Below are 113,141 nucleotides of genomic sequence, written 5' to 3' on the forward strand. Positions count from 1 at the left end.
TGGCCTGATCCGCGCCGGTGCGGTGATCTGCTACCGCCTGCCCTATAGTCGCGTGACGTCGGCCAACGGACCTGCGGGGGAGAAGGATGTCGCGCGAGCGCAGCCTGACGCTGAAGGTCTTGAACGCGGCCGCTCGAGAACTGGCTCCGGCCATCGAGGAGTTCAACAGGCAGCAGCGGCGCGCGTCGCGTGTTGCAGAGTATTTCGTGGTTGTCGAGCACCGACTGGGCGGGCCCGCGGAAGAGCTGGCGCCCTGGCCGTCGGAGAAGAACGTTCTCTACCGGTTCACCAGGCAGTCTTTCGGCGAGGGCTGGGGCGTTGAGAGCGGCGACGGCACTCTCGGATACAGCATCCAGTTGATGCGCTGTCACACCGTGCGTAAAGGTCTCGCGAAGCGGGTGTTCGGTGGATGGCGGCGCTGGGACCGGCGGGAGAGCAACTGGGTCCGCCTTCTGGTGGTGGACGACGGTGTCCCGGCTTTGTTCTTCGACCGAAAGCGATACAGCGGCGACGTCGCGGGCTGGCGCCGGATACTCCGGGAAACCGGCTGGTCCGAACGGCAAAGCTGACCGTGTCGGCCGGCCACACAGTCCCCTGACGGGGCCCAGGCTGGGGCGTTAACCCGCTCGAAGAGCTGGACTTCGGGCTGCCCCTTGCAGCGTGGCGTGGGGTTCGTGAGCGGGGGCGCGTCAGCAACAGCAGCGGTCGTGAACTCACTGCCCGAGGTCATCGCGCACCGCGAGTTGGCCGATCGCCACCACGGACCCGCAAGGCTTGCAGAGGATTCCGCCGGGCCCGGCGAGTCTCGTCGCCGTTGTATGTGGGCCGCGGGGGGCGCATCGCTGACCGGGGTCTGCCATGATCGGCTCATGGGGGAACCAGGGCATCGGGCTGTCGTCGAGCGCATCGCCGACGCGGTCGGCTGGACGGGTGCCGTCGCGCCGAAGTACGGCTGGGACCACGTCGAGCGGCGGCTGGGGCTGGTGTTCCCGGCCGACTACAAGGAGTTCATGGGGCGGTTCCCGTCGTGCTGCTTCCGCGGTGTGCTCCGCCTCTGGAACCCGGTCCAGAACACCGAGGGCCTGGCCCGGTTCACCGACGACTTCGGCCGCCTTCTCGACGGCGTCCGCGAAGGCCGCGAGTACTACCCGGAGATCCCGGCGCCGTTCCCGGCGCCCGGCGGGGTGATCCCGTTCGCCGACGACATGAGCGGCGGCGCGCTGTTCTGGGTGCCGTGGACGGCCGACCCCGACGGGTGGCACGTGACCCGGCAGAGCGCGAGCCTGCCCGACGACTGGATGCGGACGCGCCGTCCGATGACGGCCGTGCTGCTCGAGCTCGCCACCAGCCGCAGCTCGCGCAACGTGCTCCGCTGGGATCTGTCCGGCGCGGACCGGTCGATCGAGCTGTTCTGACCCGGGCCCGAAGCACCGCGCGAACGGATGATCCCCGGCAGGTGGGGCTGCTGAACAGCTGTTCTTCAGTGTCCTTTCAGGACTTCGCGCAGGCGCGCGGCGAAGGCGGCGGGCTCGGCGGCGAACCCGCCGTGGTCGCCCGGGAACGGTTCGGCGGTCAGCCCGAGGTCGGCGGCGAGCCCGAGGCCGGCTTCGTGGGCGGGCAGCCCGGCGGCCGTCTCGCCCACGCCGACGACCAGCCGCGCCGACACTGCCCGCAGTGCGTCGAGGTCGGGTTCGTAGGCGCCGATGGCGGCCAGGAGGTGGCCGAAGAAGTACGCGAAGTTGCCCTCCATCACCTTCATGTGGGCGAGTTCTTCGGGCGTCGGGTCGGCCGGCGGGGCGATGTCGAAGCCTGACATCTCCGTGAACGCGGCGATGGCGGCGCCGATCCCGTGCTCCCGATGGATCGCCGGGATGTCCGGGCCGTCGAGGGCGGCCGGGCCGAGGTAGCGGGTGACCGGCGGTTCGTGCAGCACGACGGTGCGGACCTGGCCGGTGTGGTGCACGACGTACTCGAGCATCGTGATGGCGCCGCCGCTGTTGGCGAGGACGTCGGCGTCGGCCGAGCCGATCTCGGCGAGCAGGCGCTGGACGTCGTCGGCGTGCTCACGCAGTGTCCCGGGTTCGCCGTCGAGGGGGCTGCGGGAGATGCCGCGGGGGTCGTAGGTGACGACGGTGTGGTCCTCGGCCAGGATCGGCGCGATGGGGTGGAACATCGTGGAGTCGGCGGCGCCGCCGGGGATGAGCAGCAGGACCGGGCCGCTGCCGGTGACGTCGTAGGTGATGCGGGCGCCGGGTACGGCGAGAGTGTGGGTGGTCATGGCGTCTCCTCCGGAGGTCGAGGTTCGCCATCCCGACGAGCGGGGCAGGCCGGATTGGACACCACCGCCGGGTGAGGTGCCGGACTCAGGCGCGGACCGCCTCCTCGATCCCCGCGAAGAGCGCGATCACCTCGGGATCCGCGAACGGAACGAGCTGGGTGAACAGGACACCGGCCGTCGCGCCGTCCGGGTCTGCCCAGAAGTAGCAGTTCGCACCCCCTGCCCACGCCACCGTCCCGATCGGACGGCCCTGCGGCGTGCGCTCCTCGTTGCGCATCCCGAGCAGTGACCACGACACCGGAGTGCCCGGCAGCAGGTCGATGTCGTGTGACGTCGCGGGGTTGGCCGACGTCAGCCGGCCGAACACCGCCGACTGGCTCCGCCGGGCCGCGGTCAGGGTCGCCGGGGACAGGAGCCGCACGCCGTCGGTGGTGTCGCCCAGTGTTCGCAGGAACTTCAGGTAGTCGCGTGGGGTTCCGTACAACCCGCCTCCGCCGGAGAAGAACTCCGGCTCGGCGGGCAGCTCGAACGGAACGGTCACCGGCCCCGCCTGCATCGTCGCCAGGCGGGAGCGGTCCACGATGCCGAACGCCGTGTCCGTCATCCCCGCCGGGTCGAAGACGGCTTCCCGCAGGTGGGTTGCCAGATCGCGTCCGGTCAGCCGGGAGATGGCCAGCCCCACCCACTCGAGGCCGGTGCCGTACCGCGTGTCCGTTCCCGGTTCGTACACCAGCGGTGAGTCCACGATCGAGGCCTGCTTGCACTCCAGGCTCGTCGGGATGCCGTTCTCCCGCTGGTACCGGGCCAGGTCCGCCGACAGGAACGCGTAGCCCGCGCCGGCCGTGTGCGACAGCAGCATCCGCAGCGTCACCGGGGTCCGGGCCGGCCGCAGGCGGGGGACGTCCCCGTCGTAACCCTCGAGGACCTGGGCCGCGGCGAGTTCGGGGAGGACGTCGGCCGTCGGTGTGTCCAGGCCGATCAGGCCGCGTTCCACCAGTTGCAGGGCGGCGACGGCGACGATCGGCTTGGTCATCGACGCGAGCCACGCGATGGTGTCTTCCGTCCACGGAGCCGTACCGTCACGGGTACCCGCGCCGCCCGAGTACACGATCTCGCCGTGGTGGGTGGCCATTGCGTGGAAGCCCGCGGCGACGCCGTTGTCGACGGCTTTCGCCAGCAGGGAATCGATCGTCGTCACCACGTTACGGGCAGTTCCTTCACTCCGTAGACGCCCGTGCCCGGCTCGCGGAACTCGATCCGGTCCATGGCCACCGCCGGGCGCAGCGTCGGGATGCGGCGCACCAGGGCCGGGAACGCGATCTGCAGTTCGAGCCGCGCCAGGGGCATGCCCAGGCACTGGTGGGGTCCGTGGCCGAAGGTGACGTGCCGGTGTGCGGGCCGGCGCAGGTCCAGCCGGTCCGGGTCCTCGACCACCGAGGCGTCCCGGTTGGCCAGGTCGCCGGCGAGGATCAGCCCGTCTCCGGCGCGGATGACCACGTCGCCGATTTCGATGTCCGCCAGTGCCACCCGGCGCCTGCCGCCCTGGGGGACGGCGGTGTACCGCAGGATTTCCTCGACCGCGCCGTCGATTTCTTCCGGCGTCTCCAGCTGCCGCAGGATTTCGAACTGGTCGCGGTGCTCGGTCAGGGCCAGGACGCCGAGGGAGATGGTGTTCGCCGTCGTGTCGAAGCCGCCGAGGAGCATCAGCATGCCGATGAGGGTGGCGTCGTGCTGGGTGAGGTTGCCGGTGGCGACCTGCTCGTTGGCCAGTTCCGACAGCATGTCCTCGCCGGGTCGGTGCGTTTGGCCGTCAGGAGCCGGTCGATGTAGTCGACGAGGCCCTGCCGGGCGGCCATGGCCTCCTCGTGGGTGGCACGGGGGTCGATGAGTGCCTTGGCGCTCGTCGAGAAGAATTCGTGGTCCTCGTACGGCACGCCGAGCAGGTGGCAGATCACGGTGCACGGCACCGGCAGCGCGAACGCCTCCAGCAGGTCGGCCGGTTTCGGGCCGGCCAGCAGCCGGTCGATCAGGTCGTGCACCAGCTCGTGGATCTGCGGCCGCATGGCCTCGACGCGCTTGGCGGAGAACGGCTTGGCGACGAAGCGGCGTTGGCGGGTGTGTTCCGGGGCGTCCATGGTGAGGAAGCTCAGGCGCTGCATGAACCTGCTGGGGGTCGAGTGCGGGTAGCCGGGGTGCTCGGGCGCCGCGCTCAGCCGCGGGTCCCGCAGCAGGGTCCGGACCTCGTCGTAGCCGCTGACCAGCCACGGGGTGCTGCCGTCCCAGATCTGCACGCGGGTGATCGGGGCCGTCGTCTGGACCGCGCGCAGTGCGGGTGCCGGGTCGAGCGGCCAGGTCCGGGGTGCGGGGAAGCGCGGGAGGCCGGTCATCGCGGCTCGCCGAACGAGGCGAACAGGTCGTTCGCCGTCTCGAAGGCGGGCCCGATCCGGGGGCCGGGGGTGAAGCGGGCGGGCATCGTCACGTGGCCGTTGATCTGCCCGACCGTCGGGTAGCGCACGGCCGCCCCTTCGACGAGCCGGTAGTCCGGTAGCCGCCGGAGCACTTCCCCGACGACGACCTGGAAGTCGGTCTGCGCGAGGTGGCGCCCGATGCAGCGGTGCGCGCCGATGCCGAAGGCGGCGTGCTTGCGGGTGTCGCGGTCGAAGTCGATGGTGAGCGGGTCCGGGAAGACCTTCTCGTCGAGGTTCGCCGCGGCCCACGAGATCAGCACGCGCTCGCCGGGGCGGACGGTGGCGCCGTCGATCCGGGCCTCCTCGGTGGCCGTGCGACCGACGCAGACCACGGGGGTGAAGTACCGGAGGAGCTCCTCGCACGCCCGGGGGATGTCCTCCGGGTGCTCGATGAGGCGCGTGCGGTCGTCGTGGTTGCGGTCGAGGTGCTCGAAGGTGGAGGACAGCAGGGCGGTGGTGGTGTCCATGCCGCCGGCGATCATCGCGTTGCAGACGGCGATGATGTCCGCGTCGCCGATCTTCTCGCCCCCGATCTCCATCCGGGTGAGGAAGCTGATCAGGTCGTTCCCGGGGTTCGCGCGGCGCACCGGGATGGTCTCGACGACTTCTTTGATGAGCATCGCGAAGCCTGCTTCGACCGTCTTGTACCCGGGTGTGTCCGACGGCGTGTACGCCAGCGAGTGCACGGCCTCGGCGTAGACGCGCCAGTTGTCCATCGACAGGCCGACGATGTCCAGGGTCAGCAGTGCGGGCACGGCGTTGGCCAGGTCCATGACCAGGTCGATCTCGCCCGACTCGACGCACTGGTCGAGGCACCAGGTGGTGTAGGCCTCGATGCGGGGGCGCAGCTTCTTCGCCGCGGTGGGCGTGAAGAAGGTGTTCAGCGCCCGGCGCCACTCCAGGAACTCCGGCGGGTCCATCTCCAGCGGCAGCGCGCGGAACGTCGAAGCCGGGATGATCGTCCCTTGTGGACGGCCCGGGGTGTTGGGCAGCTCGTGCGCGGAGGAGAACACCTGCGGGCGGCGGGCCACGGAGGCGACCTGTTCGTAGCCGGTGACGACGTAGAAGCCGCCGTAGTGCGAGCTGTGCGCCACCGGGCACTTCCGGCTCAGGGCCGTGTTGGCGGCCCAGGGATCGGCGGAGTACTCCGGCGAGTGGTGGTCGAAGTCGATTTCCGGGATCTCGGGGTGGCTCATGCGGGGTGCGCTCCTGTCAGCTTCGGGTGGCCGGGACCGGGTCGTGGGCGAGGGCGAAGCCCGGGTATCCGGTGGCCGCGATCACCGCGCACTTCTCGGCGTAGTCGGGGAACCCGGCCAGCGGCATGAAGACGCGTTTCTTGCCGGGGATGTTCGCGCCCAGGTACCAGGACCCGCACGAGGGGAGCAGGGTCCGCCCGGCGACGTCGGCGACGTGGTGGCCCCAGGCTTCCGCGGCTTCGGGCGTGGCCTCGATCGTCCGGATGCCGGTGCCGGCGAGGTGGCGGAGGCACCGGCCGATCCATGTGGCGTGCTGGTGGATGGCGACCAGCACGTTGGTGAGCACCGACGGGCTGCCGGGGCCGGTCATGGTGAACAGGTTCGGGAAGCCGGGCACCCCGAGCCCCAGGTAGGTGCGCGGGCCGGCCGACCACGCCGCCCGCAGCGACTGCCCGTCGCGGCCGCGGATGTCGATGCGCGACAGGGCGCCGGTGATGGCGTCGTACCCCGTGGCGAACACCAGCACGTCCAGCTCGTACGTGCCCTCCCCGGTCCGGACCGAGGTCGGGGTGACCTCCTCGAACGGATGGGCCGCGATGTCGGCCAGGCGCACGTTCGGCCGGTTGTAGGTCTCGTAGTAGCCGTCACCGAGGCAGATGCGCTTGCAGCCGATGACGTGCGTCGGGGTGAGCTTCGCGGCCACCTCGGGGTCGGTGACGGTCTCGCGGATCTTGCCGCGGACGTATTCGGCGACGACCTCGTTGGCCGCCGGGTCGACCAGCGGGTCGCCGAAGGCACGCAGCAGCAGCGGCCCGCCCCGGTTCCAGCAGTGCTCGAAGATCGCCTCCCGCTCCGCGGCGGAGAACAGGAACACGGAGTTCGGGTTCGCCGGGAACCGGGAGAGACCCGCCGTGGGCATCGCGTTGTTGCGCGCGCGGAACCCCGCGTAGTCGGCCTTGATCGCCGCCTGCAGTGCCGGGTCGAGCGGCTCGTCGCCCGCGGGCAGCGTGTACGCGGGGGTGCGCTGGAAGACGACGAGCTCGGCCGCCTCCTGCGCGATGATCGGGATGGCCTGCACGCCGGACGAGCCGGTGCCGACGACGCCGACGCGCTTGCCGGCGAAGCCGACCGGTTCCCGCGGCCAGCGCCCGGTGTGCAGGACGTCGCCCGCGAACGTCCCGATGCCGGGGATGTCCGGCACGTTCGGCTCGGACAGGCAGCCGGTGGCCATGATGACGAACCGGGCCACGACCTCGTCGCCGCCGTCGGTCCGCACGGTCCACGTGGCGGTGGGCTCGTCGTAGGTCATGGCCTCGACGCGGGTGCGGAACCGGATGTCGCGGGCCAGGTCGAAGCGGTCGACGACGTGGCCGATGTAGCGCATGATCTCGGCCCGGCCGGCGTACCGCCGGGTCCACTCCCAGTCCTGCTGCAGCTCGGGGGAGAACTGGTAGGAGTACTCCAGGCTCTCCACGTCGCAGCGGGCACCCGGGTAGCGGTTCCAGTACCAGGTGCCGCCCGCGCCGCCGCCGGCCTCGAGCACCCGTGCCGTGAGCCCGGCCTCGCGGACCTCGTGCAGCATCTGCAGGCCCGCGAGCCCGGCACCCACGATCACCACGTCGAACTTGTCTGTCATCCCAGCGCTCCGGTGAACGGGTTCAGGCTTCCGAGTACGACTTCGTCCGGTCCCGGCCCGGTTTCGCCCGTTCCGAGCGGACGGCCGCGACGCTCGCCGCGGCGAGCCAGCCGATGACGGCGAACACGCTCGCGTAGGTGATCGGCCCGCCCGCCTTCAGCGGGCCGCCCGGGGCGAGCAGCGGCACGCACCCGAGCAACTGGACGACCACGACGGCCGCGGCCGCCGGCTTGAGCCAGCCCGGCCAGCCCGCGGCCCGGCTCGTGCACAGCGCCGCCGCGCCGACGACGACCGCGGCCGGGACCGCGCTGAACATGAAGCCCAGCACGTACGCGTCGGAGAACGCGCGCAGCAGCGGCCGGGTCGCCGGGTCCCGCGCCCAGCCCGAGAAGATCTGGAACAGGCCCAGGTACACCACGGCGAAGCCCACCCAGGCGGTGCCCGCCGCGATCATCAGCACCGGCAGCGGGCTGGCCGGCACTTCCCGGCGGAACCGGGTGTAGAGGTAGGCGAGGAACCACAGCGCGGCCATCAGCGCGATGCCGGCGATGAACTGGTAGACGTACCCGCTGGTGACGTGGGTGGCGTAGAACTGCGCGACCTCGGTCTCCGGCGACCCGAAGGGCGGGATCGGCGCCAGGACCAGGATCGTGGAGGCCAGGACCAGCAGGCTGATGATCCCGCTGGCCGCGTGCGCGACCCGGGGCGGACGGTTGGCCACGGTGACTCCCTGTGCGCGGTCGGTCGGTTGCCATCTACTGCGCCGCCCCGAGGTCGAGCCGGGCGACGATGTGCGCGGCCAGCGCCGACGGGCTGGCGTCCTGGCGCATCTGCTTGGGCGTGACCCGGATGTCGAACTCCCGGTTGATCCGGGTGCTCAGCTCCAGTGCCATCAGGGAGTCGAGGCCGTGGTCGGTCAGCGACCGGTCCGGATCGAGGCCCGCGGCGTCGACCCGGAGGATTTCCGCCGCGTGCGCGGTGAGGTGCTGCTCCAGGAACCGCTGCCGGGCCGCCGGGTCGGCGGTCCGCAGCTCCGCCAGCACGGGGTACCCGGCGGTGTCGCCGCCCTGATCGGCGTCGCGGTCGGCGGGGATGGCGGCGAAGAACGGCGAGGTGCGGATCTTCTCCGCGAACATCGCCTGCCAGCCCGCGTCCAGGATCGCCAGGTAGCCCGCGCGGGCCCGGTCGCGGCGCAGCAGCGCGTCGCAGGCCTTCACGCCTTCGTCCGGGTCGATCATGGCGTTGCCGCGGTCGGCGAACATCGTGCCGCGCCCGTGCTCGGCCCACGCGCCCCAGTTGACGCTCAGCGCGGGCAGCCCGTGTCCGCGCCGCCAGGTGGTGAGGCCGTCCAGCAGGGCGTTGGCCGAGGCGTAGCAGGCTTGGCCGGCGAAGCCGACCAGTGCCGAGGCGGAGGAGAACCCGAACCACCAGTCCAGCTCGCTGTCCGCGCACGCTTCGTGCAGGCGCAGCGCACCCCGCACCTTCGGCGCCCACACCCGCTCGACCAGCGCGTCGTCCACGCCGGTGATCGCCGCGTCGTCGACCACCGCGGCGGCGTGGACGACTCCGCGCAGGGGCAGGCCGGTGGCGGTGGCGGCGCGCACCAGTTCCCCGGCGGTGCCCGCCGCGGCGATGTCCCCGCGCACCACCTCGATGTCGGCACCGCCCGCGCGCAGCTCGTCGATGGTCGCCTGCGCCTCGGTGGAGGGGGCCGAGCGGCCGTTGAGGATGACGCGGCCGGCGCCCTCCCCGGCGAACCACCGGGCGATGATCAGGCCGAGGCCGCCCAGGCCGCCGGTGACGACGTACGCGCCGTCCGCCCGGATCACCGGGACGTCGTCCGGCCGGACGACCGCTTCGCCCTCGCCGTGCTGGGGGACGGCGAGGACGAGCTTGCCGACGTGGCCGCCCGAGGCGAGCGTGCGGAACGCGGAGGCGGCCTCGGCCAGCGGGTACGTGGTGTGCGGAACCGGGGTGAGCGCGCCCGCGGCGAGCAGCTCGTGGACCTCGCGGAGGATCCCGCCGAGGTGCTCGTAGGGCAGCACGCCGAGGTCGACGCTGTGCAGGGAGATGTTGCGGCGGAACGGGAAGAGCCCGATGCGCGCGTCGGCGTAGATGTCCTTCTTGCCCAGTTCGACGAACCGGCCGCCGATGCGCAGCAGGTCCAGGCCGGCGCGCTGGGCGGCGCCGGTGAGCGAGTTGAGCACCACGTCCACCCCTTCGCCGCCGGTCAGCTCGCGGATCCGGTCGGCGAAGTCGGTGGAGCGGGAGTCGAAGACGTGCTCGATGCCCAGGTCGCGCAGGTACTGCCGCTTCGCGTCGGTGCCCGCGGTGGCGTAGATCTCCGCGCCGAGGTGGCGGGCCACGGCGATGGCCGCGAGGCCGACGCCACCGGTCGCCGAGTGGATCAGCACCCGTTCGCCGGCGCCGAGCCCGCTCAGCCGGTGCAGGCCGTACCAGGCGGTGGCGAACACGCTGGGCCGGGCCGCGGCCGCCGCGAACGTGACGTCGTCGGGGATCCGGTTGGCCTTGCAGGCGGGCACCACCGCGAACGCGTGGAACGCGCCGGGGTGCATGGCCGCCACCCGGTCGCCGGCCCGGAACGCGGTGACGTCCGCACCGACGGCGACGACCGTGCCCGCGCAGTCGAAGCCGAACGGCATCGGGCTGCCGTCGACGGTCTTGTAGAGGCCCATCGCGTTGAGCACGTCCGCGTAGTTCAGGCCGAAGGCCTCGACCCGGATCTCGAGCTCGTCCGGCGCGAGCGCGCGCGGCTCGGCCGCGACCAGCTCCAGGCTGCCGAGATCACCGGCGTGCCGGGCGGCCAGTGCGTACCGGTCCCGGCCGTGGCGGATCGGGCGCACCCGGCGGTCACCGTCGTGCAGCGGCGCGACCTTGAGCCGGGCCAGGAACAGCTCGCCGCCGCGCAGGGCCACCTCGTCGGCGTCGCCGTTCGCCCCGAGCAGCTCGGCCACCCGCCGGGGCGCGGTCGCGGCGTCGGTGTCGAGGTGGCAGATCGCCAGCTCCGGGTGCTCGTGACCGATCACCCGGCACAGGCCGCGCAGGGCGGTCTGCTCCAGGTTCAGCCCGTCGCCCGCGCCCACCTGCTGGGCGTCGCGGGTGAGGACCCACAGCCGGGGCCGGTGTCCGTCGGTGCGCTCCACCAGCGACCGGACCAGGCCGATCAGCCGTTTCACCCGCCGCTGCGCGCGTTCCACGGCGTCGTGGCCGGCGGTGCCGGTCGGTGCCGGGCACACCACGACGAGCCCCTGTGGCGCCTGCGTGGCCAGGTGCGCCTCCAGGTCGTCCGCCGTGACGTCCAGCGTCAGGTGGGTGGTCCCGGCGCCCAGCGCCGAGGTCAGCTCGGCGGCAAACGGCTCCGGGGCCGCGGCCGGCTCGGTCAGGACCAGCCACGGGCCGGCGGCGGCCGCGGGCTGCGGAAAGTCGGCACGGTCCCAGCCGACCGCGAGCAGGCGCTCGGCCAGCCGCCGGTCGGTGGTGGCCAGGCGGATGCCGGTGACCTCGGCGACCACGGCGCCGTCCTCGTCGAGCAACGCGACATCGCCGACGGCGAGCTGCTCGTCGAGCCGGCGCAGCCGGGCCAGGCAGTAGCGGGCGCGGTGGGGGTCGCGGTGCACGCGCAGCGCCCCGGCCCCCACCGGGAAGGCGTCGCGGATCAGCGCCGGGTGCGCCGCCAGCGTCTGCAGGCAGCCGTCCAGCAGGACCGGGTGCATCCCGTAGGAGCCGAGGTCGCCGCGCACCGCCGCGGGCAGGGCCAGCTCGGCCAGCACGGTCTGCCCGACGCCCGGCTCCTCGGACAGGTGCAGCGCGACCAGGGCGGCGAACGCGTCCCCGTGCCGGACACCGGCCCCGTGGAACTTGGCGTAGGCCGCCCGCGGGGACAGTGACCCGGGGTGGGCGGCGAGCAGCCCGGCGACGTCGAGCCGGTCCGGCTCGGCCGCCGTGCGCACCCGCAGGGTCCCGGTGGCCAGCAGCGTCGGGTCCTCGCCGTCGCGGCGGGTCAGCGACTCGAACCGCACGACGCCGTCGCCCGCGGGGCGCGTCCGCGAGGACACGACGGTGTGCTCGTCGAGGTGCAGCATCTCGTGGATGGTCAGGTCGGCCACTTCGACCGTGTCGAGGCCGGCGCCGAACACGGTCTTCGCCGCGGCGAGGCCCATTTCGCAGTAGGCCGCGCCCGGCAGCACCGGCTGGTCGTGGACCTGGTGGTCGGCCAGGTAGCGCAGGTCGCGGCCGCTGATCGTGGCCTGCCAGGTGTGCTCGTCGCCGGCGTCGACCGGGTGGACGTGCACGCCGAGCAGCGGGTGCGCGTCGACCCGCGCGCCGGGCTTCCGCACCCGCAGTGCCAGCACGCCCAGGTCGGTGCCCGCCCACGCCGGCAGCGGCACGTCGACCAGGTCGCCCGCCGGGTAGGCGCGCGCCCAGTCGACCGGGACACCGCTGCAGTGCAGGTCGGCGAGCCGGGGCAGCAGGCCGGTGGACTGGTCGCCGTCGCGGCGCAGGGTGGGCACGGCCGTCGCGTCGCGGCCGATCGACTTCGCCGTTTCGGTGATCGCGTGGATCAGCAGCGGGTGCGGGGACAGCTCGACGAAGATCCGGTGCCCGTCCAGCACGGCGGCGGTGACCGCGTCGGCGAAGCGGACCGGACGGCGCAGGTTGTGCACCCAGTACCCGGCGTCGAACGCGGCGGGCTTCTTCGGGTCGTCCAGCACGGTGCCGTAGACCGGCACGGTCGCCGCGGCCGGGGCGAGGTCCTCCAGCCGCTCGGCCAGCTCGTCGAGGATCGGGTCGACGTGCGGGGAGTGTGAGGCGTAGTCCACCGCGATCCGGCGGGCGTGCAGGTCGCGGGCCTCCCAGCCGGCCACCAGTTCGTCGACCCGGGCGGGGTTGCCCGCCACGACCGTGGATCCGGCGGAGGCGATCACCGCGACGGTGACGTCCTCGATGCCCGCGGCGGCCAGCTCGGCCGCGACTTCCTGGTGCGGCAGCTCGATGGTGGCCATGGCGCCGCCGCCCGCGATCCGGGTGATCAGCCGGGACCGGCGGCAGATCACCTTCACCCCGTCGTCGGGGGCCAGGGCGCCCGCGACCACCGACGCGGCGGTCTCGCCGAGCGAGTGCCCGATCACCGCGGCGGGCTCGACCCCGCGCGACCGCCAGGCGGCCGCGAGGGCGACCTGCACGGCGAAGATCGTCGGCTGGACCTTCTCGATGCCGGTGACGGTCTCGTCGGCCACCAGCTCGGCACGCACGGAGAACCCGGCCTCGCGGGCGATCAGCGGCTCCAGCTCGTCGATCATCGCGCCGAACGCGGGCTCGGTCTCCAGCAGCACCCGGCCCATGCCCGCCCACTGCGAGCCCTGGCCGGAGAACACCCACACCGGCGCCCCGCTGTGGCTGCCGACCGTGCCGGACACCAGGCCCGGCGCGGGCCGCGCCGCCGCGGCCGCGGTCAGCTGCCCGGCCAGCTCGCCGTGCGACGACGCCAGGGCGACGAGCCGCTCCGCCCGGTGCTCCCGGCCGCGGGCGAGGGTCCGGCCGATGTCGGCCAGCGGCACCGACCGGCCCGCGTCCGACAGCCACTGCGCCACGCGACCCGCGGTTTCCGCCAAGGCCTGCGGGGTGCTTCCGGACAGGAGGACGGGAAACGCTTTCTCCGCCGGGGCGGGGAGCACGACCGGAACCGCGGTGTCCGGGGCTTCTTCGAGGACGACGTGGACGTTGGTGCCGCTGAACCCGTAGGAGGAGACCGACGCCAGCCGCGGCGAGCCGTTCGCGTGCCACTCGCGCAGCTCGGTGGGGACGTACAACCGCGTCCCGTCCGGGGAGATGTCCGGGTTCCATTCGGTGAAGTGCAGATTGCCCGGAATCTTCCTGTGCCGCAACGACATCACGGCCTTGATGAGCCCGGCCACGCCGGACACCGACTCGGTGTGCCCGATGTTGGTCTTGACCGAGCCCAGCGCGCACGGCTTGTCGCCCGCGCCGTACACGGCGGACAGCGCGCGGAACTCCACCGGGTCGCCGGTGGGCGTGCCGGGCCCGTGCGCCTCGACCAGTTCGACCGCGGACGGGTCGACGGCGGCGGCGCGCAGGGCGCTGCGCTGCACGGCTTCCTGCGCGGTCGCGGAGGGGACGACGATGTTGTCGGAGCGGCCGTCGGCGTTGGCCGCCGAGCCGCGGATGACGGCGAGGACCCGGTTGCCGTCGCGCAGTGCGTCGTCGAGCCGCTGCAGCGCGACGACCGCGCACCCCTCGCTGCGGACGAACCCGTCGGCCGCGGCGTCGAACGCGGCGCACCGGCCGTGGGGCGAGAGCATCGACCACTGCGAGAACAGGACGCCGACCTCCGGGCCCAGCTGCAGCATCGCCGCGCCGGCGAGAGCCAGGTCGGACTCCCCGGCACGCAGGCTCTGGCAGCCGAGGTGCACCGACAACAGGCCCGAGGAGCAGGCGGTGTCCACGGCCACGGCGGGCCCGTGCAGCCCGAGCAGGTAGGACACCCGGCCCGCGCCGACGGAGTGCGCGTTGCCGGTCATCACGTACGGGTTGTCCACGAGCGAGTCGTCGAACGTCCGCAGCAGGTAGTCGTGGTGCGCGAGGCCGAAGAAGACACCGGTCTGCGACCCCTTGAGCGAACCGGGCGCGATGCCCGCGTGCTCCAGCGCCTCCCAGGCCACCTGGGTCAGCATCCGGTGCTGCGGGTCCATCGCCTCGGCTTCGTACTCGGTGATGCCGAAGGCGGCGGTGTCGAAGCCGCCGATGTCGTCGAGGAACCCGCCCCAGCGGGACACGGTGCGGCCGGGCACGCCGGGTTGCGGGTCGTAGACCTCGTCCGCGGCCCAGCGCTCCGGCGGGACCTCGCGGACGGCGTTGCCGCCGCGCTCGAGCAGGCTCCAGAGCCCGGCGGGGGAGTCGATCCCGCCGGCGAACCGGCACCCGATGCCCACGATCGCGATCGGCTCGACGGCGGCGCCCCGCCTCTGGTCGGTTTTGGTGGTGGTGTCAGGCATGGGCCGGCTCGCTCCCATCGGTGTCGATCGGGGTGACGATCATGGGCAGGCTGTTCGGGCGCGGCATCGCCGCGGCGACCCGGCGCACGGTGTGGCCGGGTGCCGGGACCAGCCGCCAGCGGCCGAGGATGGTCGCCAGCGCGATGACCGCCTTGGCCTGGGCGTAGGGCTCGCCGATGCAGCGGCGGTTGCCCTCGCCGAACGGGAGGAAGGCAGTGCGGTGCGGGAGGTCCTCGCGGTCGACGAGCCAGCGTCCGGGGTGGAACCGGTCCGGATCGGGGAACGCCGCGCCGTCCCGGTGCAGGTCGATCTGGCTGAACATGACGTCCGCGCCCGCGGCCAGCGGAATGCCGTCGACCACCACCGGTTCCTCCGCGCGGCGGAAGAGCATCAGCAGCGAGTACCGGCGCAGGACCTCGTTCACCACGGCGCGGGTGTAGGTCAGCTGCTCGATGTCGGCGTACTCCGCGGGGCGCCCGCCGAGCACGTCCCGCAGTTCGGCGCGCAGCTTCGCCTCGACCTCGGGGTGCCGGGACAGCTCGTGGAACGCCCAGGTGAGGGTGGCGGCCGTGGTCTCGGTGCCCGCCATCATGATCGACACCAGCTCGTCGCGGATGAGGTCGTCGCCCATCGCCTCGCCGGTGTCCGGGTCGCGGGCGGCGCGCAGGTGCGAAAGCAGGTCGGTCCCGTCGGCGCTCTTGTCGGTGCGCACCACGTGGTCGACGGCGGCGCGCAGCCGGTTCGCGGCGTCGAGGAAGCGCCGGTCGAACCCGGTGACCTTGCACAGCCAGGCGGGCAGCACGGTGCGGGCGACCATGCCGTAGGTGAAGATCGGCAGCGAGCGGATGATCTCCCGCACGACGTCACCGGGCAGGCTGCCGGAGAACATCGACCGCACGATGGTGGTCAGCGTCAGCTCGATCATGGCCTGCTGCACGACGACCTGCTGCCCCGGCTGCCAGGATTCGGCCAGCGCCTGTGACTCGGCGGTCATGATCTGCGCGTAGGAGGCGATCATCTGCCGGTGGAACAGCGGCTGGATCAGGCGTCGCTGGCGGCGGTGCAGCGCGCGGTCGGAGGCCAGCAAACCGTTGCCGCTCAACGGGTGCACGGCCTCCCACACCATTCCCTTGCCGAACGAGCGGGCCTCCTTCACCAGCACCTGGTGCGCGAGGCGCGCGGTGGTGAGGAAGTAGATCGGCCGCTTGCCGATGTAGAGCTGCACCACGTCGCCGCGGGCACGCAGGTCGGCGAAGAAGTCGAAGGGGTTGCGCATGAGCGGCCAGATGTGGCCGATCATGGGCAGCCGGCCGGGTGCCACCGGCACCGTCCGGGCTGGTGGTTCCGGTCCTGGTTCCGTCCCGCTGAACGGGCACGCTGGTGTCTGCTGCGCAGCCGAGTCGTCGCTCATTCGCTTCCCCACCGAATCCGGCGCCACCCCAGGCGCGATTGTGAAGCGTCACGGAAAGGCGATGGTTCACCCGGAAAAGGGCGCGCTCAATGCACTCGAACCCATCTCGTGATCGGTGAGAACCGGGACGCCCCATCGCTGCCAAATTCATACTTGGCCGCGTCGAGCCGCGTCAACAAAACGCGCGACGTCGATGATCGACCGGACCGGATTCGACAGTCTCAACCGTGGGTGGAAACCCGGCTACTGGGGGAGTTCGTGAGAGATTGTCCGGATTTTGTTCCCTCGATTGGCGGTTTCTCGGGGAATTTTAGTGATTCGGGTCATATGGGACCGGTGGTGATCCACCGGTGTTGCTCCATTCGGAGCACGCCGCTCCGGTGCCTCGGTCCAGTCGCGCAGTCGGTGCGTGCCATCAATTGTCGTCCGGCAATGGTCTCGTTCGGCAATTCCGGTACCCGGCAAGTCCGATTGCCGCGGAAACGCGGATCTCGCGAAAGCCGTGATCCGGAAAACGCCGTGCCCGACCTCGGTCACGGCGGCCGGGGTGACGGGGGACACCCCCGCTAGTTAGTGGTTAGTAACTACTTCCTGCTAGCCTTGCCGCCATGAAGACCGGTGCCGCCGAGCGCATGTCCGCCCAGCAGCGACGCGAGCAGTTGCTGGAGCTGGCGGCCGAGGAGTTCGCCGCGGCCGGGCTGCACGGCGCCTCGATGGAGGAGCTCGCCCGCCGGGCGGGGATCTCGCAGGCCTACGTGTTCCGCTTGTTCGGCACCAAGAAAGCCCTGTTCCTGCAAGTGGTGCAGCGTGCGTTCACCCGGCTCGTCGACGGGATGGACCGCGCCGCCGTCGACACCTCCGGGGTCGACTCGGTCGCGGTCATGGGCCGGTTCTACGACCGCGCACTGGCCGACCGCACCGGGCTGCTGGTGCAGCTGCAGGCCTTCGCCGCCTGCGGTGACCGCGAGGTCCGCGAGGTCGTGCGCGAGCAGATGGCCGGGATGTGGGCGGCGGCCGCCGGGCACACCGGCCTGCCGCCGGTGGCGGTGAAGAGCTTCGTCGCCTACGGGATGTTGCTCAACGTCGCCGCCGCGCTGGACATCGACGACGTCGACGCGGAGTGGGCCCGCGGCCTCCGCACGCGGATCCACGCGGGACTGTTCGACCACCTGACCGAGGAGAACAACCAGTGAGTGCTGCTTCCCCGGCGCCGGAGACCGGCCACGCGGCGGCTGCCGGCCGCGGCGACACCACACTGGTGGCGGCGCTGGTGTTCATCGCCCTGGTGGTCGCGGCGATCGGGAGCCTGGGTGCGCCGCTGATCACGGCCGTGGCCAAGGACTACGACGTGTCGCTGTCCACCGCGCAGTGGACGTTGACCATCACGCTGCTGACCGGCGCCGTGGCCACGCCGCTGCTCGGCAGGCTGGGCAGCGCCCACCGGCGGCGGAAGGTCGTGCTGGCCACCCTGGCCGTCGTGGCGGTGGGCAGCGTGGCCACCGTGGTGCCGGCGCCCTTCGCGGTGCTGCTGGCCGGCCGCGCCGCGCAGGGGGTCGGGCTGGGCCTGACCGCGCTGATGATGGCCACCGCCCGGCAGCACCTCGGCGAGCGCGCGGTGAGCACGATCGCGATGCTGTCGGTGGCGTCCACCATCGGCATCGGCGTCGGCTACCCGATCGCCAGCCTGCTCACCCAGCTCGGCGGGGTGCGCGTGGCCTACCTGCTCGGCGTGGTGGTCGCGGTGGCCGCGCTGGTCACCGCCGTGCTCGCCATCCCGCGCGACACCGCCGCGCCGTCCGCGGCCGAACCGGTCGACTGGTTCGGCGCGGCCCTGCTCTCCGCCGGGCTGGTGGCGGTGCTCCTGGTGACCAGCCAGTCAAGCTGGTGGTCGAGCAACCCGCTGCTGGTCGTGCTGATCCTCCTCGTCGGCGTCGTGGTCCTGGCCGGGTGGGTCGTCGTCGAACGGAAGGTGACGCGGCCGCTGGTGGACCTGATCGCGCTGCGGCACCCCGCGGTCGCGGGCGCCAACGTGGTCATGTTCGTCTCCGGCACCGCCATGTACCTGCTCTTCACCCTGATCACCCGGTTCGTGCAGACCCCTTCGCAGGTCGGTTACGGCTACGGGCTCACCGAGGTCGAAGCGGGCCTGGTGCTGGTCCCGTTCTCGGCGCTGGGTTTCGTCGCGGGCCGCGTGGTGCCGAAGGTGCGGGAGAAGGTCGGCCCGTTCGGCCTGCTGACCGCCAACGGTGTCGTGATCGTCCTCGCGTGCGTCCTGTTCGCCGGCGTTCGCGGGCTGGGGGTGGCGTGGCCGGTCGTGGTCATGGGCGTGCTGGGCTTCGGCGTCGGCGGCTTCTCCGCCGTGATGCCGCAGGCGATCCTGGCGGTCACGCCCGCCGAGGAGACCGCCGCGGCGATGAGCGTCAACCAGGTCGTGCGCTCGGTCGGCTTCTCCCTCGGCAGCGCGGTCAGCGGCCTGATCCTGGCCGCGCACACCCCGGCGGGCAGCTTCGCCCCGGCCGACTCCGGCTACACCACCGCCGCCTGGACCGCCGGCGCCCTGGCAGTGGTCACCATCGTGCTGGCGATCGGGATCAACACCGCCCGCGGCAAGGTGTCCCGGTCGTGACGGCGTAAGCGTCCCGGGCTCGGCCGTCGTCGGTAGGGTGCGGTGGGAGCGAGGGGGTGGCGGTGACGGGAACGAGCAAGCCCCGGCTGCGCTCCACCGTCCTCGCGGCGGCGTGGGCGCGGATCTCCGGCGTCGAGGTGCTCTCCTCCGGCGACGGCGGCCCGCTGACCCGCACCGTCAAGAAGATCATCGACCCGCTCGTGGTGCGCACCTCGACGCGGCCACGGCTGGGCCGCCCGCTGCTGGAGCCCGCCGACGCCGCGGAGCTGACCCGGCTCCTGCTGGCCGACGCGGCCCGGCTCCGGGCAACAGCCGCGTGGTTCCCGCACCTCAAGCGGCAGCGCCGGGCCCTGCGGATCACCGCGGGCGACGTCCAGGACGTCTGCTTCCCCCTGGCGTACGAGCTGGCCACGAGCTTCGGCATGCCGGGGCCGGACGCGCCGGAGGCGGCCGCGTCGGCGTTGCGCGAGCTGCACGGCGAAGCCGCGGAAGCCGGGGTCGCCCGGCTGGCCGCCTACCTGAACGATCCGCGGGTCACCGCGGACCTGACCGCGGAGCTCGACCGTCGCTGGCACGCCGGGGCGGACACCGGTCCCGAGCCGGCTGCCGCCGTGGCGTTGCTCGGCGCGTTCGCCGAGGACCTCGCCGACGCCACGTGGCGGGCGCTGGCGGAGTCCGGCGCCGGGCACGCCTTCGGGCTCGCCTTGCGCCGTCCCGGCGGAACCGGCGCACTCGCCGAGGCCGTCCCCGGCCTCGGCGACCTCGGCCTGCAGCGCGGGGACCGCACCGCCGTCCCGCCGCTGCGCCGTCACGACGAAACCGGCCCCGAACTCCTCGAACGCAGTGTCGAACGGCGGGTGCGCGCCACCCTGCGCCGGCTGCCCGCCGACGAACGGGGGTCCGTCGCCGGGCTCGTCGGCGACGAGCTCGCCCGCGTCGCCGCCGGGTTCGGGCTCGGCCTGCCCGTGCTGGCCACGTGCTTCGCGCTCGGCGTCGTCCTCGCACCCGCCCTCCGGCCGCTCGAGGGCAGTGCGCCCGGCAACGCCCCCGGGTTCGCGCGGCAGCTCAACGCCAGGGTCGCGCGCGAAGGCTACGTGCTGCACGCCCGCCGGGCGCTGGCCGGCACCACGCCGCTCACCCCGCGGCCCGACGCCGAACTCGTGCGCGAGCTGCGGGAGTTCGCCCGGCAGTTCCTCGGCAGGCTGTGGATCCGGCTGCACGGCTTCGACGTCCGCGGCGACCTGCCGTCCGACGCCGCCGATGTCCGGGACCTCGTCACCGGCGTGGTCCGCTCGACCTCCCTGGACCTGCGGACGAAGGTCCGCCGAGCGCTCGTGGCCCGGCTGCCGGACCTGGAGGCCGTGTCGTGACGCACCCGGTGCACACCCCCGTCGTCGCGGCGGACGGCGGGCTCGTCCACTTCGGACTGGCCGAGCTGCTCGCCGGCACTCCGGCGTCGATGCGGATCGAACTCACCGACGCGACGGCCGCGGAACCGTGGCTGACGCGGCTCGTCGGCGCCGACCACGCGCCGGCGGCGCTCGAAGCCGGGCACGTGGACGTGCCCGCCCGGCCGGAACCGGCCACCCTCGCGCTGCTGCTGTGGGCCCGCCGGTGGTGGCCGGCGAGCCCGGTGCTCGGGGTGCCGCCGCTGGACCCGGCGCTCCTGGACCTCGAGGCCGCGGTCGCCACGGCGGCGGTCGACGACCTGGCCGAGGGCATGCTCGACGGCTTCGAAGCCACGCCGGGCGAACTGTTCGACGCCGCCGCGGACGGGATCGCCGCGACGGCGGTCCCCGAGGAGGTGCGCGACCTGTGCCTGCGGTTGTCGGCGTGGTTCGACGACCGGGACGACGTCGTGCGCGCCGAAGCCGCGGCCGCGCTGGCGGCGGCTTCGGCCCCGGGCCGTCGGGCCTACGCCCTGGCCGCGGGGGCCGGCCCGCAGGCGACGGGCGAGGGGGTCGTGACCGGGGGCCGGGCGAGCGTCGACTGGGCGCGGGTGCCCCCGGGCGTCCTCGACGCCGCGGAGGACACGGTGACCTGGCGGATCGTCGCCGCCCCGGCGGCCACCCGGCTCGAGGTCGAGGTCGACGGCGCGTTCGCGGACGCGGCCCTGACCGCGTTCGCGACCGACGACGGGGCGGTGTTCGCGGAGGTTCCCCTGCGGCTCGGCCCCGGCCGGTTCACCGGCGCCGTCGACCTGGCCGCCGTCCCCACCGGCCACCTCGGGCTGGTGGTGGGCGTGACGGCCGAGAGCCTCGCCGAAACGACGCCGGCGGACCGGGCCGAAGTCGTGTCGCTCGTGCGGGCGCGCGAGGCCCTGGCACCGGTGGCGCGGACGCTGGCCGAGCGCGCGGCGGGCGCGGCGGAGTTCTGACGTGCTCGCCGGGATGCCGCCGCCGCTGAACCCGCCCGACCGGCCACTGCCCGCCGAACTGGCCGGGGCGACCTCGCACGGCTACAACTGCCGGTGCGTCGCCGTCCACTTCGGACTGGACCCGCAGCCCTACGGTGTGCTGCCCGCGTGCTCGCTCACCGAAGCCGAGTACGCGGAGCTGTTCGAGCAGGCCCTGGAGATCCAGCGGGCGGCCAAGCAGCTCGCCGCGGCCAGGGACGTCACCGGTGCGCACCGGGAGTACGGCAGGCTGCGGCAGCTCGCCCACCGGCTCGACCGGACCGATCTCGAACTCGCCGCCGTCAGCGACCTGGCCACGGTCTGCTATTCCGCCGGCGACCTGCACAACGCGCGCCAGTGCGCGGAGGCGGTCCTGAGCGCGTTCCGGACCAGCGTCACCGGTGTTGTCCACTTCGGACAGTACGCGGAAATCCGGATGCTGGAGGGTTCTCGCGAGGTCGCCGACCGCGTGCTGATCTCGCTGGCCACCGAGGAGGGCGACGTCGCCAAGGCCGCCGAACTGATCGCGGGACAGCGGCACCGGGCGGCGCTGCGCAAGGCGGCCGAGCCGGGGCAGTACCCGCGCGGGCTGCTCGACCCGCACGGCGCCGACGAGCTGACGCTGCGCATTCTCGAGGCACGCGTGCAGGCCGCCGCCGGGGACCCGGCCGGCGCGCTGGCCGCACTCGAGGAGATCCTCGTGGCACTGGCCGCCATCGCGGACATCGACGAGGTCCGCGACCAGGTGGCGTCGCTGCGGGCGATGGCACGCGCCGAACGCGCCCGCCTCCGCCGGGCCGGTGGCGAGGACGCCGACGCGCGGGCGGACCTGGTCCGGCTCTCCGCGCAGCACGAGGGCAGGCCGGCGGCCGCGAAGTTCGCCGTCGACCTCGCCGCGGACCGCGCGCTGGGCGGCGACTTCCCCGGTGCGGTGGCCGCGCTCGTCGCCGCCCGCGACGAGCTCACCGCGGCCGGCGCGACCGGTGACGTGGCGGAGGCGAGCCACGCGCTGGGGGCCCTGCTGCTGATCGCCGGTGACGCGCGGCAGGCGCGTGAGCAGTTCGCGCACGCGGGCGAGATCTGGAAGTCGAACGGGGACACGCCGGCCCTGCGACGGCTGGACGTCGCACTCGCCCGCTGCGCCGCCGCGGAGGAGGACTGGGCGGCCGCGGAGGAACACGTGCACCGCGCGCGGGAATCGGCGCGGGCGTCAGGGGACTGGCTGCAGCGCCTGCACACCGACTTCGCGGCGGCCGGGATCGGCTTCGCCCGCGGGGACGACCTGCCGGCGGTGCTGGACCTGCTGCTCCCGGTGGCACTGGCGGCGGCGGACTACCGGTTCGAGTTCGCGTCCCCGCGGGCACGCACGGCGTGGGCGCGCGACGTCGCCGGCCCGGCGACCGAGCTGCTGATGGTGCTGCTGGCCCGGCTGCGGGAACCGAGGCTGGCCGCCGAACTGATCGAGCGCACCTGCGCGGTCGGGGCGTACACCGGAGCCGAGGCGCCGGCCCTCGACCTCACCGGCACGCTGCCCGCCCCGGAACCGGCCCCGCCCGCCGCCGGACTGCCCCTGGCGGCATTGGGCACGGTCACGGCGGCTCTCCCGCTGCGCCTGGCCCCGCCGCCCGCGCTGCGGTGGTCGCCGGCCGCGCCGATGCGGCTCGAGCGCTGGCTCGACGTCGCCGCCGCGCGGTACGGCCTGACCCGGCCGGCCACCGATCCCGTCGCGACCTGGCCGGCCACCGGAACCGAGACGTTCCTCCTGCGCTACGCCGACGCCGGCCACACCTACCTCAGCTGGCGGACGACCGGCGACCTCGACACCGTCCACACGCACCCGGTCGACGCCGCGCTGGTCGCGACGGCCCGGGAGCTGCTGGCAGCGGCGTCGCCGACCCCGCGGGAAGGCGAGAGCGTCGCCGACGCCGTGCGGCGCTCGCTCGGTGACGACGCCTTCGGCAGCTTCGACGGCGAACAGCGGCTGGCGCGCATCCTCGCCCTCAACCTCCTGCCGGCCGACCTCGTCGCGCGGCTGCGGGCGGCGGCCGACGGCGGACGACGGCCGGTGCTGCGCGTGCAGCCGTCGCCGAGCCTCGCCGCGGTGCCGTGGGGACTGCTCGCCCTGCCCGACCGGCGGCCGGACCGCGCGCTCGAGCCGGGCGAGGAGGGCAGCTGTTTCGACGGCGACGACCGGGTTCTCGACGTCGCCGACGTGTCGCTGCTGGCGCCGGTCGGGATCCCGCGCCGGCCACCCGCGGCGGCCGGGCCACCGGTGTACGTGCTGGATCCGCGGATCCCGGGCCAGAGCGCCTTCGGCGAGCTGGGCTCGGTGCTGGGCAGGCAGGATCCGGAGTCACCGCTGATCCGGCACCTGGACGCGCGGCTCGCCGCCGGTCCCGTCCGGCCGGCCGCGGCGCGCGGGCTCGACCTGGTCCGCCGCACCGACACCGACCGGCGGCTGCTCGCCCGGCTGCCGGCCGAGCCGTGTTCCCGGCTGGTCTACGTCGGGCACGTCAGCCGCGTCCGCGACGACCACGGCGCACAGACCGCGCTGCACCTGTCCTGCGCGGCGGAGCTGCCCGGAACGGCCGAGCCGATCGGCGCGCACCGGCCCTTCACCGCGGCCGACCTGGCGTTGTCCGGACCGGGCTCGATGCCGGCGCGGCTGGCGCTGATCGGCTGCGCCAGCGCGAGCGACTTCGGCCTGCCCGAGCCGTTCGGCGTGCTGCTCGCCGCCGTCGCGGCCGGCGCGCGGCTGGTGGCCGCGACGGTGTGGGCGCTGCCGACGTCGGCGGCGGCGCCCGGCGCGGACCCGATGGCCGAACTGGTGATCGCCGTCGACACGGCTCTGGCCGGCGACGACCCGGTCGGTGACCTGTGCGGGTGGCAGCGCACCCGGCTCGCCCGGTGGCGCGAACGGCCCGAACCGGCCTGCTCGCCGGCGTTCTGGGCGGCCCTGACCTGCCTCGATGCCTCCGACGACGGGCAAACCCGGGTTCGGTAGCAGCGCGTCCCGCCGAAGCTGTGTGCCCACACGGCGAAAGGCAGGGACCGATGTTCAAGAAGATCCGCGACCGGGTCGACCAGGCGAGCCGCCGGGGTGCGGCCCGCGGCGCGCAGGAGTTCCGGCAGCACGCGGAGCAGTTCCGGCAGGAGGCCGCGGCCGAGGGGTACGACATCACCCCGCAGCTGCCGACGCCGCAGCTGGCCGCGCAGGCGTTCCGGATGCTGAACGCCGACCCGGAAATGGCGGCGTTCCTGGCGCTGCCTGCCGACGAGCAGCTGCGCCAGCAGCAGGAACTGCAGGCCTACGGCACCGAACTGCGCCGCCTCTACGACACCGGCGAGCCGGCCACCCTGGTCGTGCGGGGCCTGGAGCCGACGCACCGGACGGTCGCCGGGCAGGCCCGGTACACCGCGACGCTGGAGGTCACCCGCGCCGACGGCACGACCTACCGGACGGTGACGCCGCTGATCACGCCGCTGGCGACGATCCAGCAGTACGCGCCCGGCACGCGGCACGAGGCCCGCGTCGACCCGGCCGACCCGGCGAAGGTCGCCGTGTTCGGCCCGATCGGCTAGGGCGGCGGTGTTCGCCTTCGCCCTGCCGGAAGACCCGCGGCCGGACCGCGGGCCGGGACTCCGGCTGTGGCTGCTCGGGGTGCCCACGACGCTCGCGTGGGCGGCGACGGGCTGGTCCGGGGCACTCGGGCTGCTGGACGGCTTCCGGTTGATGTCGCTGAACCGCGTCGGCGCGTGGGGGGCCGACGCGGGCCCGGCGGTGTCGCTGGTGCTGTTCTTCACCGTCGCCGTCACGGTGGCGTCGTCGCTCGGCTTCGCGATGCTGTGGGCGGCCGGGATCTCCCTGCGGCGGATGGGCGTCGGCTTCCGGGCGAGCTCCCTGGCCACGGCACTGGGCGTGGCGCTGGGCAGCGGCCTGGCGATCCCGTCGTGGACGCCGCCGGAGTCGGTGGGGCAGCGGCTGCCGGTCCCGGGCGGCGCGGCCGAGCCGTGGTCCGATGTGGACTGGGTCGTGTACTACGAGCCCTACCTCGTGCCCGCGGTGGCCGCCCTCGTGGCCCTGGTGCTGATCGTGGTGCTGGTGTGCGCCTTCCTCGCCGAGGCGGAGGCCGACGACCGCGTGCAGGCGCTGCGTCACCGCGGCCGCCAGGTGACCGGCTTCGTCACGCACGTCGAGTTCACCGACGTCTGGGTCATGGGCCACCCGCGGTTCGTCGTCCACGTCCGGTTTCCGACGGAGGCGGGGGAGCGCACGGTCGTGACGACCATGGTCACGTCCCTGTTCCAGGCCCCGGCCCGCGGTTCGGCGGTGCAGGTCCGCTACGACCCCCGCGACCCCGGCACGGTCCTGGTGGAACCGGCGCCTGCCGGGTCGTCCTGCTAGAGCGGAGAGCGCTTTCATATGTCCAGTCCCGCCCGTCCGGCCGCCCTGCTGGCCGGCTTCCTCGGCGGCGGCGTCGCCGGGGCGACACTGAGTGCGTTCATCGCCGGCATCGTGCTCGAGAAGGCCCCGCTGATCCTCTTCGGCGTGGGCCTGCCGATCGGCTACGGCTTCCTGGTCTTCGTCGCGGGCATCCCCCGCCGCACCCGCGAGGCGGCGGTCGTTCCCCGCCTGGCGCTGGCGCGGATCGAGAGCCTGCGCGCGGGCGGCACGGAGACGGGCGACGTCCCGGTCGACTTCGAGCTCACGATCGCCCCTGGCGGCGAGCCGCCGTTCCGCAGCCGGATGACCTCCGACGTGAACCTGGTCGACCTCCCGCGTTATCGCCCCGGTGACGTCCTCGTGGTCGCCTACCCGCCGGACCGCCCGTGGCGAGCCACGATCGTCCCGAACCCGACGCCGGAGTGGCAGCACCGCGCGGCCGAAGCCGTCATCCGGCCCGCCCCCGAGTCCCCCGTGGTCCAGCAGCCCCCGGAGGGCTGGGGGTTCGCGCTGGCCGGCTGCACCGGCCTGCTCCTGGGCGCGGCCATCGTGCTCGGCCTGTTCCGCGTCGAGCTGTTCACCCCGCAACCACCGCCCGCCGAACAGCCGCCGGCGTCATCCTCGAGTTCCACCACGATCACCGTCGGCCCGCGGCAGGAGTTCCCGGACGCGGCGGAACTGCGCCGCACCATCGAGCTGCTGGCGGCAACCGCCCAGGTCCCGCTCGACCGGATCCCCGAGCTCGCAGAGCAGGCGACGAGCGTCCTCGACGTCGGGTGGCCACGGAGCTGGCAGATCACGGTCACCAGGGCGGACGTCACCACGGTCCGCCTCACCGTCACCGGCCCCGGCGGCAGCGCGTCCCTCGTGCTGCCGCCGGGGTGACCAGCTCAATGCTCGAGGGACGCGTCAGCTGGACCGGTTGGCCCACCAGGTCTGGCCGGCCTCGGGCAGCGTCGAGATCGGGTCGTAGTACGGGTACCGCCGCTGCAGGGCCTCCGGGTCCTCCAGCTCGATCCCGGTCCGGTAGTTCTTGGTCCAGTACGAGATCCCGAGCTCCCGGTCGTACTCGGCCAGCTGGTGCACCCACCGCTTGCCGACATACGGCACGTCGCACACGATCCGCGGCGTCGCATACCCCGGCAGGTAGCCCATGATCGCGTGCTGCAGCTCCTGTGCCTCGTGCACCGACACCCGCCAGTGCTCGGCGTTCGGGATCATGTCGCACATGTAGAAGTAGTACGGCAGGATGTTCGCTTCCCCCTGCAGCGCAAAGCAGAGGTCCAGCAGCGCCGCCGGCGTGGCGTTCACCCCGCGCATCAGCACGCCCTGGTTGCGCACGTCGCGGACCCCGACGTTCAGTGCCGTCTGGGCCGCCTCCGCCACCAGGGGGGTCACCGACTGGGCGTGGTTGACGTGGGTGTGGATCGCCAGGTTCACCCCGCGGCGCTGGGCCGTTACGGCGACGCGCTCCAGGCCTTCCACCACCTTCGGCTGGAGCCAGTGCTGGGGGAGCGCCGCCAGTGCCTTGGTCGCCAGGCGGATGTCGCGGACCGTGTCGATGTCCATCAAGCGCATCAGGAACGACTCCAGCTGCGGCCACGGCACGTTGGCCACGTCGCCGCCGGACACCACGACGTCGCGGACGCCCGGGGTCTTCTTGAGGTACGCGATCATCGCGTCCTGGCGGTCGACCGGTTTGAGGCTGAGCTTGTGCTTCTCCACCGTCTCCGTCGAGTTGCCGACCAGGTCCATGCGGGTGCAGTGGCCGCAGTACTGGGGGCAGGTCGAGATCATCTCGGCCAGCACCTTCGTCGGGTAGCGGTGGGTGAGGCCCTCCACCACCCACATCTCGGCCTCGTGCAGGGAGTCGCGTTCGGAATGGGGGTGGCTCGGCCAGACCGGGTCGCGGTCGGAGCGCACCGGGAGCATGTAGCGGCGGATCGGGTCGGCGTAGAACGCCTCGGTGACCTTGGCCGGGTCGGTGCCGGCCGTGGGGGCCATCGTGTTGAGCATCTGCGGGGGCAGCAGCATCGACATCGTCGCCATCTCGCGCTGGTCGGCGAGCAGGTCGTCGTAGAAGCGCTCCTCGAGCAGGTCGCCCATCAGGGCGCGCAGCTGCTTGACGTTGCGGACGCAGTGCACCCGCTGCCACTGGGCGTCACGCCACTCGGCTTCGGTCACGTCGTGCCAGCCAGGAAAGCGGCGCCAGTCGGGTTCCACCAGCTCGGCGCGGGCGTACTCGTAGGGCTGGTCGAAGGCGGCGGCAGGCGTCACAGGTTCCTGGATCGCAGTCACTTGTACTCCTAGTCGTCGGGAACGCGTTAAAATATCCTGTCATAACGTTCTCACGGAGTAAATCTTCCTGCCTGCTGGGTCGCTGTCCCCCACGTGGACGCAGGGGGCAGACTCAGGGGCGTGACGGACGAACACACGACGCTCCTGCTCGGCGGGCGCATCTACACCCCCGCCGGCCCGGACGCCACGGCGATGGCGGTCACCGGCGGCACCGTGGTCTGGGTCGGCCAGGACGCCCCGGCGCGTGCCCTGCACTCCGGCGCCGAGGAAATCGACCTCCAGGGTGCCTTCGTCGCCCCCGCGTTCGTTGACGCGCACGTCCACGCCACCGCCACCGGCCTGCACCTGACCGGCCTCGACCTCACCGGCGTCCGCAGCGGCACCGAACTGCTGGCCCGCGTGCGCGCCGCCGTCACCCCCGGCCAGGTACTGCTCGCCCACGGCTGGGACGAGACCACCTGGACCGACCCGCGCCTGCCCAGCCGCGCCGAGCTCGACGCCGCCGCCGGCTCCACACCCGTCTACCTCAGCCGGGTCGACGTCCACTCCGCCCTGGTTTCCACCCCCCTGGTGGAGCTGACCCCGGCCGCGGAGAAGGCCGACGGCTGGTCGCCCGACGGCCCGCTGACCCGCGCCGCCCACCACGTCGTCCGCGCGGCCGTGCGCGCCGCCATCACGCCCGAGCAGCGCGAACGCGCCCAGCGGGCGTTCCTCGCCGAGGCCGCGCGCCAAGGCATCGTCAGCGTCCACGAATGCGCCGGCCCCGACATCTCCGGCCGCGACGACCTCGCCGCCCTGCTCGCCCTCGCCGGCCCGGACACCCCCGAGGTCGTCGGCTACTGGGGTGAGCTCGGCGCCGTCGACACGGCCCGCGAGCTCGGCGCCCGCGGCCTGGCCGGCGACCTGTTCGTCGACGGCGCCCTCGGCTCCCGCACCGCCGCCCTGACCGAGCCGTATGCCGACCACGCGGGCGAGGGGACGCGCTACCTCGACGCCCACCGCATCGCCGGGCACCTGGCCGCCTGCACCGAAGCCGGGCTGCAGGCCGGCTTCCACGTCATCGGCGACGCCGCCGTCGCCGAGGTCGTCGAAGGCTTCCGGCTGGCCGAAAAAGAGGTCGGGCAGCGCGCGCTGGCCGTCCGCCACCACCGCCTCGAGCACCTCGAGATGGTTACCACCGACCAGGCGAAACTGCTGGCCGGCTGGGGCGTCGTCGCCTCCGTGCAGCCGCTGTTCGACGCGCTCTGGGGCGGCCCGGAGGGCATGTACGCCGAACGCCTCGGCGCCGACCGCGCGGCCGGGCTCAACCCCTTCTCGGCGCTGGCCGCCGAAGGCGTCCTGCTCGCTTTCGGCTCCGACGCGCCGGTGACCCCGCTCGACCCGTGGGCCGCCGTCCGTGCCGCGGCCTACCACCGGACGCCGGGCTCGGGCCTGTCGCCGCGGGCGGCGTTCACCGCCCACACCCGCGCCGGGCACCGCGCCGCGGGCGTCAACGACGGCGTCACCGGCAGCCTCGTGCCGGGCGCGCCCGCGCACTACGCGATCTGGGACGCCACCGACCTCGTCGTGGCCACCCCCGACAGCCGCGTGCAGCGCTGGTCCACCGACCCGCGGGCAGGCGTGCCGCCGCTGCCGAGGCTCGAACCGGACGCCGCGCTCCCGCGCTGCCTGCGGACGGTCCGCGCGGGTGCGGTCCTCCACGACGCCATCACCTAGAGTTGTCGGCTGTGGCAGTCACCGTGGCGGACCCCGAACCGGGCGCCCCGCACCAACCCGCGCGCACCCGGCATTTCCCCCGCGCGTGGCTCCTGCGGCTGGTCACCGCCCTCGCGTCCGGGTTCGCCTTCTACCTCAGCTTCGCGCCGCGCCCGCTGTGGTGGCTCGCGCCCCTGGCGTTCGCCGGGCTGGCCCTCGTGCTGCGCGGACGCCGCTTCCGGGCCGGGTTCGGCTACGGCTTCGCGTTCGGGTTCGTGTTCTTCCTGCCGCTGCTGACCTGGCTGCTGGACTTCCTGGGCCCGGACTTCGGTCCCTGGCCGTGGCTCGGCCTGTCCTTCGCCTTGGCGCTCTATCACGGCCTGGCGGGTGGCCTGATCACGCTGGTGTCCCGCCTGCCGGCCGCGCCGCTGTGGGCCGCGCTCGTGGTCATCGCGCTGGAGACGCCGCGCGCGTGGTTCCCCTTCGGCGGCTTCCCGTGGGGCCGGGTCGCCTTCAGTCAGCCCGAGGGCGCGTTCCTGCCGCTGGCCTCGATCGGCGGGGCCCCGCTGGTCGGGCTGGCCGTCGTCCTCACCGGCTTCGGCCTGGCCGCATTCGCCGCCCGGCTGTGGGAAGTGCGCAAGCTCACCCGGCCCGTGGTCTTCGCCGCCCTCGGCACGCTGCTGCCCGTCGTCGCCGGGCTGGCGCTGTGGCCGGCGATCGGGACCGGCGCACAGGACGGCGAACGCACCGTCGCGACCGTCCAGGGCAACGCCCCGGACATCGGGCTCGCGCTGCAGGGCGAGCGGACCGTGCTGCGCGACAACACCATCGCCGAGAGCCGCCGTCTGCTCGCGGACATCCAGGCCGGCAAGGTGCCCAAGCCCGACCTGGTGGTGTGGCCGGAGAGCGCCACCACCGTCACCGGCCCCGACCTGCAGGTCGACCAGCTCGTCGCGAACTTCGGGGTGCCGGCGCTGATCGGGGCCATCTACGAGCTGCCCGACCGGCACCTGCAGAACTCCGTCATCGCCTGGGACCCGCGCACCGGGCCCGGCGCGCGCTACGCCAAGCAGCAGCTGGTGCCCTTCGGCGAATACGTCCCGGCCCGCAAGGTCGCCGAGCTGGTCACGCCGTTCCTCGACCAGGAAACGGTGGACATGGTCCCCGGCGACGGCGCGAACCAGACCATGGCCGTCGCCGGCACGAAGGTCGGCGTGTTCATCTGCTACGAAGCGGCGTTCGACTACCCGGCCCGCGACGCCGTGCGCGACGGCGCCGAACTGCTCGTCGTGCCGACCAACAACGCCTGGTACGGCGAGAGCGAGATGAGCGTGCAGCAGCTGGCGATGTCGCGGCTGCGGGCGGTCGAGCACGGCCGGGCCGTCGTGGTGTCGGCCGTCTCCGGGGTGAGCGCGATCGTCGCGCCCGACGGGACGGTGACCAGCTCAACGGGCCTTTTCACGGCGGATTCCCTGGTCGGGCGCGTCCCGCTGCGGACGCAGACTACGCTGTCGGATCAACTAGGTGCGTGGACGGAGTACGGGCTGCTGGCTCTGGCGATCGCCGGGGTGGCCGGTGGGCTCGTACTCCGTTTTCGCACCCGGCGCGGCAGCGCCGGCACGGCAGGGGAAGCGGCGGACTGACCGCCGCGGATATCGGAGGAGCAGGGATGTCGCAGGCGCCGCGGGGGGCCCGGGAAATCGAGCCGGTGCTGGTGGTGATCCCGACCTACAACGAGCGGGAGAACCTCGGCCCGATCCTGGACCGGCTGCACAAGGCGCTCCCGGACGTGCACGTGCTCGTGGTGGACGACGGCAGCCCCGACGGCACCGGCGAGCTGGCCGACGAGCGCGCCGCGGCCAACGACCACGTCCACGTGCTGCACCGCACCGAGAAGGCGGGCCTCGGCGCCGCCTACATCGCCGGGTTCCGCTGGGGCCTGGCGCGGGAGTACAACACGATCGTCGAGATGGACGCCGACGGCTCGCACGCCCCCGAGGACCTGCCCCGGCTGCTGGACGCCGTCGGGGACGCCGACCTGGCGATCGGCTCGCGGTACGTGCCGGGCGGCAGCGTCGTCAACTGGCCGGTCAAGCGCCAGGTCCTCTCCCGCGGCGCGAACATCTACTCGCAGGTCGCGCTCGGCATGCGGGTCCGCGACATCACCGCCGGGTTCCGCGCCTACCGCCGTCCGGTGCTGGAGAAGCTGGCCCTCGACGAGGTCAACTCGCACGGCTACTGCTTCCAGATCGACCTGACGATCCGCACCGACGAGGCCGGCTTCGAGATCGTCGAGGTGCCGATCACGTTCACCGAGCGCGAGATCGGCGAGTCGAAGATGAACGGCTCGATCATCCAGGAGGCGTTCCTGCGCGTGGCGAAGTGGGGCCTCGAGCGCCGCTGGCACCAGCTGCGGAAGCTGTTCAAGCGCGCCTGAGCCGTTTTCGCCCGTTCTGGGCCATGATGGGCCCGGTGACGACCATCGTGGCCTTCCACGCGCACGCCGACGACCCCGTGCTGCTCACCGGCGGCACGCTCGCCCGGGCCGCGGCCGACGGGCACCGGGTGGTCGTCGTCGTGGCCACCGACGGCATCGCCGCCGAACACCCGACACCCCGCTGGGCCGAGCTGGAGGCCGCCGCGGCCATCCTCGGCGTGCACCGGGTCGTGCACCTGGGCTACGCCGACAGCGGCCACGGTCCCCAGCTCTTCGCGGACCCGCCGGGGCGGCAGCGCTTCGCCCGCGCGGACACCGAGGAAGCCGCCCACCGGCTCGCGGCCGTGCTGCACGAGGAGCGTGCCGGCCTGCTGCTCGGCTACGACGGCAACGGCGGCTACGGGCACCGCGACCACGTGAAGGTGCACCAGGTGGCCCGCCGGGCGGCCCGGCTGACCGGGACGCGGCTGCTGGAGGCCACCCTGCCCCGCGACTTCGCGCAGCGGTTCGTGCGGGTGGTCCGGGCGCTGCGGATCCCGTTCGACTACGACGCCGAGGCGCTCGGCCACGTCTACAGCCCGGCCTCGGCGATCACCCACCGGTTCGACGTGCGGCGGTTCGCCGCGCGCAAGCAGGCGGCGCTGGCCGCGCACGTGTCCGACGTGCGCGGCACCGGGCGGCTCGCCGGCGTCCTGCGGGTCCTCGTGTGGCTGCCCGCACCACTGTTCGGGCTGGTGGCCGGGCGCGAGTGGTACGCCGAGGTCACGCCTTCAGGATCGCCACGCCCTGGTCTGCAAGTTCCTGCACGTTCTGGTCGTCGGCGTCGGTGACGATCCCGGCGACGTCGGCGAAGGGCAGCACGGTGAACCGGGAGGCCGCGCCGAGCTTCTCGGCGCTGGCCAGGACGTAGGTGTCGGCCGCGCGCCGGGCCAGGGTGCGTTTCATCGCGGCTTCGTCGGCGTCGCCGGTGGTCAGGCCGGCTTCGGGGTGGACGCCGGTGACACCGAGCAGGAAGACGTCGGCGCTGATCGACCGGGCGGCCTCGGCCGCGGCGGCGCCGCAGGTGACCGCGGAGTGCCGGAACAGCCGGCCGCCCAGGAGGAAGACCTCGATGCCGTGGTGGTCGAGCAGGGCGACGGCGACGGTCGGGCTGTGGGTGACGACGGTGGCCTCGAGGTCGGCCGGGAGGGCTTTCGCGACGGCCAGGGTGGTGGTGCCGCCGTCGAGGATGACGGTCGAGCCCGGGCGGACCAGCGTGGCGGCGGCGGTGGCGACCCGGCCCTTGCCGTCGACGGCGATCGACGTCCGGCTCGCGTAGTCGGCGACGGCGGGGGAGACGGGCAGCGCACCGCCGTAGACGCGCTGGCAGAGCCCGGCGGCGGCGAGGTCGCGCAGGTCGCGGCGGATGCTGTCCTCGGAGACGTTCAGCTCGGCGGCGACGTCCTTGGCCAGCACCTTGCCGTCGGCGGCCAGCCGGGCGAGCAGCAGTTCACGGCGTTCCCCGACCAGCATGCACGATCCTCCTTGTTTCTTCCGAGTCGTGCACATTATGGTCGGGACATGACCTCTTCGACAAGCCTGTCCCGCAACCCGCGTGTCCGGGTCACCGACGTGGAGCTGCTGTCGTCGGCCTGGTACGTCCTGCGGCGCACGACGTTCGACTACCGGCACGCCGACGGCCACTGGACGACCGAGCAGCGCGAGACGTACGACCGCGGCAACGGGGCGACGGTGCTGCTCTACGACGTCGAAGGCGGCACGGTCCTGCTCACCCGCCAGTTCCGCTACCCGGTCTACGTCAACGACCACCCGGACGGCATGTTCATCGAGACGGCGGCCGGCCTCCTGGACACCGACGACCCGGAGACGGCGATCCGCCGCGAGGCCGAGGAGGAGACGGGCGTCCGGATCGGCGCGCTGGAGCACGTGTTCGACGTCTACACGAGCCCAGGCTCGGTGACCGAGCGCCTGCACTGCTACGCCGCACCCTACGACCCGGCCGCCCGCGGCGCCGGCGGCGGCATCGCCGACGAAGGCGAAGACATCGAGGTGCTCGAGCTCCCGTTCACCAAGGCCCTGGAGATGGTCGGCACGGGCGAGATCGCGGACGCCAAGACCATCCTGCTGCTGCAGTGGGCCGCCCTCCAGGGCCTCTTTCGCAGCAGCAGCCGACCGGGTCAAACGTCATGAAAGGGTCGTTCATGACATCTGGCGTCATGAACGACCCTTTCATGACGTTGCCGAGCCCCGCGGGCCGACCGTTCCGGGCATGCGAAAGGCCCCCGCGGGGGGAGGTCGCGGGGGCCTTTCCGTTGTGGTGGGAGCTTGGCTACAAGGCCGAGCCCTGCGGGGTCACGCCGACCGGGAGGTGCGGCGGCCCTTCAGCTCGGCGAGACGTTCGTTCAGCAGGTCCTCGAGCTCCGGGATCGTGCGCCGCTCGAGGAGCATGTCCCAGTGGGTGCGCGGCGGCTTGACCTTCTTCTGCTCGGGCTGCCCGCCATCGACGATCTCCGATTCGCTCCCGTGCAGGCGGCACTCCCAGACCGTCGGGATCTCGGCGTCGTCGGAGAACGGCACCTCGAACTCGTGGTTCTTCGGGCAGGCGTAGCGCACGGTGCGGCGTGGGGCGAGGTCGTGGTTGCGGTCGGTCTCGTAGCTGACCGCTCCCAGCCGGCTTCCACGAAGAACACGGTCGGCCATGATGGGGGTCCTTTCAGTCAGCTCCGGGGTGGAGCCAGGGTGTTGCTCACCCTATGCAACGACGCACGGCCCCGGAGGATTCCCGGGCCGCCATGTCGTTGCTCACGATGAGCTGCGTCACCCGCCTGCATCAGCTTCCACTAGTAGGAGGCATTTCGCGCTCCGGCGTGACGTCAATACGGCCTTCTTAGTGCTGATATCCCCCGGATGGGCTACTAGCGTATCGCTCAGGTCAACCGTAACTGACCGTGATGAGCGGTAACCGGCCCAAGTCACCCGATCGAAAGTGGCGGCGACACAATACCTGATAACGCACCGTAGCGAATTCGGCCTCAAAACGTGCTGAAGCTGAAGTTTCAACTACGGATTGTTCGGTATCTGCCACCACGACGGTATCGCCCTCGCGCACGACCTCGCCGTCGACCACCCGCGCGTTGAACCGCCCGGGCAGCCCGCACCAGCACAGCACCTCCACCTGAACCGGCTGCAGCTCGTCCGCCAGCTCGAACAGACGAGCGGCTCCCGGGAACAACCGGCTCCGGAAGTCCGTCGCGATCCCGAAGCAGTACACGTCGATCTCGACCTCGTCGGCCAGCTCCGCCAGCTGGTCGACCTGCCCGGGGGAGAGGAACTGCGCCTCGTCGACCACGATGTAGTCCACGTGCTGCCCGCGCGCCCACTCCTGCCGCACCAGGTCACGCACGTCGGTGTCCTCGCCGACCTCCACCGCCTGCCGGGTCAGCCCGATCCGGCTGGAGATCTGCGGCGCCCCCGACCGGTCGTGGCGCACCAGCACCAGCCCCCGGCGGCCCTGCCGCGCGTGGTTGTGGTCGATCTGCAGCGCCAGGGTCGACTTCCCGCAGTCCATCGGCCCGTAGCAGAACTTCAGCCTGCCCACCGGCGGCGTCCCGCGGCGCGAACCCGCCGCGGGAACCGACGACAGGGCATCGGTGGGATCAGGGCCGGCGGCGTCGTCGATCAAGGTCACGACGCCCGACCCTATCGGTGGCTAAAGAACACCCGGCGGGGTGTTGCCCGCCGCCACGATCGCCCGCCGCACCGGCACCAGCCACACCAGCACCAGCCCCGCCGCGAAGAAGATCACCAACGCGATGATGGCCAGCCGGAACGACCCCGTCGCCTGCCCCACCCCGGCGAACACCAGCGGCCCCAGCCACGACGTCCCGCGCTCGCCCACGACGTAGAGCGAGTAGTACTGCGCGTCCTTGCCCGCCGGGATCATCTGGCTGAACAACGACCGCGACAACGCGTTCGTCCCGCCCAGCACCAGCCCGATCCCCACCGCCACCGCCAGGAACTGCACCATCTGCTTCGGCTGCACGAAGTACGCCCCGGCCAGCACCGCGATCCACACCGCCAGACTGCCCAGGATCGTCCGCTTCGCCCCGATCCGCCGCGCCACCAGCCCGTGCAGCGTGCCACCCAGGTACGCCACGAACTGGATCACCAGGATCGTGACGATCAGCACCTCGTTGCCGAACCCCAGCTCGTCCTTGCCGTACTGCGCCGACACCGTCACCACCGTGTTGATCCCGTCGGTGAAGACCAGGTAGCTGCCCAGGAACGCCAGCGTCAACGGATACGCCTTCGCCGCCACCAGCGTCTGCCGCAACTCCGTGAACCCCGCCCGCAGCACCGACCGCCCCGGCGCGACGTCCACCGGCACGTGCCGGCGGGGCAGCCGCCGCACCGCGGGGAAGGTGAACGCCGCCCACCACAACCCCGACGTCAGGAAGCAGATCTGCACCGCCAGGTCCTGGCCCACCCCGAACAGGTCGTGCTTCAGGTAGAACCCCAGCTGCAACGCCAGCGCCAGCCCGCCACCCAGGTACCCGAACGCCCAGCCCTTCGCCGAGATGCCGTCGCGCTCGTCCGGCCCGCCGATGTCGGCCAGGAACGAGTAGTAGACGACCAGCGAACCCCCGTAGCCGATGTTCGCCACGATGAACAGCGCCGCACCCAGCTGCCAGTCCGAACCGGTCAGGAAGAACATCCCCGCCGCGGCCGCCGCACCCAGGAACGCGAACCCACCCAGGATCCGCCGCTTGTTGTGACTGCGGTCGGCCACCGCACCCGCGATCGGCAGCACCAGCACCTGCACCACCGTCGCCACCGACAGCAGGTAGCCCCACACCGAACCGGCCGGGAAGTGCAACCCCAGCAACGTCACGTCGCAGTTGTTCAACGTGTCCGGATGCCCCGCCGCGTCGAGGCACGCGCGGTCCCCGTTAAGGGTGATGTTCGCCTTCGCGTCCGCCGCCGCGATCGGGCTCATCGACAGCGCGCCGAACACCGTCGTCGTCGACGAATAGAACGGCGAATTCGCCCAGTCGTAGAAATACCAGCCCCAGCGTTCGCGCTTGGTCGAGCGCGTCCCGGCCAGCGTCATCCACGGCTCCTTCGCCTCGAGAACATCCAGGTCAGCGCGGAGACTACGGGGGAGCCGCCCACCCGGCGATCACGCCACCGAAACCGTGTCCGGTTTGTCGCTTCGTGATCATCCACCGCCCCGCCGGCCCACCCCGTTCGCCACCCACGGCGTGTCGCGACCAAAGGTGAAGAGTGTTTCATGTGAGACTGGAGCGCCTATCGTGTCTGTTGTGGTCGGTGGGACACGCTCCTACTGTGCACCCATGATCCAGAACCGCCGACGCACCGTGGCGAGACTCCTGCTCCTCGCCATCGCCGCCACGGGTCTGCCACTGACCAGCCCCGCCACCGCCTCCGCGGACCCCGCGTCGAGCGCCTGGGCCAAGCTCCGCATGTGCGAATCCAGCGGCCGCTACGCCACCAACACCGGCAACGGCTACTACGGCGCCTACCAGTTCGACCTGCCCACCTGGCGCAGCGTCGGCGGACAGGGCCGCCCCGACCAGGCCGCCCCCGCCGAACAGGACTACCGCGCCCTCTACCTCTACCGCATGCGCGGCTGGCAACCCTGGCAGTGCGCCGGCATGCTCAAACTCCCCGCCGACGCCGACGCCCGCAGCAAACGCGTCCCCAGCTACACCGAATCCGCCTACATCGGCGGGGGAGGCCTGCCCACCCCACCGCCCGGCCCCGGCGGCCCCCGCCCCGCCTGGCCCGGCGTCGTCTACTCCTACGGCGACTGCGCCGAAGCGCTCAAGACCTTCCAGCTCCGCATGAACGCCTTCGGCTACGGCTTCGCCGGCACCGGCTGCTACCTCGAAAAAACCCGCACCGCCGTCCTCGACCTCCAACGCGCCAACGGCATCAAGGACAGCGGCCTCCTCGGCCCCAAGACCTGGGAAGCCGCCTGGACCGGCAAACCACCCCGCTGACCCGTCACGGCAGTGTCATGGGGTCGGATAGACGTAGTAGCCGTCCCCGTCCAGCACGTGGTTCTCCGCCAGGAACCGCGTGAACCGCCGCGAGAACTCCGCCTGATCGGCATCCAGCACCGGCCGCACCTCGAACAACGAACCCGGCGCCGCACCCTGCACACTCTCGTCGAACGGATACGCCGCACACGCGTTCGTCAACCCACCCGCATGCCGCACCCAGTCCGGCCCCCACACCTGCAGGCACCTCGCCTCCGCCGCCGCCCGGTGCGCCTGCCGCGCCGCCACGTCGTGGAACACCCGGAACTGCGGACCCGTGAAGGCCGCGCTACCCCCGTTCACCCCCGGGAACCCCGGCAACCGCCCCGCCGTCGCCACCGCCCGCACGAACGCCCCCGTCTCCGCGATCGGCACCTCACCCGCCGAGAACGTGAACCACGGCAGCAACCACGTCCGCAACACACAGTCCGCACCCCGCACATACGCCGGATCCAGCTGCCGCGCCACATCGCACCGCACACCCGTCCCGTTCACCACGTCGGACACCGCGTACCGCTCACCCGACGGCACCTCCGCCACGAACCGCGACGTCACCCGGTACTGCGTCCGCCTCTCCGCCGCCACCGCCGCCGACACCCCCGCCACCGGCACGTCCTCGCCGTCCAGCGAAAACTCCTCCGTGACGTCCGGCGCCACCCGCCACTCCGCAATGCTCCTCACCACCGGCACCGACGGCCGGTCACAGAACCCGCCACCCCCGGCCGACGGACCACACGCGACCGTCACCCCGAGCCGCGCCGACTCCGGCACCCCCGAAACCCGCCAGTTCACGAACCGGTGCGACACCGCCACCCGCCGCGACTCCTTCAACACGTTCACCGTCGTGTACACATACGCCGCCGCCGTCCCGTCCACCGCGCACTCCGGCTCCGGACACACGTAGTGCGTGAACTTCATGTCCGTGAACCAGCACGCCCCGAAGACGTTCTTCACCGCATACCCGTGCTTGATGTCCCGATAGCACTCACCCAGCTGGAACGGCTGGTCGATCGGCGCCGTGTACGGCTCCGAATTCGGCGGCGGATCCGCCGCCACCGCCGGCCCCGCCACCAGCCCCAGCACCGCCAAAACGGCGAACAGCAGCACAACACCACGTCTTCGCATGGATTCCCTCCCCAAGGACGCCCGCACCGGGCGAACAACCCACGCTAGTGACACCCCGCCGAACCGGTCACTCCGGCGAACAGGTCAAACCGGCCACGCACCCCGCTCGATCAGCACCTCACGCAGCAGATCCGGCCGATCCGTCACGATCCCGTGCACCCCCAGGTCCAGCAGCATCCGCATCTCCGCCGGATCGTCGATCGTCCACGTGTGCACCTCGACACCCGAACGCCCGGCGATCGCCAGGAACGCCTTGTCCACCACCCGCAACGCCCCCTGCCGCACCGGCACCTGCGCCATCGCCCCCAGCACCAGCCGCCCGAGGGGGAGCAGCGGCAACCGCCCCCGCGCCCACAACGCGAACGCCGACCGCGGCCCCAGCGCCGTCACCAGCCGCGGCCCCGCCAGCTTCCGCAACCGCACCAGCCGCGCGTCCGAAAACGCCGCCCCCGCCACCCGGTCGAACGCCTTCGTCCGCTCCAGCACCCGCACGAACGGCTCCACCGCCCGATCCGCCTTCACATCCACGTTGAACCGCGCGTCCGGCAACTCCTCGAGCACGTCCTCCAACCGCGACAGCGGCACCTTCCCGCCCACCTTGACGTTCTTCAGCTGCGCCCACGTCTGCGCCGCGATCGGCCCCGACCCGTCCGTCGTCCGGTCCAAGTCCGGATCGTGGTGCACCACCACCACACCGTCCGCCGTCGCGTGCACATCCGTCTCGAGGTACCGGTACCCCTCCGCACACGCCCGCTGGAACGCCGGCAACGAGTTCTCCAGCCCCGCCAGCTCACCGAGATGCCACCCCCGGTGGGCGAACGCACGGGGGAGCGGATCGGCCAGATACGGAAACGACACGTGCATCCCCCAAGTGTGCACTTCCGCCATGACCCCGGCATGAGCAAACGGTGGCCAGCTAGGGTCTCCCGGGTGAGGGAAACCGCCGAACTGACCCAGCCGACCACCATCGACCTCGCCCCGGCCCGCCGAGGCGCCCCCAAGCACTGCGGCTGGTGCGGACGACGCCTCCCCGAAGGCGGCAACGTCGGCCGCCGCCGCCGCTACTGCGGCCAATCCTGCCGCCAGCGCGCCTACGAACGCCGCACCGCCCTCCAGCGCAGCGGCCTGCCCGAAGACGCCGTCGTCCTCTCCGACACCGAGATCGCCGCCCTCCAGGACCGCCTCTTCCAGCTCCGCTGCGCCGCCGAAGACATCGTCACCGCCACCGACGACGGCGCCGACCCCCACGAACTCCGCACCCTCGCCGCCGAAATCGCCCGCGCCGCCAAGGACCTCGAACAACTCCGCTGACCCCGGGGGAGCAGACCCCTCAGCCCAGCGTGTCCAACGCCCGGTACGTCCGGTTGCTCGCCGCCGCCGCACGCTGCTCCCGACCCGTCGCCTCGATGTAGTTCTGGCTCGTCGCCAAGCTCGCGTGCCCCAGCAACGCCATGATCTCCGACGCCGTCGCCCCGTCCTCCGCCAGCCGCGTCGCGAACGTGTGCCGCAACGCGTGCAGATTCGCGCCCACCGGCACCCGGTCGTGCAACCCCGCACCCCGATAACACGACTTCACCAGGTACTCCAGCGCACCCCGCCCGATCGGCTCACCCGCCCGATCCAGCAGCAACGGCGAACCAGGGGAGAACCGCACGTGCGGAAACCGCACCCGGCACGACTCCCGGTACCGCTCGATCAGCTCCGCCAGCACCGGCTGCACCGGAATCGACCGATCCCGGCTGCCCTTCCCCTTCACGTGCAACCGCAGCTCACCCGCGCGCCCCACCAGCGACCGCGACGTCAGCGCCCGCATCTCCGCCGCCCGCAACCCCGCGACCAGGCCCAGCGCGATCACCAGCACGTCCCGCTCCGGCCACGGATCCCGCGCCCGCCGCGACCCCGCAGCCGCCGCCGACAACAGCTGCTCCGGGGTCTCCTCACCTCGCAACGGCTTCGGCGTCAACGCCGGCGTCCGCGGCCGCGCCACCGCACCCATCGGATTGCCCGCCAGGAGCCCGTCGGCCACGCAGAACGTCAGGAACTGGTTCCACGTCGACCACGCCCGCAGCACCGAACTCTTCGCGTGCCCGTCGGCGAACACGCCGAACGCCGCCCGCAGCGCCGGCCCGGTGAGATCGGCGACCTCCAGGTCTTCGGCCGGGCGGCCGAGTTCCGAAACCAGGAGAGTGGTGATGCCGGCGAGATCCCGGCGGTAGGCGTCGGTGGTGTGCGGGGAGTCCTTGCGCGGACGGCGGGCAGCGAAGAAGGCTTGCTGGGCCTCGGAAACCTTCATGTGGATCTTGTACCGCACACCACCGACAGTTTCCGGGGCCGGGTCGGAACCCGGCGTTTCATGCATAATGGCAATTATGCATGAAACGCCGGCGTGACCGAGGTGCTACCCCTTGGGGGACATGGAACTCTCCTGAGACTGCCTCGGCGACCTCAGGTGTCCCTCGCGCCGCGAAGGCGGGGTGTGCGCACACATGTTCGACTCCGGCTTGGTGAGGCTGCGCCTGGCCCTGAGGGGCCCGTAGTGGCGAAGCCGGGCGTCGCTGATCGCGCTGCACAGCGCGTCCGCCGCCAGGTAACCCTGGTCAATTTCGTCACCGTGACGTTTTAAGGTCTAGTGACTGGACCTCGGGCTCGCGCCTCTCAGGGGATGCTCTCGGGCTCCCGGACGTCATGAAAGAGTCGTTCATGGCATCAGGCGTCATGAACGACTCTTTCATGACGTTCTGGGCCGCCCTCGGCAACGCTCTCGTGAACCACTCAAGGGCCCCGGCTACGCGGTTCGGCGCCCCCTCCCGGCCATTCGTTCAGTGCGTCACCAAGTGCCGATAATGTACATTATGTCAAGTAACGTCAGTGTCCGCCTCAATGCCAGTCGCTGATCTGCACGTCCCGCGGGCTCGGGGCACCTTCCCCGGTCTCCACGAGCTGCTTGAGGCTCAGCAGGTAGCTCGCCCACTTCGTGCTGCAGTGGTGCATGAACTCGCCCGCCTCGCGCCAGCCTTCGTGCTTGAACAGGACGATCGCGTAGTCGCCGCGCTGCTCGAGTTCCCAGCGGATCGTCGTGCCGAGCCACTCCGGCGGCCCGTCGACGACCTCCCAGCGGACGAGCTTGCCGGGCACGGTTTCGAGGACCTTCATGTCGAAGCCGCCCGGGATGAAGCGGAACGCGATGACGCCCCCGGGTTCGGTGTCCCCCACGGTCTTCTCGGTCCACCAGCCGGACAGGCCGTCGAGGGTGGTGAGTGCGTCGTAGACCTTCTCCGGAGTGGCGTCGTGGACGCCGATGCGGTGCAGGATGTCCATCTCTAGCGGTTCCTTTCGTTCGTTTCGGCCTGGATGGTTTCGGCGATGCGCTTGATGCGGCGGAGCCGGGCGTCCCAGGCGTTGCCGACGTCGGTGAGCTGGGCGACGGCGCGGGCGAGCTGGTCTTCGTCGACGCGGAACTGCTTTTCGCGGCCGGCGCTGTGGGCGTGGACGAGGCCGGCGCGGTCGAGGACGGTGAGGTGCTTGGCGATGGCCTGGCGGGTGACCGGGAGGTGTTCGCTGAGGCTGGTGGCCGTGGCGCTCCCCTGGCTGAGGAGCAGGTCGAGCAGGCGGCGGCGGGTGGGGTCGCCGATGGCGGACCAGAGGTCGTCGTCGACGGTGATGTTCACGGGGTGGCTCCGACCTGGGTGGCGTAGGCGGGCAGGCGGGGCAGGAAGTGGTCCCAGTCGGAGACGTGGTCGGCGTGTTCGGTGGCGATCTTGGCTTCGTCCCAGCCGCGTTCGCGGAAGCCGGTTTCGGTCATCTTGAGGCGGGTGCCGGTGCCGTCGGGTTCGAGTTCGAAGACGACGAGGAAGGAGTTGCCGGGTGCGGCGGTCTCCCCTTCGGCGTGGGTCCAGCGGAAGGAGAAGTGCCGAGGTGGGCTGGCGTCGACGACGGTGAACTGGACCCAGTGGCCGCCGAAGCCGATGCGGCCTGCTCCCCCGGGTTCGACGGGGTATTCGGCTTCGTCGGGCCACCACCGGCGGAGGTGTTCGGGGCTGCTGATGACGTCGAAGACGATGTCGGGGCGGGCGTCGATGTGGATTTCGCGTTCGATGGTGCCGTGTTCCATGCGTGCTCCTTGTGCAATGTTTGGTTGCGTGTCACGTTAGCTCGCCGGGTGCGGATGTGCAACCTTCGGTTGCGCGAAGGTCTTTCTGAACCCAGGCGACGTCGCGCCAGGCGCCGTGTTTCCAGCCGACGCGGCGGTAGACGCCGGCGGGTTCGAAGCCGAGGGTGCGGTGGAGGCCGGCACTGGCGTGGTTCGGCAGGGTCATGCCGGCGAAGGCGCGGCAGAACCCGCGTTGGCGCAGTCGTTCGAAGAGGGTTTCGTAGAGGGCGCGGCCGCGGCGGTGCGTCGGCGGCCTTGTTCGAGGTAGATGCTCGTTTCGCAGGACCAGCGGTAGGCGGCGCGTGCGGCGAGGGGGGTGGCGTCCTGAGTGGTGGCGGCTCGCCGCCCGGACGTCGCAAGGACTCTCGGCCGCGGCGCTCGCCGAGTCCTCGGGGGTGTCGCGGGCGATGATCGGCAAGATCGAGCGGGGCGACGTGCAGCCGACGGCGGCGTCGCTGGCGAAGCTGTCGGCGGCGCTGGGGCTGACGTTGTCGGAGCTGATCGCGCGGGCCGAGGGCGACGAGCGGCGGCTGGCGCGGGCGGTGGAGCAGCCGGTGTGGGTCGACCCGGAGACCGGGTACCGGCGCCGGTCGGTCTCCCCCGCGGCCGGCCGTCCGCTGGAGCTGGTGGAGGTGGAGCTGCCGCCGGGCGTGGAGGTCCCGTTGGTGGCGGGGACGTATGCGTTCCTGCACCAGCAGATCTGGGTGCTGGCCGGGCGGTTGCGGTTCCACGAGGGGCCGCAGGTGCACGAGCTGGCCGCCGGGGACTGCCTGCAGCTGGGGCCGGCGGCGGACTGCGTGTTCGCCAACCCCGGTTCGGTGCCGTGCCGGTACCTGGTGGCGTTGGTGAAGCGGGCTACCTGACCAGGTGATCCGGGGTGCCGAGGCGCCGTGGCGGCAGTAGCTTCGCGCGATGCGGCGGATTTGGTACCAGTGCGCGGAGTTCCTGCTGGTGCTCTTGGGTATGGGCTGGCTGTTCGCGCCGAACACGGGGCTGGACGTGGTGTTCCTGCTGGCGTGGGACGTGCTGGCGGTCGCGGTGATCGTGACGCGCTGGCTGCGGATCCGGCGCTACCGGGCGGCGGCCGACGGCGAGCCGGTGTGGTTGACGAGCCTGCTGGGCCGGCGGTCGAGTTTCGCTTCGACGCTGCTGGTGAGCGTGGTGGGGCTGACCGCGGGCGGGCTGATCCTGGTGGCGAACGCGGTGGCCGAGGAGGACGACGAGCTGGCGTTCGTGCTGCAGGTGAGTGCGGTGCCGGCGGTACTGGCGGCGTGGATCCTGCTGCACTTCGGGTACGCGGACCGCTACGCACACCTGCACCACCGGGCGGCGCCGGGGCTGCGCTTCCCGGCGACCGAGCAGCCGAACCTGCTGGATTTCGCGTATTTCGCGTTCACCGTGGGGACGTCGTTCGCGACGTCCGATGTGGAGGTTCAGGCGCGCCCGATCCGCTACACGGTGCTGACGCACAGCTTGGTGTCGTTCGTGTACAACACGGCGATCCTGGGGATCGCGGTCGGGGTGATCACGGGGAAGTAGGAGCTCCGCTACCGGGGGTGGTACGCGGAAGTCGGTTGCTCGAGCGTTGACTGAAGCAATGAATCAGTGCTTCACTTCTTGACGTGCCCTACCGCCGCACCCCCAAGGTGCAGGAACGCCTCGATGCCCAGCGCGAGACGATCGTCGTCGCCGCGACGCGGCAGCTGGCCGACCATGGCTACAGCGGCTGTTCCGTCGCCGCGGTCGCCGAGCGGGCCGGGGTTGCCGTTGGCAGCGTCTATCGGCACTTCCCCACCAAAGCCGACCTCGTCGTGCACGTGTTCCGGCAGGTCGTGACGCGGGAGGTCGAGGCGGTCCGGGCGGCGGCCGCCGCGACGGCCGGGCCTGCCGAGCGGGTGGTGGCCGTGTTCGAGACGTTCGCCCAGCGGGCGCTCAAGGCGCCGAGGCAGGCTTATGCCCTGCTCGCCGAGCCGGTCGACGCGCTGATCGATGCCGAGCGGCTGGAGTTCCGGCGGGCGTTCACCGAGGTGGTCGCCGAGCACGTCGCCGCCGGGGTGCACCAGGGCGTGCTGCCGCCCCAGGACGGCCGGCTCACGGCCGCCGCGCTGGTCGGTGCCGCCGCCGAAGTCATGATCGGGCCGTTGACCAGCGGAAACGCCGGTGACGTCGCCGAGCTCCGCACGTTCGTTCTCCGCGCTCTAGGAGGTTGCGATGCCCGCCACGCATGAGGTCACCAACCAGGTTCCGCCGCTGGTGGGCCACGACGTCGCCGACGATCCGGCGCTGCTGGCCGGGCTCGAGCGGGCCGGGGCGGGCTGGGCGAGCGGCGAGCTGCACGAGCTGGGCCGGCTGGCCGGTTCGGAGCAGGCCCAGGAGTGGGGCCGCCTGGTCAACGAGAACGAGCCGGTGCTGCGCACCCACGACCGGTACGGCCACCGGATCGACGAGGTCGAGTTCCACCCGCACTGGCACGACCTGATGACGGTCGCGACGGCGCACGGCCTGCACGGCACACCGTGGCAGGACCCGCGCGAGGGCGTCCACGCGGCGCGGGCGGCGAAGTTCTACGTCTGGGGCCAGGTCGAGGCCGGGCACAGCTGCCCGATTTCGATGACCTACGCGGCGATCCCGGCGTTGCGGGCGAACCCGGAGCTGGCGGCGCGGTACGAGCCGCTGCTGGCGGCGACCGAGTACGACTTCGGGCTGCGGGAGCCGGCCACCAAGCGCGGCCTGCTCGCGGGCATGTCGATGACCGAGAAGCAGGGCGGCTCCGACGTCCGGGCGAACACGACGGCGGCGACCCCGGCCGCCGACGGCAGCTACACCCTGGTCGGGCACAAGTGGTTCACCTCGGCGCCGATGTGCGACATGTTCCTGACGCTGGCGCAGGCGCCCGGCGGGCTTTCGTGCTTCCTGCTCCCCCGCATCCTGCCCGACGGCTCGCGCAACCCGATCCGGCTGCAGCGGCTGAAGGACAAGCTCGGCAACCGGTCGAACGCGTCGTCGGAGATCGAGTACGACCACGCCGTGGGCTGGCTGGTCGGCGAGGAGGGCCGCGGGGTCCGCACGATCATCGAGATGGTCAACAACACCCGGCTGGACTGCACGCTCGGCAGCGCGTCGGGGATGCGGCTGGGTGCGGTGCGCGCGGTGCACCACGCCACCCACCGGCGGGCGTTCGGCAAGGCGCTGGCCGACCAGCCGCTGATGGCCAACGTCCTGGCCGACCTGGTGATCGAGTCCGAGGCGGCGACCACGGTGGCGATGCGGCTGGCCGCGGCGGGCGACCGGCGCGACGACGAGCAGGAACAGGCGTTCCGGCGGCTCGGGCTCGCGGTGTCGAAGTACTGGGTGTGCAAGCGGGCGCCGGCGCACGCGGCCGAGGCCCTCGAGTGCTTCGGCGGCAACGGGTACGTCGAGGAGTCGGGCATGCCGCGGCTCTACCGGGAGGCGCCGCTGTCGTCGATCTGGGAGGGCTCGGGCAATGTCGCGGCGCTGGACGCGTTGCGCGCGATGGGCCGTCAGCCGGAGTCGGTGGCGGCGTTCTTCGCCGAGGTCGAGCAGGCCGCGGGCGGCGACGCGCGGCTGGACGACGCCGTGGACCGCGTCCGCAAGGAGCTGACCGACCTCGAGGGCATCGAGTACCGCGCGCGGCGGCTGGTCGAGGCGATGGCGTTGGTGCTGCAGGGTTCCCTGCTGGTCCGCCACGGCCACCCGGCGGTGGCCGACGCGTTCTGCGCGTCCCGCTTCGGCGGCGACTGGGGCATCGCGTTCGGCACGCTCCCGGCCGGCGTGGACACGGGAGCGATCCTCGAGCGTGCCGCGGTGCGTTAGCCGGCCAGCACGGTCTGCAGTTCGGTGACCCAGGTGTCCGGCGGGCCGTCGCAGTCGAGGTAGACCTCGCGTTCGAAGGACGTGGCCCGCTCGCCGCTCTGCGTGATCCAGTCGTTGAGCGCCCGGAAGGCGTCGCCGAACTGGTCCGGTGCGCCGCGGACCACGGTGGTCGCGGCGCGGGCGACGGCGGCGATCTCCCGTGTGGTCACGTCGCCGTCGGCGATGGTGATTCCGCTCGGGACGGGCAGCGCGGTGGTCAGCCGCATCGGCCGTTCGGCGTCGCCGGTGTCTTCGTACAGCATGAACGAGAGGCCACCGCCCTCGACCCGGTGCCGGTCGAGGGCGGCCTGCAGCCGCGGCCACATCCGGCCGCCGGTTTCGGCGATCTCCTCCGGTCCGGTGATGTCGGCGCTGAGTGCGACGACCCGGACCGGGTCGAGCGGTTTGACGATCACGTCGTAGCCGTTCATGGGTCCCTCCTCCAGTTGGGCGAGCCGCAGTTCGACCCGCCGGAGCTGGTCGATCTGGGTGGTGAGCCGGTCGCGCGCCTCCGCCCGGCGCAGCAGCAGGATGCCGCGCAGCTGCTCGGCGGTGACGTCGTCGTCGACCAGCGACCCGACGGCCGACAGCGGCACGCCGAGGTCGCGCAGCACGAGGATGCGGTGCAGCCGCAGTACCTGCTCGGGCGTGTAGTGCCGGTAGCCGGTGGCCTGGTCCACGTACGCGGGTGTCAGCAGGCCGATCTCGTGGTAGTGGCGCAAGGTGCGCGCCGACACCTGGGCCAGCCGCGCCACCGTTCCGATTCCGTACACGAACCGCAGTCAACCAGGTGCCGTAACGGCAAGGTCAAGAACTCAGCCGACGCGTTCGGCGCGCTGCCGGGCCAGCTCCTCGACCGCGCTGGGCAGGGTGGTCTCGAAGTCGATCAGCTTGGCCCAGGTCGGGGTGACGACGATGCGGACCATGCCGTCGTAGAGGGAGCGGACCTCGCGTTCCCACTCCACGCGCTGCTCGGGGGTCATCTGGTAGGTGCCGTTCATCTGCAGGTACTCCTCGGGGATGCCGTCGACGACGTCGAGTTCGGCGCGGCCGCGGACGAGGAGGATCTTGGGCGGGTGCACCTCGGTGTCGATGGTCAGGGCGACCGCCGGGTTGGCGCGCAGCGACGGCAGCTTCGGCGAGTTCTTCGTGGTGCACAGGACGATCTGCGAGCCGTTCCAGGTGAAGGCGATCGGGATGCTGCGCGGGGTGCCGTCCTTGGCGACGTAGGCCAGCCGGGTCACGTCGCGGGCCAGCAGTTCGCGGCTGAGCGGGCGGTCGAGCACCTCGGTGATCTCGTGCTGCTGCATGGTCGGGCTCCTTGTCCGGTCGGGGCTGCTGCTGCCCCGGGGACGGAGCCGCCGGCGCGTTCTCGACACGCGGCGGGAAAGTTTTGCTAGCGGCCGAGTGCGTCGAGCGCGCCGGCGACCGCGGCGGCCTTGAGGTCTTCGACGGGGACGTCGGGGAACTGCATGCAGACGTCCTGCAGGCCGCCCAGGGCCAGGATCGCCCTGGCCTGCTGGTCGAGGGTCGGCGACGGGCCGCAGATCAGCTCGGTGAGCCGGGTCCGCCAGGCCAGGACCCGGTCGATGAGCCCGAGGTCGGCCAGGGTGGGCAGCTCGGACAGCAGCATGACCACGTCGGCGCGGTGGCGGTAGTTGAAGTCGAAGAAGCCTTCGACCAGCTCGCGGACCGAGCCGTCGCCGCGGGCTTCCTGGTCGAGGAGGAACTTCTCGCCGTCGTCGAGCATCGGCTGGACGATGCTGCGGACGAGGTCGTCGCGGGACGGGAAGTGGTAGTAGAGCGCGGGCTTGGTGATGCCGAGCCGGTCGGCGATGTCCTGCAGGCTGGTGCGCTGGACGCCCTGGCTGGTGAACAGGTCGCGGGCGACGTCGAGGATGCGCTGCTTGGTGTCGGACGGTTTCGGCACCGGCCCAGCATAACTGACTTAACGATAGGTAAGGAACCGTGGTACAACTTACCTACCGTTAAGTCAGGGAGGTACTCATGCGGATCCTCGTCTCCGGCGCCAGCATCGCCGGCCCGGTGCTGGCGTACTGGCTCGCCCGCCACGGCTTCGACGTCACCGTCGTCGAACGCGCCCCGGCCCTGCGCAAGACCGGCGGCCACGCCGTCGACCTCTTCCGGCCCGCCATGGACATCACCGAACGGATGGGCGTCCTGCCCCGCGTCGAAGCCCTCGCCACCGGCACGACCCGGATGACGCTGCACCGCGAAGGCCACCGCAAGCCCGTCCGGGTGGACCTGACGAAGATCTACCGGGCCACCTCCGACCGGCACGTCGAGATCATGCGCGACGACCTCAGCGAGATCTACTACGACGCCGGCCGCGACGACGTCGAGTACCTCTTCGGCGACTCGATCACCGCCCTCTCCCCCGACGGCGACGTCACCTTCGAGCACGCGCCACCCCGCCGCTTCGACGTCGTCGTCGGCGCCGACGGGCTGCACTCGAACGTCCGGCGCCTGGTGTTCGGCGAAGAAGCCGGGCTGACGACGTTCATCGGCGCGTACCTGGGCGTGCTGTCGCTGCCGGACACGCTCGGCCTCGACGGCGAGACGGTCATGCACCTCGGCGCCGGCCGCGTCGCCGGGATCTACAGCGCCCGGCACCTCGACGAGGCCAGGGCGGTGTTCCTGTTCCGCCGCAGCGAACCGCTCGACTACCACCACCGGGACGTCCCGCGGCAGCAGCAACTGCTCAGGGCAGCATTTGCCGGGCTGCACCCGCAGGTCGACGGCTGGCTCGCCGCCATGGACGGCGCGTTCTACTTCGACTCGATCACCCAGCTGCGGCTGGACACCTGGTCCCGCGGCCGCGTCATCCTGGTCGGCGACGCGGGCTACTGCCCCGGCCCCGCGGTCGGCGGCAGCACCAGCCTGGCGGTGCTCGGCGCGTACGTACTGGCGGGCGAGCTCGCCGCGGCGCGCGGCGACCACGAGCGCGCGTTCGCCGCCTACGAGGCCGAGCTGGGCGAGCTGGTGCGCAAGAGCCGGGCGTTCGCGGTCGGCGCCGCGCGCAGCCTGATTCCGGGTTCCCGCGCGGGGATGTGGGCACTGGCGCGGGGCGGGCAGCTGGTCTCGGCGCTGCCGGCCGGGATGACACGCGCGCTCGCGAAGCTCAACACGGGCGGCCTTCGCATGCACGACTCGATGCGGGTCAAGGACTACGCGGTCGAGGCCATCGCCTGAGGCTGGAGGGGGACCCCCATACGGCCGCCCCCCTCCAGCTTCGACAGCGGGCAAACGGACACCGGCGGAAACCGGGCGGGCGCGCGGGGACGAACCCCGCGCGCCCGCACCCCCAGTGGCCCGGCGAAACCCGCCGTCGGGGGACAGGAGACAACGAGTACCGCGCTGGATACCGGGAAAAGGGACGGATTTCCGCCCAGGTGACGTCGACGCGGGGCCGGTCCGTCGCGTCTGGTCCCAGCGCCCCAATGTGGCGTTGGTTGCGTCCAACGCACCCAATGTGGCGTTCGGTGCGTCCAACGCACCGAACGCCACATTGGGGCGCATGGGCGGACGCGCGTCACTCAGCCCGCCAGCAGCCCCGGGTCGCGCTCCGGCGGCCCGCTCGGCCACCACTCGTCCCCCTCGAGCCGGTACGGGTGCCACCTTCCCGCGCGGTCCAGCCTCAACTGCACCTCCCCGACCGTGCAGTGGTTGCGCTCGAACACCGCCTCCTCCCCGAGCGCCGCCCGCGCCGCCGCCACCACCGCCTTCGGGGGCGTCCACCGCGATTCCAGCACCTCCACGCCGTCCGGCCCGCCGTACCGCCACGCCGCGACCGCCCGCGCGAACCCCGCCCCCTCGCCCAGCCGCTCGGCCGCGGACGGGAACTCCGCCGCCATGCGGACCGCGTCCACCCGCCGCCCCGGGCAGGGGCGCCCGTCCAGCAGCTCGCGCGCCCGGCCGGCCGCGTTGACCGCCAGCAGTGCGAACGCCTCGGCCGGCACCCCCGGCGCCGCCGGGATCGAGGGGGCGCCCGACGGCCGGAACTCCGCCAGGTCCGGCAGCTCACCCGGGACCCGATCGGCCGCCGGCAGCTCGGCCGACGCCACCGGCGCGATGCGGCTCTCCAGCTCCGCGCGGATCTCCCGCTCACCCTTGCCGCGCATCAGCAGCACCAGGAACGGGTCCGCGTCGAGCAGCCACGACGCCTGGAACGACAACGCCGCCGCGTGCCGGCACGGCAGCTCCCAGCCCGGGCAGTCGCACTCCGGGTCGAGGTCGCCGATCCCCGGCAGCAGGTCGACCCCGGCCGCTTCGACCAGGTCCGGGGGCAGGTCACGGTCGAGCAGGGCCGCCAGGTGCCCGGACCGGGAGGCGACCCGGTCGAGGAACCGGGTCCAGTCCGCCTCCGACAGCTCCGCCAGCCGCAGCCGGGTGCGGTACGGGCCGCCGTCGGCGTCCTCGACCGTCGCCGCGATGCGGCCCGGGCTGACCGTGATCGGCCCGACCAGCCCCGCCGCGGCGTACTTGCGGCCCTTCTTCAGCTGACGCAGGTCGAGTGCGGTGTCCTCCATCGCGCGCACCCACGCCCGGCCCCACCACGAACGCGCCAACCGCCCGCCCGCGCCGAACGCGGGGAACCCGCGCACCCGGTCGTCGCTCATCCGCGGCTCCTCAGTTCGACGAGCTCCGCCAGCTCGGTGTCCGACAGTTCCGTCAACGCCGCCTCGCCGCCGGCCAGCACCGCCTCGGCCAGCGTCCGCTTCTCCCGCAGCATCGCCGCGATCCGGTCCTCGACCGTGCCCTCGGCGACGAGCCGGTGCACCTGCACCGGGCGGGTCTGCCCGATCCGGTACGCGCGGTCGGTCGCCTGGTCCTCCACCGCCGGGTTCCACCAGCGGTCGAAGTGCACGACGTGGTCCGCGCGGGTCAGGTTCAGCCCGGTACCCGCCGCCTTCAGCGACAGCAGGAACACCGGCACCTCACCGCCCTGGAAGCGCGCCACCATCTCTTCACGACGCGGTACCGGCGTGCCGCCGTGCAGCAGCTGCGTCGCGATGCCCCGGCCGGCCAGGTGCTTCTCCAGCAGCCGCGCCATGGCGACGTACTGGGTGAACACCAGTACCGCGCCGTCTTCGGCGAGGATCGTGTCCAGCAGCTCGTCGAGCAGCTCCACCTTGCCCGAGCGGCCACCCGGCTCCTTGAGGTACTGGGCCGGGTGGTTGCAGATCTGCTTGAGCGCGGTCAGCAGCTTGACGATCCGGCCGCGCCGGGCCATGCCGTCACTGGCGGCGATGTCGGCCATCATCTCCCGCACGACCGCCTCGTACAGCGCCACCTGCTCCGCGCTGAGCGCCACCGGCCGGTCGGTCTCGGTCTTGGCCGGCAGCTCGGGCGCGATCCCGGGGTCGGACTTGCGCCGCCGCAGCAGGAACGGCCGCAGCAGCCGCGCCAGCCGCTCGGCCGCCACGGTGTCGCCGGACTCGATCGGCTTGGCCCACCGCGTCCGGAAGTCCGTCAGCGACCCCAGCAGGCCGGGCGCGGTCCAGTCGAGGATCGCCCACAGCTCCGAGAGCGTGTTCTCCACCGGTGTCCCGGTCAGCGCCACCCGCGCCGCCGCCGGCACCAGCCGCAACGCCTGCGCCGTGCCCGAGCGGTGGTTCTTGACGTGCTGGGCCTCGTCGGCCACCAGGAGCCCCCACCGCACCCCGGCCAGCGGCGCGGGATCGGTGCGCAGCGTGCCGTAAGTCGTGAGGACGAACCCGGCGGCGTCCTCGACGTCCGCCAGTGACCGGGCGCCGCCGTGGAAGCGCCGTACCGGCACGCCGGGGGCGAACCGGCGGATCTCGCGTTCCCAGTTGCCCAGCAGCGACGCCGGGCACACCACCAGCGTCGGGCCGGCCGCCCGGTGCAGGTGCAGCGCGATCAGCGTGACCGTCTTGCCCAGGCCCATGTCGTCGGCCAGGCACCCGCCGAGGCCGAGCCCGGTGACGGTGGCCAGCCACTGCAGCCCGCGCAGCTGGTAGTCCCGCAACGTCGCGGCCAGCCCGGCCGGCGGCGCCTGCGGTTCCGGTGGCGCCGACAGCCGTTCCCGCAGCCGGGCCAGCCAGCCGTCGGTGACGACCTCGACCACCTCGCCGTCGACCTCGGTGGTCCCCGACAGCACCGCGCCCAGCGCGTCGACCGGCGTCAGCGGCTTCAGCGCGCGGTCGCGGGCCTTCGCCGCCAGCGCCGGGTCGACCAGCACCCAGCGGTCGCGCAGCCGCACCACCGGACGGCGGGCCTCGGCGAGCGCGTCCAGCTCCGCCTCGGTCAGCACCTCGCCGCCCAGTGCAAGCTGCCAGTCGAAGGCCAGGGCCCGCCCGCCGCCGAAGAACGACGGCAGGTCACCCGGAGTGTCGCCGGCGCGGACGACGGCCCGCGCGGTCAGCGAACCCGCCAGCTCGGCCGGCCAGTGCACGTCGATCCCGGCCGCCGCCAGCCGCGGCGCCGCGGCCGCGAGCAGCTCGGTCACCTCGTCCTCGCCGAGCACCAGCTCGTCGGGCACCGCCGAGGTCAGCAGCGGGCCCAGCGCCGGCCACACCTGCGCACCCCGCCGCAGCGCCAGCACGGTGTCGATGCGGGCGCGCGGCCCGAACCGCCCCGTGGCCCACAGCTCCGCCGCGTCGGCGACCTGCCCGGGATCGGTCAGGCTGTGCACCTGGACCACGGCGTGGAAGCGCCCGGTGGCGTACCCGTCCGGGACCTCCAGCCGCAGCGACACCCGGATGCCGGAGTCGAGTCCCGCGGCCAGCTCGTCCGCCCAGTCACGCAGGGACTGCGCGCGCTGCGGTGCGACGGCGGCGAACAACCGCGTCCCGGCCGCCTTCGCCGCGGCGGGCGTGCGGGGCAGCGTGTCGGCGACGGCGTCGAGGAACGCCCGCAGCAGCGGCCCCGGCGCGCGCTCGTCCGGCGGCATCGCGGCGGCGAGGTCGCGCAGCCACGCGGCTTCGGCCGGTTCCAGCGGCCCGGCGCGCCAGGCGTCGTGCCCGCCCGCGGTGACCCCCGGCAGCAGCCGTCCCGCGGCGACCAGCCGCAGCGCGGCCCGCGCCGCCGTCGCCCAGAAGGCGTCGGTGCCGGCGAGCAGGTGCGGCAGACCGTCCGCAATGGACAGTTCGCGGCCGTCGACCACCAGGCGGCCCGCCCGTGGTGGTTCGCCCGGTTCGAAGTGGACGTTCAGTTCCCCAGCCTCCCGTATCGGCGCACGGACAACGGCACGAACACCGCCAGCAGCACCAGCGGCCAGACCACCGCCATCGGCACCGCGTGCGCGCTCACCCAGGACGTCCCGGCCGCGCCCGGGTTACCGAACAGCACCCGCGCCGCGGTCACCGTGGAGGACAACGGGTTCCACTCCGCCACGGTTCCCAGCCACACCGGCATCGTCGAGGTCGCCACGAACGCGCCCGAGAGGAACCCGAACGGGAACTCCAATGTCTGCGTCAGCGTCACCATCGACGGGTCCGACGTCAGCAGGCCCAGGTAGATCCCGATCCACACCAGCGCCGTCCGCAGCAGGAGCAGCAGGCCGAGCGCGGCGAGGGTTTCGCCGGCGCTGCCGTGCGGGCGCCAGCCGACGGCCAGCCCGCAGCCGACCAGCACCGCCAAGGCGAGCGTCGCGTTCACCAGGTCCGCGGCCACCCGTCCGGTGAACACCGCCGACGGCGCCATCGGCAGCGACCGGAACCGGTCGGTGACGCCCTTGCCAGTGTCGTCCACCACCGCGATCATCGTCCCCGACAGCCCGAACGCCATCGTCATCGCGAACATCCCGGGCATCAGGAACTCCCGGTAGGAGCCGCCGCCGGGCACGCTCATCCCGCCGCCGAGCAGGTAGGCGAAGATCAGCACCATCAGGATCGGGAACGCCACCACGCCGACCAGCCGCGCCGGGCGCCGGGCCAGCTGCGCCAGGTAGCGCTGGGTCAGCGTCCAGCCGTCTTCGATCGCCCACCTCATCGCGCCACCCCCGTCAGCTCCAGGAACACTTCGTCCAGCGTCGGCTGCCGCAGCGCCACGTCGGCGAACGGCAGTTCGGTCGCCGCCAGCTCCCGCACGACGTCGGTCAGCATCGACGGCTCGGCCGCGGCGCTCACCCGCAGCTCCTCGGTGACCGGCTCGGCGCCGGTGACCCGGGCGAGCAGCGCGGCCGCGGCGCCGAGAGCGTCGGGGTCGGTGAGCACCAGCTCGATCCGGGTCGCCCCGAGCGAGCCCTTCAACTCGGCCGGGGTGCCTTCGGCGATCACCCGGCCGTGCTCGACGAGGGAGATCCGGTCGGCCAGCTGATCGGCTTCCTCCAGGTACTGCGTCGTCAGCAGCACCGTCGTCCCGTCGCCGACCAGCGTTCGCACCGCCCGCCAGACCTCGTTGCGGCTGCGCGGGTCCAGCCCGGTCGTCGGCTCGTCGAGGAACAGCACCCGCGGCGCGGCCAGCAGGGAAGCGGCCAGGTCGAGACGCCGGCGCATCCCGCCCGAGTAGGCCGACACCGGCTTCGCTCCCGTGCCGGCCAGGCCGAACCGTTCGAGCAGGTCGTCGGCGCGGCGGGTGGCTTCGGCGCGGCCCAGGTGGTGCAGCCGGCCGAACAGGATCAGGTTCTGCCGTCCCGAGAGGATTTCGTCGACGGCGGCCTGCTGCCCGACCACCCCGATCGCCGAGCGCACTTTCGCCGGTTCGGTGGCGACGTCGAAGCCGGCCACCCTGGCGACGCCGCCGTCGTGCCGCAGCAGCGTCGAGAGCACGCGGACCGCGGTGGTCTTGCCCGCGCCGTTGGGTCCCAGCAGGCCGCATAGGGTGCCGGCCGGGACGGAGAGATCGAACCCCTCGAGGGCGCAGGAGTCGCCGTAGCGCTTGCGCAGTCCCTCGGCGTGGATCAGCGGAGTCATCAAGCCCCTTAACTCTGTACAGTGTACAGAGAAGAGGTTAGCACAACTCTGTACGTTGTACGGAAATCAGGTGGGCAGAATGGCCGGCGTGAGCACGCAGGAGAACGGGGACGGCGACCCGCGGCGGGCGATCGAGCTGCTCTGGGGCGTCCCGGGCCCCCCGCGCCGCGGCCCGAAACCGAAGCTGGCCACCGCCGACGTCGTCCGCGCGGCAGTGGCCTTGGCCGACGCCGACGGCATCGAAGCCGTCACCATCCGCCGCGTCGCCGAGCAGCTGGGCGTCTCCCCCATGTCGCTCTACACCTACGTCCCGGGCCGGGCCGAGCTGCTGGACCTGATGATCGACCACGCCCACGGCGAACTGGCCACCATCGAGGACGGCCTCGGCTGGCGGGCGGCGCTGACCGCGATCGCCGAAGACCAGTGGGCGCTGTTCCACCGCCACCCCTGGCTGCTGCAGGTCACCACCAGCCGCTCGGCGCTCGGCCCGCACAGCTTCGCCAAGTACGAACAGGAGCTGCGCGCGATCGACGGCATCGGCCTCGGCGACGTCGAAATGGACGCCGTGGTCAGCCTCGTCACCGGCCTGGTCCGCACCACCGCGCGCAGCTCGCTCGACAACGCCCGCCTGGTCCGCGCCACCGGCCTGACCGACGCCCAGTGGTGGGAGCGCGCCGGGCCGGTGCTGGCCGGCATCCCGGCCGCCGACGCGGCGCACTTCCCGATCTCCTCCCGCGTCGGCCAAGCCGCCGGCGAGGCCCACAACGCCGCCGAGAACCCGGCCTACACCTTCCGCTTCGGCCTCGCCCGCGTCCTCGACGGCATCGAAGCGCTGGTCACCACCCGCGCGGCGGAGCGGCCCCCGGCGTCATGAAAGGGTCGTTCATGACGCCGGACGTCATGAACGACCCTTTCATGACATGCGAACAAGCGCTCCTACAGCGCCAGCAGTAGCCGCGCCGGGCGCCAGGTCCCGCCGTCGGGCGCCCGCGGCACGTCCTCGGTGAGCGTCAGGTCCGGGAAACGCGCGAACAGCGACGACAACGCCACCTCCGTCTGCACCCGCGAGATCGACGCGCCCAGGCAGAAGTGCGGGCCGTGCGAGAAGCCCAGCTGCGCCGGCCCCGACCGGGTGACGTCGAGGCGGTCCGGATCGCCGAAGGCCCGCGGGTCGCGGTCGGCGGCCACCACCGCCGCCGTCACCCGCTCGCCCTTGCCGATCACCTGCCCGCCGATCTCGACGTCCTCGCGCGCGAACCGCGGCGTGGTCAGCAGCTGCGGGCTGCAGAAGCGCATCAGCTCTTCCACCGCGCCCGGCCACAACCCGGGGTCGGCGCGCAGGAGGTCGAGCTGGTCCGGGTGCCGCAGCAGGGCCTCGACGGCGTTGGCGATCAGGTTCACCGGCGTCTGCCCGCCCAGGACCAGGTGCCAGACCAGGGTGACCAACTCGGTGTCGGAGAGCCGGTCACCGTCCGCCTCCTGTACTCGCACCAGGTCGCCGATGAGGTCGTCACCCGGCTCGGCCCGGCTGCGGGCGACCGCCTCCTTCGCGCCTTCGATGATCGCCGGGATCGCCGCGGCGAAGTCCGGGCCCATCCCGCTCGCGACGGCGGCACCGTACTCGCGCCAGCGCGGCCGGTCGGCTTCGGGAATGCCGACCAGCTCGCTGATGACGTCGATGGGCAGCGGCCGGGCGAAGTGCGGCACCAGGTCGACGACGCCGTCCTCGGCGTGCCCGGGCAGCTCGTCGAGCAGCCGCCCGGTGATCGCCGCCAGCCGCGGCCGCAGCTGCGCGGCCCGCTTCGGCGTGAACGCCGGGGCGACCAGCCGCCGCAGCCGCAGGTGCTCCGGCCCGTCCTTCTCCGCCATCGTCTCCATGTAGGCCAGGCAGTGGTCCGGGATGCCCGGCGGGCGCAGGAAGCTGCCGGAGTTCACCTCGAACCGGGCGTCGCCCAGCATCGCGCGCGCTTCGGCGTAGCGGGTCACGGCCCAGAACGGGCCGAACCCGGGGATGACCAGCCTGGCCACCGCGCCGAGTTCCCGCGCGTGGTCGTAGGCGGTGAACGGGTCGGTGAGCACCTTCGGGTCGGTCAGGTCGATCTCGGGGGTCATCCACCACTCCAGATGTTGATATCAGATGTTCTAATCATCTCAGTGGTGACGGTATCTTGACCCCGGACCCGACGGCAAGGAGGACGATGGTCAGGCTCAGCAGGGCGGAAACCCAGGAACGCAACCGCGCCAAGGTGCTCACCGCCGCCCGCGACGAGTTCGCCCGCCGCGGCTTCCGCGAGGCGAAGATCGACGTCATCGCCGAACGCGCCGAACTCACCCGCGGCGCGGTCTACTCCAACTTCCCCGGCAAGCGCGCCCTGTACTTCGCGGTCCTGGCCGACCTCGCCGAACGCGCCCCCCGCCCCGCCACCCCACCCGCGGACCCGGCCGCGGCCGACGTCCTGGCCGCGTTCGCCCGCGCCTGGATCGCCCGGCTCCCCCTGGCCACCGACAGCGACAGCGACGAAGCCCGGCTCGGCCGCGACCTGCTTCCCGAAGTCCTCGCCGACGAGCACACCCGCCGGCCGTTCGCGCAGCTCATGCGGCTCGACGCCGTCCTGCTCGGGCTCGCCCTCGAGCGCGGCCGCCCGGGACGCCGTCTCGTGCGGGTCGCCGAAGCCGCGCTGACCACGCTGCACGGCGCGAGCCAGCTCGCCGCCGCCGCACCCGGCTTCGGTGAGCCGTTCCACCTCGTCACCGCCTGCGCGGCCCTGCTCGACCTCGACCTGAGCGACGACTGGCCCGCCGAGCCGCCGATCACCACCCAGGCCCGGCCCGCGAACGAGCCGTGGGCCCCGCCGGCGGCGACCGACCTGCTGACCGGCGAAACCTTCCGGCCCGGCGACGGCGTCGTCACCGTGCTGGGCCTGCACCGCGCCGCCGCCTTCGAAGAAGCCGTCCGCGCCGGTGCCGACGTCACGGCCGTGCTCGTCACCAGCGACCCCGGCGAACTCGCCCCGCTGGCCCGCCTCGCCGTCGCCGACCTGCGCGGCTGCCTCGACCAGGCGATCACGCCCCCGGACCGGCCCCGGCTGCGCCTGGCCTGCGACGCCGGGGGCGCGCTCGCGGCCGCCGCGGGCGTCACCGCCGTCAGCGACGCCACCGAGGCCGCCGTCCGCGTCGAAGCCGGCCGGATCGTCGCGCGCGCCGAAGGGTTCGGCGCCTGTCACGCCGCCGCTGTCGGTCTCGCGCCCGGCCGTTCGTCGGGCGGGTGACACCGGCGGAAGGAGCGAAGGTGGACGTCGAAACCGTGGTCGCCGCGGCGTTCCGCGAGGAATGGGGCCAGGTCGTGGCCACGCTCATCCGGGTCACCGGCGACTGGGACCTGGCCGAGGAGTGCGCCCAGGAAGCCTTCGCGCTGGCGCTGCGCACGTGGCCCCGCGACGGCGTCCCCGACCGGCCCGGCGCGTGGCTGACCACCGCCGCCCGCCACCGCGCCACCGACCGGCTCCGCCGCGACGCCGTCGGCGCCGCCAAGCTCCGGGAGGCCGCCCGCATGCCCGTCCCCGACCCACCCGAACCCGACGACAGCGGCGTCACCGACGACCGGCTGCGGCTCATCTTCACCTGCTGCCACCCCGCGCTGGCCACCGAAGCCCAGGTCGCGCTCGCCCTGCGCACCCTCGCCGGCCTCTCCACCGCCGAGATCGCCCGCGCGTTCCTCGTCCCCGACGCGACCATGTCCCAGCGGCTCGTGCGGGTGAAGCGCAAGATCCGCCACGCCCGCATCCCCTACCGCGTCCCGCCCGCGCACCTGCTGCCCGAACGCACCCACGCCGTGCTCGGCGTGCTGTACCTGACGTTCAACGAGGGCTACTCGGCCAGCGCCGGCCCGGACCTGCTCCGCCCGGACCTCGCCGCCGAAGCCCTCCGGCTCGCCCGGCTCCTCGCCCGGCTGATGCCCGACGAACCCGAAGCTCTCGGCCTGCTGGCCCTGCTGCTGCTCCAGCACGCCCGCCGCGCCACCCGCGTCGACGACGACGGCGTCCTCGTGCCCCTCGAAGAGCAGGACCGCACCCGCTGGGACACCGCCGCGATCACCGAAGGCACCACGATCCTGGAGACCGCGCTGCGGCGCCGACGTCCCGGCCCGTACCAGATCCAGGCCGCCATCGCCGCCTGCCACGCCACCGCCGCCCGCGCCGCCGACACCGACTGGCCGCAGATCGCCGGCCTCTACGACCAGCTGCGCAAGCACGTCCCCAGCGCCGTCGTCGAACTCAACCGCGCCATCGCGATCGGCATGGCCGAGGGCCCGGCAGCCGGGCTCGCCCTCCTCGACGCCCTGCCGCTGCCGGGCTACCACCTGCTCGCCGCCACCCGCGCCGACTTCCTCCGCCGCCTCGGCCGCCACGCCGACGCCGCCCACTGGTACGCCCAGGCCCGCGACCTCGCCGGCACCGAAGCCGAACGCCGCTACCTCACGCGAAGAATTTCGGAACTGGTGTCGGTCCCGGACGCCGCCGTTCGTCGGGCGGGTGAAGCCCGACCACCGGAGGAAACCCCATGACCACCCTCGCCCACGACGTCCACGGCACCGGCCCGGCGCTGCTGCTGGTCCCCGGCGGCCCCGCCGACGCCCAGGTGTTCACCCACATCCGGCCGCTGCTGGCCGAAGACCACACCGTCGTCACCTACGACCCGCGCGGCCTGTCCCGCAACGCCCTCGACGGCGCCCCGGGCCCGGATGTCCTCCGCGACCACGCCGAGGACGTGCACCGGCTGCTCGCCGAAACCGGCCCCGCCGACGTCTTCGCCAGCAGCGGCGGCGCGATCACCCTGCTCGAACACCTCCGCCACCACGCCGCCGACGTCCGCACCGTCGTCCTGCACGAACCGCCGGTCACCCGGTACCTGCCCGCACTCGGCGGACCCGACCTCCCCACCCTGTTCCGCGAAGAAGGTCTCGCCGCCGCCTTCGCCGCGTTCATGAAGATCGTCGGCGTCGATCCCGCCCCGCCGCTCGACCCGCGCGCGGAAGGCAACTTCGCCTACTTCTTCGGCCACCTCATGCCCGCGACCGGCGCCTACGAGCCCGACCTCGACGCACTCCGGGCGACGCCGGCCCGGCTGGTGGTCGCCGTCGGCGAAGAGTCCACCGGGCTGCCGGTCCACCAGGCCGCCCACGGGCTGGCCGCGGCCCTCGACCTCGGCATCGAGGTGTTCCCCGGCGGTCACGGCGGCTTCGACACCCACGCCGAAGCCTTCGCCGCGCGCCTGCGCGAAGTCCTGAAAGGATGCTGACATGCAGTACCTGCTGATGATCTGCGGCGACGAAACCGCCGAAGAACACGCGAACGACGGCTGCGGCGGCTGGAGCGAGGACCTGGAACGCCGCGGCAAGATCCGCGGCGGCGGTGGCCTGCGCCCGCCCACCGAAGCCACCACGATCCGCGTCCGCGACGGCGAGGTCCTGCTCACCGACGGGCCCTTCACCGAAGCCAAGGAACAGATCGGCGGCTTCGTCATCCTCGACTGCGCCGACCTCGACGAAGCCCTCGAACTCGCCGCCCGCCACCCCGCCGCGACCTACGGCAGCATCGAGGTCCGCCCGATGCTCGGACCGGAGGACTTCACCTGATGCCCGCCGTCGTCGACCGGCCCGCCCAGCGCTACGTCGCCGAACGCGCCACCCTCGCCATCCCCGACTTCCCGCGGATCGCCGACCGGCTGCCACCCCTGATCGGCACGCTCACCGCCGGCGGCGTCACCCTGGCCGGAGCCCCGTTCTTCCGCTACCGCGTGCTGCACCCGGGCCTGCGGTTCACCGTCGAGGCCGGCGTGCCCATCGACGGCGACCACACCCCGCACGAGCCCGCCTTCCTCGGCGAGCTCCCGGCGGGCCGGTACGTCCTCGACACCTACGTCGGCGCCCCGGACGGCCTGGCCGCCGCCACCGAAGCCGTCCTCGCCTGGGGTGCCGCCCACGACCTGGAGTGGGACCGCACCGACGGGGCGGACGGCGAAGCATGGGGCTGCCGCCTGGAAGTCCTGCGCACCGACCCCCGCGAGGTCCCCGACCCCGCGCAGTGGGTCACCGACCTGCTCTTCCGCCTCGCGGACTAACCCCGCCCGGTGAGCACGGCGCCGACCAGGCAGCCGAACCCCGCCGTGCTCACCAGCGCGCGCAGGACGTTCCAGCGCACCCACGTCGTCTCGAACGCCGCCCGCACCGCCGCGAAGTCGTCACCGCCGCGCTCCAGGGCGTTGTTCAGCGGGATGTGGACCGCCCCGGTGAGCAGCACCATCCCCGCCAGGAACGCGAACCCCGCGATCACCCACGGCAACGCCGGCTCGCCCAGGTGCAGGAACACCGCGACCCCGGCCAGCAGCGGCGCACCCAGGAACGTCAGCATGAACACCGGGTTGACGATGGCGATGTTGATCCCCCGCATGCCCTCGACGAACGTCTTGTCGTCCCCGCGCGCCAGCCCCGGCATGACCGAGCAGGCGTAGGCGTAGAACAACCCCGCGATCAGACCCGCCGCGACCAGCGCGGCCACCAGAACCACCGTCGACATCGGTTTCCCCTTCCCCTTCACCGCGTCCAGACCCCGGTCGCGGCGGCATCCCGCGCGAAATCGGCGAAATCCGTCGCCGGACGGCCCAGCACCCGCGCCACGTCGGGCGTCACCGATGCGTTCCGGCCGTCGAGGACGCGGGCGAACAGCTCGGCCAGCGCACCGACCTCCGCCTCCGGGACACCCTGGCTCGCCGCCGCGGCCGCGAACTCCCCGGCCGAAACCGGAACATAGCGGACATCCCGCCCGGCGGCGGCCGCAATCTCCGCGGCCGCGTCGGCGAAGCTCAGCAGCCGCGGCCCGGTCAGCTCGTACAGCTGCCCGGTGTGGCCGGGCTCGGTCAGCGCCTTCACCGCGACGTCGGCGATGTCGCGGACGTCGAGGAACGGCTCCGTCACCGTCCCCGCCGGCAGCACGATCTCCCCGGCGCGCACGGCGTCCAGGAGGAAGTGCTCGCTGAAGTTCTGCGCGAACCAGCTGCACCGCAGGATCGTCCAGCCGGTGCCGGCCGCCCGGACGATCCCTTCGCAGGCCTCGGCCTCCGCCTCGCCGCGGCCGGACAGCAGCACCAGGTGCCGCACCCCGGCCGCCACCGCGAGCTCGGTGAACGCCCGGATGTCACCGGCGGCTTCCGGCACCACCAGATCGGGGTAGTAGGTGAGGTAGACCGCGTCGACGCCGGCGAGCACGTCCGCCCACGTCCCGCGGTCGCCCCAGGCGAACGGGGGCACCCCGCGCCGCGAGGCGATGCGCACTTTCTCGCCGCGCTCCCGCAGCCGGTCCGCCACCCGGCGCCCGGTCTTGCCGGTGCCGCCCACCACCAGGAAGTTCGTTGTCATGCCGGTCAGTCAACCGGCTCCTGGTGAGACTCTCCATGGTTCAGAGCCGCGATGGCATGTTTCAGCGTCTACAGTTTCCGGTATGGACCCGCTCGCCGCCCTCCTCGACGGTCCCCGCGCCCACGGCGCGTTCCTGCTGCGTTCGGTGCTGACCCCGCCGTGGTCCCTGCGCATCGAAGACCGGGCGCCGCTGACCGTGGTGGCGGTGGTGCGCGGCGAAGCGTGGATCGTGCCCGACGGCGGCGAAGGCGTCCTGATGGGCGAGGGCGACGTCGCGATCACCCGCGGCCCGGAGCCGTACCTGGTCGCCGACCACCCGTCGACCCCGCCGCAGGCCCTCATCCTGCCCGGCCAGGAATGCCGCACCCCCGACGGCGGGCACCTCACCGCCTACGCCGACCTCGGCGTCCGCACCTGGGGCACCGGCGGCCCGGTCGTGCTGCTCACCGGCACCTACGGCATGGCAGGCGAAATCAGCAGGAAGCTCATCGCCGCGCTGCCCGCGCTGATCGTCCTGCGCGCCGCCGACTGGCCGACCCCGCTCGTCGGGCTGCTGGCCACCGAGATCACCCGGGACGTCCCGGGCCAGGAAGCCGTCCTCGACCGGCTGCTGGACCTGCTGCTCATCGCCGCGTTGCGGGCGTGGTTCGACCGGCCGGACACCAGCGCCCCGGCGTGGTACCGGGCCCACGAGGATCCGGTGGCCGGCCAGGCCCTGCGGCTCCTGCAGCACCAGCCGGCCGAGCCGTGGACGGTCGCCAAGCTCGCGGCCGACGTCGGCGTCTCCCGGGCGGCACTGGCCCGCCGTTTCGCGGCCACGGTGGGTGAGACCCCGATGGCGTACCTGACGAGCTGGCGGCTCGCGCTCGCCGCGGACCTGCTGCGCCAGCACCCGGAGACGACGATCGCCTCGATCGCCCGCCAGGTGGGCTACGGCAGTGCCTTCGCCCTGAGTGCGGCGTTCAAGCGCGAGTTCGGTGCCAGCCCGCAGCACTACCGGGCCCGGTAGTGCTCACTTCAGTTCGTCGCCGAGCCGGTCGAGCCAGTCGCCGGTGCCCTGCTCGCGCCACTCCGGCTTCTCGGCGCCGTCGAGGAACGTGTCCTGCTCGGTGAGCACCAGCCGCGTGCCGTCACCTTCGGCGAACAGCTCCACGGTCGTCGTCGAGACGGTCGCGAGTGCGCCGTCGCCGGTGAGCGTGCCGGAGAAGACGATCCGCTCGTCGGGCACGATGTCGTGGTAGGTGGCGACGAAGTGCAGGACTCCGCCGCTGGGCGTGCGGCCTTCGACGGCTTCCCGGCCGCCGGCGCGGAAGTCGAGCTCGTGCTCGCCCTTCGAGACGAACCAGCGTTTCTTCGCCTCCGGATCGGCCCAGGCGGCGAACACCCGCTTCGGCGGCACGGAGTAGGTGCGCTCGAGGCTGAACGTGCTGTGCAAGACGGTCATGACGTGCTCCCTTCCGACGTTCCGGGCGGCTCGGCGAGGAAGTCGCCGAGCCGGTCGAGCTTGCTCTCCCACGCGGTGCGCTGACGTTCCAGCCACTGTTCGCCGGCGCGCAGCACCGCCGGTTCGACCCGGCAGGTGCGGACGCGGCCGACCTTGTCCGACCGCACGATCCCCGCGGCCTCCAGCACCTGCAGGTGCTGGACGACGGCGGCCAGCGACATGGTCAACGGCTCGGCGAGCTCGCTGACCGACGCCGGCCCGCGCACCAGCCGCTCCACCAGTGCCCGCCGAGTCCGGTCGCCCAAAGCGCGAAACACCAGGTCCAAGTCATGGTCAAGCACCTACTTAAGTTAACTCTCACGCGGCCAACGGTCAAGTAACTGCTTAAGTGTTTCGGGCAGCTCCGGTGTCTCCCCCAGAGCGGTGAGCACGCCCGCCAGCTCGCGTTCGGCGGTGTCGGCCCGGCCGAGCGCGGCACGCAGTTCCGCACCGAGGCTGGTCGTGGTCTCGTGCATCGACCGGACGGTCTGCTCGTGCGCGGCCTGCAGCTCGGCGATCCGCTGGTCGAACCCGGCACGCAGCCGCTCGGCCTCGACGCGGGCGCGGTCGAGCGCCGCCGCGGCCGCCTTCGCGTGCTCGTCCCGAAGGGCGTTGAGCGCGGCTTCGTGGCCGGCGCGGGCCGCGTCGAGCCGTTCCTGGACCGCGTCCGCGCGCGCCACGGCGGCCTGACCACGGCCGCGTTCCTCGTCCAGCGCGGTCCGGGCGGCCGCCAGTTCGGCGGTCAGGGTGGCGATCACCGCCGCCCGTTCACCGGCGAGGGCGGCCGAGGCGTCGGCGCGATCGGCGACGCGGGCGAGTTCGTCGCGGACCGCGGCCAGCTGCCCCTCGGCCCGCTGCTGCTCCTGCACCGCCGCACGCCGGGCGGCGCGTTCCTCGTCCCGCTCCCGGACGGCGGCGGTCTTGTCCCGCTCCGCCGCAGCGGCCGCGGCGACGGCCGTCTCGGCGGTCTCGCGAGCCTGGGCGGCGTCGCCTTCCGCGCGGCCGCGGTGCAGGCGGTGCTCGTCGGCCTCGGCCAGGGCGGCGTCCCGTTCGGCCAGCGCGGTGGCGGTCGTGGCGTCGAGCTGGTGGCGCAGCGTCGTGAGGGTGTCGACGAGCCCGCGCGCCGGCTCCAGCACCCGGTCGACCTGACCGGCGAGCGCCGTGACGGCGGTGTCGTCCAGCTCGGTGTCGCTCTCCCGCAGCGACTCCGCGTCCGAGAGCACCGCCTCGGCGTCGCGGCAGCTGAGGTTCCGGCGCCCCCAGGTTTTCCCGTCCTGGCAGAACCGGGCCCGGCTTCCCCGCCCCACTGCCGGCGGCAGCGGCGCTCCGCACCTCCGGTACTCGCATACCCGCACTTGACCAGCGTCTTCTGTCACGTCGAGAACTCTATCAAAGCTTCTAATCAGAACTAGAATCAGCTGTTCAGAATCTGAACAGTACGTCGGAGGTTCTGGGTTTGGATAAGGTCACATATCCAAACCCAGAACCGGGTAGTCGCGCGAGGGCGGCGAAGAGCGCTTCTGGAGGGGGCCGAAAAACTGGGACCCCCTCGGAACGTCAATCGAGGGTTGACGATCGCTCGCGTTCCAGCAGGGCCCGCTCCGCGGCGTTGCTCTACGGGTTGGTCAGGCCGCCGAGCAGTCGCAGCGTCAACGCGACCTGGGCGGGCCTGCCAGCATGTGTGCCTTCGCTGTTGACACGAACGGCACCCGCGTGGATCGACAGGGGAACCTGCCGAGATCCCGTAACCTCGGCGCGTGCCCGACCTGGAACCGGTGACCGACGCCGCGCTGAGCGCGCACGAGCGGCTGGCGCTGCTGGACGAGGCCGCCGCCCGGCACGTCGACGAGCAGCGGCCGCCCAACACGCTCAAGGCCTATGCCCAGGACTGGCAGGTGTGGCAGGACTACACCGCCGAAGCCGGGATCCCGCCGCTGTCGGCGACGATCGGTGCCCTGACCGGGTTCGTCGTGTGGCTGGAACGGGGCCGGACGCTGCGGCCGGACGAGCGGGCGGTGCCCGAGGTGCCCGAACGGGCGGCCCCGGCGGCGCCGTCGACGATCGAGCGGCGGCTCACCGGAGCGCTCGCCGGGCTGCGGCACCACAAGGTGGTCGTCGATCCCGAAGCGAGCCGCGCGGCGTGGCGGGCGCTGAAGGGGTACCGGCAGCGGCTGGCCAGGGAGGGGATCCAGCGCGGCCGCGGCAAGGCCACCATGGTCACCCTGGCGGACCTGCGGGCGATGTCGCGCGCGTGCCCCGACACCCTCGCCGGCGCCCGCGACCGGGCGATGCTGCTGATCGGCTTCCCGATCGCCGCCCGCTGCTCGGACCTGGCGAACCTGCTGGTCACCGACGTGCAGCCGGTCGACGACCGGGGACTGGCGGTGACGGTCCGGCACGGCAAGAGCACCGGCGACATGGTCGTCCCGCGGCGCGACAGCGCTGACACCGACCCGGTGCGGGCGTGGTTCGCGTGGCGCTCGGGCGCCGGGATCACCGAGGGCCCGGCGTTCCGCCGCGTCGACCGGCACGGCAACGTCGGCGAGCCCGCGCTGAGCACGACCGGCGTCAACCAGATCCTCACCCGCGCGGGCGTGCGGGCGGGCCTGCCGTACCCGGTGACGGGGCACTCGCTGCGGTCCGGGTTCGCCACCGAGGCCCGCCGCGCCGGAGCCGACGACCTCGCGATCGCCGACCAGGGCCGCTGGGTGCGCGGCAGCCGGGCGCTGTACGAGTACATCCGCCGCGTCGACCAGTGGAACGACAACGCGGCGGGCGCCCTCGACCTCTGAGTCACGGCGGCGCTGGTCGACTCGATCTCCGGGCCGGCGGTGCAGGCTCCCGGCGATGAGGGCGGCGCGATCGACTCGGCGCCGATCGGCGGCCGGCCCGGGCGCCCGCGACCTCCACTTCACGGCGCCGATCGGCGGCCGGCCCGCGCGGAGTCCCGGGCCGCCCCGTGGCGAGGGCGGCCGCGACCAAGCCGACCCGGGCACCCCGGACCTCCACCTCACCGCGCCGATCGCGTCGCGCCGACGACTTCGCCGTCCAAGCGGGCGAGCCAGCTGCCGCAGACGCAGCGCACGTAGTCGAGCCGGGGGGTGACGGGCTGCGCCGCGGCCGCCGGGAGTTCGGCGAGCGGCCAGCCGCAGCGGGGGCAACGGTTACGGTCCATGCCACGATCGTGCTGTAATGACTTTGTGCACTTCAACCCTTACGGCGGCCCCGCCGCGCTGGTGGCCGCCGACCTGGTCAACGCCGGTTCCGCGAGCGAGCTCCTCGCCGGGATGGTCCGCAACGGCATGGCCATCAAGGCGCTGACCGACGGCGAAGCGGCCCTGATCGGCGCGTGGGCCGGCCGGCTGAGGCCGGTGTTCGCCGCCGAGGCCGCCGCCCGGCCGGAGCTGGTCAACGAGCTGCTGGCCGATGCGGCGTGCCGCCCGTACATCACCACCCACGACGGCAAGCCGCCCCACCTGCACTACTCGGCCGAGGACGCGGGCCCGGTCGGCCGGGTCCGCGCGTACACCGCGGGCGGGCTGGCCCACCTGGTGTGCGAGGCCCCGGACCGCCTGGGCATCTGCAGCCGCGAAGGCTGCGAAACGGCGTACGTCGACACCTCGCGCAACGGCCGTCGCCGGTTCTGCTCGACGCGGTGCGCGACTCGGGTGCACGTGGCCGAGCACCGGGCCCGGCAGGTCAGCGCCTAGGGCAGCGAGAAAACGGCCGCCGAGGAGCAGTCGTAGTCGTCGGACAGGCCCAGGATCAGGGTCTCGTTCGGGAGCGTCACCGCGCTGAGGAGGTCGCCGCCCAGCGCGATCGGGTACGGCAGCTCGGCACCGTCGCGGAGGTCTCGCACCGTTTTGTTCCGGTTGTCGTCGCAGGTGACCGCGATCGGGGTGCCGTCCGGCAGCGTCGTGCACATCACCGCCAGCTGGGGGCGGAGCAGGCCGGTGACCCGGTGGCGCAGGGTGCGGCGGCGGAGGTCCCAGATGCGGATCGTCTTGTCGTCGCTCGCGGACACGGCCACCGGCGTGCCGTCGGGAAGCACCGTGGTGTCGATCGACCGCACGGAGCCGGTGTGACCGAGCAGCTCGAAGCGGGTCTTCCCGGTTTTCAGGTCGAACGCCTTGATCGGACCTTCCCAGTCGGTGGCGAGAACGAGCGCCGTGCCGTCGGGGAGCACCACCGGGAACATCCCGTCGACGAAGCTTTCGTAGGAGCCGTGGGCGACCTTCCCGAGCGGCTTGTGATCCCGCAGGTCCCACCGCCGGATTCCCTCGCTCACGTTGTGGACGACGACGACCGGCGTGCCGTCGGCCAGCGACAGGCAGTTCACCCCTCGCGGTTCGTAGCCCACTTTCAGCGGTGAACTGCGTTGTGACCCGTCCCGGAGGTCCCACACCCGGGCGGTCCGGTCCGGGCTGACGGTCACCGCGACCGGGACGCCGTCCGGCAGGACGATCGCCGCCACGCCCACCACGTCGTGGGTGTGGCCGGTGAGCGTGTGCCGGAGCGAGTCGTCGGTCAGGTCCCACACCAGGGCCGTGTTGTCGGCGCCGCCGGTGATCGCCACCGGGGTGCCGTCGGGCAGGACGATTGCCGCTATCGACAGCAGTTCGCCGTTGTGCCTGCCCAGCGTCCGCGTGCCCGGCGTCCCGCTCGTCCACTCGGCCGGGTCCACGTCGACCCACGTCGGCCCCCGGCCGGGGAACGGTTCGACCGCCGGCAGGAACGGTTTTTCGCCCGGGCGAGCGCTTTCCGCCTCCATCGCAGCCGTCACGGTGCGCTTGGCCCACACGAGGATCCCGACGAACACGATCGCCGACAGCGCCCCCACCACGAAGGCGAGGGCGGTCAGCCCCGCCATCCCCAGTGCGATCACGATGCCGATCATGAGGACCCAGCCGACGGCCGCGACCTTGACCGTGGCCATCCCGGTTTCGAACGACGGCCGCTTCCGCGGAGGCTGGGTGATGGGCGGCAAGGCGGTCAGCGGAGCCGGGGGCGCCGCCGGTCGGGGCAGGTCCGCCACCAGCCTCGCCAGCTCGTCGCGCAGCCGCGCCGCGTACACCGCGCGCACCCGCTCGTCGAACTCCGGGAGTTCGAGCACCCCGGCTTCGACGGCTTCGTGCAGTTGCGCGACTACGGCTTCGCGCTCGGCGTGAGACACCCGCGGCGACCGGGCCGGGCCCGCATCCGCGGGCAGGTCGGCCACCAGCGCGGCCAGCTGGGCGTCGGTGGTCGCCCGCCGGACCGCGGCGACGCGGTCGTGCCGCTCGGCCGGCTCCAGCAGCCCGCCGGCGACCGCGGCCTCGATGCGCGCGATGGCCTGGTCGCGCTCGGTGTGGCTCGCTTTGGCGTCGAGGTTGCCGATGACGGCGTCGATGTCCGAGTAGGTGACGGCTCGGTTCACCAGTTCCTCGGCGTCGGCGTAGGCGCGTGCCTCCAGGCGGCCGTCGGTCAGGGCGCCGGCCAGCTGGACCAGCGCTCGTTCGCGGTCCGCGGTGGCGACCCGCAGGCCCGGCCCGGTCCGGCCGGAACCGTCGGGCAGATCGGCGACGGCCGGTGCCAGGTCCTTCCGCAGCCTGGCGGCCTGGACGATCACCAGCCGCCGTTCGTACTCGGCCAGGTCGAGCCGGCCGGCACGCAACGCCGTGTCGAGTGTGCGGGTGGCCGCCGCGCGGGCTTGGTCACCGATTCGGACTTCCCCAGTCATCGCGGGAGAATAGCGATCCGGTCCGGACGATCATCGGTTGGTTCGTTCGGAGCAGGACTTTGTCGCCCGCCAGGGGAAGACCGTCGGCGTGGGCGCGCCACCTTCGGCGAACCGCTCGAACACCAAGCCCGCCTCGAGCAGCGCGGACAGCGGCCGGCGGGTAGGCGGGCATGTCGGTGTGGACCATGACCGCGGGCAGAGTCCCAGCGGCGATCGGCAGCGGCGCGGCGTGGGCGCCGCGGTAGAAGCCCGTGCGCGGGAACGGTGAGTTCGAGGAGCAAGTCCGGCTCCGAGCAGCATGCGCAGCGGCTCGCGGCAGGCGGCGCCGGTGGAGCTCGGTCGCGTCGGGTGGCGAATCGCCCCGGCTGCGAACACCCGGCCCGGCTGCGACAGGTCTCCGATGCTCCCCTCCGCGACCTGCCTACACTGGACACATGAGCAAGCGCTTAGTGACCCTGGGGGACTCGTTCACCGAAGGCGTCGGGGACGACGACCCGGCCGCCCCGAACGGCGTGCGTGGCTGGGCCGACCGGGTCGCCGAACAACTGGCCGCCGTGGAGCCGGATTTCCGGTACGCCAACCTCGCCATCCGCGGCAAGCTGCTGCCGCAGGTGCTCGCCGAACAGCTCGAGCCCGCGCTGGCCATGGAGCCCGACCTCGTCACGCTCTACGCCGGCGGCAACGACCTGATGCGGCCCAAGGTCGACATCGACGCGCTGCTCGTCGACTACGAAGCCGCCGTCGCCCGGGTCCGGGCGACCGGTGCCCGCGTCGTCCTGTTCACCGGGGTCGACGGTGTCAAAGACCCGCTGTTCCGCGCGATCCGCGGCCGGGTGGCCATCTACAACGAGCTCGTGCGCGGGATCGCGGCCCGCCACGGCGCGCTGCTGGTGGACCTGTGGTCGATGCGGCAGCTGTGCGACCGCCGGTTCTGGGCGCCGGACCGCCTGCACCTCAACTCGCTCGGGCACACCGAGGTCGCGATCGAGGTGCTGCGGGTCCTCGGCGTGGAGCACCCGCTGGTCAACCCGGAACCGGCGCCGCGGGTGGTGCTGAGCCCGGCCGCGCGCCGGAGCGAGAACCTGCAGTGGGCGCGGGAACACGCGCTGCCGTGGGTGCGGCGGCGGGTCAGGGGCGAGTCGTCCGGGGACACCATGGCCGCGAAGCGCCCGGCGCTGGCGCCGGTGGACTCAGCGCCGCTCCCCCGCTGACGGGCGGAGGCCGTCGAAGAGGATCGCCACGGCCCGGTCGCGCAACGCCGCGTCCGGGCCCGCGTACTCCGCGGCCCGCGCGACCCCGATGATCACCGGGATCAGCTCGCCGACGACGAGGTCGGCCCGCACCGCGCCCGCCGCCTGGGCGCGCGACAGCAGCACGCCCAGCGCCGCCAGCAGCCGCCCGCCGATGTCGGACTTCGCCACCGGGACCGTGACGCCGGCCGCGGTGAGCGCCTCGAAGTAGGCGTTCTTCGCGCTCGACATCTCGATCCAGCTGCCCAGGAACGTGAAGAACGCGCCACCCGGATCGGCGGACTCCGCGGCGACGGCGGCTTCGGCCTCGTCGACGAACCGGCTCAACCGGGCGAACAGCACCGCCTCGAGCAGTGCTTCCTTCGTCGGGAAGTGCCGGAAGACCGTGCCGATGCCGACGCCGGCGACGCGGGCGACCTCCTCGGTCGGTGCCCCGGTGCCCTTGGCCGCGAACACGCTCTCGGCCGCCTCCAGCACGCGCGCCCGGTTGCGGCGCGCGTCGGCACGCAGCGGTTTCGACTCGGCGGCGTCAGCGGCGGGGGTCACCTTCCGATGGTATCGGTGCCGGATCGGGCAGCGTGTCCAGCAACCGGGCCAGCGCCCGCGGCACGTGGGAACGCCAGCCGCCGCCCATGATCCGGCGCGAGACGCGCTGGAACTCGTCGTCGGGGTCGAACCCTTCGTGGCTGAGGAACAGCCGGGTCCCGGTCCCTTCCGGTTCGAGCCGCCACGTCACCGTCCACTGCGGACCCCAGCGGATGCTGAGCTTGCGCTCGGGCTCGACCTCCAGGACCTCGCACGCCACCGGGCCGCCGGCGAACCCGGCCGCCGGCACCGGCTCGGCCAGCAGCTCGAACCGGTGCCCGACGACGGGTTTGATGTCGTTGGGCATGGCGATCCAGCGTTCCAGCAGGTCGGGTTCGGTCAGCGCGCGCCAGACCTTGCGGGCCGGGTGGGCGAGGAACTGGTCGACGTGGATCGCCCTCGGGTCGTCCTCGGTCACAGGTCTTCCTCCTCGTCCAGCAGGTCACGCAGGTTGGCCAGCTTGGTGCGCCAGAAGCGCTCGTACGGGGTCAGCCAGTCCGCGACCTCTTCGAGCGGGGCGGCGTCGAGGCGGTAGACGCGGTTGCGGCCCTGGCGCTGTTCGCTGACCAGGCCCGCCTCGCGCAGCACCCGCAGGTGTTCCGAAAGGCTGGGCCGGGCCATGGCGAACCGCTCGGCGATGGTGCCGGCGGCCATCGGGCCGTCGAGCAGCAGCCGCAGCACTTCGCGCCGCGCCGGGCTGGCCAGTGCGGCGAAGACGTCGTCGTTGACCGGCATCAGCGCGGCACGGCACCGAAGCCGGACGGCTCCAGGAGGCCGATCGTGTGCCCGTCGACGTCCCGGAACGACGTTGCCCGGCCCCACGGCCGGGACTGCGGATCGGCGACCTCGATCCCGGCCGCCCGCAGCGCGGTGACGTTGGCGTCGACGTCGGTGGTCTGCAGCTGGAAGTGCCGCGGGCCCGGCTCGATCCCGGTGACCTGCTGGTCGGTCAGGACCACGCCGGTCTTTGCTCCCTTCGGCGCGACCATGACGAACCGGCCGCCTTCGGGCGTGCGGCGGTCGACGAGCGCTTCGAACCCGAGCTTGCCGACGTAGAAGTCCCGCGCGCGGGCGTGGTCGGCAACCGGCAAGGTCAGGAACTGCACGTGGGTGATCGTCATGCCGCCGACAATACGTAGGGAATCTCCTACGCGTCAAGGGGGCGGCCGAACCACCGCTCCAGGGCCGCGTGCAGGGCCTTGCGTTCGGTGTCGTCCGGCGCCGCGGAGCTCGTCGCCCAGGCGACGTAGCCGTCGGGGCGGATCAGCAGCGCGGTCGCGTCGGCCGCCGCGTGGCCGGAGACCAGGTCGACCCGGTCGGTCCAGCCGCGCAGCTCGTCGCCGAGCGAGCCGGTGAAGTCCAGCAGCAGCGGCCTGGCCGTCGTGGTCAGCTCGGCGAGCCGGGTGCCGTCGGCCAGCACGAGGTCGGGCGCCCAGCGGCCGTCGAGCGGGTGGTCGGTGCCCGGCTCGTAGCGGACGTCGGCCCCGGACATCAGGTCGGCGACGTGCTGCACCGCGCTCGGCAGCCGCAGCAGCTCGCCGAACAGGTCACGCAGCGCCGTGACGTCGCGGCCGGGCGCGAGGAGCGCCGACTGGGCCTGGGTGTGCATGACGACCCGCTCGGCGACCGGGCGGCGTTCGCTCTCGTAGGTGTCGAGCAGCCCGGCCGGCGCCCAGCCGCGCACGGTGGCGGCGAGCTTCCAGCCGAGCCCGGCGGCGTCCTGGAGGCCGAGGTTGAGACCGGGGCCGCCGACGGCGGAGTGGACGTGCGCCGCGTCGCCGACCAGCAGGACGCGGCCCTCGCGGAACCTCGCGGCCAGCCGGGTGTTGCGCCCGCGCAGCCGCCGCAGCAGGTGCGGCCCGTCGCCCTCGGGTTCGCCGAGGGGCAGGTCGAACCCGAGCACGCGCCGGACGCTCGCGCGCATGTCGTCGAGGGTCATCGGCGGCTCGTCGGCGCTCTCGGGAGCGTCGGCCCATTCCATCGTGCTGATCAGCGGGCCGGCGGGGAACGGCGCGTGGACGAACAGGCCGGTTTCGGTGCGGTAGTGGAAGAACGGCGGGATGACGCCGTGTCCCGGCACGTGCAGGCCACCCGAGTCCGGGTCGGTGAGCTCCGCGGGCACGGTGGCGTTCGCCGTGTGGGACAGGGTGCGGTCGTCGGTGACGCCGGGGAAGGCGATGCCGGCGAGCTTGCGGGTGACGCTGCGCCCGCCGTCGGCGCCGACGAGGTACCGGGCCGCGAGCCGGTACGGGCCGCCGGGACCGGTGACGTCGAGGGTGACGGAGCCGGCGTCCTGTGTGAGGCCGGTGAGCTCGTGGCCACGGTGGATCTCGACGCCGAGCTCGGTGGCGCGGTCCTCGAGCATCGCCGCGACGCGCCGCTGTGGTACGCCGAGGATGTGCAGGGGATTGCGTTCGGCGAGGGTGAGGTCCAGGCGCAGCGCGCCGAAGACGAACGCCGGCGCGGGCGGCGCGATCGGGCCGGCCAGCCGGTCGTGCAGGCCGCGGCGGTCGAGGAGGCGGACGACCTGGCCGACGAGGCCGTTGGCGCGGTTCTCGGTGGTGGGTTCGGGCAGCCGTTCCAGGACCAGCGGCCGGACGCCGGCGAGGGCGAGCTCGCAGGCGAGCATGAGGCCGTTGGGACCGGCACCGGCGATGACGACGTCTTCCATGGCGGACTCCCTTGTGGACTGTTTTCGGGCACGGCGAAGCAGCCCGGCGTGCGGGCGTGCTGCGGGGTGGCGTGGGGCTAGCGGGATTCGGGCAGGCCGGCGGCGAGCCGGCCGAAGACGTCCCGGAGGATGGCGTCGAGCGGCTGCGGCGGTTCGGCGGTCAGCAGCTGCTGGGTGACGACGTTGAGCGCGGCCCCGACGACGCCCGCGACCAGCTTCGGGTAGACGTCCCGGGTGGGGTCGGTGCCGGTGCGTTCGGCGACGGCGAGCGCGAACTCGGCTTCGGCGGCCGCGCCGGCCTTCTGGAACTCGCCCTGCAGCGCGGGTTCGGCGACCATCAGCCGCAGCCCTTCGAGCCAGCTCCGGTCGGCGGCCTGCCCGCCGGGCACCGGTTCGCCGAGCGCGTACCCGTCGAGCGCGGCCTGGGTGATGGCGTCCCAGATCGGTTCGCCGGCGGGACGTTCCCGCAGCGCGGCGGCGATCGCCCGGGCCCGGTCGTGGTGGCGGGCGACGATGGCTTCGCCCTTGCTGCCGAAGTAGTTGCTGAAGGTCCGGGTGGAGACCCCGGCTTCGGCGGCGATGTCTTCGATCCGGACGTTGGCGAAGCCGTGTTCGACGGTCAGCCGGATGGCCGCCCAGCTCAGCGCGATGCGCGTTTCCTGCTTCTTGCGCTCGCGAAGCCCGGCGCGGTCGGTGTCCATGGGACCACCGTACAGAACCTTGCAGAATCTGCAAAGTTGCTCAGTCGGCAAATTCTTTCGGCAACGATCGCCGAAATCGTGGCCGGGCGTCACACTGTTGTGTGACATCGGTCACCGGAGGTGTGCGAGCATGGTTCTGGGCGACAGGGGCGTCACTGGCCAGGTGACGCCGGACAGCAGGGTGCAGGTCCGGCGGGCGGCGCTGGCGAGCGCCGTCGGGACGACCATCGAGTGGTACGACTTCTTCCTCTACAACACCGCGGCGGCCTTGGTCTTCCCGCACCTGTTCTTCCCCGCCTCGAGCGCCTACGCCGGGGCCATGCAGTCGTTCGCGACCTACGCGGTCGGCTTCGCCGCGCGGCCGGTCGGCGCCGCCATCTTCGGGCACTGGGGTGACCGGATCGGGCGGAAGGCAACGCTGATCGTCACGCTGCTGCTGATGGGCATCTCCTCGGGCATCGTCGGGATCCTGCCCGGGACGTCGGCGATCGGCATCGCCGCGCCGCTGCTGCTGGTGCTGCTGCGGCTGGTGCAGGGCATCGCCATCGGCGGCGAGTGGAGCGGCTCGGTGCTGCTCGCCATGGAATGGGGTGACCAGCGCAAACGCGGCCTGCTCGGCAGTTTCGCGCAGATCGGCGTCCCGGTCGGGCTGGTGCTGGGCACCGGCGGGATGACGCTGCTGTCGGCGACGCTCTCCCCCGCCGCGTTCGACTCCTGGGGCTGGCGGATCCCGTTCCTGCTCAGCCTGGCACTCGTCGCGGTCGGCCTGGTGATCCGGCTGAAGATCCTCGAGACGCCGATGTTCGCGAAGCTGGTGCAGAACCGGCAGACCGCCCGCACGCCGGTGCTCGACGCGATCCGCCACCACTGGCGGGAAATCCTGCTCTCGGCAGGCGTGCGGTTCAGCGAGCAGATGCCGTTCTACCTGTTCACCAGCTACGTGCTGATCTACGTCGTGTCGCGGCCGGAGTTCAGCAAGACCTTCGTGCTCAACGCGGTCCTCGTCGGGGCGGCCTGCGAGCTGGCGCTGATCCCGCTGTTCTCGGCGCTGTCGGACACCTTCGGCCGCAAGCGGGTCTACCTGTGCGGGGCGGTGCTGACCGGGCTGATCGCCTTCCCGTACTTCACGATCCTCGCGCACGGCAGCCACGTGCTGGTGTTCGTCGCGGTCGTCGTGTCGTTCGTCCCGCACGCCCTGCAGTACGGCCCGCAGGCCGCGCTCATCGGCGAGAGCTTCCCGACGCACCTGCGGTACGGCGGCGCGGGCCTGGGCTACCAGCTGGCGTCGGTGTTCGCGGGCGGCCCGGCGCCGCTGCTGGCGACGTGGCTGCTGCACACGACCGGGACGCCGTACGCGATCTCCGGCTACATCATCGTGGCCGCGGTGGTCACCGTGGTCTGCGTGGTCGTCCTGAAGGACCGGTCCAAAGCGGACATCGACGACGTCACGGTCTACCGCCGGGCCTGAAGCGCCCCAATGTGGCGTTGGTTGCGTTCAACGCACCCAATGTGGCGTTCGGTGCGTCTGACGCACCGAACGCCACATTGGGGCGCTTGGGTCAGCGGCGCGGGCCACCGAACGGGGGCTGCTGCGGGAACGGGCCGCTGCCCGGGTTCTGCTGCTGCGGACCGCCGAACTGGCCCGGCGGCGGCGCCTGCGGCGGCTGGCCCTGCGGGTACTGGCCGCCCGGCGGCGGGCCGGCCGGGGCCTGCGGCTGGGGCAGGGCGGGCTGGCCGCTCTGCGGCGTCGGGGGCTGCTGCGGCGAAGGCACGGCCTCGGTGCCGCGGTCCTCGTCGGCCGCCGGCTCGGACTGCTGCTGGAGCGGGCGCGGGATCGACGGCCGCTCGGGCGGCGACGACGGCGCCCCGATGGCCGGGACCTCCTTGCGGGCCACGGCTTCCGCGGCGGCGACGGCTTCGGCGACCTTCGGGTCGCTCTTGGTCTCGAACCAGTCGGCGACCTCGTCGTCCTCGAGGTCGGGCTTGGCCGGGACGTCGTCCTCCTTCGGCGGCTCGTACCGGAACACGCCGTCGTCGCCCGGGGCGCCGAGGGCGCGCGCGAAGCCTTCGAGGGCCTTGCCGTAGTCGCTGGGGATCATCCAGACCTTGTTCGCGTCGCCCTGCGCCATCTGCGGCAGCGTCTGCAGGTACTGGTAGGCCAGCACCTCCGGGGTCGGGCGGCCGGCCTTGATCGCGGCGAACACCTTCTCGATCGCCTTCGCCTGGCCTTGGGCCTGCAGGTAGCGCGCGGCCCGCTCACCCTGGGCACGCAGGATGCGGGACTGCCGCTCGGCCTCGGCGGCGAGGATGGTCGCCTGCCGGGCACCTTCGGCGGCGAGGATCTGGCTCTGCTTCTGGCCTTCCGCGGTCTTGATCGCGGACTCCCGCTGGCCTTCGGCGGTGAGGATCATGGCGCGCTTCTCGCGGTCGGCGCGCATCTGCTTCTCCATCGAGTCCTGGATGGAGGGCGGCGGGTCGATCGCCTTCAGCTCGACGCGGGCGACGCGGATGCCCCAGCGGCCGGTGGCCTCGTCGAGCACGCCGCGCAGCTGGCTGTTGATGGAGTCGCGGGAGGTCAGGGTCTGCTCGAGGCTCATGCCACCGACCACGTTGCGCAGCGTGGTGGTGGTCAGCTGCTCGACACCGACGATGTAGTTGGAGATCTCGTACACCGCGGCGCGCGAGTCGGTGACCTGGAAGTACACGACGGTGTCGATCGAGACCGTCAGGTTGTCCTCGGTGATCACCGGCTGCGGCGGGAACGAGACGACCTGCTCGCGCAGGTCGATCCGGGCGCGCACCTTGTCCAGGAACGGCACGAGGATGTTGAGGCCGGGCGAGGCGACCGTGCGGAACCGGCCGAGCCGCTCGATCACGGCGGACTGCGCCTGCGGCACCACCATGACCGCCTTGGCTATCGTGATGATCACGAGCAAGGCCAAGGCTATGACCAGGCCGATCACAAATCCGGTCAAGAGAATTTCCCCTTACCTAGTACCATTCTTGCGCGGTTGACGGCGTTCCGGGCGCGGCGGGCGGGCTCACCGCGAGCTGCAGTTCCTTCGTGGTGACGCCCCAGCGGCCGGTCGTGTCGTGCAGCACCGTCCACACTGTACGGTGCAGGTCGCCGGGCGCGGTGACGGCGCGCTCGGCGGTGGTCAGGCCGGCTTCCTGCCGCAGCGCGGTGCGGGTCAGCTGTTCGATCGCGAGCGCCGGGCCGGCGATTTCGTAGGTGGCCAGGCGCGGGTCGGTGACGGCGAAGACGACCTCGAAGCCGATGAGGACCTCGTGCCCGTCGCCGGCTTCGACCGGGCGGGGCGGGGCCGAGAGGATCTGGTCACCGAGGTCGAACCGGGCGCGGACCCGGTCGGCGAACGGGAGCACGAAGTGGCGGCCGGGGCCGAGCACGGCGCGGAACCGCCCGCCGCGTTCGATCACCGCGGCGTGGCCCGCGCCGACGGTGACGAGGCCGAGGCTCACGGCTCGGCCGACACGACGGCGGTGGCGCCGGAGATCTCGACGACCGTGACCTGGGTGCCGGGGGCGATGGGCGGCAGGTGCTCCCCCATGCTGCGGGCCGACCAGACGTCGCCGCCCAGCTTCACCTGCCCCGCCTCGGCGTCCACTGTGGACAGGACGACGGCGCGGGCGCCGATCAGCGCTTCGATGCCCGTGTGGTGGACCGGCCCGGCCAGGAAGCGCCGCTTGAGCGCCGGGCGGACCAGCAGGAGCATGCCGACGGAGGCGACGGCGAACACGGCCACGTCGATGACCAGGTTGCCGGTGAGGACCTCGGCACCGGCGCCGAACAGCGCGGCGACGCCCAGCATGATCAGCACGAAGTCGCCGGAGACGACTTCGGCGATGATCAGGGCGATCCCGACGATCAACCAGACCAGTGCCCAAGACATGGCTTCATGCTCTCAGATCGCGCCGGTTCGCACCGGCGTGGTGACGGGACGTGACCTTCGCGTGACCTTGGACAAAACGGACATTCAGCCCTCTTCCGCCGGCTCGGTGACGAAGTCGATGAGCCGTTCCACGGCCCCGATGAGCGGGGTCTCGAGGTCGCGAAAACTGCTCACTCCGCTCAGGACACGCTGCCAGCCTTCGAATGGTTGCCCCCAGCCGAGCGCGTCGCAGATCCCCTGCTTCCACTCGGTCCCGCGCGGGATCTTCGGCCACGCCCGGATGCCGACCGCCTCGGGTCGCACGGCCTCCCAGACGTCGATGTACGGGTGGCCGGTGACCAGCACGTTCTCGTCGCGGACGGCGTCGACGAGCCGGGATTCCTTGCTGCCGGGCACGAGGTGGTCGACCAGGACGCCGAGGCGGCGGCCGGGGCCGGTGCCGAACTCGGCGATCCGGTCGGCGAGGACGTCGACACCGTCGAGGGGTTCGACGACGACGCCTTCTACGCGCAGGTCGTGACCCCAGACGCGTTCGACGAGCTCGGCGTCGTGCTTGCCTTCGACCCAGATGCGCGAGTCGCGGGCGACGCGGGCCTTGAGGCCTTCGACGCGCACGGAGCCGGACGCCGAGACCTGCCGGGCCGGCGCCTTGGCCGGCGCCCGGTACGGCACGAGCGTGACGGGTTTGCCTTCCAGGAGGAACCCGGCGGGCGCGAGCGGGAAGACGCGGTGACGGCCCTTGGCGTCTTCGAGGACGACGTTGCCGTACTCGATCTTCACCACGGCGCCGCAGTAGCCGCTGGCCGGGTCCTCGACGACCAGGCCGGGTTCGGCGGGGACCTCCGGCACCTTCTTGCGGCGCGGGCCGGCGAGCACGTCGTCATAGGAGTGGGAGCGCACGACCAGGCAACCTAGTGCGCCCGGCCGCTCAGCCGGGGCATGCCACGCCGGTCAGCGCGCCAGTTCCAGGACCGCGTCGGTGAACGGCGTCCGCTCACCGCGACGCAACGACGGGAGCGCGATCAGCGGGGCCATCGCGACGCACCAGGCGCGGACGCGGTCGGTGTCGAAGTCCGTGACGTGCGGGGCGAGGGCGGCGATGCCGTCGTCGAGGGTGCCGCCGGCCGCCATCGGGACGTAGACGAAGTCGATGGCGTCGAGGGCCGGGTCGCCGAGCCCGGGCCGCGGGTCGATGGCGACCGCGCCGCGGCCGGGGCCGGCGTCGAGGACGTTGGCCGGGTGCAGGTCGCCGTGGATGAGCGTGACCGGTCCGCTGGTGGCGAGTTCGAGAGCACGCTCACGCCCCTTGGCCAGGACCTCGGCGCTCATGTGCTCGGCGGCCGCGGACTCGCCACGACGGCGTTCGGAGAGGGCGAAGATGAACTCGATGCCCTCGGCCAGCCGCCGGAGCTCCCCACGTGGCTCGGCGGCGTGCAGCTGGTCGAGCAGCTCGCCGATCTCGGCCCACGGGACGTCGCGACCGGACAGCTCGGTGCCCGGGACCAGGCCTTCCAGCAGGATGGCGTTGGCGTCGAGGTCAGCGTCGAGGATCTGAACGACACGGGAGCACCCGGCCCACGCGCTCAGCCCGGTGAACTCCAGCCGGGCGACCTCGGGATCCGGAGTCAGCTTGAGGACGCGCACGTCGCCGCCGGGGCCGGTGCACAGCAACGTGCGGCCGGTGTTGCCAGGCCTCGCTTCGCGAACTTCGAGGCCCCACTTCGCGCTCAGCCGGGCCACCAGTTCCGGGAGGGTGTCGCACCAGGGTTCGGCCAGTTCCGCGCCGAAGCGGTCGACCAGCCGCGCGCGGGCGGCCTCGTCGACTAGAACAGCGGCCACGGGATGGCCCGCCAGTCGTCGCCCGGCTCGGGGAAGATGCCTTCGGCGAGCAGGACGTCGGTGCGGTCGGCCAGTGCCCGGATCTCGAACCGGGTGATGTGCTCGGCGAGGGTCTTGCCGAGGCCGCCGTCGATCTCCGAGCGCAGCTTGCGCAGCTTCTCAACCGTGTCCGGTGGCAGCGGCTCGCCGATCCAGCCCCACAGGACGGTCCGCAGCTTCGGGTCGGTGTGCAGGCAGATGCCGTGGTCGACGCCGTAGACGCGGCCGTCGACGCCGGGCAGGAGGTGGCCGCCCTTGCGGTCGGTGTTGTTGGCGACGATGTCGAGCACGGCGAGGTCGCGCAGGCCGGGGTGGTCGGCGTGGGCCAGCACCGCCGGCTCGCCGAACCGGTCCTGGGCGTTGAGGACCGGGCGCCAGCCGTCGGGGACGTCGGCGGGCGACAGGACCTCCACGAGGTCGTCTTCGGTGGTTTCGATCCACAGCTGGACCATGCCGGGGCCGAACGGGCCGTCGCGCAGGACCGTGGGCGGGATCGCGCCGATGCCGGCGGCGTCGGCGATGATCGCGGTGGCGACCTCGCGCCCGGCCAGGGTGCCGTCGGGGAAGTCCCACAGCGGCTTCTCCCCCGACACCGGCTTGTACACGACCCGGCCGGTGACGCCGTCGAGCTCGATGGCGCAGAAGAGGGTGACGTTGGAGGCGTCGACCAGCCGGCCTTCGACGTCGATGCGGCCGTGGGTGACGAGTTCGCGGGAGGCGGGGTCGGCCGGGGCGGGCGTCATGGTCAGTCTTCGCCCGCGTCCGTCTCGCGCCGGTAGCCGTTCTGCCGGGGGCAGATGTGCCCGGCCGGGTCGAGCGGCTCGGCGCACAGCGGGCACGGCTTGCGGCCGGCGTTGACGACGCGGTCGGCGCGCTCGGCGAAGGCGCGGGCGGCGGCCGGGCTGAGGAAGACGCGGACGGCGTCCGGGCCCTCCTCGGTGTCGTCGAGCACGACCGTTTCGTCGACCTCGCCCTCGGTGATGGCGAGCAGCTCGATGACGACCGCGCTGCTGTCGGCGTCCCAGCCGAGGCCCATGGTGCCGACGCGGAACTCCTCCTCCACCGGGACGGTGAGGGGGTCGAGGTCGACGAGGTCCTCGGGGGCGTCGTCGGGCACGTCGGCGCCGAACCGGCTGGCGACTTCCTCCAGCAGCGAGCTCAGCCGTTCCGCGAGGACGACGACCTGCTGCTTTTCGATGGTGACGCTGATGGTGCGCACGTCCTCCGACGCCTGGAGGTAGAACGTGCGATCGCCGGGCTCGCCGACGGTGCCGGCGACGAACCGATCCGGCTGGCGGAAGACGTGGATTACGCGAGACATAGCACTGACGACCCTAGGCCACCGGCGCATGATCGGCATCCGCCGCCCCATGGTTCGCGGGCCGCTAGCCTCGGGGGGTGTCTCGGATCTCCCCGTACGGAACCTGGTCCTCACCCATCACCGCCGCCGACGTGGCCGCCGCCGGCGGCGGCCCGCAGTGGCTCGACGTCGTCGGCGGAGAGGTGTGGTGGGCCGAGGCCAGACCCGGTGAACAGGGCCGGGTCGCGCTGGTCCGGGCGGTGCCGGGCGGGACCGAGGACGTCCTGGCCGCCCCGTGGAACGTCCGCAACCGGCTGCACGAGTACGGCGGCCGGCCGTGGGCGGTGGCCGGCGGGATCGTGGTGTTCACGCACTGGGCCGATCAGCGCGTGTACGCGCAGAGCGAAACCGGCGTGGTGCCGCTCACGCCGGCTCCGGCGGAACCCCAGAGCGTCCGCTACGGCGACCTGCGGGCCGGGCGGCCGGGTGAGGTGTGGGCGGTCCGGGAGCGCGGCACCGGGCCGCGGCCGGCCGACGTCGAGCGCGAACTGGTCGCGATCGCGGTGGACGGCGGCGGCGAGCGGGTCCTGGCCGCGAGCCACCGGTTCCTGACGGTGCCGAAGCTGTCGCCGGACGGGCGGCACGCGGCCTGGTTCGGCTGGGACCACCCGCTGATGCCGTGGGACGGCACCGAGCTGTGCGTGGCTCCCGTCGGCGAGGACGGCGCGTTCGGGCCGCACCGGGTGCCGGCCGGCGGCGCGGACGTCTCGGTGTGCCAGGTCGAGTGGGAGACGCCGGAGACGCTGCTGGCGCTCATGGACCCGGACGGCTGGTGGAACCTGCACCGCGTCGGCCTGGACGGGTCGGTGAAGAACCTGGCACCGGTCGAGCAGGAGCTGGGCGGGCCGCTGTGGAAGACGGGGTCGCGGTGGTTCGCGCCGCTGGGCGGCGGCCGGCACGCGGTGCTGTCCGCGGGCCGGCTGGCGGTGCTCGACGAGGCCGACGGCTCGGTGACGCCGCTGGCCGGCGAGCTGACGGCCTGGTCTTCGACAGGACTCGCGGTGTCGGGCGAAGACATCGTGGGCGTGGCCGGTGGCCCGGCGCGGGAGGCCGCGGTCGTGCGGGTCTCCCCGGGCGGCGCGGTGACGGACCTGACGCCGCAGCCGGAGCTGCCCTCGGCGTACCTGCCGGTGCCGCAGGAGCGGGTGTTCACCACGGCGGACGGCGAGACCGTGCCGGTGGTGCTGTACCCGCCGCGGAACCCGGACTTCGCCGCGCCCGATGGTGAGCGGCCGCCGCTGCTGGTCGACGTCCACGGCGGCCCGACCGGGCAGCACTTCGCCGAGCTGAACCTGGAGATCGCGTACTTCACCAGCCGCGGCATCGGCGTGGCGGCGGTGAACTACGGCGGGTCGACCGGGTTCGGCCGCGCCTACCGGGAGCGGCTGCGGGAGCAGTGGGGCGTGGTGGACGTCGCCGACTGCGTCGCGGTGGCCGAGGCGCTGGTGGCGGCCGGGCTGGCCGACGGCGACCGGCTGGCGATCAAGGGCGGCAGCGCGGGCGGGTTCACCGCGGCCGCGTCGCTGACGACGACGAAGACCTACCGGGCGGGCACGGTGATGTACCCGGTGCTGGACCTGGCCGGGTGGGTCGCGGACACGCACGACTTCGAGTCGCGCTACCTCGACGGGCTGGTCGGGCCGCTGCCCTCGGCGAAGCAACGGTACGTGGAGCGCTCGCCGCTGACGAACGTCGGGGAGCTGGCCGTGCCGGTGCTCTTCCAGCAAGGGCTGGAGGACCGGATCTGCCCGCCGGAGCAGGCCGACCGGCTGGTGGCCCGGCTGGCCGGGCGCGGGATCCCGTACGCCTACCAGCGGTTCGACGGCGAGCAGCACGGGTTCCGGCAGGCGGCGACGATCGTGGCGGCGCTGGAGGCGGAACTGTCGTTCTACGGCCAGGTGTTCGGGTTCGAGACGCCGGGTGTGGCGCGGCTGGAGCTGTCGCGGTGAGGCCGCCGCGGTTGCGGGCCGGGGACACGGTGGCGCTGGTGGCGCCGGCCGGGCCGGTGCCGGCGGACCTGCTGGAGAAGGCGCTGCCCGTGCTGCGCGGCTGGGGCGTCGAGGTGCGGGTCGGGCCGTGCGTGGGTGCCTCGCCCGGCTCGCCGCCGTACCTGTCCGCGCCGGACGAGGTGCGGGCGGCGGAGTTCATGGAGGCGTGGCTGGACCCGGGCGTGCGGTGCGTGCTGGCGGCCCGCGGCGGGTACGGCGTGCAGCGGATGCTGGACCTGGTGGACTGGGCGGCGCTGCGGGCGGCGGGCCCGAAGGTGCTGGCCGGATCGTCGGACATCACGGCGTTGCACCGGGCCGTGGGTGTCCACCTTGGACTGTCCACGATGTTCTCCCCGATGCCGGCGAGCGTGCTGTTCGACGACTTCGCGGTCGAGCACCTGCGGCGGTCGCTGTTCGAGCCGGAGCACACCCTGGTGGTCCGCGGCGGGTCGGCGATCGTGCCGGGCCGGGCGTCGGGGGTGGTGACGGGCGGCAACCTGTCGCTGCTGGCGGCGGGCATCGGCACGCCGGAGCACGGGTCGGCACGGGACGCGATCGTGCTGCTGGAGGACGTGACGGAGAGCGTATACCGGCTGGACCGGATGCTGACGCAGCTGTTGCGCAGCGGCTGGTTCGCCGGGGTGCGCGGGATCGTGCTGGGCTCGTGGGCGGCGTGCGGCGACCCGGCGGAGGTGCGGGCCCTGATGGTGGAGCGGCTGGGGCCGCTGGGGGTGCCGCTGGTGGAGGAGTTCGGGTTCGGGCACGTGGCGTCGTCGCCGACGCTGCCGCTGGGAGTGCCGGTGACGCTGGACGCGGACCTGGGGACGCTGACGTTCGACGCGCCGGCCCTGACGTGACCCCCGAAGAGGCACGGGACCGGTTCGCCGCCGCGCGGGTCGCGCGGCTGGCGACGGTCTCGGCCGAGGGGGTGCCGCACCTGGTCCCGGTGACGTTCGCGGTCCGGGGCGATCAGGTGGTGTTCGCGGTGGACCACAAACCGAAGTCCACGACGGCCCTGCGCCGGCTGGCGAACATCGAGTCGAACCCGGCGGTGTGCTTCCTGGCGGACGGCTACGACGAGGACTGGTCACGGCTGTGGTGGGTCCGGGCCGACGGGGTCGCGCGGGTGCTGCCTGCGGGGTCCGAGCCGGTGGAATGGCTGGTGGCGAAGTACGAGCAGTACGCCGCGCGACCGCCGGAGCACGCCGTGGTGGTCACGGACGTGCACCGGTGGAGCGGCTGGGCGGGGAGCTAGTCGCGGAGGAACTTCTCCGGGCGCCGCCAGGCGTCGATGATGCCCAGCGGGTCCGGGCGCAGCAGGGACGCCGCCGCGTACAGGCTGGCCAGCACGACCCCGGCGATGAACCACCAGTCGTACAGCGCCTGCTCGCCCGTCGGGTAGTACACCAGCGTCACGAACACCGACACCGCCACCACCAGGGCGAGGTGCCGCGGCTGCCACTTGAACGCCGACAGGAGCACGAAACCCCAGGTCAGGTACCACGGCAGCGTCGGCGGCATGAGGATCGCCACCGCCAGCAGCGAGATCCCGGCCCGGTAGACCGCTTCCGTGCCGCCGCCGCGGGCGAGCCACCACTGGCGGACGCCGAAGCCGATCAGCAGGAGCATGCCTGCCGCGCGGGCGACCGTCACGAACGGGGAGACCTGGACGTCCACGATCAGGTGAACGAGGTTGTAGAAGACCTCGCCGATGCCGGTCGGGATGTTCAGCCAGTTCGCGATGAGCTGCGGGGCCTTGAGCCCGGACCACCAGCCGAGGTTGAGCGAGCCGAGGGAGATCCACGTGCCCGCGACGAACACCGGCAGGAACAGGCCCACCGAGGCCGCGCCGGCGCGCAGGAAGTTGCGGACCTTCGACTCGCCGGTGAGGTGGTTGGCCCACATCCAGACGATGAACGGCAGCGCGATCGCCGCGGTGGGCTTGATCAGCATGCCGATCGTGACCAGGACGACCGCGAGCACGTGCTTGCGTTCCAGGGCGGCGAGGACGCCGATGGTGAGGAACGCGAGCATCATCAGGTCGTTGTGCGGGCCGCCGAAGAGGTGGATCACCATCATCGGGCTGGCCACCGCGAGCCACAGCGCGACCGGGAGCTTGCCGCCGAGGTGCTTGACCAGTCGTGGCAGTGCCCACAGCGTCCCCGCGAGGCCGACCAGCAGCACGAGGCGCATGAGGATGACGCCGAGGATCATGTTGTCGCCGGTGGTGGCGACCACGCCCTTGGAGATCAGCAGGAACAGCGGTCCGTACGGGGCCGGGGTGGTCTGCCAGAGCGGGTGGACGTTCTGCACCACGTTCGGCAGCACGTCGAGCTCGGCCGGGCCGTTGGCATACGGGTCGAGCCCGTAGAGCAGCTGGGCGCCCTGGCCGAGGTAGGAGAAGACGTCGCGGGTGAACAGCGGCGGCGACACCAGCAGCGGCGCCATCCAGCAGCCGGCGGCGATCAGGACGGGCCGGCTGCCGACGCGGCCGAGCAGCACGTAGCGGCCGAGCCGGACCCAGGCCCACACGACCAGGCCGAAGCCGGTGTAGAGGACGACGTTGGCGAGCATCCGCCCGTGGCCGTAGCGGACCCAGGAGAGCGGGCCGTGGCCGAGCACGGGGTCGGAGATCAGGATCCCGCCGGCGCCGAGGGCGGCGATCATCAGCAGCGTGCTGCCGACGGTGCCCATCGCGATCGTGCGGTAGGGGAATCGCGAAGGCACGCGGAGCCGCTCGGCCAGTCCGGTCGAGGGCGTCTGTGCGGGGTCGGTGGTGGTCGCCATTTCCGTTCGGAGGTTACACAACGCGCTCGTGCGGAGTTCCCGCAGTGCCGGTTTTCCTTGCCGGCCGCCGGGCGAGGGACGTCATGAAAGAGTCGTTCATGTCATCCGACGTCATGAACGACTCTTTCATGACGTCCGTGGAACGGCGGGCGGTCAGGTTTCCACGGTCCGGCGCTGGGCGGTGCCGCCGGGCAGGGCGGCCAGCAGAGACTTCGTGTACTCGTGCTGCGGGTCGAGCAGCACCTGCTCCACGGTCCCGGTTTCGACGAGCTCGCCGCGGTACATCACGGCGACGCGGTCGGCGATGTTCCAGGCCAGGCCCAGGTCGTGGGTGATCACCAGCGCCGCTAGGCCGAGTTCGCGCCGCAGCCGCAGCAGCAGGGCCAGGATTTCGCCGCGGACGGACGCGTCCAGCGACGCCACTGGCTCGTCGGCCACCACCACCGACGGCTCCAGCGCGAGTGCCCCGGCGATGACGACGCGCTGGCGCTGGCCGCCGGAGAGCTGGTGCGGGAGCCGGTCGGCGTACTTCTCCGCCGGCCGCAGCTCGGCGGCTTCCAGTGCCCGGTGGACGACGGCGCGCTCGTCGGCGAGCTGGTGGATCCGCGGCCCTTCGGCGACGGCCTCGTACACCGTGTGGGCCGGGTTCAACGCACTCGTCGGGTCCTGCAGGACGAGCTGCACCTGACGGCGGTAGGCCTTGAGCCCGGCGCCCCCGGTCGGCACCGGGTTCCCGGCGTAGCGGACCACGCCGGAGTCGGGTTTCTGCAGGCCGAGCAGGGTGCGGGCCAACGTGGTCTTGCCGGAGCCGGACTGGCCGACCAGGGCGACGATCTCGTCGCGGGCCACGGTGAGGTCGACGCCGGCGACGGCGTGGATCCGCTTGCCGGTGCGGTCGCGGAAGGACACGCGCAGGTTCTCCGCGGCCAGCAGCGGCTCCCCCGCCACCCGGTCCGCGGGCTCCGGGGGCAGCGGGGTGCTGGTGGCGGGCGCGAAGCGGGACACCGGGTCGCCGACGGTCGGGAACGCCGCGGCCAGCGCCCGGGTGTGCTCGTGGCGAGGCGAGCCCATCACCTCGGCGCTGGGGCCTTCTTCGACGATCTGCCCGTCGTACATGACGGCGATGCGTTCGCAGGTGTCGGCGAGCACGGACAGGTCGTGGCTGATCATGATCAGCCCGATCCCCTGTTCGGCGACCAGCCGCGAGAGCAGCGCGAGGACCTGGGCCTGGACGATGACGTCGAGGGCGGTGGTCGGTTCGTCGGCGATGATCAGCCGGGGCGAGCAGGCCAGTGCCATGGCGATCATGACGCGCTGCTTCTGCCCGCCGGACAGCTCGTACGGGTAGGCGCCGGCCCGGCTCGGGGGCAGGTCGACCTGGGTGAGCAGTTCGGCGACGCGCGCGTTGACCTGCGTGTCGGTGAGCGGCTTGCCCGAGGGCGGGTGCAGCCGCAGGGGTTCGGCGATCTGCTCGCCGATCCTGCGGACCGGGTTGAGGGCGTGCATGGCGCCCTGGAACACCACCGACGCCTCGGCCCAGCGGACCGCGCGCAGCCGTCCCCACTTCATGGTGGTGACGTCTTCGCCGTCGAGGAGGATCTCGCCGGCGATCTTGGCGGTGCGCGGCAGCAGCCGCAGCACGCTCATCGCGACGGTGGACTTGCCGGAGCCGGATTCGCCGGCGACGCCGAGGGTGCCGCCGGGGTCGAGGGTGAGGCCGACGCCGCGGACGGCGGGGACCTCCTTGTCCCCCACCGCGTAGGTGACGTTCAGGTCGGTGAGCTGCAGCAGCGGGGTGGTCACTTCTTCAACCTCGGGTTGAACACGGTCTCCAGGCCCCGGCCGACCAGGGTGAAGAAGAGGACGACGAGGACGATGGCGATGCCCGGCGGGAGCACGTTCCACCAGGCGCCGCGGCTGATGGCGCCGTTGTTGAGCGCGTTCTCCAGCACCAGGCCCCAGGTGATGGAGTTGGGGTCGCCGACGCCGAGGAACGACAGGGTCGCGTCGGCGATGACGGCGTTGCCGACGACGAGGGTGGTGTTGGCCAGCACCAGCGGCATCACGCCGGGCAGGACGTGCCTGCCGATGATGTGCAGGTGGCCACCGCCGAGGGCGTGGGCGCGCTCGATGTAGGGACGGCTCTCGATGGTGAGGGTCTGGGCCCGGACGAGCCGGGCGGTGCTGGGCCAGGCGGTGAAGCCGATGGCGAGGATGATCGTCCCGACGCCCTTGGGCAGCACCGCCGAGAGCGCGATGGCGAGGATCAGCGAGGGCAGGACCAGGAAGAAGTCGGTGAACCGCAGCAGGGTCGCCGACACCCAGCCGCCGAAGTGGGCGGCGGTGATGCCGATCAGGGTGCCGATGACGACCGACAGCAGGGCGGCGGAGAACCCGACGAGCAGGGAGATCCGGGTGCCCCAGACGGTCATCAGCAGCACCGAGCGGCCGAAGTTGTCGGTGCCGAGCCAGAAGTCGGCGCTCGGCGGGGACAGCGGTGCCCCGGTGGCCTTGGTGACGTCGAGGCCGGTCTCGTCGCTGATCAGCGGCAGGAGCAGGGCGACGAGCACGGTGGCGGCGAGCAGGACGAGCCCGGTGAGCGCGGCCCGCTGGGCGGCGAACTCGCGCCAGGTCCTGGCCAGTGACGCGCGGCGGCGGCTCCAGGCGATCTGCCGCGGGGTCTCGGCGGTGGTCATGAGGTACGCACCCTCGGGTCGAGCACGCGGTAGAGCAGTTCCGCGAGCAGGTTCATCAGCACCACCGCGCCCGCCAGCACGGTGAACACGCCCTGCAGCACCGGCAGGTCGGGGCCGTGCAGGGCGTCGTAGGTGAGCTGGCCGAGGCCGGGCCAGCTGAACACGGCCTCGACGGTGACCGCGCCGGCCAGCACCGAGCCGAACTGCATGAACACCAGCGTGGTGGTGGGCAGCAGGGCGTTGGGGACGGCGTGGCGGCGGCGGACGAGGTCGTCGCGCAGCCCCTTGGCGCGGGCGGTGGTGAGGTAGTCGGCGTTCATCTCCCCCAGCAGCGACGACCGCATGATCAGCATGTACTGGGCGTAGAACACCGCCAGCAGCGTCACGCACGGCAGCACCAGGTGGTGCAGGACGTCGAGGGTCTGGGAGAGGACATCGGGCGCGGCGTCCGGGGAGTGCATGCCGCGGCTGGGGAACAGGCCGCCGGTCGCCACGAGCAGCATCAGGCCGAGCCAGAACTGCGGGACCGACCAGAGCGTCAGGGCGAGCCCGGTCTGGCTGCGGTCGAAGAAGCTGTCGCGGCGCCAGGCGGCGCGGATGCCCAGCCACAGCCCGAGGACGACGGCGAGCAAGGTGGCGCTGCCGACGAGCAGGATGGTCGGCCAGAGGCGTTCGCCGATCATGTCGGCGACCGGGCGGCCGTTGTTGAGCAGCCGGGACTCGCCGAGGTCGCCGTGCAGCAGGTTCCAGAAGTAGGTGCCGAACTGGACGAGGACGGGCTTGTCGACGCCCATCTTCTCGCGCAGCTCGGCGATCTGCTGGGGGCTGGTGGGGTGGTCGCGGGTCATGGCGGCGACCGGGTCGCCGGGCAGCATCCGGAAGAGGAAGAAGAACAGCACGATCACCAGCACGATGCTGATCAGCGCTTCGACGATCTTGGTGAGCACGAACCGGGCCGTGCCGGTCCCGCCGCGGTGCTCGTCGGGGTCGACGAGCACCGCGGCCTGGTCGGGGGTGGTCATGTCTTACTCGCGGTCCTCTGACGTCTTGCCACGGCGGCCCAGTGCGATGCCGCCGCCGACCAGGACGACCACGACGACCGCGCCGATGACGATCCACAGCACGGTGTTGCCGCTGCCGGAATCGGCCGTGTTCGTGGTGCCGGCCGGGGTGGCGCCGTAGACGCCCCAGTAGCCGGTCTGCTCGAGGATGGCGCCCTTGGGCTGCGGCTGGGTGGTGAAGCCGGCGAACTTGTCGGAGCGGTAGGCCTCGAGGGCGTTCTGGTAGTCGAGCACGATCGTCGGGAACTGGCTGTAGAGCCGGGCCTGTGCCTGCTTGACGTACTCGGCGCGCTTGGTGTCGTCGGTTTCGGTGAGCTGCTTCTTGTAGAGCTCGTCGTAGGCGGCGTCGCAGAAGAAGGTGTCGGTGCTGCCGCCCTTGCCGTCCGGGGCGGGCCGGGCGCCGCAGGTGTGCAGCGAGAGGGCGTAGTCCGGGTCGGGGTTGGTGCCGTAGCCGCCGATGGCGAGGTCGTACTTGCCGGCCTGGGTGCGGTCGGACAGTTCGTCGTCGGAGACGAGGTCCTGCTTGACGGTGATGCCGATGTCCTTGAGCCAGCCGGTGACGTACTGGGCGACGCCCTGGTCGTAGCTGCGGTTGGCGTGCCCGGTCAGGCGCAGTTCGAGCTTGGCGCCGCCGGGGGCGGTGCGGACGCCGTCGGGGCCCTTCCGGTAGCCGGCCTGTTCGAGGGTGGTGTTGGCGGCGGCGAGGTCGAACTTGACCTTCTCGCTGTCGCTGGGGTCCCAGTGGTAGTCGGCGTAGATGGCGGGCACGACGCCGCCGCCGACCTGGCCGAGGCCCTTGAGGACCTTGTCGACGATGGCCTGGGTGTCCACCGCCTGGGTGATGGCCTTGCGGACGTTGATGTCCTTGAGGACCGGGTTGCCGTCGCCGATCGGGTTGTTCGCGTTGTCGGTGACGCCGAAGTTGATCGACAGCTCGTCGTAACGGCGGCCGGGGGCGGCGTTGGTGGTGATGCCCTGCTGGCCCTTCAACGCTTCGAACTGGTTGGGGTTGAGCCGGTTGATGACGTCGACTTCGCCCTGCTTGAGCGCGTTGACGGCGGCTTCGGTGTCCTTGAACACCAGCAGCTGCAGTTCGTCGATCTTCGGAGCGCCGCGCCAGTAGCCCTTGTTGGCCTTGAACTTGACGTACTCGTTCGGCTTGTACTCGGTGAGCTGGAACGGGCCGTCGGAGACGCCGGAAACGGCGAGGGTGTCGGTCGAGGGGTCCTTGAGGTCCTTGATCGGTGCCCAGATGTGCTCCGGCACGATCGGCACGTCGAGCAGGTTCATGTTGACCTGCACGGCCTTGGTCTTGATGACGAGCGTGGTGTCGTCGGGTGCGGTGACCGTCTCGAAGTTGGCAACGTAGTTGCCGTTGGCGGTGCGGGCGTTCTCGTCGGTGAGCATGCGGTTGAAGGTGAAGGCCGCGTCCTTGGCGGTCACCGGCTTGCCGTCGCTCCACTTGACGCCGCTGCGGATCTTGAAGGTCCAGGTCAGCTTGTCCGCCGACGGGGTCCACGACTCGGCGAGCGCGGGCGAGGCTTCGGCCTTCTCCGCGTTCGGGATGGTCAGGAACTCGAAGGTGAACCGGCCGATCTGGGTCGAAGCCGAGAGCGCCGCGGTGAACGGGTTGAGGTGGTCGATGCCGGTGGTGAGCGCGACCCGCAGCACCTTGCCCTGCTGGGCCTGGGCGGGTACGGCGAGCGGGATCGCCGCCAGTGTCGCGGCCGCGAAGACCGCGCCCACGCGGGCGAAACGCCCGGATCTACGTTGGAACTGCACCGAAACCACCCCATCGTTCGCTTGTGAACCTCCCCAAGGACGAGAAGTAACCACATATCGGGACAACCGCGCAATATGTTGCCGCCTCGGCGACTGCCCGATCGTTATCGATCGCTTGATCGTCACGCTGAGTGACATCGGGCAGTGGGGGCGTTCCGCGTCCGGGCGCCGGGCGTGCTGGCTAGAGTGCCCGGCATGCGCATCCTGATCTCGGCGGACATGGAGGGCGCCACCGGCGTCACCTGGACCGACGACGTCGTGCCCGGTTCGCCGCAGTGGGACCGCTTCCGGCGGCTGTTCACCGGCGACGTCAACGCGGTGCTGGCCGGGCTGTTCGAGGCCGGGGCGAGCGACGTGCTGGTCAACGAGGCGCACTCCTCGCAGCGGAATCTCCTGCTGGAGGACCTGGACCCGCGGGCGCGGATGCTCACCGGGCGGCACAAGCCGCTGTCGATGATGCAGGGCGTCGATTCCGGTGTGGACGGTGTGGTGTTCCTCGGCTACCACGCCGGCGCGGGCTTCGACGGGGTCCTTTCCCACACCTACCTGGAGAACCAGATCACCGGGGTGTGGCTGGACGACGTCCCGGCGAGCGAGGGCCGGCTGAACGCGGGCATGGCCGCGGAGTACGGCGTCCCTGTCCTGCTCGTTTCGGGTGACGACAAAACGTGTGAGGACGCCCGTGATTACGCTCCGGAGGCGGAGCTGGTCCAGGTGAAGGAGTGCGTCAGCCGGTACGCGGCGATCTGCCTGCCGCCTTCGCGCACGGCGGAGCTGCTGACCGGCGCGGCGGCCGACGCCATGAGCCGGGCGGGCCGGGAGGAGCGGCGGGTGGGGCCGCACCGGATCGAGGTGGAGTTCGACGCCAGCCACCTGGCGCAGGCGACGGCGGTGATCCCGACGGTGGAGCAGATCGGGACGCGGCGGGTCGGGTTCGACGCGCCGGACATGACCGAGGCGATGAAGTGCTTCAAGGTCGTCACGGCGATCGCGGCAGGGGCGGTGCAGGGTATCTATGGCTGACGTCGTCGAGTTGTGCGCGGACCTGATCCGGTTCGACACGACCAACCGCGGGAACAACGACGCCCGCCCGGAGCGGCCGGCGGCCGAGTACGTGGCCGCGTTCCTGGACGGCTTGGGCATCCCGTCGCGGGTCCTGGAGGCCGCGCCGGGCCGGGCCAGCGTGATCGCGCGGGTGCCGGGCACCGATCCGGCACTGCCGGCGCTGCTGGTGCAGGGGCACCTGGACGTCGTCCCGGCGGACGCCGCGGACTGGTCGGTGCCGCCGTTCGCCGGTGAGGTGCGCGACGGGTACCTGTGGGGCCGCGGCGCGACCGACATGAAGGACTTCGTCGCGATGGTGCTGGCCGCGCTGGCCGGCGGCGCGCGGCCGCGGCGGGACCTGGTGCTGGCGTTCGTCGCCGACGAGGAGGACCGCGGCGAGTGGGGCGCGCACTGGCTCGTCGCGGCCCACCCGGAGCTGTTCGAGGGCTGTGTGGCGGCGATCAGCGAGTCGGGTGGCTACACCTACCACGTGCCCGCCGCCGACGGCCGTGACGTGCACCTGTACCCGGTGGGGACGGCCGAGCGCGGGACGGCGCACCTGCGGCTGACCGCCCGCGGCCGGGCCGGGCACGGCTCGCGCCCGAACGACGAGAACGCCGTCACCCGGTTGGTGGGGGCGTTGCACCGGATCGCGGCGCAGGAGTGGCCGGTGACGCTGACGCCGGCGGTGCGGGCGTTCCTGGAGCGGACCGGCGCGGCGCTGGGCGTCCCGGTGGATCTGTCCTCTTCGGACGGCGTGGACGCGGCGGTGGCGGCGCTCGGCCCGGCGGGTTCGCTGGTGCTGCCGACGGTCCGCAACAGCACGACCCCGACGATGCTCGACGCGGGCTACAAGGTGAACGTGATCCCGTCGACGGCGACCGCGCAGGTCGACGTGCGGGTGCTGCCGGGCACCGAGGAGTCGTTGTTCGCCGCGCTGGACGAGCTGCTCGGCGAGGGCGTGACGCGCGAGTTCGTCGCCCACCAGCCGCCGGTGCAGGCGCCGGTGGATTCGCCGTGGTTCGCCGCGATGGCGTCGGCGCTGCGGGCCGAGGACCCCGAAGCCGTGGTGGTGCCGTACTGCCTGGGCGGCGGGACGGACGCGAAGGCGTTCACCCAGCTGGGGATCGCCTGTTACGGGTTCGCGCCGCTGTGGCTGCCGAAGGGGTTCCCGTACCGGGCGATGGCGCACGGGGTGGACGAGCGGGTGCCGGTGGCGGGCCTGCACTTCGGCACCCGCGTCCTGGCCCGGTTCCTCGAGAACTGCTAGAGGGCGCGGCCGAGGAGTGCCAGCAGGCTTTCCCAATGCCGCTTCAGGGCGGCGGGGTCGAAGGAGTCGGTGTCGGACATGGTGAAGCCGTGGACGGTGCCGGGGTAGATCTCGGAGGTGTGGTCGAGCCCCGCGGCGTCCAGGGTCTGGTTGAGCTCGCCGAGGGCTTCGGGCGTCAGGTCGGTTTCGGCGTGGCCGAAGTGGGCCTTGGCGGTGATCCGGTGCAGGCTGTCGGGCCCGGCGGCGCCCACGGGGGCGTGGAAGGCGGCGAGGGCGGCCACCTGGCCGGGGTGGGCCGCGGCGGTGTGGGTCGCCAGGAGGCCGCCGATGCAGTAGCCGGTCGTCGCGATCGGGCCGGGGACGACCTCGGGCCGGGCGGTGAGGAACCGCAGGTAGGCGTCGGCGTCGCGCAGGATCCGTTCGGTGGTGTGGGCTTCGATCATGGGCATCAGCTGGGCGAAGACCCCGGGCCGGGCCTCTTCGCCGATGTACTCGGGGAGGTCGATGACCGGCGTCGGGCCGTGGCGGTAGAAGGGGTTGGGGACGAGCACGAAGTACCCGTGGCCGGCCAGTTGCCGCGCCATTTCGCGCAGCACGGGCCGGATGCCGAAGCCGTCCGGGTACATCAGGACGCCGGGGTGGCGTTCGCCGTCGTCGGGGAACGCGGCGAAGGCGTCGGCCTGGCCGTCCGGGGTGGGGATCCGCAGTGACTGGGTGGGCACGATCACCGAGCCTAGCCACCGGCTCACGGCACCACGACGAGCTTGCCCGCGGCACGGTCCTCCTCCATGTACCGGTGGGCCGCGGCGATGTCGTCCAGGGGGAAGACCCGGTCGACGTGCGGCCGGTAGGTCCCGGCCTCGACTTCGCCGACGATCCGCTGCAGCAGTTCCGTGCTGCCCTTGCGGTCGTCGCTGTGGAAGGCGGTCAGTTTCGTGCCGGACGGGATCTTCGCGATGGGTTCGAAGTCCGGGACGATCCAGCCGCTGAGCGAGCCCGCCACGCACACCGTGCCGCCGCGGCGGACCAGGCGCAGGGACTCCACGGCCGTGCGGGCGCCGACGAGGTCGAGGACCCAGTCCGGGCCGTCGGGCCACAGCTCGGCCAGGCCGGTGAGCGGGCCGCCGTCGTCGATGAGGACGTGGCCGGTCAGTGCGGCGGCCTTGTCCGGCCGCCGGGTGGTGGTGGCGACGTCGACGCCGTGGGCGGCCGCGATCGAGGCGGCGGCGAGCCCGACCGAGGACGTGCCGCCGCGGACGAGCAGCCGCCCGCCGGTGCCGATTCCGAGCGCGTCGAGGGCGCCGTGGGCGGTCAGGTACGTCTCGGGGAGCGCGGCCAGGACGGTCCAGGGCAGGGTGGTGGTGACCGGCATCAGCAGCGGGTCGGGCAGCAGGGCGTATTCGGCGTAGCCGCCGTCGAAGGCGCGGCCCATCTCCCCCATCATCGCCGCGACCGTGGTGCCCTCGGGCAGCCGCGGGTCGGTCGAGGCGGCCACCGTGCCGACGCATTCGATGCCGAGCACGCGCGGGAACCGCACGCTCGGGGAGTGTCCTTGGCGGGTGCGCAGCTCCGACCGGTTGAGGCCGGCACCCCTGATCCGCACCAGGCTCCAGCCGTCCCGCACCGCAGGGACGGGCAGTTCCCGGATTTCCAGCACTTCCGGCCCGCCGGGCCGGGGGCACACCGCCGCTCGCATCGTCTTCACGGGGTCCACTTTCACCGGCCGCCCGGCTGGCGGACCACCGGTAACATGCCAGTTCATGCCCCTTGGCCGCCACGTTGAGCCGACGTCGCGGATCTGGCCGTCCGGCGGGGTCCACCTGTGGCCGCCGGGCGGCACGAGCGACGCGGACTCCCACGACCGGGGGCACCTGGTCTACGCGGCGCGGGGCGTGCTGTCGGTGCACACCGAGCGGGGGACGTCGATCGTGCCGGCGAACCGGGTGGCGTGGACCCCGGCCGGGTTCGTCCACCGGCACCGCGCGCACGGCCACACCGACATGCGGATCGTGTTCCTGCCGGCGTCGCTGGCCCGGCTCGTCCCCGGCCGTCCCGCCGTGTTCACCGCGTCGGGGCTGGCGCGGGAGGTGCTGCTGGCGCTGACCGGCCCGCGCGAGTACGACCGGGCGGCGAGCGCCCGCCTGCGCCGGGTGCTGGTCGACGAGCTGCGCGAAGCGCCCGAGCAGCCGCTGCACCTGCCCGAGCCGCGCGACGACCGGTTGCGGGCCCTCGCGCGGCGCCTCTACGACGACCCCGGCGACAACACCTCGCTGGCGGAGCTCGGGCAGCAGGTCGGTGCGAGCGGGCGCACGCTCAGCCGGCTGTTCCGCGACGAGCTGGGCATGACGTTCCACGAGTGGCGGACGCAGGTCCGCGTCGGCCACGCCCTGGTCCTGCTGGCCGACGGCCACGACACGGCGGCCACGGCGCGGGCGTGCGGCTGGGCGAACCCGAGCCACTTCATCGCGGCCTTCACCGCCGTCGTGGGGACGACGCCGGGCCGCCACCGGGCTAGCGGGTGAATTCGGCCCAGTGGCGGGCGCCGTCGCGGATGGTCTCCAGGCTGACCAGCCGGACGCCGTCCTGGGCGACGGACTCGATCTCCGCGCGGCTGAACGGCCACGGCGGGCCTTCCCACGTGGCGACGTCCGTGCTCTCCTCCGCGACCTCACAGACCAGGAGGGTGCCGCCGGGGGCGAGGAAGCCGGCCAGGGACGCCACCGCGGCGGGCCGGAACTCCCGGGGCATGGCCTGGATGTTGATGATCTCCACGACCAGGTCGAACGCGTGGTGCCACTCCCCCGGCGGGTGCAGCAGGTCCGCCACCACGTAGTCCACTGTGGACTCGGGGAACCGGGCGCGGGCGGCGTCGACCGCGGTCGGGGCGACGTCGAAGGCCGTGACGGCCCAGCCGTGCGCGGACAGCAGTTCGGCGTCGTCGCCGAGGGCGCTGCCCACCACCAGGGCGCGGCGGCCATCGCCCGGGCTGATCCAGGCGGCGAGGTCGGCGTTCGGGGTGCCGCGGGTCCACGGGACTTCGGCTTCGCCGCGGGCGGCGGCGGTGTAGAGCCGGTCGAACCAGGCGGTGGGGTCGCCGTCGGCGAGGGAGGCGCGGGCGAGTACGCGGTCGGCGGGTTCCGGCGTCGTCATGGTCGTGACCCTAGCGACGGCGCCGGAACCCGCGGGACCGGTTTTACGGCGCGACCGGCCCCGGAAGGCCGTACAGCCTCTCCCCGGCCCAGTGGACGACGTCCCGGACCGGCGAGGACGGCGGCGCGGGCCGGAAGTTGGCGGCGTCGTCGACGCTGCCGGTGCCGTCGTAGACCGCCCGCTGCGGGTAGGCGAACACCGGCCGGGTGCGGGTGACGGTGCCGTCGGCGGCGCGGCCGGTCGCGGTGACCGCCGTGGGCGTGCTGCCGCGTTCGACCCAGTCGACCAGCTGCCGCAGCGGGTCGAACTCGGTGAGGGTGGTGCCGCCGCCGCAGTGGTAGAGCGACGGGACCATGAACAGCCGCGCCCAGTTCTGCGGGCGGCCGTGGGTGAGGCGCTGGTAGTAGTCGAGGGTGCCGGCGGGCGGGATGGCCTGGTCGTTCCAGCCGTGCCAGAGCAGGAGCTTGCCGCCGCGGCGCTGGAACGCCGAGAGGTCGAGGCTCATCGCGTTGGAGCGGACGCCGACCGGGGTGAGCCGGTCGAATTCGCGTTTCGTGAAGGCGAAGGTGTCGATGGTGGCGGCCGGTGCGCCGATCGGGTAGCCGAGGTAGCGCAGGTAGTTGTCGGCGAGGTTGCGGGCGAAGGCGAACCCGCCGGTCTCCGGGGTCGGGATGATCCACCCAGCCCAGGACAGCTCGGAGCCGGGCAGCTGGCCGCCGGGGTAGAGCAGGGTGCCGCGGTCGTCGGTGGGCGGTGCGTAGAGCTTGTGGACGACGTTCACTTGGGCCGGGGTGAGGCAGGACGGCGCGTCGGCGCCGGCGCAGGTCAGCGTCACGGGGTCGAAGTCGCAGGCCCGGGGGTCGTCGAGCTGGCCGTCGGCGAGCCCGTCGGCCTTGTCGCAGGCGGCGAGGACGGCGTTGTGCAGGACGGGCAGCTTGGCGGCGGTGAGGATCGGGCTGCCGTCGGCGGCGCTGTTGGCCCGGGCGAGCCACGTCTGGTACACCCCGAGCAGCGGGCTCCAGTAGTGCGCGGGCGCGCCGGCGTCGATGCCGTCGAAGTCCGCCGGGTAGCGCTGGGCGAGCAGGAGGCCTTCGCGGCCGCCGTCGGAGCAGCCGGAGAAGTAGGACTTGCGGGGCGGGGCGCCGTAGAAGGCCTGGATGATCGCTTTCGAGGCGCGCGAGACGACGTGGGGTGCGCGGTATTCGAAGTCGTTGCGGGCGGCTTGGTCGTTCGCGCCCCAGCTGCCGTCGTCGACGATGGCGGGGGTCTTGCCGACGTGGCCGTCGTCGGTGGCGGCGACCGCGAAGTCGCCGCCGTGCGGCAGGCAGTCGGCGAAGGCGGGCGGACTGACCACGCCGCAGAAGCCGCCGCAGCCGTACTGCAGGTAGCGCCCGGTGTAGGTCGTGGTGGGCAGGCGCAGCTCGAACCGGACGGCGGGTTCGACGTAGCCCTGCACGCCGCAGTACTCGGGGTCGGTGGCCGTGGCCGCCACGACGGTGGCCGCGGTGACGTGGGTGGGCGCGCCCGGCAGGGTGAACCCGCGGACCAGGTCGGCGCAGGTGGTCACCGGCCGGACGGTCGTGTCCGTCGCCGCGGTGGCGGTGGCCGGGGTGAATGTGGTGGTGGCGAGCGTCAAGGTGGCTATGGCGGTGAAGATCCTGAATGGTTTCATCGGGCCCCCGTTTTCCGCGTTGTCTGATTCCGGTCAGGTTTGGCGAGCGGTCTTGACATCGATGTCACCCGCGCGTTTCCCTTCGTTGGCGCCGCCGGTCCCCGCCTGCGCGGCGCTGCTGAATCCGCCCTCCGAGCTTGGAGCAACGATGCCCCGAAGCGCCAGACCGCCGGTCGCTTTCCTGGTGACCGCCGCCGTGGTCGCCGCCGGCCTGGTCGCCCTCCCCGCCGCGGCGTCCGCCGCCGAAGACGCCCTTCCCGCCGACTTCTCGTCCTCCTTCGAGCCCGGTGACGTCCAGCCGACGTGGACCGACACGGTCGACACCGACGCGGCGGGCAAGCCGCGCGCGGCCGGGATCAACGGCGCGAACGGCACCGCGATCCCCGGCGACATCCGCGGCAAGGTGACCGAAACCAGCGCCACCAGCGAGAACACCAGCGGCGGCGAGGTCGTCTCGAACCTCGTCGACGGCACCACCGACACGAAGTGGCTGTCCTGGAACCCGACCGCCTCGGCGCAGATCACGCTGTCGGAGCCGACGTCGATCACGCACTACGCGATCTCCTCGGCCAACGACTTCGACAACCGCGACCCGCGGGACTGGACGCTGCAGGGCTCCAACGACGCCTCGTCCTGGACCGACCTCGACAAGCAGGCCGACCAGGCGTTCACCGCCCGGTTCCAGCAGAAGGACTACCAGCTGGCCGCCCCGACGGCCGCGTTCAAGTACTTCCGGCTGGACATCACCCGCAACAACGGCGGCCCGATCCTGCAGCTGTCGGAGCTGCTGCTGGCCAACGACGAGCCCGCGCCGCCGCCGCTGCCGAACATGCGCTCCTTCACCGACGCCGGCCCGACCAGCGGGTACACGAACAAGAACCGCGTCGGCTTCACCGGGCTCAAGGCGTTCCGCTACTCCGGCAGCCAGACCCAGGCCCACGGCTGGTCCTACAACAAGGTCTTCGACGTCGACATCCCGGTCGTGCCCTCGACCGAGCTGACCTACAAGGTGCAGCCGCAGTTCATCACCGGTGACCTGAAGTACCAGAGCACGAACGTGGCGATCGACCTGGTCTTCACCGACGGCACCCGGCTGCGCGACCTCGGCGCGACCGACCAGTACGGCTTCCCGCTCACCCCGGAGGGCCAGGGCAAGAGCAAGGTCCTCTACACCAACCAGTGGAACCTGGTGCGCTCGGCGATCGGCACGGTCGCCAAGGGCAAGACGGTCGACCGGATCCTGGTCGGCTTCGACAACCCGGACGGCCCCGGCTCGCTGCAGGGCTGGCTGGACGACGTGAAGATCTCGGCGACGCCGACCCCGCCGGCCAGCACCCGCCCGAGTGACAACGTGCTCACCACGCGCGGCACGATGGCCAACGGCACGTTCTCCCGCGGCAACAACTTCCCCGCGACGGCGGTGCCGCACGGGTTCAACTTCTGGACCCCGGTGACCGACGCGAACGCCGACAACGGCGACGTCCGCTGGATGTACAACTACCACTCGCAGAACAACGAGCAGAACCTGCCGGAGCTGCAGGCGTTCAGCGTCAGCCACGAGCCGAGCCCGTGGATGGGCGACCGGCAGACCTTCCAGGTGATGCCGTCCGCGGCCGCCGGGGTCCCGGACGCCAACCGCGACGCCCGCGCGCTGGCGTTCAAGCACGACAACGAGACGGCGCGCGCGCACTACTACGGCGTGCAGTTCGAGAACGGGATCAAGACCGAGATCGCCCCGACCGACCACGCGGCGGTGTTCCGGTTCTCCTTCCCGGGCACCGACACGAGCCTGATCTTCGACAACTACAAGAACCAGGGCGGGCTGACCCTCGACACCGCGGGCGGCACGCTGTCGGGCTACACCGACGTCAAGAGCGGCCTGTCGGCCGGGGCGGGCCGGATGTTCGTCTACGCCACCTTCGACAAGCCGGTCACGGCGGGCGCGAAGCTCACCGGCACCGGCCACGACAACGTCGCCGGCTACCTGCGGTTCGCCGCCGGTGCCGACAAGACGGTGACCATGCGGATCGCGACGTCGCTGATCAGCGTGGACCAGGCGAAGAAGAACCTGGCGCAGGAGATCGCGCCGACCGCGACCTTCGACTCCGTCCGCGACGCCGCGCAGCGGCTGTGGGACGACCAGCTGAAGGTGATCGAGGTCGAGGGCGCGTCGAAGGACCAGCTCACGACGCTGTACTCGAACCTGTACCGGCTGTTCCTCTACCCGAACTCCGGGTTCGAGAACACCGGCACGCCGCAGAACCCGAAGTACCAGTACGCCAGCTTCGTCTCGCCCAAGGCGGGCGCGGACACCCCGACGCAGACCGGGGCGAAGATCGTCGACGGCCAGACGTACGTCAACAACGGGTTCTGGGACACCTACCGCACGACCTGGCCGGCGTATGCGCTGCTCACGCCGGACATGGCCGGGAAGATGGTCGACGGGTTCGTGCAGCAGTACCGCGACGGCGGCTGGATTTCGCGGTGGTCCTCGCCGGGCTACGCCGACCTGATGACCGGCACCAGCTCGGACGTGGCGTTCGCCGACGCCTACCTCAAGGGCGTCCGCAACTTCGACGTCAAGGCCTCCTACGACGCGGCGCTGAAGAACGCGACGGTGACCCCGCCGAACAACGCCGTCGGCCGCAAGGGCATCGACGAGGGCATCTTCCTCGGCTACTCGCCCAACACGGCCGACCACGGGTTCTCGTGGTCGATCGAGGGTTACGTCAACGACTACGGCATCGCGAACCTGTCGAAGAAGCTCTACGACGAGGCCCCGGCGAGTGACCCGCGCATGGCGGAGTACCTGGCGAACTACGAGTACTTCACCAGCCGGGCGCAGCAGTACGTGAACCTGTTCGACCCGAGCGTCGGGTTCTTCCAGGGCCGCGACGCGCAGGGCAAGTTCAGCCGGTCGCCGCAGGACTACGACCCGCGGGTGTGGGGCATCGACTACACCGAGACCAACGGCTGGGGCATGGCGTTCTCCGTGCCGCAGGACGGGCAGGGCCTGGCGAACCTCTACGGCGGCAAGGCCGGCCTGGCGAAGAAGCTGGACGCGTTCTTCGCCGACCAGGAGACCGCGAACTTCCCAGGCTCCTATGGTGGCGTGATCCACGAGATGCGCGAGGCGCGGGACGTGCGGATGGGCCAGCTCGGCCACTCCAACCAGGCCTCGCACCACACGCTCTACATGTACGACTACGCGGGCCAGCCGGCCAAGACGCAGGAGAAGGTCCGCGAGGCGCTCTCGCGGCTCTACACCGGCAGCGAGATCGGCCAGGGCTACGCGGGTGACGAGGACAACGGCGAGCAGTCGGCGTGGTGGACCTTCAGCGCGCTGGGCTTCTACCCGCTGCAGATGGGCAGCCCGGACTACGCGATCGGGTCGCCGCTGTTCAAGAAGGCGACGATCCACCTGGCCGGCGGCAAGGACCTGGTGATCAACGCGCCGAAGAACAGCGCGAAGAACGTCTACGTCCAGGGTGTGAAGGTCAACGGCAAGGCGTACTCCTCGACGTCGCTGCCGCACGACCTGATCGCCAAGGGCGGGCGGATCGACTTCGACATGGGCCCGAACCCGTCGTCGTGGGGTACCGGCCCGAACGACGCGCCGAAGTCGATCACCACGGGTGACGCCGCCCCGGCGCCGCTGCACGACGAGACCGGCCCCGGCAGGGGGACGCTGTCCACTTCGGACGGGTCGAACGCGGCCGCGCTGGTGGACAACACCTCGCGCACCCAGGCCGCGGTCACCGGGGCCGTGCAGTACCAGCTGAACAACACCGACGAGGCCGTCACGCACTACACGCTGACGTCCCAGACCGGTGCGGGTGACCCGAAGAGCTGGGTGCTGAAGGGCTCCTACGACGGCAAGACGTGGGCGGTGGCCGACCGGCAGGACAACCAGGCGTTCAGCTGGCGGCAGCAGACCCGGGCGTTCAAGGTGGCGAACCCGGCGCACTACGCCCACTACCGGCTCGAGGTGACCGCGACCAGCACCGGCGCCCCGGCGCAGCTGGCCGAGTTCGAGCTGCTGGGCAAGCCGGACGCGGCGTGCACGCGCACGGTGACGGGCGTCCAGTCCGGACCGCTGTCGGTCAACTCGGGCACGGTGTGCCTGGAGAACGCGACGGTGTCCGGCCCGGTCACGGTGGGCGGCGGCGCTTCGCTGATCGTCCGCGGCGGCCAGGTCAAGGGCCCGCTCGCGGCGACCGGGGCGGCTCAGGTGGTGCTGAACCGCACGAAGGTGGGCGGTCCGGTGGCGATCACCGGGGCGACCGGCCAGGTGTCGATCGAGTTGACCGACATCGGCGGCCCGGTGGCGCTGACCGGCAACCACGGCCCGGTGCTGACGTCGAGCACGGTCGGCGGCCCGCTGGCGTGCGCGGTCAACAACCCGGCGCCGACCGACCACGACCTGCCGAACACGGTGCGCGGGCCGAACGTCGGGCAGTGCGCGAAGATGTAGTTCCGCGGTAGTGCGGTGAAGGCCACCCCCGGTTCCTCGGGGGTGGCCTTCACCTTTGCCGGAAGGGGGCTCCCGCAGTCCCTGTTCCACCAGGGTCTCCCCGGCGTCGAGGACCCCGGCCAGTCTGTAACCCATGGCGGACAACCACTTCACCACGCACGCGGGCCTTTTCGACCTGAGCGGGAAGCACGCGTTGGTCACCGGTGGCACCCAGGGCATCGGGACGATGATCGCGCGCGGCCTCCTGCAGGCGGGCGCCCGCGTCGTCATCAGCTCACGCAACGCGGACACGTGCGCGCAGGCCCAGCGCCGGCTGTCGGAATTCGGCGACGTCGAGGCGTTCCCCGCCGACCTGTCCCGGCACGACGAGTGCCGGCGCCTCGCCGAGCACGTCGGCTCGGAAGGCCTGGACATCCTGGTCAACAACGCGGGAGCGATGTGGCGCGAGCCGCTGGAGACGTTCCCGGACGAGGCCTGGGACACGGTGCTCGCCCTCAACCTCAAGGCGCCGTTCTGGCTGGTGCAGGCGCTGCTCCCGGCCCTGCGCCGGGCAGGCACGGCCGAGGATCCCGCGCGGATCGTCAACATCGGCAGCATCGCCGGTGGCGTCCATGTCGCCGCGGCGTCCAACTACTCCTACGCCGGCAGCAAAGCCGCGCTCCACCAGCTCACCAGGGTGCTGGCCAGGGAACTGGGCCCCCAGCACGTCACGGTGAACGCGGTGGCGCCGGGGCCGTTCCCGTCGCAGATGATGGCGACCACGCTCGAAGCCGTCGGCGACGAGATCGCGGCGAAGGCCCCGCTGCGCCGGCTCGGCCGCGACGACGACATGGCGGGTATCGCGGTGTTCCTCGCCGGCCGGGCCGGTGCCTACCTCACGGGCACCGTCATCCCGGTCGACGGCGGCATCGCCACGACCGCGACGGGTACCTAGCCCCGGGGGTACTCGCAGTACCTCCCTTCGCGTCCGGACAGGGCCTACGGTGACGGGGTGACCACGATCGATCTGCGCACCGAGATCAAGGAGTTCCTGAGCTCGCGCCGCGCGCGGATCGCGCCCGAGCACGCCGGGCTGCCCGCCTACGGCGGCAACCGGCGGGTCGAAGGCCTGCGTCGCGAAGAGGTGGCGCTGCTGGCCGGGGTGTCGGTCGACTACTACGTGCGCATGGAGCGCGGCAGCCTCGCCGGCGCCTCCGACGGGGTGCTCGACGCGGTGGCGGCGGCCTTGCACCTCGACGAGGCCGAGCGCGAGCACCTGTTCCAGCTGGCGCGGCGGTCCCGGGGGCCGGGCGGTCCGCGACGGCGGCGCCCCGCCGTGCCGGTGCGGCCGGCGCTGCAGCAGGTGCTCGACGCCATCACCGATGCGCCGGCGTGGATCTGCAACGGCCGTTACGACGTGCTCGCCGTGAACCAGCAGGCCCGCGCGTTGTATGCCCCGATGCTGGCCGGCCCGCGACGGCCGGCGAACACCGCGCGGTTCGTCTACCTGGACCCCGAAGCGGCGGAGAAGTTCTTCGTCGACTACGACCGGATCGTCGGCGATGTGGCCGCGAAGCTGCGCATGGAAGCCGGCCGCAACCCGCATGACGAGGAGCTGATCGCCCTGGTCGGGGAGCTGTCGACCCGCAGCGCACTGTTCCGGAAACGGTGGGCGTCCCAGGACGTCCGGCTCCACCGGTCCGGGCACAAGCGCCTGCACCACCCGGTGGTGGGCCGGCTCGACCTGGACGTCGAGTCGATGGAACTGCCCGCCGACCCCGGCCTGCTCCTGACCGTCTACACCGCGCCCGCCGGCACGGCGGCCGCGGACGGCCTGGCACTGTTGGCGTCGTGGGCGGCCAGTCAGGGTCAGGACGCGTCGGTGTAGCGGGCGGCGATGGCCATCGCCCGGTCGCGCAGCGCCGTCCGCAGCGACTGGGGTTCCAGGGCTTCGGCGTCCGTCCCGAGCTGCCACAGGGCCCACTCCGCGTGCCAGGCGTCCTGGTAGGTCACCTCGAACCGCAGCCGGCCGTCGGCCTCGGGTGCCTCCGCGCGGACCGCCACGGCCGTGCCCAGCAGGTCTTCGCGCCGGCCGGGGCGGACCCGGACCTTCGCCGTCAGGTGGCCGTCGGCGAGGAACGCTGCGCAGCGTTGCCGCCAGATGCGGTCCAGGTCGACGTCGGCCGGCCGCTCGGCCGGTTCGTCGAGCGCCTCGGCGGCCAGGATCCGCGACAGCCGGTACGTGCGGTCCGCACCCGCCCGCGTGGCCAGCAGGTAGCCGCGGTCGCGGACGGTGACCAGGCCGATCGGGTCCACCGTGCGCCACTGCGGTTCCTGGCCGGTGGCCGCGTAGTGCAGGCGCAGCCGGCGGCCGTCGAGGACCGCGCGGCGGACCGCGAGCATCGTCGGGCGGTCCACCTCCTCGACGGCCGGACGGCGGGAAAGCAGGTCGGTCTCGGGGTCGACGAGGAACCGTTCGGCCGTGGCCACCTGGGCCGGAGGCAGGGCGTCGGCGACCTTGCGCAGCGCCGAGGCCAGTGCCGGGCCGAGGCCGAACGCCCGCCCGGTCGTCAGCAGGGCCAGCGCTTCGTCGTGGTTCAGCCCGGTCAGCTCGGTCCGGAACCCCGGCAGCAGCGCGAACCCGCCGTGGCGGCCGCGCTCGGCGTACACCGGGACACCCGCCGCCGACAGCGCGTCGATGTCGCGCAGCACCGTGCGGGTGGACACCTCCAGCTCACGGGCCAGCACGTCCGCGGTCAGCCGCCCGCGCCGGCGCAGCAGCAGCACCAGGGAAACCAGCCGGTCGGCACGCACCGGCAAACCGTAGCGAATACCCGACACAGGATGTCGTGATTGCCCGGAAAGCTCCCCGGCGCAGCAATCGCAACGAACGGAGCTGAAGTGGCACTGGAACGAACGGCGGTCAACCCCATGACGTGGTCGCTGGAACTGGGCTTCAACCAGGGGGAGGTCGTCTCCGGGCAGACCCGCACCCTGTACTGCTCGGGCCAGGCGGCGACCGACGCCGAGGGCAAGCCCCAGCACGAGGGGGACATCGCCGCCCAGCTCGCGGCAAGCCTGGACAACCTGAAGGCGGTGCTCGCCGCGGCCGGGATGTCCCTGGCCCACCTCGTCCGGCTGAACGTCTACACCACCGACGTCGACGGGCTGTTCCCGCACTACGGCGTGCTGGCCGCCCGGCTCGGCGCCGCCGGGGTCGCGCCGGCCACCACGATGCTCGGGGTGAGCCGGCTCGCGATCCCGGGCCAGCTGGTCGAACTGGAGGGCACGGCCGTCGCGTAGGAAGGGGCACCGCTGCCCGGCCCCCGGGCAGCGGTGTTCAGCACGCTGCGCCGTTCGGCGGCGGTTACGGTGGGCGCATGTCCGACGCCGTGTTCTTCTCGTCCTTCGAAACCGGTGATCCGCAGCCCGCGGACCCCGGCCTGCAGGTCGGCGGCGGCCCGGACCGCTCGCCCACCGCCAAGACCGGCGTCGGCTTCACCGGCACCCGCGCCCTGCGCTACACCGCCCGGCCCCACGCCGTCCTGTTCGCACTCGACGCGCCCGTCACCGGCCGCACCGAGCTGTCCTATGTGGTCTTCCCGGCCGCCGACGGCGACATCCCCGCCTACCACGCCACCCGGGTCAGCGTCGACGTCGAGTTCGCCGACGGCACCACCGCCGGGTTCGACCCGGTGGACGACAAGACGCTCTGGGTGGACCAGTGGAACCTCGTCCGCCGCCCGCTGGGAGCGTTCGCCGGGCGCCGGATCAGCCGGCTCGTGCTGCGCACCGACGCACCCGGCGAGATCACCGGCTGGCTCGACGACGTCCGGATCGCCGAACGCCCCCAGCCGCCGCGCGACCCGGTCGACTGCGTCCGCACCACCCGCGGCACGCACTCCAGCGCCGAATTCTCCCGCGGCAACACCTTCCCGGCCACCGCCGTGCCCCACGGGTTCAACTTCTGGACCCCGGTCACCGACGCCGGCGTCACCAACTGGCTCTACTCCTACCACCGCCACAACGACGAGCAGAACCGTCCCGCCCTGCAGGCGTTCGCGCTGTCACACCAGCCGAGCCCCTGGATGGGCGACCGGCACACCTTCCACCTCATGCCCGGCACCGGCCCGGTCGAACGCGACCGCCGCAAGCGCGCCCTCGCCTTCTCCCACGCCGACGAGACCGGCTCACCACACCACTACGGCGTCCGGTTCGCCAACGGGATGACCGCCGACCTCGCCCCGACCTCGCACGCGGCGATCATGCGGTTCACCTTCCCGGACAAGCACGGCTGGCTGCTGTTCGACAACGTCCGCAACCGCGGCCGCCTGCGCATCAACGCCGACACCGGCGTGATCACCGGCTACACGACCGTCCGCAGCAGGCTCTCGGCCGGGGCGCGCCGGATGTTCGTCTACGGCGTCACCGACGCCCCCGCCACCCGCGGCGCCAAGGTCCGCTTCCCACCGTGGCGGCGGGTCTCGGGGTACTTCGAGTTCGACGGCCCCGACGTCACCCTGCGGATCGCGACGTCGCTGATCAGCCTCGCCCAGGCCCAGCGCAACCTGGAGCTGGAGATCCCGGCCGGGACGACGGTCGAGCAGGTCAAGGCCCAAGCGCGGCGGCTGTGGCAGGAGGAGCTCGGCCGCGTCGAGGTCGAAGGCGCCACCGAAGACCAGCGCACGACCCTGTACTCCAACCTCTACCGGCTGTTCCTCTACCCCAACGTCGCGCACGAGGACACGCCGAAGGGGATCCGGCACGCCAGCCCGGTCGTGCGCAGGTGGTGGCCCAGCACCCGCCGGCGGACCGGCGCGAAGGTCGTCGACGGCGAGCTCTACGTCAACAACGGCTTCTGGGACACCTACCGCACCACCTGGCCCGCGTACGCCCTGCTCACCCCGGAACGCTGCGGCCGGATGATCGACGGCTTCGTCCAGCAGTACCGCGAAGGCGGCTGGATCGCCCGCTGGTCCTCCCCCGGCTACGCCGACCTGATGACCGGCACCAGCTCCGACGTCGCGTTCGCCGACGCCTACCTCAAAGGCGTCCGCAACTTCGACGTCGAGGCCGCCTTCGACGCCGGGCTCAAGAACGCCACCGTCGCCCCGCCACGCCGCGCGGTCGGCCGCAAGGGCCTCGAAGAGTCGATCTTCCTGCACTACACGCCGGTGTCGGTCCGCGAAGGACTGTCCTGGGCGCTGGAAGGGTGCCTCAACGACTTCGGCCTGGCCAACCTCGCCGGGGCACTTTCACGTGAAAGTGCCCCGGCGAGGGCACGGATGTACGCCGACTACGCCGCCTACTTCCGCGAGCGCGCGAAACACTACGTCCACCACTTCGACCCGGAGATCGGCTTCTTCCAGGGCCGCCACCGCGACGGCCGCCGCAGGTTCCCCGCGCACGGCTACGACCCGGCCGCCTGGGGCGGCGACTTCGTCGAAACCAACGCCTGGAACACCGCCTTCACCGCACCCCACGACGGCCCCGGCCTCGCCGCCCTCCACGGCGGCCTCGCCGGACTGGAAGCCAAGCTCGACACCTTCTTCGCCACCCCGGAAACCGGACGGCGCCCCGGCGCCTACGGCGGGCCGATCCACGAGATGACCGAGGCCCGCGACGTCCGGATGGGCCAGTACGGCCACTCCAACCAGCCCTCGCACCACATTCCCTACGTCTACCACCACGCCGGCGCGCCCGCGAAGACCCAGGCCGTCGTGCGGGAAGTGCTGCGGCGGCTCTACCTCGGCAGCGAAATCGGCCAGGGCTACCCCGGCGACGAGGACAACGGCGAGATGTCCGCCTGGTACGTCTTCAGCGCCCTCGGCTTCTACCCCCTGCAGATGGGCAGCCCGCGCTACGCCATCGGTTCACCCCTGTTCGAAAGAGCGACCGTCCACCTGGGCGACGGCAAGAAGCTGGTCATCCACGCACCCGGCAACACCGACGAGACCCTTTACGTCCGCGGGCTCACGGTCAACGGCGAACCGCACGACGACACGTCGATCGCCCACGCCACCCTCGCCGCCGGCGCCGAGCTCGTCTTCGACCTGACCACCGAACCCACCGGCTGGGGCACCCCGCCACCCCCCGCCGAACACCCGGCCCCGGCCACCGACCTGACCGGCACCGCGACCAGCTCCGACGGCACCAAGACCGCCGCCCTCTTCGACGACACCAGCCGCACCCAGGTCACCTTCCGCACCGCCACCCCGGCGATCGAGTTCACCGTCACCGGCGAACCCCGCGAACTCACCATCTACACCCTGACCTCCGGCGACCGCTCCGGCGACCCGAGCGCGTGGGTCCTGGAAGGCTCCGACGACGGCACCGACTGGACCACCCTCGACGAACGCGCCGACGAACAGTTCCGCTGGCGCCGCCAGACCCGCCCGTTCGTCCTCGCCACCCCCGCCGCGCACACCCGCTACCGGCTGCGGATCACCGCCACCCGCGGCCGCCGCACCACCCTCGCCCAGTGGGAGCTCCTTGCTCGATGAACAACCGTCCGATGAACAACGGCCCGACGAACCACCTCCGCACCGCCGCACTCGACCGGCTCGTGGCGGCCGACCCCGGCCTGGTCCGGCTGCGCCTGGCCGGCTCCGCCGTGCTCGGCATCGTCCTCGCCGTCGCCGCCCTGCTGCCCGCGCACGTCCCGCTCACCGTCACCCTCGTCGGCGCCATCGCCGCGATGATGACCGCGTTCACCGTCAACGACCCCACCCCGGGCGGCCAGGCCGTCACCCTCGTGCTGGCCTTCCTCACCGGAGCCGCCTCGATCACCGCCGCCAGCCTCGGCTCGACGCTGCCACCACTGGACAGCATCGTGTTCGTCCTGCTGATCTTCGTCGCCGTCTACGCCCAGCGCTTCGGCGCCCGCGGCACCGCACTCGGCTCGATCGCCTTCTTCCTGTTCTTCTTCCCGATGTTCCTGCAGGCCCACGTCAAGCAGGTGCCCCAGCTGCTGATGGCACTCGGCGTCGGCGTCCTCGCCAACGCCGTCGTCCGGTTCGTCCTGCTGCGCCGCAACGCCGAAGCCGAGTTCCTGCGCGTGCGCCGCGCCTTCCGCGCCCGCCTCGCCGCCGTCGTCCGCGCCGCCGAAGCCCACCTCGCCGTCAACGGCAGCGACCGCACCCGCCGTCAGCTGCGCACGGCACTCGAACGGCTGCACGAATGCGTCCTGCTCATCGAAGACGCCGCCCCCGACGTCGTCGACGCCCACGCCGCCGACCGGCTCCGCCGCCGCGCCATCGAAGTCGAACTCGCCGTGCAGTGGCTCGCCAGCACCGTCCAGCGCACCTGCTCCGCCGACCTCACCACCGAGGTCCGCGACGACCTCATCGCCCGGCTCGCCCGCTTCCGCGCCCTCATGGAACGCGACCCCCGCGAGCTGCCCCTGATCAGCGAAACCGGCGAATACAGCAGGCTGCTCGTCGAAGGCAGCCGCATCGGCGAACACGCCGCACCCGGCGACGGCGTCCGCAAGGCACTGGCCGAACTCGCCCTGGCCGACGACCGAGCCCAGCGAGCCGCCGCCCCCGAGGCGACCCCGGACCCGCTCGCCCCCGACGTGGACAACACAGAGGACACCGACGAGCCGGCACCGAAGTTCGCCTACGACAACCGCACCCGCAGCGCGATCCAAGCCGTCGTCGGCGGCGGGCTCGCCGTCCTCGGCGGCGAACTCGTCTCCCACCAGCGCTGGTACTGGGCCGTGCTCACCGTCTTCGTCGTGTTCATCGGCGCCTCCAGCGCCGGCGCCACCTTCGTCAAGGGCGTCCGCCGCCTCGGCGGCACCCTCATCGGCATCGTCGGCGGCGTCCTGCTCACCCCGCTCGTCGGCGGCAACACCACCGCCACCCTCGGCCTCATCCTCGTGTGCGTCTTCGGGATGGTCTACACCGCGCGGGTCTCCCAGGTGGTGATGGCCTTCTTCGTCACCAGCATGCTCGGCCTGCTCTACAGCCTGCTCGGCACCTTCAGCCTCGAAGTGCTCTGGATCCGCGTCGCCGAAACCGCCGTCGGCGCCGCCGCGGGCATCCTGGCCGCCGTGGTCATCGTGCCGGTCCGCACCCGCTCGGTCATGCTCGACGACATCGCCGAAGTCCTCGACGACCTGGCGGAGTTCCTCGAACACACCCGCGGCCTGCTCGCCGGCGAAGAGAACGTCAACATCATCGAACTGTCCCGCGACCTCGACCGCGCCGTCGAACAGGTCCGGGCCACCATCGAGCC

Annotated in this window: 104 protein-coding genes and 1 pseudogene (1 of these 105 only partly in view); 46 read left to right on the plus strand and 59 right to left on the minus strand. The window is 72.6% G+C overall.

The window, feature by feature from the left end; all coding sequences use genetic code 11:
* Window positions 1–86: 86 nt before the first annotated feature.
* Both BLW76_RS25665 and BLW76_RS25670 read left to right on the plus strand, forming a co-directional pair.
* Complete coding sequence (locus BLW76_RS25665) at window positions 87–569, plus strand: hypothetical protein (protein ID WP_091311731.1); 483 nt, start codon at window positions 87–89, stop codon at window positions 567–569.
* Window positions 570–869: 300 nt separating this feature from the next.
* Complete coding sequence (locus BLW76_RS25670; RefSeq protein ID WP_091311734.1) at window positions 870–1,415, plus strand: SMI1/KNR4 family protein; 546 nt, start codon at window positions 870–872, stop codon at window positions 1,413–1,415.
* Window positions 1,416–1,480: 65 nt separating this feature from the next.
* Here BLW76_RS25670 and BLW76_RS25675 read toward each other — a convergent pair whose 3' ends face one another.
* From BLW76_RS25675 to BLW76_RS25710, 9 genes are all read right to left on the minus strand, one after another.
* On the minus strand, window positions 1,481–2,278 hold the full coding sequence (locus BLW76_RS25675; RefSeq protein WP_091311736.1) for an alpha/beta fold hydrolase: 798 nt from the start codon (window positions 2,276–2,278) through the stop codon (window positions 1,481–1,483).
* Between the two features lie 85 nt (window positions 2,279–2,363).
* Window positions 2,364–3,479, minus strand: coding sequence for a serine hydrolase domain-containing protein (locus BLW76_RS25680; protein WP_091311738.1), 1,116 nt, complete (start codon window positions 3,477–3,479; stop codon window positions 2,364–2,366).
* A complete protein-coding gene (locus BLW76_RS49845; protein WP_244170307.1) occupies window positions 3,473–4,060 on the minus strand; it encodes a cytochrome P450 in 588 nt (195 codons plus the stop codon). The genes BLW76_RS25680 and BLW76_RS49845 overlap by 7 nt, the downstream gene beginning before the upstream one ends.
* On the minus strand, window positions 3,982–4,665 hold the full coding sequence (locus BLW76_RS49850) for a cytochrome P450 family protein (protein WP_244170308.1): 684 nt from the start codon (window positions 4,663–4,665) through the stop codon (window positions 3,982–3,984). The genes BLW76_RS49845 and BLW76_RS49850 overlap by 79 nt, the downstream gene beginning before the upstream one ends.
* Window positions 4,662–5,942 (minus strand): cytochrome P450, encoded by a 1,281-nt coding sequence (locus BLW76_RS25690; protein ID WP_091311740.1) that lies wholly within the window; start codon window positions 5,940–5,942, stop codon window positions 4,662–4,664. Before BLW76_RS25690 ends, BLW76_RS49850 begins: the two co-directional genes overlap by 4 nt.
* 16 nt (window positions 5,943–5,958) lie before the next feature.
* Complete coding sequence (locus tag BLW76_RS25695; protein WP_091311742.1) at window positions 5,959–7,578, minus strand: flavin-containing monooxygenase; 1,620 nt, start codon at window positions 7,576–7,578, stop codon at window positions 5,959–5,961.
* 22 nt (window positions 7,579–7,600) lie between these two features.
* Window positions 7,601–8,299, minus strand: coding sequence for a hypothetical protein (locus tag BLW76_RS25700; protein WP_091311745.1), 699 nt, complete (start codon window positions 8,297–8,299; stop codon window positions 7,601–7,603).
* A 34-nt stretch (window positions 8,300–8,333) separates the two neighbouring features.
* The gene (locus BLW76_RS25705; protein ID WP_091311746.1) at window positions 8,334–14,612 is read right to left on the minus strand and encodes a type I polyketide synthase; all 6,279 of its coding nucleotides are present in this window, start codon (window positions 14,610–14,612) and stop codon (window positions 8,334–8,336) included.
* A complete protein-coding gene (locus BLW76_RS25710) occupies window positions 14,605–15,888 on the minus strand; it encodes a cytochrome P450 (protein WP_208613380.1) in 1,284 nt (427 codons plus the stop codon). Before BLW76_RS25710 ends, BLW76_RS25705 begins: the two co-directional genes overlap by 8 nt.
* Between BLW76_RS25710 and BLW76_RS48720 the strand changes: the two genes are divergently transcribed.
* From BLW76_RS48720 to BLW76_RS25750, 9 genes are all read left to right on the plus strand, one after another.
* Window positions 15,887–16,135: a hypothetical protein gene (locus BLW76_RS48720; protein WP_167384566.1), complete on the plus strand. Its 249-nt coding sequence runs from the start codon at window positions 15,887–15,889 to the stop codon at window positions 16,133–16,135. The genes BLW76_RS25710 and BLW76_RS48720 overlap by 2 nt on opposite strands.
* 496 nt (window positions 16,136–16,631) lie before the next feature.
* Complete coding sequence (locus tag BLW76_RS25715) at window positions 16,632–17,216, plus strand: TetR/AcrR family transcriptional regulator (RefSeq protein WP_244170309.1); 585 nt, start codon at window positions 16,632–16,634, stop codon at window positions 17,214–17,216.
* Window positions 17,213–18,649, plus strand: coding sequence for an MFS transporter (locus tag BLW76_RS25720; RefSeq protein WP_244170310.1), 1,437 nt, complete (start codon window positions 17,213–17,215; stop codon window positions 18,647–18,649). Before BLW76_RS25715 ends, BLW76_RS25720 begins: the two co-directional genes overlap by 4 nt.
* 62 nt (window positions 18,650–18,711) lie before the next feature.
* Window positions 18,712–20,019, plus strand: a complete 1,308-nt coding sequence (locus tag BLW76_RS25725) for a hypothetical protein (RefSeq protein ID WP_091319867.1) — start codon at window positions 18,712–18,714, stop codon at window positions 20,017–20,019.
* Window positions 20,016–21,026, plus strand: a complete 1,011-nt coding sequence (locus BLW76_RS25730) for a hypothetical protein (protein ID WP_091311749.1) — start codon at window positions 20,016–20,018, stop codon at window positions 21,024–21,026. The genes BLW76_RS25725 and BLW76_RS25730 overlap by 4 nt, the downstream gene beginning before the upstream one ends.
* A 1-nt stretch (window position 21,027) precedes the next feature.
* Window positions 21,028–24,048, plus strand: coding sequence for a hypothetical protein (locus tag BLW76_RS25735; protein WP_091311750.1), 3,021 nt, complete (start codon window positions 21,028–21,030; stop codon window positions 24,046–24,048).
* A 50-nt stretch (window positions 24,049–24,098) separates the two neighbouring features.
* On the plus strand, window positions 24,099–24,626 hold the full coding sequence (locus tag BLW76_RS25740; RefSeq protein WP_091311753.1) for a DUF3592 domain-containing protein: 528 nt from the start codon (window positions 24,099–24,101) through the stop codon (window positions 24,624–24,626).
* A gap of 7 nt (window positions 24,627–24,633) precedes the next feature.
* Window positions 24,634–25,449, plus strand: a complete 816-nt coding sequence (locus tag BLW76_RS25745; RefSeq protein ID WP_091311754.1) for a DUF3592 domain-containing protein — start codon at window positions 24,634–24,636, stop codon at window positions 25,447–25,449.
* An 18-nt stretch (window positions 25,450–25,467) separates the two neighbouring features.
* On the plus strand, window positions 25,468–26,373 hold the full coding sequence (locus BLW76_RS25750) for a DUF3592 domain-containing protein (RefSeq protein ID WP_091311757.1): 906 nt from the start codon (window positions 25,468–25,470) through the stop codon (window positions 26,371–26,373).
* Window positions 26,374–26,397: 24 nt separating this feature from the next.
* Here BLW76_RS25750 and BLW76_RS25755 read toward each other — a convergent pair whose 3' ends face one another.
* Window positions 26,398–27,786, minus strand: a complete 1,389-nt coding sequence (locus tag BLW76_RS25755) for a KamA family radical SAM protein (RefSeq protein ID WP_208613381.1) — start codon at window positions 27,784–27,786, stop codon at window positions 26,398–26,400.
* 120 nt (window positions 27,787–27,906) lie between these two features.
* Here BLW76_RS25755 and BLW76_RS25760 point away from each other — a divergent pair, with 120 nt between their 5' ends.
* Genes BLW76_RS25760 through BLW76_RS25775 form a run of 4 tightly spaced genes read left to right on the plus strand, consistent with a single transcriptional unit; the run spans window position 27,907 to window position 32,748 of the window.
* The gene (locus BLW76_RS25760) at window positions 27,907–29,502 is read left to right on the plus strand and encodes an amidohydrolase (protein WP_091311762.1); all 1,596 of its coding nucleotides are present in this window, start codon (window positions 27,907–27,909) and stop codon (window positions 29,500–29,502) included.
* Between the two features lie 11 nt (window positions 29,503–29,513).
* Window positions 29,514–31,124, plus strand: a complete 1,611-nt coding sequence (lnt, locus tag BLW76_RS25765; RefSeq protein ID WP_091311764.1) for an apolipoprotein N-acyltransferase — start codon at window positions 29,514–29,516, stop codon at window positions 31,122–31,124.
* A 26-nt stretch (window positions 31,125–31,150) separates the two neighbouring features.
* Window positions 31,151–31,918 (plus strand): polyprenol monophosphomannose synthase, encoded by a 768-nt coding sequence (locus BLW76_RS25770; RefSeq protein ID WP_091311766.1) that lies wholly within the window; start codon window positions 31,151–31,153, stop codon window positions 31,916–31,918.
* 26 nt (window positions 31,919–31,944) lie between these two features.
* On the plus strand, window positions 31,945–32,748 hold the full coding sequence (locus BLW76_RS25775) for a PIG-L deacetylase family protein (RefSeq protein WP_208613563.1): 804 nt from the start codon (window positions 31,945–31,947) through the stop codon (window positions 32,746–32,748).
* Here the strand turns inward: BLW76_RS25775 and BLW76_RS25780 are convergent.
* Window positions 32,681–33,430 carry a DeoR/GlpR family DNA-binding transcription regulator gene (locus tag BLW76_RS25780; protein WP_091311768.1) on the minus strand — a complete coding sequence of 250 codons (750 nt, stop codon included), beginning with the start codon at window positions 33,428–33,430 and terminating at the stop codon, window positions 32,681–32,683. The two genes, BLW76_RS25775 and BLW76_RS25780, sit on opposite strands and share 68 nt — an antisense overlap.
* Before the next feature lie 48 nt (window positions 33,431–33,478).
* Between BLW76_RS25780 and BLW76_RS25785 the strand changes: the two genes are divergently transcribed.
* Window positions 33,479–34,108 carry an NUDIX domain-containing protein gene (locus BLW76_RS25785; protein WP_208613382.1) on the plus strand — a complete coding sequence of 210 codons (630 nt, stop codon included), beginning with the start codon at window positions 33,479–33,481 and terminating at the stop codon, window positions 34,106–34,108.
* Between the two features lie 162 nt (window positions 34,109–34,270).
* On the opposite strand, the gene BLW76_RS25790 is transcribed toward BLW76_RS25785, so the two are convergent.
* The 3 genes and pseudogenes from BLW76_RS25790 to BLW76_RS25800 form a co-directional block, all read right to left on the minus strand.
* Window positions 34,271–34,618: an RNA polymerase-binding protein RbpA gene (locus BLW76_RS25790; RefSeq protein WP_003081521.1), complete on the minus strand. Its 348-nt coding sequence runs from the start codon at window positions 34,616–34,618 to the stop codon at window positions 34,271–34,273.
* Window positions 34,619–34,845: 227 nt separating this feature from the next.
* A pseudogene (locus tag BLW76_RS25795) lies at window positions 34,846–35,516 on the minus strand (thymidine kinase).
* A 111-nt stretch (window positions 35,517–35,627) separates the two neighbouring features.
* Complete coding sequence (locus tag BLW76_RS25800) at window positions 35,628–37,028, minus strand: MFS transporter (RefSeq protein WP_091311771.1); 1,401 nt, start codon at window positions 37,026–37,028, stop codon at window positions 35,628–35,630.
* Between the two features lie 244 nt (window positions 37,029–37,272).
* On the opposite strand from BLW76_RS25800, the gene BLW76_RS25805 reads away from it, so the two are divergent.
* On the plus strand, window positions 37,273–37,941 hold the full coding sequence (locus tag BLW76_RS25805) for a transglycosylase family protein (RefSeq protein WP_091311773.1): 669 nt from the start codon (window positions 37,273–37,275) through the stop codon (window positions 37,939–37,941).
* A gap of 15 nt (window positions 37,942–37,956) precedes the next feature.
* Here the strand turns inward: BLW76_RS25805 and BLW76_RS48725 are convergent, their stop codons facing one another.
* Window positions 37,957–39,105, minus strand: coding sequence for a hypothetical protein (locus BLW76_RS48725; protein ID WP_167384736.1), 1,149 nt, complete (start codon window positions 39,103–39,105; stop codon window positions 37,957–37,959).
* Between the two features lie 84 nt (window positions 39,106–39,189).
* A complete protein-coding gene (locus tag BLW76_RS25815; RefSeq protein WP_091311779.1) occupies window positions 39,190–39,969 on the minus strand; it encodes a glycerophosphodiester phosphodiesterase family protein in 780 nt (259 codons plus the stop codon).
* A gap of 66 nt (window positions 39,970–40,035) precedes the next feature.
* Here BLW76_RS25815 and BLW76_RS25820 point away from each other — a divergent pair, with 66 nt between their 5' ends.
* On the plus strand, window positions 40,036–40,416 hold the full coding sequence (locus tag BLW76_RS25820; RefSeq protein ID WP_091311782.1) for a hypothetical protein: 381 nt from the start codon (window positions 40,036–40,038) through the stop codon (window positions 40,414–40,416).
* Between the two features lie 19 nt (window positions 40,417–40,435).
* Here BLW76_RS25820 and BLW76_RS25825 read toward each other — a convergent pair whose 3' ends face one another.
* The 5 genes from BLW76_RS25825 to BLW76_RS50810 form a co-directional block, all read right to left on the minus strand.
* Window positions 40,436–41,416: a tyrosine-type recombinase/integrase gene (locus tag BLW76_RS25825; RefSeq protein ID WP_091311784.1), complete on the minus strand. Its 981-nt coding sequence runs from the start codon at window positions 41,414–41,416 to the stop codon at window positions 40,436–40,438.
* A 566-nt stretch (window positions 41,417–41,982) separates the two neighbouring features.
* On the minus strand, window positions 41,983–42,423 hold the full coding sequence (locus BLW76_RS25830) for an SRPBCC family protein (protein WP_091311786.1): 441 nt from the start codon (window positions 42,421–42,423) through the stop codon (window positions 41,983–41,985).
* Window positions 42,424–42,425: 2 nt separating this feature from the next.
* Window positions 42,426–42,773: an ArsR/SmtB family transcription factor gene (locus tag BLW76_RS25835; protein WP_091311788.1), complete on the minus strand. Its 348-nt coding sequence runs from the start codon at window positions 42,771–42,773 to the stop codon at window positions 42,426–42,428.
* Window positions 42,770–43,216, minus strand: coding sequence for an SRPBCC domain-containing protein (locus tag BLW76_RS25840; protein WP_091311789.1), 447 nt, complete (start codon window positions 43,214–43,216; stop codon window positions 42,770–42,772). Before BLW76_RS25840 ends, BLW76_RS25835 begins: the two co-directional genes overlap by 4 nt.
* A 31-nt stretch (window positions 43,217–43,247) precedes the next feature.
* A complete protein-coding gene (locus tag BLW76_RS50810) occupies window positions 43,248–43,421 on the minus strand; it encodes a GNAT family N-acetyltransferase (RefSeq protein ID WP_425266021.1) in 174 nt (57 codons plus the stop codon).
* A 136-nt stretch (window positions 43,422–43,557) separates the two neighbouring features.
* Here BLW76_RS50810 and BLW76_RS25850 point away from each other — a divergent pair, with 136 nt between their 5' ends.
* The 4 genes from BLW76_RS25850 (at window position 43,558) to BLW76_RS25865 (ending at window position 47,089) form a co-directional block, all read left to right on the plus strand.
* Window positions 43,558–44,118: a helix-turn-helix domain-containing protein gene (locus BLW76_RS25850; protein WP_091311791.1), complete on the plus strand. Its 561-nt coding sequence runs from the start codon at window positions 43,558–43,560 to the stop codon at window positions 44,116–44,118.
* A 49-nt stretch (window positions 44,119–44,167) separates the two neighbouring features.
* Complete coding sequence (locus tag BLW76_RS25855) at window positions 44,168–44,794, plus strand: DUF1345 domain-containing protein (RefSeq protein ID WP_091311793.1); 627 nt, start codon at window positions 44,168–44,170, stop codon at window positions 44,792–44,794.
* An 83-nt stretch (window positions 44,795–44,877) separates the two neighbouring features.
* Window positions 44,878–45,483: a TetR/AcrR family transcriptional regulator gene (locus BLW76_RS25860; RefSeq protein WP_091311796.1), complete on the plus strand. Its 606-nt coding sequence runs from the start codon at window positions 44,878–44,880 to the stop codon at window positions 45,481–45,483.
* Window positions 45,467–47,089: an acyl-CoA dehydrogenase family protein gene (locus tag BLW76_RS25865; protein WP_091311798.1), complete on the plus strand. Its 1,623-nt coding sequence runs from the start codon at window positions 45,467–45,469 to the stop codon at window positions 47,087–47,089. The genes BLW76_RS25860 and BLW76_RS25865 overlap by 17 nt, the downstream gene beginning before the upstream one ends.
* On the opposite strand, the gene BLW76_RS25870 is transcribed toward BLW76_RS25865, so the two are convergent.
* From BLW76_RS25870 to BLW76_RS25880, 3 genes are all read right to left on the minus strand, one after another.
* Window positions 47,086–47,901 (minus strand): MerR family transcriptional regulator, encoded by an 816-nt coding sequence (locus tag BLW76_RS25870; protein ID WP_167384737.1) that lies wholly within the window; start codon window positions 47,899–47,901, stop codon window positions 47,086–47,088. The two genes, BLW76_RS25865 and BLW76_RS25870, sit on opposite strands and share 4 nt — an antisense overlap.
* Window positions 47,902–47,943: 42 nt before the next feature.
* Complete coding sequence (locus BLW76_RS25875) at window positions 47,944–48,438, minus strand: pyridoxamine 5'-phosphate oxidase family protein (protein ID WP_091311803.1); 495 nt, start codon at window positions 48,436–48,438, stop codon at window positions 47,944–47,946.
* 86 nt (window positions 48,439–48,524) lie between these two features.
* Window positions 48,525–49,058: a TetR/AcrR family transcriptional regulator gene (locus BLW76_RS25880; protein WP_091311804.1), complete on the minus strand. Its 534-nt coding sequence runs from the start codon at window positions 49,056–49,058 to the stop codon at window positions 48,525–48,527.
* Window positions 49,059–49,135: 77 nt separating this feature from the next.
* Here BLW76_RS25880 and BLW76_RS25885 point away from each other — a divergent pair, with 77 nt between their 5' ends.
* Window positions 49,136–50,341: an FAD-dependent monooxygenase gene (locus BLW76_RS25885; protein WP_091311807.1), complete on the plus strand. Its 1,206-nt coding sequence runs from the start codon at window positions 49,136–49,138 to the stop codon at window positions 50,339–50,341.
* Between the two features lie 344 nt (window positions 50,342–50,685).
* On the opposite strand, the gene BLW76_RS25890 is transcribed toward BLW76_RS25885, so the two are convergent.
* Genes BLW76_RS25890 through BLW76_RS25905 form a run of 4 tightly spaced genes read right to left on the minus strand, consistent with a single transcriptional unit; the run spans window position 50,686 to window position 56,025 of the window.
* Complete coding sequence (locus tag BLW76_RS25890) at window positions 50,686–51,768, minus strand: SWIM zinc finger family protein (protein WP_091311809.1); 1,083 nt, start codon at window positions 51,766–51,768, stop codon at window positions 50,686–50,688.
* Window positions 51,765–54,275, minus strand: coding sequence for a DEAD/DEAH box helicase (locus BLW76_RS25895; RefSeq protein WP_091311811.1), 2,511 nt, complete (start codon window positions 54,273–54,275; stop codon window positions 51,765–51,767). Before BLW76_RS25895 ends, BLW76_RS25890 begins: the two co-directional genes overlap by 4 nt.
* Window positions 54,276–54,319: 44 nt before the next feature.
* On the minus strand, window positions 54,320–55,102 hold the full coding sequence (locus tag BLW76_RS25900) for an ABC transporter permease (protein WP_091311813.1): 783 nt from the start codon (window positions 55,100–55,102) through the stop codon (window positions 54,320–54,322).
* Window positions 55,099–56,025: an ATP-binding cassette domain-containing protein gene (locus BLW76_RS25905; RefSeq protein WP_091311815.1), complete on the minus strand. Its 927-nt coding sequence runs from the start codon at window positions 56,023–56,025 to the stop codon at window positions 55,099–55,101. Before BLW76_RS25905 ends, BLW76_RS25900 begins: the two co-directional genes overlap by 4 nt.
* Before the next feature lie 79 nt (window positions 56,026–56,104).
* On the opposite strand from BLW76_RS25905, the gene BLW76_RS25910 reads away from it, so the two are divergent.
* Window positions 56,105–56,899 (plus strand): TetR/AcrR family transcriptional regulator, encoded by a 795-nt coding sequence (locus BLW76_RS25910; RefSeq protein ID WP_091311817.1) that lies wholly within the window; start codon window positions 56,105–56,107, stop codon window positions 56,897–56,899.
* 62 nt (window positions 56,900–56,961) lie between these two features.
* Here the strand turns inward: BLW76_RS25910 and BLW76_RS25915 are convergent, their stop codons facing one another.
* Window positions 56,962–58,137 (minus strand): cytochrome P450 family protein, encoded by a 1,176-nt coding sequence (locus BLW76_RS25915; protein ID WP_091311820.1) that lies wholly within the window; start codon window positions 58,135–58,137, stop codon window positions 56,962–56,964.
* An 86-nt stretch (window positions 58,138–58,223) separates the two neighbouring features.
* Between BLW76_RS25915 and BLW76_RS25920 the strand changes: the two genes are divergently transcribed.
* The 5 genes from BLW76_RS25920 to BLW76_RS25940 are packed head-to-tail and all read left to right on the plus strand — an operon-like array spanning window position 58,224 to window position 62,145.
* Complete coding sequence (locus BLW76_RS25920; protein WP_091311823.1) at window positions 58,224–59,294, plus strand: TetR/AcrR family transcriptional regulator; 1,071 nt, start codon at window positions 58,224–58,226, stop codon at window positions 59,292–59,294.
* A 20-nt stretch (window positions 59,295–59,314) separates the two neighbouring features.
* Entirely contained in the window at window positions 59,315–60,589 is a 1,275-nt protein-coding gene (locus BLW76_RS25925; protein ID WP_091311824.1) for an RNA polymerase sigma factor, read from the plus strand.
* On the plus strand, window positions 60,586–61,323 hold the full coding sequence (locus tag BLW76_RS25930; RefSeq protein WP_091311827.1) for an alpha/beta fold hydrolase: 738 nt from the start codon (window positions 60,586–60,588) through the stop codon (window positions 61,321–61,323). The genes BLW76_RS25925 and BLW76_RS25930 overlap by 4 nt, the downstream gene beginning before the upstream one ends.
* Before the next feature lies 1 nt (window position 61,324).
* A complete protein-coding gene (locus tag BLW76_RS25935; RefSeq protein WP_091311830.1) occupies window positions 61,325–61,660 on the plus strand; it encodes a YciI family protein in 336 nt (111 codons plus the stop codon).
* Window positions 61,660–62,145: a GyrI-like domain-containing protein gene (locus BLW76_RS25940; protein ID WP_091311832.1), complete on the plus strand. Its 486-nt coding sequence runs from the start codon at window positions 61,660–61,662 to the stop codon at window positions 62,143–62,145. The genes BLW76_RS25935 and BLW76_RS25940 overlap by 1 nt, the downstream gene beginning before the upstream one ends.
* On the opposite strand, the gene BLW76_RS25945 is transcribed toward BLW76_RS25940, so the two are convergent.
* Window positions 62,142–62,600, minus strand: a complete 459-nt coding sequence (locus BLW76_RS25945) for an anthrone oxygenase family protein (RefSeq protein WP_091311834.1) — start codon at window positions 62,598–62,600, stop codon at window positions 62,142–62,144. The two genes, BLW76_RS25940 and BLW76_RS25945, sit on opposite strands and share 4 nt — an antisense overlap.
* Window positions 62,601–62,617: 17 nt before the next feature.
* A complete protein-coding gene (locus BLW76_RS25950) occupies window positions 62,618–63,439 on the minus strand; it encodes a Rossmann-fold NAD(P)-binding domain-containing protein (protein ID WP_091311836.1) in 822 nt (273 codons plus the stop codon).
* A gap of 82 nt (window positions 63,440–63,521) precedes the next feature.
* Here BLW76_RS25950 and BLW76_RS25955 point away from each other — a divergent pair, with 82 nt between their 5' ends.
* A complete protein-coding gene (locus BLW76_RS25955; RefSeq protein WP_091311838.1) occupies window positions 63,522–64,448 on the plus strand; it encodes an AraC family transcriptional regulator in 927 nt (308 codons plus the stop codon).
* A gap of 3 nt (window positions 64,449–64,451) precedes the next feature.
* On the opposite strand, the gene BLW76_RS25960 is transcribed toward BLW76_RS25955, so the two are convergent.
* The 3 genes from BLW76_RS25960 to BLW76_RS25970 are packed head-to-tail and all read right to left on the minus strand — an operon-like array spanning window position 64,452 to window position 66,298.
* The gene (locus BLW76_RS25960; protein ID WP_091311840.1) at window positions 64,452–64,883 is read right to left on the minus strand and encodes an SRPBCC family protein; all 432 of its coding nucleotides are present in this window, start codon (window positions 64,881–64,883) and stop codon (window positions 64,452–64,454) included.
* A complete protein-coding gene (locus tag BLW76_RS25965; RefSeq protein WP_208613564.1) occupies window positions 64,880–65,200 on the minus strand; it encodes an ArsR/SmtB family transcription factor in 321 nt (106 codons plus the stop codon). Before BLW76_RS25965 ends, BLW76_RS25960 begins: the two co-directional genes overlap by 4 nt.
* A gap of 33 nt (window positions 65,201–65,233) precedes the next feature.
* Entirely contained in the window at window positions 65,234–66,298 is a 1,065-nt protein-coding gene (locus BLW76_RS25970) for a coiled-coil domain-containing protein (RefSeq protein ID WP_244170312.1), read from the minus strand.
* Window positions 66,299–66,679: 381 nt separating this feature from the next.
* Here BLW76_RS25970 and BLW76_RS25975 point away from each other — a divergent pair, with 381 nt between their 5' ends.
* On the plus strand, window positions 66,680–67,714 hold the full coding sequence (locus tag BLW76_RS25975; RefSeq protein ID WP_091311846.1) for a site-specific integrase: 1,035 nt from the start codon (window positions 66,680–66,682) through the stop codon (window positions 67,712–67,714).
* 218 nt (window positions 67,715–67,932) lie between these two features.
* Here BLW76_RS25975 and BLW76_RS48730 read toward each other — a convergent pair whose 3' ends face one another.
* A complete protein-coding gene (locus BLW76_RS48730; RefSeq protein WP_167384738.1) occupies window positions 67,933–68,097 on the minus strand; it encodes a hypothetical protein in 165 nt (54 codons plus the stop codon).
* A gap of 25 nt (window positions 68,098–68,122) precedes the next feature.
* Here BLW76_RS48730 and BLW76_RS25980 point away from each other — a divergent pair, with 25 nt between their 5' ends.
* Window positions 68,123–68,632, plus strand: coding sequence for a CGNR zinc finger domain-containing protein (locus tag BLW76_RS25980; RefSeq protein WP_091311848.1), 510 nt, complete (start codon window positions 68,123–68,125; stop codon window positions 68,630–68,632).
* Here BLW76_RS25980 and BLW76_RS49855 read toward each other — a convergent pair.
* The gene (locus BLW76_RS49855) at window positions 68,629–70,641 is read right to left on the minus strand and encodes a DUF1707 domain-containing protein (protein ID WP_091311850.1); all 2,013 of its coding nucleotides are present in this window, start codon (window positions 70,639–70,641) and stop codon (window positions 68,629–68,631) included. The two genes, BLW76_RS25980 and BLW76_RS49855, sit on opposite strands and share 4 nt — an antisense overlap.
* Before the next feature lie 434 nt (window positions 70,642–71,075).
* Here BLW76_RS49855 and BLW76_RS25995 point away from each other — a divergent pair, with 434 nt between their 5' ends.
* Window positions 71,076–71,852, plus strand: a complete 777-nt coding sequence (locus BLW76_RS25995) for an SGNH/GDSL hydrolase family protein (RefSeq protein ID WP_208613383.1) — start codon at window positions 71,076–71,078, stop codon at window positions 71,850–71,852.
* On the opposite strand, the gene BLW76_RS26000 is transcribed toward BLW76_RS25995, so the two are convergent.
* From BLW76_RS26000 to BLW76_RS26025, 6 genes are all read right to left on the minus strand, one after another.
* On the minus strand, window positions 71,832–72,437 hold the full coding sequence (locus BLW76_RS26000) for a TetR/AcrR family transcriptional regulator (protein WP_091311857.1): 606 nt from the start codon (window positions 72,435–72,437) through the stop codon (window positions 71,832–71,834). The two genes, BLW76_RS25995 and BLW76_RS26000, sit on opposite strands and share 21 nt — an antisense overlap.
* Window positions 72,421–72,894 carry an SRPBCC family protein gene (locus tag BLW76_RS26005; RefSeq protein WP_091311859.1) on the minus strand — a complete coding sequence of 158 codons (474 nt, stop codon included), beginning with the start codon at window positions 72,892–72,894 and terminating at the stop codon, window positions 72,421–72,423. The genes BLW76_RS26000 and BLW76_RS26005 overlap by 17 nt, the downstream gene beginning before the upstream one ends.
* Window positions 72,891–73,211: a metalloregulator ArsR/SmtB family transcription factor gene (locus BLW76_RS26010; RefSeq protein ID WP_091311862.1), complete on the minus strand. Its 321-nt coding sequence runs from the start codon at window positions 73,209–73,211 to the stop codon at window positions 72,891–72,893. The genes BLW76_RS26005 and BLW76_RS26010 overlap by 4 nt, the downstream gene beginning before the upstream one ends.
* Window positions 73,211–73,597, minus strand: a complete 387-nt coding sequence (locus BLW76_RS26015; RefSeq protein WP_091311865.1) for a VOC family protein — start codon at window positions 73,595–73,597, stop codon at window positions 73,211–73,213. The genes BLW76_RS26010 and BLW76_RS26015 overlap by 1 nt, the downstream gene beginning before the upstream one ends.
* 26 nt (window positions 73,598–73,623) lie before the next feature.
* Window positions 73,624–75,147, minus strand: a complete 1,524-nt coding sequence (locus BLW76_RS26020; RefSeq protein WP_091311868.1) for an FAD-dependent monooxygenase — start codon at window positions 75,145–75,147, stop codon at window positions 73,624–73,626.
* 77 nt (window positions 75,148–75,224) lie between these two features.
* Window positions 75,225–75,848: a TetR/AcrR family transcriptional regulator gene (locus BLW76_RS26025; protein ID WP_091311871.1), complete on the minus strand. Its 624-nt coding sequence runs from the start codon at window positions 75,846–75,848 to the stop codon at window positions 75,225–75,227.
* A 130-nt stretch (window positions 75,849–75,978) separates the two neighbouring features.
* Here BLW76_RS26025 and BLW76_RS26030 point away from each other — a divergent pair, with 130 nt between their 5' ends.
* Window positions 75,979–77,316, plus strand: a complete 1,338-nt coding sequence (locus tag BLW76_RS26030; RefSeq protein WP_091311874.1) for an MFS transporter — start codon at window positions 75,979–75,981, stop codon at window positions 77,314–77,316.
* A 91-nt stretch (window positions 77,317–77,407) separates the two neighbouring features.
* Here BLW76_RS26030 and BLW76_RS26035 read toward each other — a convergent pair whose 3' ends face one another.
* From BLW76_RS26035 to BLW76_RS26065, 7 genes are all read right to left on the minus strand, one after another.
* Window positions 77,408–78,751, minus strand: a complete 1,344-nt coding sequence (locus BLW76_RS26035; RefSeq protein ID WP_425266058.1) for an SPFH domain-containing protein — start codon at window positions 78,749–78,751, stop codon at window positions 77,408–77,410.
* 88 nt (window positions 78,752–78,839) lie between these two features.
* The gene (locus BLW76_RS26040; RefSeq protein WP_091311879.1) at window positions 78,840–79,328 is read right to left on the minus strand and encodes an SPFH domain-containing protein; all 489 of its coding nucleotides are present in this window, start codon (window positions 79,326–79,328) and stop codon (window positions 78,840–78,842) included.
* Window positions 79,325–79,759 (minus strand): NfeD family protein, encoded by a 435-nt coding sequence (locus tag BLW76_RS26045; protein ID WP_091311882.1) that lies wholly within the window; start codon window positions 79,757–79,759, stop codon window positions 79,325–79,327. The genes BLW76_RS26040 and BLW76_RS26045 overlap by 4 nt, the downstream gene beginning before the upstream one ends.
* Before the next feature lie 84 nt (window positions 79,760–79,843).
* The gene (locus tag BLW76_RS26050; RefSeq protein ID WP_091311885.1) at window positions 79,844–80,659 is read right to left on the minus strand and encodes a DUF3097 domain-containing protein; all 816 of its coding nucleotides are present in this window, start codon (window positions 80,657–80,659) and stop codon (window positions 79,844–79,846) included.
* Window positions 80,660–80,710: 51 nt separating this feature from the next.
* Window positions 80,711–81,598, minus strand: coding sequence for an aminoglycoside phosphotransferase family protein (locus BLW76_RS26055; protein ID WP_091311888.1), 888 nt, complete (start codon window positions 81,596–81,598; stop codon window positions 80,711–80,713).
* A complete protein-coding gene (locus BLW76_RS26060; RefSeq protein ID WP_091311890.1) occupies window positions 81,583–82,380 on the minus strand; it encodes an SCO1664 family protein in 798 nt (265 codons plus the stop codon). The genes BLW76_RS26055 and BLW76_RS26060 overlap by 16 nt, the downstream gene beginning before the upstream one ends.
* Window positions 82,381–82,382: 2 nt before the next feature.
* Entirely contained in the window at window positions 82,383–82,958 is a 576-nt protein-coding gene (locus tag BLW76_RS26065; protein ID WP_091311892.1) for a DUF3090 domain-containing protein, read from the minus strand.
* 77 nt (window positions 82,959–83,035) lie between these two features.
* On the opposite strand from BLW76_RS26065, the gene BLW76_RS26070 reads away from it, so the two are divergent.
* Genes BLW76_RS26070 through BLW76_RS26080 form a run of 3 tightly spaced genes read left to right on the plus strand, consistent with a single transcriptional unit; the run spans window position 83,036 to window position 86,240 of the window.
* Window positions 83,036–84,946, plus strand: coding sequence for an alpha/beta hydrolase family protein (locus BLW76_RS26070; RefSeq protein WP_091311895.1), 1,911 nt, complete (start codon window positions 83,036–83,038; stop codon window positions 84,944–84,946).
* Window positions 84,943–85,842 (plus strand): S66 peptidase family protein, encoded by a 900-nt coding sequence (locus BLW76_RS26075; protein ID WP_091311897.1) that lies wholly within the window; start codon window positions 84,943–84,945, stop codon window positions 85,840–85,842. Before BLW76_RS26070 ends, BLW76_RS26075 begins: the two co-directional genes overlap by 4 nt.
* The gene (locus BLW76_RS26080; protein ID WP_091311899.1) at window positions 85,839–86,240 is read left to right on the plus strand and encodes a TIGR03668 family PPOX class F420-dependent oxidoreductase; all 402 of its coding nucleotides are present in this window, start codon (window positions 85,839–85,841) and stop codon (window positions 86,238–86,240) included. The genes BLW76_RS26075 and BLW76_RS26080 overlap by 4 nt, the downstream gene beginning before the upstream one ends.
* Here BLW76_RS26080 and mptB read toward each other — a convergent pair.
* From mptB to BLW76_RS26105, 5 genes are all read right to left on the minus strand, one after another.
* Window positions 86,237–87,772, minus strand: coding sequence for a polyprenol phosphomannose-dependent alpha 1,6 mannosyltransferase MptB (gene mptB, locus BLW76_RS26085; RefSeq protein WP_091311901.1), 1,536 nt, complete (start codon window positions 87,770–87,772; stop codon window positions 86,237–86,239). The two genes, BLW76_RS26080 and mptB, sit on opposite strands and share 4 nt — an antisense overlap.
* 153 nt (window positions 87,773–87,925) lie before the next feature.
* A complete protein-coding gene (nikE, locus tag BLW76_RS26090; RefSeq protein WP_091311903.1) occupies window positions 87,926–89,575 on the minus strand; it encodes a nickel ABC transporter ATP-binding protein NikE in 1,650 nt (549 codons plus the stop codon).
* Window positions 89,572–90,468 (minus strand): ABC transporter permease, encoded by an 897-nt coding sequence (locus tag BLW76_RS26095; protein ID WP_091311907.1) that lies wholly within the window; start codon window positions 90,466–90,468, stop codon window positions 89,572–89,574. The genes nikE and BLW76_RS26095 overlap by 4 nt, the downstream gene beginning before the upstream one ends.
* Complete coding sequence (locus tag BLW76_RS26100) at window positions 90,465–91,490, minus strand: ABC transporter permease (RefSeq protein WP_091311909.1); 1,026 nt, start codon at window positions 91,488–91,490, stop codon at window positions 90,465–90,467. Before BLW76_RS26100 ends, BLW76_RS26095 begins: the two co-directional genes overlap by 4 nt.
* Before the next feature lie 3 nt (window positions 91,491–91,493).
* On the minus strand, window positions 91,494–93,275 hold the full coding sequence (locus BLW76_RS26105; protein ID WP_167385013.1) for an ABC transporter substrate-binding protein: 1,782 nt from the start codon (window positions 93,273–93,275) through the stop codon (window positions 91,494–91,496).
* 231 nt (window positions 93,276–93,506) lie between these two features.
* Here BLW76_RS26105 and BLW76_RS26110 point away from each other — a divergent pair, with 231 nt between their 5' ends.
* Together BLW76_RS26110 and BLW76_RS26115 are read left to right on the plus strand one after the other, a co-directional pair.
* Window positions 93,507–94,334: a M55 family metallopeptidase gene (locus BLW76_RS26110; protein ID WP_091311912.1), complete on the plus strand. Its 828-nt coding sequence runs from the start codon at window positions 93,507–93,509 to the stop codon at window positions 94,332–94,334.
* Window positions 94,327–95,625: a M20/M25/M40 family metallo-hydrolase gene (locus BLW76_RS26115; RefSeq protein WP_091311915.1), complete on the plus strand. Its 1,299-nt coding sequence runs from the start codon at window positions 94,327–94,329 to the stop codon at window positions 95,623–95,625. The genes BLW76_RS26110 and BLW76_RS26115 overlap by 8 nt, the downstream gene beginning before the upstream one ends.
* Here the strand turns inward: BLW76_RS26115 and BLW76_RS26120 are convergent.
* Both BLW76_RS26120 and BLW76_RS26125 read right to left on the minus strand, forming a co-directional pair.
* Window positions 95,622–96,347: a dienelactone hydrolase family protein gene (locus BLW76_RS26120; protein ID WP_091319880.1), complete on the minus strand. Its 726-nt coding sequence runs from the start codon at window positions 96,345–96,347 to the stop codon at window positions 95,622–95,624. The genes BLW76_RS26115 and BLW76_RS26120 overlap by 4 nt on opposite strands.
* Window positions 96,348–96,370: 23 nt before the next feature.
* Complete coding sequence (locus BLW76_RS26125; protein WP_091311918.1) at window positions 96,371–97,330, minus strand: zinc-binding dehydrogenase; 960 nt, start codon at window positions 97,328–97,330, stop codon at window positions 96,371–96,373.
* 55 nt (window positions 97,331–97,385) lie between these two features.
* Between BLW76_RS26125 and BLW76_RS26130 the strand changes: the two genes are divergently transcribed.
* Window positions 97,386–98,147, plus strand: a complete 762-nt coding sequence (locus BLW76_RS26130) for a helix-turn-helix domain-containing protein (protein ID WP_091311921.1) — start codon at window positions 97,386–97,388, stop codon at window positions 98,145–98,147.
* Here BLW76_RS26130 and BLW76_RS26135 read toward each other — a convergent pair.
* Complete coding sequence (locus BLW76_RS26135; RefSeq protein ID WP_091311924.1) at window positions 98,137–98,775, minus strand: class I SAM-dependent methyltransferase; 639 nt, start codon at window positions 98,773–98,775, stop codon at window positions 98,137–98,139. The genes BLW76_RS26130 and BLW76_RS26135 overlap by 11 nt on opposite strands.
* Before the next feature lie 43 nt (window positions 98,776–98,818).
* Window positions 98,819–100,447, minus strand: coding sequence for a tannase/feruloyl esterase family alpha/beta hydrolase (locus BLW76_RS26140; RefSeq protein WP_091311926.1), 1,629 nt, complete (start codon window positions 100,445–100,447; stop codon window positions 98,819–98,821).
* 148 nt (window positions 100,448–100,595) lie between these two features.
* On the opposite strand from BLW76_RS26140, the gene BLW76_RS26145 reads away from it, so the two are divergent.
* From BLW76_RS26145 to BLW76_RS26155, 3 genes are all read left to right on the plus strand, one after another.
* The gene (locus BLW76_RS26145) at window positions 100,596–104,921 is read left to right on the plus strand and encodes a GH92 family glycosyl hydrolase (RefSeq protein WP_091311928.1); all 4,326 of its coding nucleotides are present in this window, start codon (window positions 100,596–100,598) and stop codon (window positions 104,919–104,921) included.
* 133 nt (window positions 104,922–105,054) lie between these two features.
* Window positions 105,055–105,855, plus strand: a complete 801-nt coding sequence (locus BLW76_RS26150; RefSeq protein WP_091311930.1) for an SDR family oxidoreductase — start codon at window positions 105,055–105,057, stop codon at window positions 105,853–105,855.
* Window positions 105,856–105,912: 57 nt separating this feature from the next.
* Entirely contained in the window at window positions 105,913–106,788 is an 876-nt protein-coding gene (locus BLW76_RS26155; RefSeq protein WP_091311932.1) for a helix-turn-helix transcriptional regulator, read from the plus strand.
* On the opposite strand, the gene BLW76_RS26160 is transcribed toward BLW76_RS26155, so the two are convergent.
* Window positions 106,770–107,714 carry a helix-turn-helix transcriptional regulator gene (locus BLW76_RS26160; RefSeq protein ID WP_091311934.1) on the minus strand — a complete coding sequence of 315 codons (945 nt, stop codon included), beginning with the start codon at window positions 107,712–107,714 and terminating at the stop codon, window positions 106,770–106,772. The genes BLW76_RS26155 and BLW76_RS26160 overlap by 19 nt on opposite strands.
* 93 nt (window positions 107,715–107,807) lie before the next feature.
* On the opposite strand from BLW76_RS26160, the gene BLW76_RS26165 reads away from it, so the two are divergent.
* From BLW76_RS26165 to BLW76_RS26175, 3 genes are all read left to right on the plus strand, one after another.
* Window positions 107,808–108,203 (plus strand): RidA family protein, encoded by a 396-nt coding sequence (locus tag BLW76_RS26165; protein WP_091319883.1) that lies wholly within the window; start codon window positions 107,808–107,810, stop codon window positions 108,201–108,203.
* Window positions 108,204–108,280: 77 nt separating this feature from the next.
* Window positions 108,281–111,403, plus strand: a complete 3,123-nt coding sequence (locus tag BLW76_RS26170) for a GH92 family glycosyl hydrolase (protein WP_091311936.1) — start codon at window positions 108,281–108,283, stop codon at window positions 111,401–111,403.
* A protein-coding gene (locus BLW76_RS26175) for an FUSC family protein (RefSeq protein ID WP_244170313.1) crosses the window boundary here: on the plus strand, window positions 111,400–113,141 show its 5' portion. It continues 388 nt past the right edge of the window; the window shows 1,742 of its 2,130 coding nt (coding positions 1–1,742); its start codon is at window positions 111,400–111,402; its stop codon lies off the right edge, out of view. The genes BLW76_RS26170 and BLW76_RS26175 overlap by 4 nt, the downstream gene beginning before the upstream one ends.

It is taken from the genome of Amycolatopsis tolypomycina (genome assembly GCF_900105945.1).
In the GTDB taxonomy this organism is placed as follows: Bacteria; Actinomycetota; Actinomycetes; order Mycobacteriales; family Pseudonocardiaceae; genus Amycolatopsis; species Amycolatopsis tolypomycina.

What these genes read in the sequence shown, in the direction of transcription:
- BLW76_RS48730 (WP_167384738.1), bottom strand. Translation starts at nt 68,097, where the DNA reads ATGGACCGTAACCGTTGCCCCCGCTGCGGCTGGCCGCTCGCCGAACTC.
- BLW76_RS26145 (WP_091311928.1), top strand. Translation starts at nt 100,596, where the DNA reads ATGCCCCGAAGCGCCAGACCGCCGGTCGCTTTCCTGGTGACCGCCGCC.
- BLW76_RS25920 (WP_091311823.1), top strand. Translation starts at nt 58,224, where the DNA reads ATGGTCAGGCTCAGCAGGGCGGAAACCCAGGAACGCAACCGCGCCAAG.
- BLW76_RS25950 (WP_091311836.1), bottom strand. Translation starts at nt 63,439, where the DNA reads ATGACAACGAACTTCCTGGTGGTGGGCGGCACCGGCAAGACCGGGCGC.
- BLW76_RS25770 (WP_091311766.1), top strand. Translation starts at nt 31,151, where the DNA reads ATGTCGCAGGCGCCGCGGGGGGCCCGGGAAATCGAGCCGGTGCTGGTG.
- BLW76_RS25705 (WP_091311746.1), bottom strand. Translation starts at nt 14,612, where the DNA reads ATGCCTGACACCACCACCAAAACCGACCAGAGGCGGGGCGCCGCCGTC.
- BLW76_RS26030 (WP_091311874.1), top strand. Translation starts at nt 75,979, where the DNA reads ATGGTTCTGGGCGACAGGGGCGTCACTGGCCAGGTGACGCCGGACAGC.
- BLW76_RS25775 (WP_208613563.1), top strand. Translation starts at nt 31,945, where the DNA reads ATGGGCCCGGTGACGACCATCGTGGCCTTCCACGCGCACGCCGACGAC.
- BLW76_RS25830 (WP_091311786.1), bottom strand. Translation starts at nt 42,423, where the DNA reads ATGGACATCCTGCACCGCATCGGCGTCCACGACGCCACTCCGGAGAAG.
- BLW76_RS26110 (WP_091311912.1), top strand. Translation starts at nt 93,507, where the DNA reads ATGCGCATCCTGATCTCGGCGGACATGGAGGGCGCCACCGGCGTCACC.
- BLW76_RS25960 (WP_091311840.1), bottom strand. Translation starts at nt 64,883, where the DNA reads ATGACCGTCTTGCACAGCACGTTCAGCCTCGAGCGCACCTACTCCGTG.
- BLW76_RS25935 (WP_091311830.1), top strand. Translation starts at nt 61,325, where the DNA reads ATGCAGTACCTGCTGATGATCTGCGGCGACGAAACCGCCGAAGAACAC.
- BLW76_RS26015 (WP_091311865.1), bottom strand. Translation starts at nt 73,597, where the DNA reads ATGACGATCACCCACGTGCAGTTCCTGACCTTGCCGGTTGCCGACCAC.
- BLW76_RS25740 (WP_091311753.1), top strand. Translation starts at nt 24,099, where the DNA reads ATGTTCAAGAAGATCCGCGACCGGGTCGACCAGGCGAGCCGCCGGGGT.
- BLW76_RS25840 (WP_091311789.1), bottom strand. Translation starts at nt 43,216, where the DNA reads ATGGAACACGGCACCATCGAACGCGAAATCCACATCGACGCCCGCCCC.
- BLW76_RS25915 (WP_091311820.1), bottom strand. Translation starts at nt 58,137, where the DNA reads ATGACCCCCGAGATCGACCTGACCGACCCGAAGGTGCTCACCGACCCG.
- BLW76_RS26100 (WP_091311909.1), bottom strand. Translation starts at nt 91,490, where the DNA reads ATGACCACCCCCGACCAGGCCGCGGTGCTCGTCGACCCCGACGAGCAC.
- BLW76_RS25665 (WP_091311731.1), top strand. Translation starts at nt 87, where the DNA reads ATGTCGCGCGAGCGCAGCCTGACGCTGAAGGTCTTGAACGCGGCCGCT.
- BLW76_RS25695 (WP_091311742.1), bottom strand. Translation starts at nt 7,578, where the DNA reads ATGACAGACAAGTTCGACGTGGTGATCGTGGGTGCCGGGCTCGCGGGC.
- BLW76_RS48725 (WP_167384736.1), bottom strand. Translation starts at nt 39,105, where the DNA reads ATGCGAAGACGTGGTGTTGTGCTGCTGTTCGCCGTTTTGGCGGTGCTG.
- BLW76_RS25800 (WP_091311771.1), bottom strand. Translation starts at nt 37,028, where the DNA reads ATGACGCTGGCCGGGACGCGCTCGACCAAGCGCGAACGCTGGGGCTGG.
- BLW76_RS25875 (WP_091311803.1), bottom strand. Translation starts at nt 48,438, where the DNA reads ATGCAGCAGCACGAGATCACCGAGGTGCTCGACCGCCCGCTCAGCCGC.
- BLW76_RS48720 (WP_167384566.1), top strand. Translation starts at nt 15,887, where the DNA reads ATGAGCGGCCAGATGTGGCCGATCATGGGCAGCCGGCCGGGTGCCACC.
- BLW76_RS26045 (WP_091311882.1), bottom strand. Translation starts at nt 79,759, where the DNA reads ATGTCTTGGGCACTGGTCTGGTTGATCGTCGGGATCGCCCTGATCATC.
- mptB (WP_091311901.1), bottom strand. Translation starts at nt 87,772, where the DNA reads ATGGCGACCACCACCGACCCCGCACAGACGCCCTCGACCGGACTGGCC.
- BLW76_RS25905 (WP_091311815.1), bottom strand. Translation starts at nt 56,025, where the DNA reads ATGACTCCGCTGATCCACGCCGAGGGACTGCGCAAGCGCTACGGCGAC.
- BLW76_RS25910 (WP_091311817.1), top strand. Translation starts at nt 56,105, where the DNA reads ATGGCCGGCGTGAGCACGCAGGAGAACGGGGACGGCGACCCGCGGCGG.
- BLW76_RS25785 (WP_208613382.1), top strand. Translation starts at nt 33,479, where the DNA reads ATGACCTCTTCGACAAGCCTGTCCCGCAACCCGCGTGTCCGGGTCACC.
- BLW76_RS26010 (WP_091311862.1), bottom strand. Translation starts at nt 73,211, where the DNA reads ATGCCGGTCAACGACGACGTCTTCGCCGCACTGGCCAGCCCGGCGCGG.
- BLW76_RS49850 (WP_244170308.1), bottom strand. Translation starts at nt 4,665, where the DNA reads ATGACCGGCCTCCCGCGCTTCCCCGCACCCCGGACCTGGCCGCTCGAC.
- BLW76_RS26035 (WP_425266058.1), bottom strand. Translation starts at nt 78,751, where the DNA reads ATGGTGGTGCCGCAGGCGCAGTCCGCCGTGATCGAGCGGCTCGGCCGG.
- BLW76_RS25710 (WP_208613380.1), bottom strand. Translation starts at nt 15,888, where the DNA reads ATGCGCAACCCCTTCGACTTCTTCGCCGACCTGCGTGCCCGCGGCGAC.
- BLW76_RS25955 (WP_091311838.1), top strand. Translation starts at nt 63,522, where the DNA reads ATGGACCCGCTCGCCGCCCTCCTCGACGGTCCCCGCGCCCACGGCGCG.
- BLW76_RS25750 (WP_091311757.1), top strand. Translation starts at nt 25,468, where the DNA reads ATGTCCAGTCCCGCCCGTCCGGCCGCCCTGCTGGCCGGCTTCCTCGGC.
- BLW76_RS26130 (WP_091311921.1), top strand. Translation starts at nt 97,386, where the DNA reads ATGCCCCTTGGCCGCCACGTTGAGCCGACGTCGCGGATCTGGCCGTCC.
- BLW76_RS25675 (WP_091311736.1), bottom strand. Translation starts at nt 2,278, where the DNA reads ATGACCACCCACACTCTCGCCGTACCCGGCGCCCGCATCACCTACGAC.
- BLW76_RS49855 (WP_091311850.1), bottom strand. Translation starts at nt 70,641, where the DNA reads ATGACTGGGGAAGTCCGAATCGGTGACCAAGCCCGCGCGGCGGCCACC.
- BLW76_RS25690 (WP_091311740.1), bottom strand. Translation starts at nt 5,942, where the DNA reads ATGAGCCACCCCGAGATCCCGGAAATCGACTTCGACCACCACTCGCCG.
- BLW76_RS50810 (WP_425266021.1), bottom strand. Translation starts at nt 43,421, where the DNA reads ATGACCCTGCCGAACCACGCCAGTGCCGGCCTCCACCGCACCCTCGGC.
- BLW76_RS25790 (WP_003081521.1), bottom strand. Translation starts at nt 34,618, where the DNA reads ATGGCCGACCGTGTTCTTCGTGGAAGCCGGCTGGGAGCGGTCAGCTAC.
- BLW76_RS25930 (WP_091311827.1), top strand. Translation starts at nt 60,586, where the DNA reads ATGACCACCCTCGCCCACGACGTCCACGGCACCGGCCCGGCGCTGCTG.
- BLW76_RS49845 (WP_244170307.1), bottom strand. Translation starts at nt 4,060, where the DNA reads ATGCTGTCGGAACTGGCCAACGAGCAGGTCGCCACCGGCAACCTCACC.
- BLW76_RS26065 (WP_091311892.1), bottom strand. Translation starts at nt 82,958, where the DNA reads ATGTCTCGCGTAATCCACGTCTTCCGCCAGCCGGATCGGTTCGTCGCC.
- BLW76_RS25900 (WP_091311813.1), bottom strand. Translation starts at nt 55,102, where the DNA reads ATGAGGTGGGCGATCGAAGACGGCTGGACGCTGACCCAGCGCTACCTG.
- BLW76_RS25995 (WP_208613383.1), top strand. Translation starts at nt 71,076, where the DNA reads ATGAGCAAGCGCTTAGTGACCCTGGGGGACTCGTTCACCGAAGGCGTC.
- BLW76_RS25865 (WP_091311798.1), top strand. Translation starts at nt 45,467, where the DNA reads ATGCCCGCCACGCATGAGGTCACCAACCAGGTTCCGCCGCTGGTGGGC.
- BLW76_RS26150 (WP_091311930.1), top strand. Translation starts at nt 105,055, where the DNA reads ATGGCGGACAACCACTTCACCACGCACGCGGGCCTTTTCGACCTGAGC.
- BLW76_RS25805 (WP_091311773.1), top strand. Translation starts at nt 37,273, where the DNA reads ATGATCCAGAACCGCCGACGCACCGTGGCGAGACTCCTGCTCCTCGCC.
- BLW76_RS26135 (WP_091311924.1), bottom strand. Translation starts at nt 98,775, where the DNA reads ATGACGACGCCGGAACCCGCCGACCGCGTACTCGCCCGCGCCTCCCTC.
- BLW76_RS26020 (WP_091311868.1), bottom strand. Translation starts at nt 75,147, where the DNA reads ATGGAAGACGTCGTCATCGCCGGTGCCGGTCCCAACGGCCTCATGCTC.
- BLW76_RS25890 (WP_091311809.1), bottom strand. Translation starts at nt 51,768, where the DNA reads ATGAGCGACGACCGGGTGCGCGGGTTCCCCGCGTTCGGCGCGGGCGGG.
- BLW76_RS26115 (WP_091311915.1), top strand. Translation starts at nt 94,327, where the DNA reads ATGGCTGACGTCGTCGAGTTGTGCGCGGACCTGATCCGGTTCGACACG.
- BLW76_RS25945 (WP_091311834.1), bottom strand. Translation starts at nt 62,600, where the DNA reads ATGTCGACGGTGGTTCTGGTGGCCGCGCTGGTCGCGGCGGGTCTGATC.
- BLW76_RS25715 (WP_244170309.1), top strand. Translation starts at nt 16,632, where the DNA reads ATGAAGACCGGTGCCGCCGAGCGCATGTCCGCCCAGCAGCGACGCGAG.
- BLW76_RS26140 (WP_091311926.1), bottom strand. Translation starts at nt 100,447, where the DNA reads ATGAAACCATTCAGGATCTTCACCGCCATAGCCACCTTGACGCTCGCC.
- BLW76_RS26170 (WP_091311936.1), top strand. Translation starts at nt 108,281, where the DNA reads ATGTCCGACGCCGTGTTCTTCTCGTCCTTCGAAACCGGTGATCCGCAG.
- BLW76_RS25815 (WP_091311779.1), bottom strand. Translation starts at nt 39,969, where the DNA reads ATGCACGTGTCGTTTCCGTATCTGGCCGATCCGCTCCCCCGTGCGTTC.
- BLW76_RS25885 (WP_091311807.1), top strand. Translation starts at nt 49,136, where the DNA reads ATGCGGATCCTCGTCTCCGGCGCCAGCATCGCCGGCCCGGTGCTGGCG.
- BLW76_RS25780 (WP_091311768.1), bottom strand. Translation starts at nt 33,430, where the DNA reads ATGCTGGTCGGGGAACGCCGTGAACTGCTGCTCGCCCGGCTGGCCGCC.
- BLW76_RS26060 (WP_091311890.1), bottom strand. Translation starts at nt 82,380, where the DNA reads ATGACGCCCGCCCCGGCCGACCCCGCCTCCCGCGAACTCGTCACCCAC.
- BLW76_RS25940 (WP_091311832.1), top strand. Translation starts at nt 61,660, where the DNA reads ATGCCCGCCGTCGTCGACCGGCCCGCCCAGCGCTACGTCGCCGAACGC.
- BLW76_RS26095 (WP_091311907.1), bottom strand. Translation starts at nt 90,468, where the DNA reads ATGACCACCGCCGAGACCCCGCGGCAGATCGCCTGGAGCCGCCGCCGC.
- BLW76_RS25670 (WP_091311734.1), top strand. Translation starts at nt 870, where the DNA reads ATGGGGGAACCAGGGCATCGGGCTGTCGTCGAGCGCATCGCCGACGCG.
- BLW76_RS26025 (WP_091311871.1), bottom strand. Translation starts at nt 75,848, where the DNA reads ATGGACACCGACCGCGCCGGGCTTCGCGAGCGCAAGAAGCAGGAAACG.
- BLW76_RS25855 (WP_091311793.1), top strand. Translation starts at nt 44,168, where the DNA reads ATGCGGCGGATTTGGTACCAGTGCGCGGAGTTCCTGCTGGTGCTCTTG.